At 56.3% G+C, this 115343-nt stretch carries 103 protein-coding genes and 1 tRNA gene (2 of these 104 only partly in view); 68 read left to right on the top strand and 36 right to left on the bottom strand.

Annotated elements, in window-relative coordinates; genetic code table 11:
• From betB to GBCGDNIH1_RS20525, 8 genes are all read left to right on the top strand, one after another.
• A protein-coding gene (betB, locus tag GBCGDNIH1_RS20555; protein WP_011632310.1) for a betaine-aldehyde dehydrogenase crosses the window boundary here: on the top strand, nt 1-99 show its 3' portion. The gene continues 1419 nt to the left of window position 1, outside the view; the window shows 99 of its 1518 coding nt (coding positions 1420-1518); its start codon lies beyond the left edge, outside the window; the stop codon is at nt 97-99.
• A gap of 18 nt (nt 100-117) precedes the next feature.
• Entirely contained in the window at nt 118-1845 is a 1728-nt protein-coding gene (gene betA, locus GBCGDNIH1_RS20550) for a choline dehydrogenase (protein ID WP_011632309.1), read from the top strand.
• A 509-nt stretch (nt 1846-2354) separates the two neighbouring features.
• On the top strand, nt 2355-2609 hold the full coding sequence (locus GBCGDNIH1_RS24855) for a hypothetical protein (protein WP_011632308.1): 255 nt from the start codon (nt 2355-2357) through the stop codon (nt 2607-2609).
• A gap of 62 nt (nt 2610-2671) precedes the next feature.
• On the top strand, nt 2672-6001 hold the full coding sequence (locus GBCGDNIH1_RS20545) for an AIDA repeat-containing protein (RefSeq protein WP_011632307.1): 3330 nt from the start codon (nt 2672-2674) through the stop codon (nt 5999-6001).
• Nucleotides 6002-6259: 258 nt separating this feature from the next.
• Nucleotides 6260-9325: an AIDA repeat-containing protein gene (locus tag GBCGDNIH1_RS20540; protein ID WP_011632306.1), complete on the top strand. Its 3066-nt coding sequence runs from the start codon at nt 6260-6262 to the stop codon at nt 9323-9325.
• Between the two features lie 222 nt (nt 9326-9547).
• Nucleotides 9548-13348: an AIDA repeat-containing protein gene (locus GBCGDNIH1_RS20535; RefSeq protein ID WP_011632305.1), complete on the top strand. Its 3801-nt coding sequence runs from the start codon at nt 9548-9550 to the stop codon at nt 13346-13348.
• A 311-nt stretch (nt 13349-13659) separates the two neighbouring features.
• On the top strand, nt 13660-17697 hold the full coding sequence (locus GBCGDNIH1_RS20530) for an AIDA repeat-containing protein (protein ID WP_025318765.1): 4038 nt from the start codon (nt 13660-13662) through the stop codon (nt 17695-17697).
• A gap of 53 nt (nt 17698-17750) precedes the next feature.
• Nucleotides 17751-19964 carry an adhesin gene (locus GBCGDNIH1_RS20525; RefSeq protein WP_011632303.1) on the top strand — a complete coding sequence of 738 codons (2214 nt, stop codon included), beginning with the start codon at nt 17751-17753 and terminating at the stop codon, nt 19962-19964.
• Nucleotides 19965-20208: 244 nt separating this feature from the next.
• On the opposite strand, the gene GBCGDNIH1_RS20520 is transcribed toward GBCGDNIH1_RS20525, so the two are convergent.
• The 4 genes from GBCGDNIH1_RS20520 to GBCGDNIH1_RS20505 form a co-directional block, all read right to left on the bottom strand.
• Entirely contained in the window at nt 20209-20451 is a 243-nt protein-coding gene (locus GBCGDNIH1_RS20520; RefSeq protein ID WP_025318767.1) for a hypothetical protein, read from the bottom strand.
• Nucleotides 20452-20691: 240 nt separating this feature from the next.
• Nucleotides 20692-21426, bottom strand: coding sequence for a hypothetical protein (locus tag GBCGDNIH1_RS20515; protein WP_050748448.1), 735 nt, complete (start codon nt 21424-21426; stop codon nt 20692-20694).
• A gap of 320 nt (nt 21427-21746) precedes the next feature.
• Nucleotides 21747-23891 carry a catalase gene (locus GBCGDNIH1_RS20510; RefSeq protein WP_011632300.1) on the bottom strand — a complete coding sequence of 715 codons (2145 nt, stop codon included), beginning with the start codon at nt 23889-23891 and terminating at the stop codon, nt 21747-21749.
• A 150-nt stretch (nt 23892-24041) separates the two neighbouring features.
• Entirely contained in the window at nt 24042-24656 is a 615-nt protein-coding gene (locus GBCGDNIH1_RS20505) for an NAD(P)-dependent oxidoreductase (protein ID WP_011632299.1), read from the bottom strand.
• Between the two features lie 155 nt (nt 24657-24811).
• On the opposite strand from GBCGDNIH1_RS20505, the gene GBCGDNIH1_RS25035 reads away from it, so the two are divergent.
• Nucleotides 24812-25207 carry a hypothetical protein gene (locus GBCGDNIH1_RS25035; protein ID WP_232449635.1) on the top strand — a complete coding sequence of 132 codons (396 nt, stop codon included), beginning with the start codon at nt 24812-24814 and terminating at the stop codon, nt 25205-25207.
• A gap of 71 nt (nt 25208-25278) precedes the next feature.
• Here the strand turns inward: GBCGDNIH1_RS25035 and GBCGDNIH1_RS20495 are convergent, their stop codons facing one another.
• The 4 genes from GBCGDNIH1_RS20495 to GBCGDNIH1_RS20485 all read right to left on the bottom strand — a co-directional run bounded on the left by GBCGDNIH1_RS20495 (nt 25279) and on the right by GBCGDNIH1_RS20485 (nt 26986).
• Nucleotides 25279-25647 carry a PIN domain-containing protein gene (locus tag GBCGDNIH1_RS20495; RefSeq protein WP_011632297.1) on the bottom strand — a complete coding sequence of 123 codons (369 nt, stop codon included), beginning with the start codon at nt 25645-25647 and terminating at the stop codon, nt 25279-25281.
• A gap of 3 nt (nt 25648-25650) precedes the next feature.
• Nucleotides 25651-25797, bottom strand: a complete 147-nt coding sequence (locus GBCGDNIH1_RS24850; RefSeq protein WP_011632296.1) for a hypothetical protein — start codon at nt 25795-25797, stop codon at nt 25651-25653.
• A 10-nt stretch (nt 25798-25807) separates the two neighbouring features.
• Complete coding sequence (locus GBCGDNIH1_RS20490; RefSeq protein WP_043452917.1) at nt 25808-26119, bottom strand: hypothetical protein; 312 nt, start codon at nt 26117-26119, stop codon at nt 25808-25810.
• Between the two features lie 99 nt (nt 26120-26218).
• The gene (locus GBCGDNIH1_RS20485; protein WP_011632295.1) at nt 26219-26986 is read right to left on the bottom strand and encodes an XRE family transcriptional regulator; all 768 of its coding nucleotides are present in this window, start codon (nt 26984-26986) and stop codon (nt 26219-26221) included.
• A gap of 275 nt (nt 26987-27261) precedes the next feature.
• Between GBCGDNIH1_RS20485 and GBCGDNIH1_RS20480 the strand changes: the two genes are divergently transcribed.
• The 3 genes from GBCGDNIH1_RS20480 to GBCGDNIH1_RS20470 are packed head-to-tail and all read left to right on the top strand — an operon-like array spanning nt 27262 to nt 29128.
• Nucleotides 27262-28107: a YdaU family protein gene (locus GBCGDNIH1_RS20480; RefSeq protein WP_011632293.1), complete on the top strand. Its 846-nt coding sequence runs from the start codon at nt 27262-27264 to the stop codon at nt 28105-28107.
• A complete protein-coding gene (locus GBCGDNIH1_RS20475) occupies nt 28107-28577 on the top strand; it encodes a hypothetical protein (RefSeq protein WP_011632292.1) in 471 nt (156 codons plus the stop codon). The genes GBCGDNIH1_RS20480 and GBCGDNIH1_RS20475 overlap by 1 nt, the downstream gene beginning before the upstream one ends.
• A complete protein-coding gene (locus tag GBCGDNIH1_RS20470; RefSeq protein ID WP_011632291.1) occupies nt 28574-29128 on the top strand; it encodes a DUF6456 domain-containing protein in 555 nt (184 codons plus the stop codon). The genes GBCGDNIH1_RS20475 and GBCGDNIH1_RS20470 overlap by 4 nt, the downstream gene beginning before the upstream one ends.
• A gap of 82 nt (nt 29129-29210) precedes the next feature.
• On the opposite strand, the gene GBCGDNIH1_RS20465 is transcribed toward GBCGDNIH1_RS20470, so the two are convergent.
• Nucleotides 29211-29465: a hypothetical protein gene (locus GBCGDNIH1_RS20465; protein ID WP_043452915.1), complete on the bottom strand. Its 255-nt coding sequence runs from the start codon at nt 29463-29465 to the stop codon at nt 29211-29213.
• A gap of 709 nt (nt 29466-30174) precedes the next feature.
• Here GBCGDNIH1_RS20465 and GBCGDNIH1_RS20455 point away from each other — a divergent pair.
• From GBCGDNIH1_RS20455 to GBCGDNIH1_RS20255, 43 genes are all read left to right on the top strand, one after another.
• On the top strand, nt 30175-31584 hold the full coding sequence (locus GBCGDNIH1_RS20455; protein ID WP_025318778.1) for an outer membrane beta-barrel protein: 1410 nt from the start codon (nt 30175-30177) through the stop codon (nt 31582-31584).
• 125 nt (nt 31585-31709) lie between these two features.
• A complete protein-coding gene (locus tag GBCGDNIH1_RS20450; protein ID WP_043452913.1) occupies nt 31710-32537 on the top strand; it encodes a cytochrome c in 828 nt (275 codons plus the stop codon).
• 214 nt (nt 32538-32751) lie between these two features.
• Entirely contained in the window at nt 32752-33303 is a 552-nt protein-coding gene (locus GBCGDNIH1_RS20445) for a terminase small subunit (RefSeq protein ID WP_025318779.1), read from the top strand.
• A 12-nt stretch (nt 33304-33315) separates the two neighbouring features.
• Entirely contained in the window at nt 33316-34746 is a 1431-nt protein-coding gene (terL, locus tag GBCGDNIH1_RS20440) for a phage terminase large subunit (protein ID WP_011632285.1), read from the top strand.
• Nucleotides 34747-34778: 32 nt separating this feature from the next.
• Nucleotides 34779-36020 carry a phage portal protein gene (locus tag GBCGDNIH1_RS20435; RefSeq protein ID WP_011632284.1) on the top strand — a complete coding sequence of 414 codons (1242 nt, stop codon included), beginning with the start codon at nt 34779-34781 and terminating at the stop codon, nt 36018-36020.
• A gap of 27 nt (nt 36021-36047) precedes the next feature.
• The gene (locus GBCGDNIH1_RS20430; RefSeq protein ID WP_011632283.1) at nt 36048-37025 is read left to right on the top strand and encodes a DUF2213 domain-containing protein; all 978 of its coding nucleotides are present in this window, start codon (nt 36048-36050) and stop codon (nt 37023-37025) included.
• A gap of 2 nt (nt 37026-37027) precedes the next feature.
• Nucleotides 37028-37477 carry a structural cement protein Gp24 gene (locus tag GBCGDNIH1_RS20425; RefSeq protein ID WP_011632282.1) on the top strand — a complete coding sequence of 150 codons (450 nt, stop codon included), beginning with the start codon at nt 37028-37030 and terminating at the stop codon, nt 37475-37477.
• A 24-nt stretch (nt 37478-37501) separates the two neighbouring features.
• Nucleotides 37502-38452: a DUF2184 domain-containing protein gene (locus GBCGDNIH1_RS20420; protein WP_011632281.1), complete on the top strand. Its 951-nt coding sequence runs from the start codon at nt 37502-37504 to the stop codon at nt 38450-38452.
• A 3-nt stretch (nt 38453-38455) separates the two neighbouring features.
• Nucleotides 38456-38848 carry a DUF4054 domain-containing protein gene (locus tag GBCGDNIH1_RS20415; protein WP_011632280.1) on the top strand — a complete coding sequence of 131 codons (393 nt, stop codon included), beginning with the start codon at nt 38456-38458 and terminating at the stop codon, nt 38846-38848.
• Complete coding sequence (locus tag GBCGDNIH1_RS20410; RefSeq protein WP_011632279.1) at nt 38848-39162, top strand: hypothetical protein; 315 nt, start codon at nt 38848-38850, stop codon at nt 39160-39162. The genes GBCGDNIH1_RS20415 and GBCGDNIH1_RS20410 overlap by 1 nt, the downstream gene beginning before the upstream one ends.
• 2 nt (nt 39163-39164) lie before the next feature.
• A complete protein-coding gene (locus GBCGDNIH1_RS20405; protein ID WP_011632278.1) occupies nt 39165-39530 on the top strand; it encodes a hypothetical protein in 366 nt (121 codons plus the stop codon).
• Between the two features lie 12 nt (nt 39531-39542).
• Nucleotides 39543-40076: a phage neck terminator protein gene (locus tag GBCGDNIH1_RS20400; RefSeq protein WP_011632277.1), complete on the top strand. Its 534-nt coding sequence runs from the start codon at nt 39543-39545 to the stop codon at nt 40074-40076.
• Nucleotides 40069-41145: a DUF3383 family protein gene (locus GBCGDNIH1_RS20395; protein ID WP_011632276.1), complete on the top strand. Its 1077-nt coding sequence runs from the start codon at nt 40069-40071 to the stop codon at nt 41143-41145. The genes GBCGDNIH1_RS20400 and GBCGDNIH1_RS20395 overlap by 8 nt, the downstream gene beginning before the upstream one ends.
• Nucleotides 41146-41180: 35 nt before the next feature.
• Nucleotides 41181-41618 carry a phage structural protein gene (locus tag GBCGDNIH1_RS20390; RefSeq protein ID WP_025286985.1) on the top strand — a complete coding sequence of 146 codons (438 nt, stop codon included), beginning with the start codon at nt 41181-41183 and terminating at the stop codon, nt 41616-41618.
• A 5-nt stretch (nt 41619-41623) separates the two neighbouring features.
• A complete protein-coding gene (locus GBCGDNIH1_RS24845; protein ID WP_011632274.1) occupies nt 41624-42130 on the top strand; it encodes a phage tail assembly chaperone in 507 nt (168 codons plus the stop codon).
• A gap of 71 nt (nt 42131-42201) precedes the next feature.
• Nucleotides 42202-42324, top strand: a complete 123-nt coding sequence (locus GBCGDNIH1_RS25085; protein ID WP_267888612.1) for a hypothetical protein — start codon at nt 42202-42204, stop codon at nt 42322-42324.
• A gap of 4 nt (nt 42325-42328) precedes the next feature.
• Entirely contained in the window at nt 42329-43987 is a 1659-nt protein-coding gene (locus GBCGDNIH1_RS20375) for a hypothetical protein (protein WP_011632273.1), read from the top strand.
• Nucleotides 43988-44164: 177 nt separating this feature from the next.
• A complete protein-coding gene (locus GBCGDNIH1_RS20370; RefSeq protein WP_011632272.1) occupies nt 44165-44653 on the top strand; it encodes a hypothetical protein in 489 nt (162 codons plus the stop codon).
• 100 nt (nt 44654-44753) lie between these two features.
• A complete protein-coding gene (locus tag GBCGDNIH1_RS20365; RefSeq protein ID WP_011632271.1) occupies nt 44754-45455 on the top strand; it encodes a phage baseplate protein in 702 nt (233 codons plus the stop codon).
• A gap of 18 nt (nt 45456-45473) precedes the next feature.
• Complete coding sequence (locus GBCGDNIH1_RS20360; RefSeq protein ID WP_011632270.1) at nt 45474-45833, top strand: phage baseplate plug family protein; 360 nt, start codon at nt 45474-45476, stop codon at nt 45831-45833.
• A 377-nt stretch (nt 45834-46210) separates the two neighbouring features.
• The gene (locus GBCGDNIH1_RS20355) at nt 46211-46831 is read left to right on the top strand and encodes a hypothetical protein (protein WP_125911026.1); all 621 of its coding nucleotides are present in this window, start codon (nt 46211-46213) and stop codon (nt 46829-46831) included.
• 41 nt (nt 46832-46872) lie between these two features.
• Complete coding sequence (locus GBCGDNIH1_RS20350; RefSeq protein ID WP_025318790.1) at nt 46873-47247, top strand: hypothetical protein; 375 nt, start codon at nt 46873-46875, stop codon at nt 47245-47247.
• Between the two features lie 117 nt (nt 47248-47364).
• Complete coding sequence (locus GBCGDNIH1_RS20345; RefSeq protein WP_025318791.1) at nt 47365-48036, top strand: hypothetical protein; 672 nt, start codon at nt 47365-47367, stop codon at nt 48034-48036.
• 38 nt (nt 48037-48074) lie between these two features.
• On the top strand, nt 48075-48674 hold the full coding sequence (locus GBCGDNIH1_RS20340) for a Gp138 family membrane-puncturing spike protein (RefSeq protein WP_050748445.1): 600 nt from the start codon (nt 48075-48077) through the stop codon (nt 48672-48674).
• Between the two features lie 157 nt (nt 48675-48831).
• Nucleotides 48832-49350: a hypothetical protein gene (locus GBCGDNIH1_RS24835; RefSeq protein WP_072563954.1), complete on the top strand. Its 519-nt coding sequence runs from the start codon at nt 48832-48834 to the stop codon at nt 49348-49350.
• Complete coding sequence (locus tag GBCGDNIH1_RS24830) at nt 49347-49610, top strand: hypothetical protein (RefSeq protein ID WP_125911024.1); 264 nt, start codon at nt 49347-49349, stop codon at nt 49608-49610. The genes GBCGDNIH1_RS24835 and GBCGDNIH1_RS24830 overlap by 4 nt, the downstream gene beginning before the upstream one ends.
• A gap of 125 nt (nt 49611-49735) precedes the next feature.
• Nucleotides 49736-50155, top strand: a complete 420-nt coding sequence (locus tag GBCGDNIH1_RS24825) for a hypothetical protein (protein ID WP_162288474.1) — start codon at nt 49736-49738, stop codon at nt 50153-50155.
• Nucleotides 50152-51054: a hypothetical protein gene (locus GBCGDNIH1_RS20335; RefSeq protein ID WP_011632264.1), complete on the top strand. Its 903-nt coding sequence runs from the start codon at nt 50152-50154 to the stop codon at nt 51052-51054. The genes GBCGDNIH1_RS24825 and GBCGDNIH1_RS20335 overlap by 4 nt, the downstream gene beginning before the upstream one ends.
• Nucleotides 51055-51149: 95 nt before the next feature.
• On the top strand, nt 51150-52613 hold the full coding sequence (locus GBCGDNIH1_RS20330; protein ID WP_011632263.1) for a baseplate J/gp47 family protein: 1464 nt from the start codon (nt 51150-51152) through the stop codon (nt 52611-52613).
• Between the two features lie 96 nt (nt 52614-52709).
• A complete protein-coding gene (locus GBCGDNIH1_RS20325; RefSeq protein ID WP_157692013.1) occupies nt 52710-53234 on the top strand; it encodes a hypothetical protein in 525 nt (174 codons plus the stop codon).
• Nucleotides 53235-53458: 224 nt separating this feature from the next.
• The gene (locus tag GBCGDNIH1_RS20320; protein ID WP_232449634.1) at nt 53459-53977 is read left to right on the top strand and encodes a hypothetical protein; all 519 of its coding nucleotides are present in this window, start codon (nt 53459-53461) and stop codon (nt 53975-53977) included.
• A 138-nt stretch (nt 53978-54115) separates the two neighbouring features.
• On the top strand, nt 54116-54634 hold the full coding sequence (locus GBCGDNIH1_RS20315; RefSeq protein WP_232449633.1) for a hypothetical protein: 519 nt from the start codon (nt 54116-54118) through the stop codon (nt 54632-54634).
• A 138-nt stretch (nt 54635-54772) separates the two neighbouring features.
• Nucleotides 54773-55291 carry a hypothetical protein gene (locus GBCGDNIH1_RS20310; RefSeq protein WP_232449632.1) on the top strand — a complete coding sequence of 173 codons (519 nt, stop codon included), beginning with the start codon at nt 54773-54775 and terminating at the stop codon, nt 55289-55291.
• The gene (locus GBCGDNIH1_RS24820) at nt 55288-56313 is read left to right on the top strand and encodes a hypothetical protein (RefSeq protein WP_011632257.1); all 1026 of its coding nucleotides are present in this window, start codon (nt 55288-55290) and stop codon (nt 56311-56313) included. Before GBCGDNIH1_RS20310 ends, GBCGDNIH1_RS24820 begins: the two co-directional genes overlap by 4 nt.
• Before the next feature lie 21 nt (nt 56314-56334).
• Nucleotides 56335-56937, top strand: coding sequence for a Gp138 family membrane-puncturing spike protein (locus GBCGDNIH1_RS20300; RefSeq protein WP_011632256.1), 603 nt, complete (start codon nt 56335-56337; stop codon nt 56935-56937).
• 242 nt (nt 56938-57179) lie between these two features.
• Entirely contained in the window at nt 57180-58499 is a 1320-nt protein-coding gene (locus GBCGDNIH1_RS20295) for a DUF2612 domain-containing protein (RefSeq protein WP_043452892.1), read from the top strand.
• 49 nt (nt 58500-58548) lie between these two features.
• Nucleotides 58549-60195 (top strand): tail fiber domain-containing protein, encoded by a 1647-nt coding sequence (locus GBCGDNIH1_RS20290; RefSeq protein ID WP_011632254.1) that lies wholly within the window; start codon nt 58549-58551, stop codon nt 60193-60195.
• Nucleotides 60196-60206: 11 nt separating this feature from the next.
• On the top strand, nt 60207-60686 hold the full coding sequence (locus GBCGDNIH1_RS20285) for a hypothetical protein (protein WP_157692012.1): 480 nt from the start codon (nt 60207-60209) through the stop codon (nt 60684-60686).
• Nucleotide 60687: 1 nt separating this feature from the next.
• A complete protein-coding gene (locus GBCGDNIH1_RS24815; RefSeq protein WP_011632252.1) occupies nt 60688-61680 on the top strand; it encodes a hypothetical protein in 993 nt (330 codons plus the stop codon).
• Nucleotides 61665-61907, top strand: a complete 243-nt coding sequence (locus tag GBCGDNIH1_RS20270; protein WP_043452890.1) for a hypothetical protein — start codon at nt 61665-61667, stop codon at nt 61905-61907. The genes GBCGDNIH1_RS24815 and GBCGDNIH1_RS20270 overlap by 16 nt, the downstream gene beginning before the upstream one ends.
• Nucleotides 61904-62227, top strand: a complete 324-nt coding sequence (locus tag GBCGDNIH1_RS20265; RefSeq protein ID WP_011632251.1) for a hypothetical protein — start codon at nt 61904-61906, stop codon at nt 62225-62227. The genes GBCGDNIH1_RS20270 and GBCGDNIH1_RS20265 overlap by 4 nt, the downstream gene beginning before the upstream one ends.
• A 32-nt stretch (nt 62228-62259) precedes the next feature.
• Complete coding sequence (locus GBCGDNIH1_RS20260) at nt 62260-62805, top strand: glycoside hydrolase family 108 protein (protein ID WP_050748444.1); 546 nt, start codon at nt 62260-62262, stop codon at nt 62803-62805.
• 34 nt (nt 62806-62839) lie between these two features.
• Nucleotides 62840-63226 (top strand): hypothetical protein, encoded by a 387-nt coding sequence (locus GBCGDNIH1_RS20255; protein ID WP_011632249.1) that lies wholly within the window; start codon nt 62840-62842, stop codon nt 63224-63226.
• Between the two features lie 101 nt (nt 63227-63327).
• On the opposite strand, the gene GBCGDNIH1_RS20250 is transcribed toward GBCGDNIH1_RS20255, so the two are convergent.
• The gene (locus GBCGDNIH1_RS20250; RefSeq protein WP_011632248.1) at nt 63328-65373 is read right to left on the bottom strand and encodes a C2 family cysteine protease; all 2046 of its coding nucleotides are present in this window, start codon (nt 65371-65373) and stop codon (nt 63328-63330) included.
• Nucleotides 65374-65636: 263 nt separating this feature from the next.
• Between GBCGDNIH1_RS20250 and zigA the strand changes: the two genes are divergently transcribed.
• Nucleotides 65637-66890: a zinc metallochaperone GTPase ZigA gene (zigA, locus tag GBCGDNIH1_RS20245; protein ID WP_011632247.1), complete on the top strand. Its 1254-nt coding sequence runs from the start codon at nt 65637-65639 to the stop codon at nt 66888-66890.
• 36 nt (nt 66891-66926) lie between these two features.
• On the opposite strand, the gene GBCGDNIH1_RS20240 is transcribed toward zigA, so the two are convergent.
• The gene (locus tag GBCGDNIH1_RS20240) at nt 66927-67514 is read right to left on the bottom strand and encodes a TetR/AcrR family transcriptional regulator (protein WP_025318803.1); all 588 of its coding nucleotides are present in this window, start codon (nt 67512-67514) and stop codon (nt 66927-66929) included.
• 135 nt (nt 67515-67649) lie between these two features.
• Between GBCGDNIH1_RS20240 and GBCGDNIH1_RS20235 the strand changes: the two genes are divergently transcribed.
• The 5 genes from GBCGDNIH1_RS20235 (at nt 67650) to GBCGDNIH1_RS20215 (ending at nt 77899) form a co-directional block, all read left to right on the top strand.
• The gene (locus GBCGDNIH1_RS20235; protein ID WP_232449631.1) at nt 67650-68945 is read left to right on the top strand and encodes an efflux RND transporter periplasmic adaptor subunit; all 1296 of its coding nucleotides are present in this window, start codon (nt 67650-67652) and stop codon (nt 68943-68945) included.
• Nucleotides 68946-68964: 19 nt separating this feature from the next.
• Nucleotides 68965-72105 (top strand): efflux RND transporter permease subunit, encoded by a 3141-nt coding sequence (locus GBCGDNIH1_RS20230; RefSeq protein WP_011632244.1) that lies wholly within the window; start codon nt 68965-68967, stop codon nt 72103-72105.
• Nucleotides 72106-72146: 41 nt separating this feature from the next.
• Entirely contained in the window at nt 72147-72527 is a 381-nt protein-coding gene (gene crcB, locus GBCGDNIH1_RS20225) for a fluoride efflux transporter CrcB (protein ID WP_025286959.1), read from the top strand.
• A 368-nt stretch (nt 72528-72895) separates the two neighbouring features.
• Nucleotides 72896-75868, top strand: coding sequence for a glycosyltransferase (locus GBCGDNIH1_RS20220; protein WP_011632241.1), 2973 nt, complete (start codon nt 72896-72898; stop codon nt 75866-75868).
• A 195-nt stretch (nt 75869-76063) separates the two neighbouring features.
• Entirely contained in the window at nt 76064-77899 is a 1836-nt protein-coding gene (locus GBCGDNIH1_RS20215) for a Hint domain-containing protein (RefSeq protein WP_011632240.1), read from the top strand.
• Nucleotides 77900-78002: 103 nt separating this feature from the next.
• Here the strand turns inward: GBCGDNIH1_RS20215 and GBCGDNIH1_RS20210 are convergent, their stop codons facing one another.
• Complete coding sequence (locus GBCGDNIH1_RS20210) at nt 78003-79394, bottom strand: NAD-dependent succinate-semialdehyde dehydrogenase (RefSeq protein WP_043452886.1); 1392 nt, start codon at nt 79392-79394, stop codon at nt 78003-78005.
• A gap of 365 nt (nt 79395-79759) precedes the next feature.
• Here GBCGDNIH1_RS20210 and GBCGDNIH1_RS20205 point away from each other — a divergent pair, with 365 nt between their 5' ends.
• Complete coding sequence (locus GBCGDNIH1_RS20205) at nt 79760-80302, top strand: D-sedoheptulose 7-phosphate isomerase (protein WP_408874667.1); 543 nt, start codon at nt 79760-79762, stop codon at nt 80300-80302.
• 69 nt (nt 80303-80371) lie between these two features.
• Here GBCGDNIH1_RS20205 and GBCGDNIH1_RS20200 read toward each other — a convergent pair whose 3' ends face one another.
• The 3 genes from GBCGDNIH1_RS20200 to rfaD form a co-directional block, all read right to left on the bottom strand.
• Complete coding sequence (locus GBCGDNIH1_RS20200) at nt 80372-81952, bottom strand: FkbM family methyltransferase (RefSeq protein ID WP_043452881.1); 1581 nt, start codon at nt 81950-81952, stop codon at nt 80372-80374.
• Nucleotides 81953-82023: 71 nt separating this feature from the next.
• A complete protein-coding gene (locus tag GBCGDNIH1_RS20195) occupies nt 82024-84864 on the bottom strand; it encodes a glycoside hydrolase family 99-like domain-containing protein (RefSeq protein ID WP_011632236.1) in 2841 nt (946 codons plus the stop codon).
• 54 nt (nt 84865-84918) lie between these two features.
• Nucleotides 84919-85899 (bottom strand): ADP-glyceromanno-heptose 6-epimerase, encoded by a 981-nt coding sequence (rfaD, locus tag GBCGDNIH1_RS20190; protein WP_043454106.1) that lies wholly within the window; start codon nt 85897-85899, stop codon nt 84919-84921.
• Between the two features lie 308 nt (nt 85900-86207).
• Between rfaD and GBCGDNIH1_RS20185 the strand changes: the two genes are divergently transcribed.
• On the top strand, nt 86208-87440 hold the full coding sequence (locus GBCGDNIH1_RS20185) for a putative DNA modification/repair radical SAM protein (protein WP_011632233.1): 1233 nt from the start codon (nt 86208-86210) through the stop codon (nt 87438-87440).
• Nucleotides 87437-88903, top strand: a complete 1467-nt coding sequence (locus GBCGDNIH1_RS20180) for a UdgX family uracil-DNA binding protein (RefSeq protein WP_011632232.1) — start codon at nt 87437-87439, stop codon at nt 88901-88903. The genes GBCGDNIH1_RS20185 and GBCGDNIH1_RS20180 overlap by 4 nt, the downstream gene beginning before the upstream one ends.
• Nucleotides 88904-89187: 284 nt before the next feature.
• Here GBCGDNIH1_RS20180 and GBCGDNIH1_RS20175 read toward each other — a convergent pair whose 3' ends face one another.
• The 5 genes from GBCGDNIH1_RS20175 to GBCGDNIH1_RS24810 form a co-directional block, all read right to left on the bottom strand.
• Nucleotides 89188-92040 (bottom strand): NHLP bacteriocin export ABC transporter permease/ATPase subunit, encoded by a 2853-nt coding sequence (locus GBCGDNIH1_RS20175; RefSeq protein ID WP_011632230.1) that lies wholly within the window; start codon nt 92038-92040, stop codon nt 89188-89190.
• A 28-nt stretch (nt 92041-92068) separates the two neighbouring features.
• Nucleotides 92069-94279 (bottom strand): NHLP family bacteriocin export ABC transporter peptidase/permease/ATPase subunit, encoded by a 2211-nt coding sequence (locus tag GBCGDNIH1_RS20170; protein ID WP_011632229.1) that lies wholly within the window; start codon nt 94277-94279, stop codon nt 92069-92071.
• 14 nt (nt 94280-94293) lie between these two features.
• Nucleotides 94294-95622, bottom strand: a complete 1329-nt coding sequence (locus tag GBCGDNIH1_RS20165) for an NHLP bacteriocin system secretion protein (protein ID WP_011632228.1) — start codon at nt 95620-95622, stop codon at nt 94294-94296.
• A 190-nt stretch (nt 95623-95812) separates the two neighbouring features.
• Nucleotides 95813-96070 (bottom strand): hypothetical protein, encoded by a 258-nt coding sequence (locus GBCGDNIH1_RS20160; RefSeq protein WP_025318813.1) that lies wholly within the window; start codon nt 96068-96070, stop codon nt 95813-95815.
• A gap of 56 nt (nt 96071-96126) precedes the next feature.
• Nucleotides 96127-96291 carry a hypothetical protein gene (locus GBCGDNIH1_RS24810; RefSeq protein WP_155760891.1) on the bottom strand — a complete coding sequence of 55 codons (165 nt, stop codon included), beginning with the start codon at nt 96289-96291 and terminating at the stop codon, nt 96127-96129.
• A 740-nt stretch (nt 96292-97031) separates the two neighbouring features.
• Between GBCGDNIH1_RS24810 and GBCGDNIH1_RS24805 the strand changes: the two genes are divergently transcribed.
• The 4 genes from GBCGDNIH1_RS24805 (at nt 97032) to GBCGDNIH1_RS20135 (ending at nt 100046) form a co-directional block, all read left to right on the top strand.
• Nucleotides 97032-97241 carry a hypothetical protein gene (locus GBCGDNIH1_RS24805; RefSeq protein WP_157692010.1) on the top strand — a complete coding sequence of 70 codons (210 nt, stop codon included), beginning with the start codon at nt 97032-97034 and terminating at the stop codon, nt 97239-97241.
• A gap of 769 nt (nt 97242-98010) precedes the next feature.
• A complete protein-coding gene (locus GBCGDNIH1_RS20145) occupies nt 98011-98448 on the top strand; it encodes a hypothetical protein (protein ID WP_125911017.1) in 438 nt (145 codons plus the stop codon).
• Between the two features lie 14 nt (nt 98449-98462).
• Nucleotides 98463-98963, top strand: a complete 501-nt coding sequence (locus GBCGDNIH1_RS20140) for an ImmA/IrrE family metallo-endopeptidase (RefSeq protein WP_011632223.1) — start codon at nt 98463-98465, stop codon at nt 98961-98963.
• A gap of 21 nt (nt 98964-98984) precedes the next feature.
• On the top strand, nt 98985-100046 hold the full coding sequence (locus tag GBCGDNIH1_RS20135; RefSeq protein ID WP_011632222.1) for a beta family protein: 1062 nt from the start codon (nt 98985-98987) through the stop codon (nt 100044-100046).
• A gap of 5 nt (nt 100047-100051) precedes the next feature.
• Here GBCGDNIH1_RS20135 and GBCGDNIH1_RS20130 read toward each other — a convergent pair whose 3' ends face one another.
• From GBCGDNIH1_RS20130 to lepA, 16 genes are all read right to left on the bottom strand, one after another.
• A complete protein-coding gene (locus GBCGDNIH1_RS20130) occupies nt 100052-100711 on the bottom strand; it encodes a sce7726 family protein (RefSeq protein ID WP_025318816.1) in 660 nt (219 codons plus the stop codon).
• A 131-nt stretch (nt 100712-100842) separates the two neighbouring features.
• Nucleotides 100843-102042, bottom strand: a complete 1200-nt coding sequence (locus GBCGDNIH1_RS20125) for a GIY-YIG nuclease family protein (protein ID WP_011632221.1) — start codon at nt 102040-102042, stop codon at nt 100843-100845.
• Nucleotides 102035-104080, bottom strand: a complete 2046-nt coding sequence (locus GBCGDNIH1_RS20120; protein WP_025318817.1) for a pseudomurein-binding repeat-containing protein — start codon at nt 104078-104080, stop codon at nt 102035-102037. The genes GBCGDNIH1_RS20125 and GBCGDNIH1_RS20120 overlap by 8 nt, the downstream gene beginning before the upstream one ends.
• Nucleotides 104081-104203: 123 nt before the next feature.
• Nucleotides 104204-104536, bottom strand: coding sequence for a type II toxin-antitoxin system HicB family antitoxin (locus GBCGDNIH1_RS20115; RefSeq protein ID WP_011632219.1), 333 nt, complete (start codon nt 104534-104536; stop codon nt 104204-104206).
• Complete coding sequence (locus GBCGDNIH1_RS20110) at nt 104533-104793, bottom strand: type II toxin-antitoxin system HicA family toxin (protein WP_011632218.1); 261 nt, start codon at nt 104791-104793, stop codon at nt 104533-104535. Before GBCGDNIH1_RS20110 ends, GBCGDNIH1_RS20115 begins: the two co-directional genes overlap by 4 nt.
• 30 nt (nt 104794-104823) lie before the next feature.
• Nucleotides 104824-107640 carry a class I SAM-dependent DNA methyltransferase gene (locus GBCGDNIH1_RS20105; protein WP_011632217.1) on the bottom strand — a complete coding sequence of 939 codons (2817 nt, stop codon included), beginning with the start codon at nt 107638-107640 and terminating at the stop codon, nt 104824-104826.
• Between the two features lie 92 nt (nt 107641-107732).
• The gene (mobF, locus tag GBCGDNIH1_RS20100) at nt 107733-109445 is read right to left on the bottom strand and encodes a MobF family relaxase (RefSeq protein WP_025318819.1); all 1713 of its coding nucleotides are present in this window, start codon (nt 109443-109445) and stop codon (nt 107733-107735) included.
• Nucleotides 109445-109819, bottom strand: coding sequence for a type IV secretion system DNA-binding domain-containing protein (locus GBCGDNIH1_RS25080; RefSeq protein ID WP_125911016.1), 375 nt, complete (start codon nt 109817-109819; stop codon nt 109445-109447). The genes mobF and GBCGDNIH1_RS25080 overlap by 1 nt, the downstream gene beginning before the upstream one ends.
• Nucleotides 109723-111300: a type IV secretion system DNA-binding domain-containing protein gene (locus GBCGDNIH1_RS25075; protein ID WP_253764229.1), complete on the bottom strand. Its 1578-nt coding sequence runs from the start codon at nt 111298-111300 to the stop codon at nt 109723-109725. The genes GBCGDNIH1_RS25080 and GBCGDNIH1_RS25075 overlap by 97 nt, the downstream gene beginning before the upstream one ends.
• Nucleotides 111300-111641, bottom strand: coding sequence for a hypothetical protein (locus GBCGDNIH1_RS20085; protein ID WP_043454093.1), 342 nt, complete (start codon nt 111639-111641; stop codon nt 111300-111302). Before GBCGDNIH1_RS20085 ends, GBCGDNIH1_RS25075 begins: the two co-directional genes overlap by 1 nt.
• Nucleotides 111642-111868: 227 nt before the next feature.
• A complete protein-coding gene (locus GBCGDNIH1_RS20080) occupies nt 111869-112327 on the bottom strand; it encodes a hypothetical protein (protein WP_011632212.1) in 459 nt (152 codons plus the stop codon).
• A 106-nt stretch (nt 112328-112433) separates the two neighbouring features.
• Nucleotides 112434-112640 (bottom strand): helix-turn-helix transcriptional regulator, encoded by a 207-nt coding sequence (locus GBCGDNIH1_RS20075; RefSeq protein WP_072563944.1) that lies wholly within the window; start codon nt 112638-112640, stop codon nt 112434-112436.
• A 115-nt stretch (nt 112641-112755) separates the two neighbouring features.
• Entirely contained in the window at nt 112756-113802 is a 1047-nt protein-coding gene (locus tag GBCGDNIH1_RS20070; RefSeq protein WP_011632211.1) for a hypothetical protein, read from the bottom strand.
• A gap of 35 nt (nt 113803-113837) precedes the next feature.
• A complete protein-coding gene (locus GBCGDNIH1_RS20065) occupies nt 113838-115001 on the bottom strand; it encodes a tyrosine-type recombinase/integrase (RefSeq protein ID WP_011632210.1) in 1164 nt (387 codons plus the stop codon).
• A gap of 137 nt (nt 115002-115138) precedes the next feature.
• Nucleotides 115139-115228, bottom strand: a tRNA-Ser gene (locus GBCGDNIH1_RS20060).
• Between the two features lie 53 nt (nt 115229-115281).
• Nucleotides 115282-115343, bottom strand: partial view of a translation elongation factor 4 gene (lepA, locus tag GBCGDNIH1_RS20055; RefSeq protein ID WP_043452876.1) — the end only. 1744 nt of this gene lie beyond the right edge of the window; the window shows 62 of its 1806 coding nt (coding positions 1745-1806); its start codon lies off the right edge, out of view — the gene reads right to left on this strand; it ends in the stop codon at nt 115282-115284.

Genomic DNA, 115343 nt, shown 5'->3' with positions numbered 1-115343 from the left:
TCCGGCGTCGGGCGGGAGAACGGGCTGATGACGCTGGGCCATTATACCCGCATCAAATCGGTGCTGGTTGAACTCGGCGGTTTCCAGTCTGTTTTTTGAAAAGGGCAGGACAGCGCGATGAGCAATTTGCAGGAATACGATTACATCGTGATCGGCGCAGGCTCGGCGGGCAATGTGCTGGCCACCCGCCTGACCGAGGATGCCGGAACGCGCGTTCTGCTGCTGGAGGCAGGCGGCCCGGATTACCGCTTCGACTTCCGTACCCAGATGCCGGCGGCGCTGGCCTATCCGCTGCAGGGGCGCCGCTATAACTGGGCGTTCGAGACGGAGCCGGAGCCGTTCATGAATAACCGCCGCATGGAATGCGGGCGTGGCAAGGGACTGGGTGGTTCCTCACTGATCAACGGCATGTGCTATATTCGCGGCAACGCGATGGATTACGATGGCTGGGCGGAACGGGACGGGCTGGAGGAATGGAGCTACGCTCATTGCCTGCCCTATTTCCGCAAGGCCGAGACGCGGGATATCGGCCCCAATGACTATCATGGCGGCGATGGCCCGGTATCCGTCATCACATCGAAGCTCGGCAGACCGGGCGGCGGAGCAAACCCGCTGTTCGAGGCAATGGTGGAAGCCGGCGTGCAGGCGGGCTATCCGCGCACTGATGATCTGAACGGCTATCAGCAGGAAGGTTTCGGACCGATGGATCGCACGGTCACGAAACAGGGCCGCCGTGCCTCCACGGCGCGGGGTTATCTGGATCAGGCGCGGAAGCGGAAGAATCTGACCATCCTGACCCATGCGTTGACCGACCGCATCCTGTTCGCAGGCAAGCGCGCCATCGGGGTAGCGTTCCTGCATGGCGGAGAAAGCAAAATCGCTTATGCAAGGCAGGAGGTTCTGCTGTGTGGCGGCGCGATTGCGTCTCCGGCGATTTTGCAACGCTCGGGTGTTGGTCCGGCTTCCGTGCTGAAGGCGCTCGATATTGCACCGGTGCAGATTATGGAAGGTGTCGGCAGCAATCTTCAGGATCATCTGGAGATGTACATGCAGTATGAGTGTCTGGAGCCTGTCTCACTCTATCCTGCGCTGCTGTGGTGGAATCAGCCGAAGATCGGCGCGGAGTGGATGTTTCTCGGCAAGGGCCTCGGCGCAAGCAATCATTTCGAGGCAGGCGGCTTCATCCGCTCGCATGATGATTTCGCGTGGCCGAACATCCAGTATCACTTTCTGCCGGTCGCGATCAGCTATAACGGCACCAATGCGGTGCAGATGCACGGGTTTCAGGCTCATGTCGGCTCAATGCGCTCGCCCAGCCGCGGCCGTGTGCAGATCGTATCGCGCGATCCGGAAGTCTATCCGAGCATCCTGTTCAACTACATGTCGCATGAGCAGGACTGGCGCGAATTCCGCGCTGCCATCCGCATCACGCGGGAGATCATGGCCCAGCCTGCGCTGGATCAATATCGTGGCCGCGAACTCAGCCCGGGTGTGGAGTTGACGAGCGATGCCGATCTGGACGCCTTCGTGCGCAGCCATGCGGAGACGGCGTATCATCCGTCCTGTTCCTGCAAAATGGGCACGGATGATGCGGCGGTGGTGGATGCGGAGGGCCGCGTGCATGGGCTGGAGGGGCTGCGCGTGGTTGATGCTTCGATCATGCCGCTGATCACGACCGGCAATCTGAATGCTCCGACGATCATGATGGCGGAAAAAATCGCCGACCGTATTCGCGGCCGTGCGCCCCTGCCGCCTTCCGACGCGCCATATTACCGTGCAGATGGTGCGCCCGTACGGGGAACATGTGCGCGGAGAGCCTTTGGGCATGATGTAAACGTCTCCTGACCGAATATCCTGCTCAGCCGAAGCCAGTTTGGATGAGGTGTTGACCGGAGCAATCGCCAATACAGAAAGGGGCGTTGGAAATACCCAGCCTCCTTGGCTGACTTAAGATAAAACCCTGCCGGTTTTCGGCAGGGTTTTATTGTTTTGACGGGTTACCGAGGCCTGCGTCCGTGGCTCTGCCCGGGATAGAAACTGTCACCTTGCGCATGTTCTCCCCCATAATCGAGACATGAAGAGCGTAATTGTGAGCCAACCGATCTGAAGGACAGTTCATTTCAGATATAAATTAATGTTTTTTTGTTATAAATTATCTGAAATTGAAAAAAACTGGCCGAAATCAACCATTGTGTCTATTTTCCTAGAGTGAGATAGCAGTTTTGAGATTCGCGCGTTCCATAACATTAAAAATGTTACAAAATACGTAACATTTTGGGGATCACATGAGTCAATAAAGTTTCCAAAGACTTCAGTCTGTGTCGACGGTTTTTATTCTAAATCAAGGATTTCCAATGGCTGACATTACTGTTGCTGCGGGTGTTACTTCCACCGGGCTGAATGTGAACGGAGACCCTGGCAGTGCGACGGTGGATGTTCTGGGGACTATCAGTAATACTTCGGCTCATGGACAGAATGGCAGAGTCGATATCATAATTTCCAGTGGTGGTTCTGCTGTATCGACGACACTGACTCCGGGACCAAATTTCACTAGGCAGCTGATTATCTCTGGCGGTATGCGACTGGAACCGTTCTTAGCGCGGGGATAGAAGTAGTTTACGGTGGTATCGCAAGAGGCACGACGGTTGGTTCTGGCGGTCAGCAGTATATTATGTCTGGCAGTGCGATCAGCGCGATTGTCAGTTCTGGTGGTCAGCAGCTTGTATCTTCTGGCGGTATCGCGAGCGGCACTGTTGTCAGTGCTGGCGGCTCTGCGGTTATTTACGCTAGCGGTAGTGCGATCAGCGCGATTGTCAGTTCCGGCGGTAAGCAGAATATTTTGTCCGGTGGCAGCGCGACCAATGCGACGCTCCTTTCTGGCGGCACGCAGTTTGTATCGGGCGGCGGCATCGTCAGCGGGACTGTGTTCAGTGCTGGTGGTCAACAGGTTCTGCTGAGTGGTGCGTCCACGACCGGGACATCCATTCAGGTTGCTGCATCGCAGACTGTTTCGTCTGGCGCGACAGCGACGGGAACGATCCTCGCTTCTGGCGGTGAGCAGTTTGTATCGTCTGGCGGCACTGCGATCAGCACGGTGGTCAGTTCTGGCGGCACGCAGCTTGTGTCGTCTGGCGCTGCCGCGAGCGGCACGCTGCTCAGCTCTGGCGGTTGGCAGTATGCTGTGTCCGGTGGTGTCGCGAGCGGCACGGTGGTCAGTTCTGGTGGTCAGCAGGCTGTTGTGTCCGGTGGTGTGGCGAGCGGCACGATGGTCAGTTCTGGTGGTGTGCAGGTTGTTGAATCTAGCGGTGTTGCGAGCGGCACGGTGGTCAGTTCTGGCGGTAAGCAGAATGTTTTGTCCGGTGGCAGCGCAACAAATGTGACGCTCGTCTCTGGCGGCACGCAGTTTGTGTCGGCAGGTGGTATCGTCAGCGGGACTGTGTTCAGTGCTGGTGGTCAACAGGTTCTTCTGAGCGGTGCGTCCACGACCGGAACTTCCATTCAGGTGGCTGCGTCGCAGACTGTTTCCTTTGGCGCGACAGCGACTGGAACAATCCTCACCTCTGATGGCACGCAGCTTGTGTTGTCTGGCGGCACCGCGATCAGCACTGTTGTCAGTTCCGGCGGTGTTCAGACCGTTTCGTCTGGGGGTGCCGCGAGCGGCACGGTGGTCAGTCTGGGCGGTAATATGGTCCTGCTGAGCGGCGGTGTGGTGCAGTCTGCCGTTTTGTCGGGTGGTAACCTGACTGTTTCTTCCGGCGCCAGCGTATCCGGTGTCGATATCGAGAATCAGGCCAGCGACCTGATCGTTTCTTCCGGTGGCTCTGCGCTTGGCACGCTGCTGAACAATGGCAGGATGCTTGTGCAGGCTGGTGCATCGGTATCGGGCACCCGGATGACTACCAATGGTGATTTGTATCTGAGCGGCGGCACGGCAAGCGGCACGGTGCTGATCGGCGGCAATGAATTGATCAGCAGCGGCGGTATCGCCTCCGGGACGGTAGTGTCGGGTGGAAGCGAGAGTGTGTATTCGGGCGGTATCGCGATTGGAACTGTGGTCAGCTCCGGCAGCCAGTTCGTGGATGCGGGCGGTGTGGCGAGTGGTACCTCGTTGCTGGGAACACTTCAGACCTTGAGCGGCCTGGCATATAATGCACACGTGACCGGTAGCGGTGCGTTGCAAAGCATCCAGTCCGGCGGCGTTGCCAGCGGGACGGTTGTGACCTCCGGTGGCGGGCAGTTGATCCAGGCTGGCGGTGTTGCGGTGAATGACGTGATTGCCGGTAGCGGGACAATCACTGTCAGTAGTGGTGGTGTGCTCAGTGGTTCCCTGACTTTCTCGGGCGTTGGCAGCGGAACGCTTGTCATCGGTGACAACGGCGCTGTCGTCTCTGGTGTTGTGATCAGCGGTTTCCAGAGTGACGATCAGGTTGATCTGAGCAGTCTGGGCTATGACAGCCAGGGCTATGTGACACAGGGCAGCAACAATATCAGCGTTGTGACGGGGAATGGCAGCTACAGCCTGAATTTTGCGAATGACGGGCCGTCCAATCGGATATTCCTTGCGAAGCAGGGTGCGAATGGTTCCACTGTGCTTTATGCAACGGGCGGTATTCTGCCGGCACAGAGCGTGTCTCTTGTTGGCACGGCCTCCAGCATGACGGCTGCTTTCGGCTTTGATGCCGGTTACAGCGGGAGCTATACGAATCTTGGTGCTGGTGAAGTCAGCACGGATGGCAAGACCTACAGCGTGACGGGTACATCCACCGACGTATCGACGGCGTTGCACAACCTTGTCTTCCAGCCGAGCGGTGGCAGTTCTCCGACAACGGTCAAGCTGGTGCTTTCAAACGAGGCGGCTCCGGTTGTATTGCAGCTGAACACGACGCTGAACCAGTATCTTGCTGGTGGCTCGAAGGCGGATACGATCATTGGCGGTGCTGGGCATGATACTCTGGCCAGCGGTTCCGGCGGTGGTGTGCTGCAGGCTGTTGGCAGCGGTGATCTGCTGATCGGTGGCAAAGGCTCGACGACGTTCTATGATGGTGCTGGTTCCACGACGATCTTCGGTGGCCGTGGTCATGATACGATCCATGCGACTGCCGGTCATGACCTGATCCTGACAGGCCAGGGAGGTTCGACCGTTACACTGAGCGGTCAGGGCAATTCTCTTTGGAGCTATGGGGCTGATAATGTCGCGGTCTTTGCCGGTGCGAACACGGTGATTGGTGCGGGTGGTTCGAACGCGACGATCTCTGGCGGGTCTTCGGGTGTGATGTTCATTGGCGCTGGCGGTGTCAGCACCATTCTGGGTGGCGATGGTGCCTCGACGCTGTTCGGCACGGCTGGCAACCTGACCTACGCGGCCGGAACTGGCGGCGGGTTTATCGTGACGGGCGCCGGCAGCACGGCCAATCTGTTCGGGAGTGCGGCTGGTGGTCTTCAGGCTTTCGGCCAGAAGGGTGCGACGCTGTTCTACACGGGTGGCGGCGGTGCCGACACGATCCAGGGCGGTAATGGCAGCATCGTGGTGAATAACGGGATCAACGGCACGTATTTTGGTGGAACTGCGGGTTCGAACCAGATCTCTGTTGCCGGACACAGCCTTGTGTTCGGTGGTGGGAATGGAGACGTTCTGACCGCGACTGGGACGGGGAATGTGTTGCAGGCCGGCGGCGGCAACACGACGCTGAATGGGGGCGGTGCTGATGGCACTGTGATGTTCGCTGGGACCGGCAATGATATGATGATCGGCAGCACGAATGGGAGTGCGGTTGATATTTTTGCCTTTGCCAATGGTCAAGGTGGAGGCTCCGACACGATCAGCGGGTTTACGGCGGGTGTTGATCGCCTGATCCTGAACGGGTTCTCCGGTGCTCAGGCGGATGCTTCCTACGCGACGCAGAGCGTGGATGGGTCCGGCAACATGCATTTCACGCTGACGGATAACACGCAGATCACGCTGACGGGCGTGACCGCACTCAGCCGGAGCCAGTTCGGATAAGGCTAGCCTGAAACGATTAGTGGGTAGCAGAGGGAAAACGGAAGAAGTCCGTTTCCCCTTTTTTTATGGGAGCGATCCTGGCTCATACCCTAAACCTGTGGAAAGCACTGGTTTAGAGTTTATTAATTTCAAATGTATATATGTATATTTTCTTTCTTAATACATGACTTGAATGTTATAGTAAAAACATCTATGTTAGTTAATATGAAATTATTATTTTTATTAATTTAATATTAATATCTTGGGCGGGGTAAATAAATGTCCGTTATCGATATTGCTTCTGGCATAACATCGACAAATCTCGTTCTGGGCATCCCTGGCGGACAATATGATTCTGCTACGGTGGAGGGCACCGTTATCAGCAGCATCGTCAAGAGTGCTGGTCTCATCGTGGTCTCGAACGGTGGGAATGCGAGCGGCACTGTGATCAGCACAGGCGGTGCCTTGACAATCAGTAATGGGGGTACGGCCACTTCTACAGTCATCAGAACCGGTGGTACCGAGACTGTCTATGCAGGTGGAACGGATAGTGGGGCGACAGTCAGCAATGGCGGTACCCAGATTATCTCATCCGGGGGTACGGTCAGTGATACGGCGCTGAAATCCGGCGGTGTTCAAACTGTCTATGCAGCCGGCAGCGCCGTTAACGTAACGGTCAGCCGGGGGGCAACACAGTTCGTGTCATCTGGTGGAGAAACCAGCAGCACGGAAATCGCAAGCGGTGGAATCCAGACGATTTATGATGGCGGCCTTGATGATGGTGTTGCTGTCGACAGTGGTGCCATCCAGAATATTTCGTCGGGTGGAATGGCAGTTAGCGGAACTGTTAGTGGTATCCAGAATATTTTTTCTGGCGGCAATACCAGCAATATGGGACTGATCAGCGGCAGTATCCAGAATATTTCTTCCGGTGGTAGTGCTTCCAACATTCTGGTGGCCGGCACCCAGAATGTCTATGCAGGCGGCAGTTCTATGAGTGCTTCCGTCAATGGCATTCAGAATGTTTATTCCGGCGGCATTGTCAGCAATGTGTTGATTACGTATGGCGGCAGCCAGAACATCTATGATGGCGCGGTGCTTGTAGGGGCTGCGGTCAATTATAATGCAAACCAGAACGTCCTGTCTGGAGGAAGCGCTTTAAGCGCAATCATCAGCGGAGGTACCCAGACCATCCTGTCTGCAGGGTCCGTGACCAGCGCGACAATTTTCAGTGGTGGAACACAGTTTGTTTCCTCTGGTGGAAATGCCAACCTGACACAGGTTAGTGCGAACGGACTACAGACAGTTCTGTCCGGTGGAACTGTCGTCAGCACGACGGTTGCAGATGGTGGAACCCAGTTTGTGTCAGGTGGAGGCATTGCAAGTCTGACGGTGATCAGTTCTGGTGCTTTGCAGGCTGTTCTGTCGGGTGGCTCTGTCGTCAGCACGATGCTGGCTGCTTCAGGAATCCAGACCCTTTCTTCAGGCGGCACTGCAACAGGTACAATAGTCAGTTCTGATGCCACCCAAATCATCAGCGCGGGCGGGGTTGCCAGCGGCACAACCATCAGTACAGGTGGTATTCAAACTGTGGCCGGCGTTGCGGTGGATGATGTCATTGCCGGAAATGGTTCGGCGGTTATTCTGAGGGGAGGGAGCTTGAGCGGCTCACTGACCTTCAGCAGTGCCGGCAGTGGAACATTGCTGATTACAGATTTCCGTTCGGTTATTTCCGGAGCAGTCATCAGCGGGTTCCAGAGTGATGACCAGATTGATCTGGACTGGCTTCAGTACAGCAACAACACCACGGTTACGCAGTCCGGTAATACGGTGACTGTGGCCAACAGCTATGGCCACTATGCCCTGACCTTTGACAATGCGGCGGCAATTTTGGCGAAGGCGGATGCGGATGGCAGTACCCTTCTGTATGTGGCCGACTACAGTCAACTGCCGAAGCAGGTCAGTGTGAGTGGTGCTTCCGCCAGTGGAACCATGACGGCTTCATTCGGATTCAATACGGCCTATACAGGAACTTACTCGAATCTCGGCAGTGGCACGGTCAGCGCGGATGGCAGCACATACACGATCACCGGCACCACACAGGACGTATTCAGATCTTTTCAAAATCTTGTGTTCCAGCCTTCATCTTCCAGTTCTGCGCCGTCTTTTGTTCAGGTGATCCTGAAAAGCGAAACAGCGCCGGTTGTATTGCAGGTGAACACGACGCTGAACCAGTATCTGGCGGGTGGTGCGGCGGCGGACACGATTATTGGCGGTTCTTCTGGTGCGGATACTCTGGTCAGTGGTTCTGGCGGTGGTGTGCTGCAGGCGGTTGGCAAGGGCGATCTGCTGATTGGAGGCAGAGGCTCGACATTATTCAATGATGGTGCCGGTGCGGCGACGATCTTCGGGGGGCGTGGTCACGATACGATCAACGCTGCGGCGGGCAGCAACCTGATTGTAACCGGGACTGGCGGTTCCACCGTAGATCTGGGCAGTCAGGGTAACGCGCTTTGGAGCTATGGCGCGGATAATGTTGCGGTTGTTGCCGGTGCGAACACGGTGATTGGTGCGGGTGGCTCGAACGCGACGATCTCTGGCGGGTCTTCGGGTATGATGTTCATTGGCGCTGGTGGTGCCAGCACCATTCTGGGTGGTGATGGCGCCTCGACGCTGTTCGGCACGGCTGGCAATCTGACCTACGCGGCCGGAACTGGCGGCGGCTTTATCGTGACGGGCGCCGGCAGCACGGCCAATCTGTTCGGGGGTGCGGCTGGCGGCCTTCTGGCTTTTGGTCAGAGCGGAGCGACACTGTTCTACACGGGCGGCGGCGGCGCCGACACGATCCAGGGCGGCAATGGCAGCATCGTGGTGAATAACGGGATCAACGGCACGTATTTTGGTGGAACTGCGGGTTCGAACCAGATCTCTGTTGCCGGACACAGCCTTGTGTTTGGCGGAGGGAATGGGGACGTTCTGACCGCGACGGGGACGGGGAATGTGTTGCAGGCGGCAGGCGGCAACACGACGCTGAATGGTGGCGGTGCTGATGGTACTGTGATGTTCACGGGGACCGGCAATGATATGATGATCGGCAGCACGAATGGGAGTGCGGTTGATATTTTTGCCTTTGCCAATGGTCAAGGCGGAGGCTCGGACACGATCAGCGGTTTCACGGCAGGTGTTGATCATCTGGTGCTGAACGGTTTCTCCGGTGCTCAGGCGGATGCTTCCTACGCGACGCAGAGCGTGGACGGGTCCGGCAATATGCACTTCACGCTGACGGATAACACGCAGATCACGCTCGTCGGCGTCTCCGCACTCAGTCGGAGCCAGTTCGGATGAAGATCTGACTTGACTCTGAACTTTACTGCAGGGAAGCATCATTGATGCTTGATCTATCAGACGCTGTAGCCGTTTCTGGCTACAGCGTTTTTTTTAGAACTTCATTTGTCATATTGAATGCCCTGTTAGAATTTTAGTCTTATGTTAAAAAGTTATCTTTCTGACTTTTTGATCTATAAGAAGTAGTAAGCTTAACAACAAATATCAATTAAAGGGAAATTAATGTCTAACGTTGTGGTTTCTTCTGGTGTAACAAGCACCGGTTTGATCATCGGTCAGGCTGGTCAGTATGATAGTGCCTCTGTTCAGGGGATTATTACTGACACCACTGTTAATAATAGCGGTTTAGTGGTGGTATCTGGAGGTGGAACAGCCAGCGGTACAGTGATCAATTCGGGAGGTCAGGAAAGCGTTGGTTCCGGTGGATATTCTGTCTCTGCTACGATCAGCAGTGGTGGGTACCAATATCTGCTTTCAAGCGGTGTGGCCAGCAGAACTCAGGTTGCTTCTCGTGGTACTCAAATCGTTTCTTCGGGTGGTACTGCTATTGATACCCAGGCCTATACATCTGGCGGGCAGTATATTTATTCTGGGGGGGTAGCACAGGATACTCATCTCAACGCAGATGCCGGCCAGTATGTATCTTCAGGAGGCGCCACACTTAATACGCAGATCAGTGGGGGAGCGGGACAGGCAGTTTATGCTGGTGGGGTGGCGAGCAATACGCAGATAAGCTCTGGAGGAAGACAGTTTATTTTTTCTGGTGGGCTGGACAGCGGCGGACAGGTCAGTGCAGGTGGTTCGCAGAATATTATGGGAGGAGGCTCCGCCTTTTCTACAACGCTATCATCTGGTGGTCTTCAGTATGTGAATAGTGGTGCCTTTGTCAGCGGCACAATATTCAGTACAGGCGGCCAGCAGATTTTGCTAAGCGGTGCCTCGATCAGCGGTGCATCCATACAGGTTGTGGCCACTCAAACCCTGTCTTCGGGTGCAACAGCAACGGGTACGGTTCTGGTATCTGGTGGCCGGCAGTTTGTTTCTTCTGGCGGTGTAGCAAGGGGCACCATGGTGAGTGCTGGTGGCAGCCAGTTTATTCAGTCTGCCGGTCTGGACATCAGTGGAACGGTTTTGGGTGGTTTCCAGATCATTCTGCTGGATGGCGTTGCAAGTAATACGGTGATCAGTGCTGGCAGCCAGTCTGTTGCCGGCAGTGCGGTCAGTGCGCAGATCAGCTCAGCCGGTGAGCAGACTGTTTTCGATAGCGGTATTGCGAGTGGCACCGTTGTCAGCAGTGGTGGGAACCAGTTTGTTCAGGCTGGCGGTTCCGCATTTTCGGCACTCCTCCTGTCTGGTGGCACGCAGACTGTTTTCTCCGGTGCTACGGCTTCGGGCACGATATTGAGCTCTGGTGGCATGCAGCTTGTGTCTTCTGGCGCCATCATCAGTAACACCATTTTCAGCGCTGGCGGCAATCAGGTTCTGCTGAGCGGCGTGGTTGTGAGCGGCATTTCTGTGCAGGGGTCTGGCTCTCAAACGCTTTCTTCCGGGGCCATAACGACGGGAATTGTTTTATCAGGCGGTGGGACGCAAGTTATTTCCGCCGGTGGTATTGCCAGCACCACTGTGATCAATTCCGGTGGTATGCAGACGGTTTCGTCTGGGGGTGCCGCGAGCGGCACGGTGGTCAGTCTGGGCGGTAATATGGTCCTGCTGAGCGGCGGTGTGGTGCAGTCTGCCGTTTTGTCGGGTGGTAACCTGACTGTTTCTTCCGGCGCCAGCGTATCCGGTGTCGATATCGAGAATCAGGCCAGCGACCTGATCGTTTCTTCCGGTGGCTCTGCGCTTGGCACGCTGCTGAACAATGGCAGGATGCTTGTGCAGGCTGGTGCATCGGTATCGGGCACCCGGATGACTACCAATGGTGATTTGTATCTGAGCGGCGGCACGGCAAGCGGCACGGTGCTGATCGGCGGCAATGAATTGATCAGCAGCGGCGGTATCGCCTCCGGGACGGTAGTGTCGGGTGGAAGCGAGAGTGTGTATTCGGGCGGTATCGCGATTGGAACTGTGGTCAGCTCCGGCAGCCAGTTCGTGGATGCGGGCGGTGTGGCGAGTGGTACCTCGTTGCTGGGAACACTTCAGACCTTGAGCGGCCTGGCATATAATGCACACGTGACCGGTAGCGGTGCGTTGCAAAGCATCCAGTCCGGCGGCGTTGCCAGCGGGACGGTTGTGACCTCCGGTGGCGGGCAGTTGATCCAGGCTGGCGGTGTTGCGGTGAATGACGTGATTGCCGGTAGCGGGACAATCACTGTCAGTAGTGGTGGTGTGCTCAGTGGTTCCCTGACTTTCTCGGGCGTTGGCAGCGGAACGCTTGTCATCGGTGACAACGGCGCTGTCGTCTCTGGTGTTGTGATCAGCGGTTTCCAGAGTGACGATCAGGTTGATCTGAGCAGTCTGGGCTATGACAGCCAGGGCTATGTGACACAGGGCAGCAACAATATCAGCGTTGTGACGGGGAATGGCAGCTACAGCCTGAACTTTGCGAATGACGGGCCGGGCAATCGTGTCTTCCTTGCAAAGCAGGGTACGAATGGTTCCACTGTTCTATATGCAACGGGCGGTATTCTGCCGGCACAGAGCGTGTCTCTTGTTGGCACGGCCTCCAGCATGACGGCAGATTTTGGCTTTGATGCTGCTTACAGCGGGAGCTATACGAATCTTGGTGCTGGTGAAGTCAGCACGGATGGCAAGACTTACAGCGTGACGGGTACATCCACCGAAGTATCAACGGCGTTGCACAACCTTGTCTTCCAGCCGGGCGGTAGCGGTTCTGCGACGACGGTAAAGCTGGTGCTGTCAAACGAGGCAGCGCCGCTGATGTTGCAGCTGAATACGACGCTGAACCAGTATCTGGTGGGTGGCTCGCAGGCTGACACGATCATGGGCGGGACGGGTGCCGACACGCTTCAGAGCGGGTCTGGCGGCGGTGTTCTGAAGGCAAGAGGCAGTGGGGATCTTCTGATAGGCGGCAGCGGGGCCACGCTGTTCAATGACGGTGATGGTGCGGCGACGATCCGGGGCGGTCAGGGCCGTGATACGATCAATGCGTCTGCTGGCAGAGATACAATCGTGACGGGGAGTGCTGGCAGTCAGGTCAATCTGTCTGCTGCCGGCAATGTTGCATGGAGTAAAGGCGCGGATACGGTGTCAGTGATGGCAGGCGCGAACACGATTGTTGGTGCTGGCGGCGCGACTTATGCCACGATCAGCAGTAATAATGTCACAACTTTCATCCAGAAAACGGGTGCCAGCACTGTTGTCGGTGGTAATGGTGTCGCGACGGTGTTTGGTACGGGTGGCACGGTTGACTATACAGCCAATGGTGGCAGGGATCTGGTCGTTGCCGGCACTGGTGGCACGGTCAACCTGTTTGGTTCGACCACTGGTCCCGGTCTGCTGGCGTTTGGTGCGAGTGGCGCTGTGCTGGATTATACAGGGCATGGTTCTTCGGATACGATTATCGGCGGCACAGGAAGCGTTTCTGTCAGCTCCGGCAGTAACGGTATTTATGTTGGCGGCACTGCCGGTTCGAACATGATCCTGGCCACGGGAGACGCGACGGTTCTGGGTGGTGGCAATGGGGATGTTCTGTCCTCGACGGGGAGCGGCAACGTTCTGGTGGCTGGAACCGGGAACCAGACGCTGACCGGTGCTGCTGGAAACGGTACAGAGATGTTTGCGGGGACTGGCAATGCGCTGATGATCGGCAGCACGAACAGTTCTGTCGTGGATGCATTTGCGTTTGCCAATGGCCAGGCTGGCGGCTCTGACACGATCAGCGGATTTACGGCGGGGGTTGATCGTCTGATCCTGAACGGGTTCTCCGGTGCGCAGGCGGATGCGTCTTATGCGACACAGAGCGTGGACGGGGCCGGCAACATGCACTTTACGCTGACTGATAACACGCAGATCACGCTCGTCGGTGTCTCCGCACTCAGCCGGAGCCAGTTCGGATGAAGATCTGAGTGAAATCGCTGGACCACAAGGAAAGAGAGCTGATGAAGGTCAGCTCTCTTTTTTTGTGTTCTGTTTCAATATTGGAATAACGTTTTGATATTAAAACTTTTAATCAAAACGAGAAAGCAACAAAATCATTGCACAAAAAAGTTTATTAGGGAAAAAATCCGTACCGTTCGACTGCCCTACTCGTTCCTTGAGCAACAGAAATATTAAGTGTAACAATTAATGACACCATCAATGTTTTTCCCGGAACGATTTCAAGCGGCTTGACGATCGGAACGTCTTCAGGGGGCAGTCAAGGCGACCTGATGAATGTCAGCGGTACCGCCATCAGCACCACGCTGAACCTGCCGGGAGTCATGGAGGTGCTGAGCGGTGGCACTGCCAGCGGAACTCTTGTCAATAGTGGGGGAACGCAGAACATTGAAAATGGAGGCCTTGCCAGTGATACGCTTGTCAGCGGTGGGGGCACGCAAGTCGTCTATAGCGGCGGAACCGCACAGGACACTATGCTGGCGGGTGCAAATGCTACGCAGGTGGTTGGTTTTGGCGGTGTTGCCAAGCGTACGACGCTGAGTGCAGGCGCTAAGCAGATATTAGTGTCTGGCGCGGTTGTCAGTGACACGGTTTTCGGCACTGACGGTATCCAGATTCTGGTCAGCGGGGCACAGACAAGCGGTATTTTGATTGATACGCTGGCCTTTCAGGCTGTCTCTGTCGGCACCACGGCAACAGACACAATCCTGGTTTCCAGTGGCACACAGGTTGTGTTTTCAGGAGGCACGGCATCCGGTACGGTGGTGAGTGCGGGAGGAAGGCAGTTTGTTTCTTCCGGCGCAATCATCAGCGATACAGTGTTCGGCAGCGGCGGGTATCAGATTCTGGGGAGCGGGGTAGCCGCTCATGATTTTTCTTTGCAGGTTTCGGCGTCCCAGTTGCTCTCATCCGGGGCGACCGCAACAGGCACTGTGCTGGCAAACGGTGGCATGCAGTTTGTGCTGGATGGTGCGTCGGCTTCCGCGACGCTGGTGAATTCCGGTGGCTCACAGCTGGTTTTCAGTGGTCGTGTCACCGGCACAACGATCAGCGCCGGCGGTGCTCTGGAGGTGTCTGGACTGGTTTCTTCAGCCATCAGCCTGTCCAATACATTTGGCAGTGCGCTTGGCACGATCATCAGTTCCGGAGGAACCGAGATTGTCTGGAACGGAGGCTGGGATGGTATCCGGTGGGATACCAACGTGTCTTCCAATGGCAATAATCCACTGAGTGGCGCGATGATTCTGGCCGGTGGCAGCCAGGTTGTGAACGGTGGCAATGCGTATGGTGCAACCATCAGCTCTGGCGGTACCCAGATCATTCTGGCTGGCGGTAGTGATGGTGGATGGCGGAGTATTGATGAAGTCGCTGGCCTGGTGGGGAAGACGTCTGGCGGGGGTGGTACGACGATTCTGGCCGGTGGCAGCCAGGCGGTTTCATCGGGTGGCACAGCAGTCGCAGCTCTGATTTCATCGGGTGGCACGCAGATTGTCTTTGCTGCGGGTTATGCTGTCAGTGCAATGATCAATTCCGGTGGTGAGCAGATACTCTCTGCCGGAGGTGAGACAGCTTCCACGACGATTGGGGCCGGTGGCCTTCAGACTGTTTTATCCGGTGGTCATGATGGACGTCAGGTCGCTGTTTCCACCACGTCCGGCAGTTCCGGGGGCTGGGGCTATTATTACGGTGCTTCTATTTTGTCCGGCGGCCGTCAGGATGTGCTCGGCGGTGGTGTCGCCTATAGCGTGAATATCAGCGCCGGTGGCCTTCAGACTGTTGTCGGCGGTGGCAGTACATTTCAGGTCTATGTCAGTTCTGGCGCCAGTCAGACTGTTGCCGATGGCGGTGTCCTTAACGCGACATGGATTATGTCTGGCGGTACGCAGACTGTACTCTCCGGTGGTGTTGCCGGCAGCGATGAAGTCTATGGCATGCAGATTGTTTCTTCCGGTGGTGTTGCAAGCGGCTCATTCATCAACTCTGGTGGTCAGGAGACCATTCTCACAGGCGGGACTGCAATCAGTGCCACGATTTATCGCAGTGCAACACAGAGTATTTCTGCTTCCGGCATTGCCAGCCTGACAACAATTCTGGGTGGTGGAACACAGGTGGTCATGTCGGGAGGGATCGCTGCCAGTGCCACCATAAGCCAGGGTGGAACGCAGATTGTTTCCGCTTCTGGCAGTGCCAGTGGGACGACAGTCAATCAATACGGTCTGCAGACTGTTCTGTCGGGAGGATACGCAACCGGCACGATACTGATGTCCGCTGCTCTGCAGTACATTTCTGCCGGTGGTATTGCAGAAAAGACAACCATTAATTCTTCTGGTTATCAGGTTGTTTCATCCGGTGGCTCTGCCATAGGCACGATAGTCAACGATTCCGGTATCCAGTTTGTTTCATCCGGTGGTTATGCGACCGGTGTCACTCTTCATTCTGCCGGCTATCAGTTTGTTTCGTCGGGGAGTGTGGTCAGTAATACGACCATCAGCTCAGGCGGTATGCAGTTTGTTGAAGGAATAGCGGTCAATGACCTGATTGCTGATCAAGGAACCGTCACCGTTTTCAGTGGCGGTACACTGAGCGGATCTCTGACATTCAGTGATGTCGGCAGCGGTACTTTGAAGATTATGGATGACCGTACCTCTCTTTCCGGTGTGGTGATCAGTGGATTTAAAAGCGATGACAAGATTGATCTGGCATGGCTGCTTTACAGCAAAAATACCAGCGTCAAACAATCCGGGGCAAGGGTGCTGATTGAAAATCCGTATGCTTCTTCATACACGCTCAATTTTGCCAGCAGCCAGACAATCCAGATAAGACAGGATACTGATAACAGCACGATCCTTTATGTATCGGATGCTCAACCTACCCCGACACCGACACCAGAGCCGGCACCGACAGGGTATGCCCAATTGATGAAGCAGGTCAGCCTGACCGGCACATCATCCGGTGGAACCCTGTCAACTGTGTTCGGATTTGGGTCTGGCTATGCGGGTAGCTTCTCGAATCTCGGCAGTGGCACGGTCAGCGCGGATGGCAGCAGTTACAGCGTGTCCGGAACGGCATCGGATATATTGTCAGCGTTGCAGACTCTTGTGTTTCAGCCTGCATCCACCGGTTCTGCTCCATCTTCCGTGAGGGTGATCCTTAAAAACGAAACGGCTCCGGTCGTGCTGAAGCTGAACACGGCGCTGAACCAGTATCTGGCCGGTGGTGCGGCAGCGGATACGATTATCGGCGGTTCCGGCAATGATACTCTGGCCAGCGGTTCTGGTGGTGGTGTGCTGCAGGCGGTTGGCAAGGGCGATCTGCTGATTGGAGGCAGAGGCTCGACATTATTCAATGATGGTGCCGGTGCGGCGACGATCTTCGGGGGGCGTGGTCACGATACGATCAACGCTGCGGCAGGTGGCAATCTGGTGATGACGGGGACTGGTGGTTCCACCGTCTATCTGAAGGCGCGCGGTAACTCTCTGTGGAGTTATGGCGCGGATGACGTTTCGGTCTCTGCCGGTGCGAACACGGTGATTGGTGCGGGTGGCTCGAACGCGACGATCTCTGGCGGGTCTTCGGGTGTGATGTTCATTGGCGCGGGTGGTGTCAGCACCATTCTGGGTGGTGATGGCGCCTCGACGCTGTTCGGCACGGCTGGCAACCTGACCTATGCGGCCGGGACTGGCGGGGGTTTTATCGTGACGGGCGCCGGCAGCACGGCCAATCTGTTCGGGAGTGCGGCTGGCGGCCTTCTGGCCTTCGGTCAGAGCGGAGCGACACTGTTCTACACGGGTGGTGGCGGCGCCGACACGATCCAGGGCGGCAATGGCAGCATCATGGTTAATAACGGGATCAACGGCACGTATTTTGGTGGAACTGCGGGTTCGAACCAGATCTCTGTTGCCGGACACAGCCTTGTGTTTGGCGGAGGGAATGGGGACGTTCTGACCGCGACGGGGACGGGGAATGTGTTGCAGGCGGCAGGCGGCAACACGACGCTGAATGGTGGCGGCGCTGATGGCACTGTGATGTTCGCTGGGACTGGCAATGATATGATGATCGGCAGCACGAATGGGAGTGCGGTTGATATTTTTGCCTTTGCCAATAGTCAAGGTGGAGGCTCCGACACGATCAGCGGTTTCACGGCAGGTGTTGATCATCTGGTGCTGAACGGGTTCTCCGGTGCGCAGGCTGATGCGTCCTATGCGACACAGAGCGTGGACGGGTCCGGCAATATGCACTTCACGCTGACGGATAATACACAGATCACGCTCGTCGGCGTCTCCGCACTCAGCCGGAGCCAGTTCGGATAAGAACCCGGTTCCTGTGACTGCTTATCTACATAAAACTTAGTAAGAGAATAAAAATGGCTCTTATCAGCATCTCATCGGGTGTGAGTTCGTCAGGTCTTGTGATTGGTCAGAGCGGGAGCCTCTCTGCCATTCAGTACGATACAGCTATTGTGAATGGAGCCGTTACCAGCACCTCTCTGAACAGTTCGGGTGCCATGACAGTCGCATCGGGTGGTATTGCAGACCTGACAGTGATCAATGGCGGCGCACAGGTCGTCAATTGGGGTGGCCGCGTCAGTGGCACGGTCATTGGTGATGCGGGTACGCAAACGATCTTGTACTCGGGTCTTGCTGACGGAACGCAGATCAACTCCGGTGGCAGACAATACATGTATGGCTTGGCCACCAACACTGTTGTTGCGGGTGATACGGCACAGCAGATTGTTGATAGCGGTGGTGTAGCCAGTGGCACAGTCCTGACTGCTGGTGGTCAGATGGTGATCAGGCAGAACAGTATCGGCGCCAATGCCGTTATCAGCGGTACTGGAAAAATATCGTTGGGAAGTGCGGGATGGCTGAGAGGCAGCCTGACATTCACAGGAAACGGCAGCGGAACCCTGGCTGTTCTCGATCAGACTGTGGACGTGTCAAACACGGTCATCAGCGGGTTCAAGGCGGATGATGCGATTGATCTCGCCAGCATGCGTTACGTGAACAGCGCATCCGTCATACAGACCAGCCGAGCCGGTGTCGTAAAAATTGTTGCCGGAACAAGCTCTGCCTATTTGAAATTTAGCAGTGATAGCCTTGCAGGACAGGTATTGCTGGCCCAGAATGACGGGGCCGGCGGTACGCAGGTTTATACAGCCAGCGGTATTCATCCTTTTACAAATGACATCACGCTGTACGGTTATTCTACCGCGACGCAGGTGACGGCCCAGTTCAGCCTGAATTCATCTTTTGGCGGAACCTATGCCAATCTCGGCACTGGAGATCTGAGTGCTGACGGCAAAACCTATATTGTGTCTGGACGGCCTGAAGATGTGTCTTCGGCACTGACCAATCTGGCGTTTCTTCCTACCGCCGGCGGTACGGCCCCATCATCAATCAGTGTGGTGCTGAAAAACGAAACGGCACCCGTTTATGTAAAATTGAATACGAGTTTATCGCAATATCTGGCGGGTGGTGCTGGAAAGAACACGATTACCGGTGGCGCAGGTGCGGATACGCTGGCCAGTGGTTCTGGTGGCGGATATCTGTATGCCAGCGGTCAGGGAGATATCCTGATCGGCGGCAGAGGTGCCACTTTCTTTGAAGATGGTGAAGGCTATACCACTATTTTCGGAGGAAAAGGTCATGATTCGATTGTGGCGTCTGCCAATCATAATCTTCTGATGACCGGCCTTGGCGGCTCAACTGTCAATATGAAAGGGCAGGAAAATACCCTCTGGAGCAATGGTTCCGATACTGTTGTCGCATATGCAGGTGTCAATACGGTGATCGGATCCGGAGAAGGTGCACGGTTTCTGGTCGCAAACGGCCAATCATCACCGATATTTATCGGTATGGGAGGAAGCAATACCATTATCGGTGCAGATGGAGCTTCCACCATGTTCGGTACGGCCGGCAGCCTCATTTATACCGGCGGTGGCTCTGGCAGTGGCTTGGTGCTGCTTGGTTCCGGCAGCAAGGGAGAGCTGTATGGAGGTGATGCCGGTACTATGCTGGCTTTTGGTCAGAGCGGTGCCACGCTGACTTACTACGGCGGAAATGGCAGCAGGGATACGATCCAGGGTGGAAGTGGTAATATCACGGTTGAGGGTGCCACGAACGGCACTTTCTTTGCCGGCAGTGCAGGATCGAACGTCATTGATGTCACCAGAAACAGCACTGTATTCGGCGGTGGTGATGGAGATATCCTGAGATCCCATGGGGAAGGCAATGTTCTGCAGGCAGGTTCAGGGAATACAACCCTCAGCGGATATTGGGCGCCAGGTACAGTTATGTTTGCAGGAACCGGCAATGCCCTGATGGCTGGCAGTGTGAGCATGAAAGCTGTCGATATTTTTGCTTTTACCAATGGGCGTGGCGGTGGTTCCGATACGATCAGCGGTTTTCAGAAAGGGGTGGATCGCCTGGTCTTCAACGGATTTTCTGAACAGCAGGTGGATGCCGCCTACTTTACGATGCGACCGGACACCGCCGGTAATGTGCATTTTACTCTGTCGGACAATACTCGGATCACGCTGCAAGGGGTACCGTTTTTGTTCCGAAGCGATTTTGGCTGATACAGGATAACCATGCTGCCTGTTGTTTCTTCAGCCTTTGTGGACATGAGGCTTTACAGGCAGGAACCTGTGAAAAATTGGTTCCACAACGGCGTGCTCTGTTGTGATACGAGCTTTGGCGTCCGAAGCCCGCACAGTTTCCCTCAATTGCGGAAGTGCGTCCGTCTCCGTTCCATTTCCCGGGCGGCTGCCTGCCTCTGCTGCCTGCCTCTGCGGCCTCCCGGAAAAAGGCGGTGCGTTGAGGTCAGCTTTGCGGGCGTAAGGCCGTGTGGCTGATCGTGCTGAAGAAATCCATCACCAGATGATCCGGGGCGCAGAAGACCGCGTGAGGATGATGGCCCGTTTCGCTTCTGGCGAAGCTGAGCGCGGAGTCACGGTTTTTGAAAATGCCTCCGACGGCTCCGCTTTGATCGCACACGACCCATTGTCCCTGAATGTCGTGGCCCACGATGAACTGTCTGGTGTCGCTGTGACTGATACTGCCCATGCTAAGGCTGGTCCTTTTCCTGTACGGATGAGAGCTTAAAACCACGCAACCTCTGCCGGTGAGGAAGAAGAAGGAAGGATATTCTGGAAGGAATGTTCGGTCATGCGTGTTGGCTCCCCATCATGGATCATGCGCGGGGACGGATGCGTCCTGCGCCTTCCCGACGGTATTCAGGCGGGCATAGGCTTTCCATGCCATGCCCGCCTGTCCGGAATAGGAAAGTCATAGAGGAGGGCAGGCTCAGCCTTTTTTCTCTTTCCCCTTGGCCGGGGCTGGCGGCGGAGGCGGCGGTTCATGCGGTTGTGGCATCGGGGTGGTGGTGAGCAGATCCAGCCCCTCCTGTCTGGTGTCGGACAGTTTGCTCATGAACGCGGCCAACCCGTCCTGACCGTAGGCGCGGCGGCTCAGCCCGAACAGCACGACGCCGCCATCCTTGGTCAGCGGCGCATAACGGTAGGCATTCCACTCGACGATGGGGCCTTCCCTGGTTTCTCCGCTGATGAGGAAATCCAGCATGGTGTTGCCGGTCTCCTGATTGTTCACCACCGTCAGCCGGGTGAGCGGATCGCGGGTTTTACGGCTCTGAAGCTGAAGGGCCATCAGATTGACGGATTGCTCGACCGTCATCGGGCCGCTGATGCGCTCGATCAGGAGCATGCTGTCGTAATGAGCGATGGTTTCGTCCGCCGGAATGTATTCCTGCTTGACATAAGCGGCCGTGGGATGCGCGCTCCACACCAGATGGTAAAGCTTTTTCCCCAGCAGGATCGGGCCGGGCAGGCCGAGATAATCGGTCGGCTGCTGTGCCGTTTTCGGGGTGTCGGCTGGCGGAGGGGACGGCAAGGGCGGAGGCGTGTAGGAAGGTGGTGAAGCCGCCCGAACCAGAGCAGGCCGGGCCATGGTAAAGGCTGCCATCATGCCGCAGACAGTCAGCAGGAGCGGATGATAGCGATAGCGGCGTGTGCTGGCATGCATGGTCGGTATGGTTCCCAATGACTTCTCTGCGTGCAACAGACCAAACCGGTGGAGCGATGACAAGGGTGAGAGGGCGTCTCGCAGACGATGACCGACTTGTTTATCAGGTCTAGGATGACAGCATTCTGCTGGTTGTCGTTCGCTGCGGGAAAGAGTGACAAAACGGAGTTTAGAAGGCTACATCAAAAATATTCCGTTACAGATCAACAATGATTGCTTCCAAAATAAAGTGACTGAAGAATAACGTTTCTTTCCATACTCAATCAAAGAAGCGGCCCCTCCCGGAGCCGCTTCCTGTTCACCTTTTTAACGTCCCTGTCTCAAGCGGGCTTCTTTGCTTCCCGCTCCCAGAACCGCAGGGCGCCGCATGTTTTGAGGAAACGGGCGGCATCGTCCGCTTTTTCCAGTCTGACGAACCCGTTATCCTGCAAAGCGGGCTTGATCCCGGCGGCCTCCAGCAAAGGTTCGGCTTCCTTTGTGAAAGCGATGAACTTCGCATGCGCAAAGGCATCGCTGACGAAATCCCGTGCTTCCGGTTTTTGCGACAGCAGCGCCGCACCGTCGGCAGAAAGAAGAACAGCCACCGCGTCATACAGAACCGAGGGACCACCCTCCACACGCTGTTGCGCCTTGTGGGAGACGCCTTTGCTGTCGGTGATGCCGCTGACGGTCGGGGCAATGAGTTCCAGTTGCGCCCCTTCCTTGTCGACCGCCTCAATCAGCGCCGACAACAACGCGGCATCCGCCCCGTCGCTGACGAGGAGACCGAGTTTGCGGCCCTCGAAGCGCTGGGGTCCATTGGCCACGATGCTCAGTGCCGCAGAAGGAGGCAGATCATTGATCGGCGCCCGGGCCGGTTTCGGAGCATCCGGTAAAGCCTTCAGCCCCAGCCCGCCTGCCACCGCATCGGCCAGAGCCTCATCCACCAGCCGCAGATGCCCGACCATCCGCTCGCGGATTGCCGGCGTCTCCACCTTGCTGAGTTCAAAGGTGAAGGCATCCGCGATATGCCGTTGCTCGATCGGGGTCTGGCTGAGATAGAACTGGCGTGCCTGACTGTAATGATCGGCGAATTTCTCCGGCCTGGCACGGCGCTTTTCGCCGCTTTCCTGCGCGGGGAAGCTGGTATGGCCGCGTTGAGGGTCTTCGCGAGGCCCTCCCTCCGCTCCCCAGCTGTTCGGCTCGTAATTGGCGCGGCCTTTGGGGTTGCGCATCGCCATGTGGCCGTCCTGCTGGAAATTCTGCACCGGCACATGGGGCGCATTGATCGGAATATGCGTGAAGTTCGGTCCACCCAGCCGCTTCAACTGCGTATCCAGATAGGAGAAATTACGCCCCTGCAACAAAGGATCATTCGTGAAGTCGATCCCCGGCACGACATTCTGGGTGCAGAATGCGACCTGTTCGGTCTCGGCGAAGAAATTGTCCACTGGACGGGTCAGCACCAGACGGCCGACGATGCGCACCGGCACATCTTCTTCCGGGATCAGCTTGGTGGCATCCAGCACGTCGAACGGGAAGGCATCGGCGAAGGCATCATCGAAAAGCTGAACGCCCACCTCCCATTCCGGGAAATCACCGCTGTTCAGGGCGCTCCATAAATCGCGACGGTGGAAATCCGGATCGGCGCCGTTGATCTTCACGGCCTCGTTCCACGCCACGGATTGCAGGCCCAGCTTCGGCTTCAGATGGAATTTGACGTAGGTTGAATGACCCTCCGCATTCACAAAGCGGAACGTATGCACGCCAAACCCCTCCATAAAGCGCAAGGAGCGTGGAATGGTGCGATCCGACATGATCCACAGCGCCATGTGCACCGCTTCCGGCATCAGGGATATGAAGTCCCAGAAATTGTCATGCGCGGTCTGGGCCTGCGGAAAGGCGCGATCGGGGGCTTCTTTGGCGGCATGGATCAGATCGGGGAACTTGATCGCATCCTGAATGAAGAAAACCGGAATATTGTTGCCGACCAGATCCCAGTTGCCCTCCTTTGTGTAGAATTTGATCGCGAAACCACGCACATCACGCGCCAGATCGGGCGATCCTTTATTACCCGCCACGGTGGAGAAGCGCACGAAAAGAGGTGTTTTCTCGCCCTTGCGCTGGAAGATATCGGCTTTGGTAATATCGCTCAGGCTTTCGGTCAGCTCGAAGAAGCCATGAGCGCCATAGCCGCGGGCATGCACCACGCGCTCCGGGATACGCTCATGGTCGAAATGGAACATCTTCTCGCGGAAGTGGAAATCTTCCAGCAACGCCGGCCCGCGCGCATCAAGACGCAGCGTGTTCTGATCATCGCCGACCGGAATGCCCTGCTGCGTCGTCAAAACCGGATTGTTCTCTCCGGCGAGCTGATGCAGCTCCCCGCCCAGCCCGTGCAGAAACGGGCAGCCCCCACCGGAGGGCGGCGGAGGCACCGAAGCAGAAGAGGAAGCCGGGCGGGAGGGGCGGGTGGGAGGGGCCATGGACGCGATCTCCTGTATCTCTCAACGTGTTCCGCACCTTGCCGTTCAGGGGAGGAGACGAGCCGGATCGGCCCGCCACGGCGAGGCATGTGCACGACAGAAGCAACGCAGCCCGCTTTGCCTCGGTGGCATCACGAAAATGTGAGGAAATCAGTATCCCACCGTAAAGCGCTGCCGGAGATGGGCCGGGTGTTCCAGCTCATCCACCAATGCGATGGCATAATCCTCATAGGAGATGGAGGAACCCCCTTCATGCCGCAGCACCTGATCTCCGCCGAGGCGGAATACGCCGGTGCGCCCACCCGGGCCGAACAGGATGGAGGGGGAGATGAAACTCCATTCCAGATCACTGGCGGAACTGCGGAGCAGATCGAGAAACGCGACCCCGTGTGAGGCTTCGAATTTATATTCGGCTGGGAAATCGGGGTGATCGATCAGCTTGACGCCCGGCTCTGCCTCCAGACTGCCCGCGCCGCCGACCACCAGATAGCGTTTGACGCCTGCCTCCCGCACCGCACGCAACAACAGGGCGGGATCAATGGTGGGGAATGGCAGGGCGCTGATTACCGCATCATGCCCATGCAGAACAGGGACGATGGTTGCGGTATCGGCTGCGTCTCCGGTCACGGCGGTGACGCCAGGCAGGGGAGGGATCGCAGAGATGTTACGCGCAATCGCCGTCACGCGATGGCCGCGATCTGACAATTCCTTCAGAATATGCGACCCGGCATTCCCGGTGGCACCAAGCAGGGCGATAGAGGGCATGGAAGAGAATTCCAGAAAAGTGGATTGATGAATGTGCTTTCATTCCTGAGGTGGGGATGCCTGCGAGAACCGGCAAGAGGTTTTGGCCACCCGGATTGACCCATGCTCTCTGCAGGATCAGTCTGACGCCGCGTAATGCCATGCCAAGATGGTTCTTGATCAATACTGCCAGCCATGAAGCGAGGCCGCAGGATATGAAGGATGCACCGGTGCTGCCGCCGGACAAATACATCGTCATGGGCGGTGATCTGACGCATTGCCTGTGGAGCAGCAAGGGAGAGATGATCCTCCTTGCCGACCTGCCCATTTCCCAAGACCTGACAACCCGTTTGCAGGCGTGGGAGGATTGGGCCGACGATTTCGAGGATTTTCTGCCGCCCGAGGAACGCGCACCGTTCGATCTGGAAGGCTTTACAGAAGCCGGTCTGGAAATCGCTCGGGCCTTGAAAGCAGAACTTCCAGACTACACCATCCTGTATTGCGATGAAGCCAGATGGCAGGCTCGGAAAGAACTCGGTCTGACACCGGCCGAATGCCGATACGAGGTTTGAACCAGCATCATGGCCGTCCGGTCATGGTGCAGGCTTCTTCAGCGCCTGTGCATTTGTGGGTGCGGGTGAGTTCAAACATTGCATATGATGCTGGTTGACGGCGTTATGCTGGCGGCCGCAATAGCATGCGCATCAGCCGGATCAGGGAGTTGGTGATTATGCGGTGCAAGATGACCGTATTCCATCACCATGGCTTCTGGAAAAGCATGGATTATGGAATTACATGCTCTTTGCGTACGATCCTCGGCTTCTGTCGTGGTCAATTCGGGGGCATGGCCTGCAATAATTCCGGCAATGGCGCGCTTTGTTTCATCGAGAATATCCTGTGACCAGCAGGGACGAAAAAATCCCTCTTCTGCCAGAGACAAGAGAAGATTTCGCTTTAACGCGCCGGTCAGAGTACAGGCATCCAGCCGGGCGGTAAAGCGGTTGGCAAACATATCTTAAATCAGCCCTGCATCCATTTCAGCCAGTTCCTCCAATGCCTGTCTGCGTTTTTCATCGCGTATGCGTTGGTACTTGGAAACATCTTCCGCTTTGATACGCCGATGGCGACCAACGTATTTGAAAGGAATGTCGCCACGCTCCAATTGTTCCTGCCTACCGCCACGCCATCACCCTCTTTTCCCTTGGTTCAAACGGCCGCAGCATGCGATCCATCCGTGGATCGCTCCAGTCTTCAGTGAGCGTATCGGCGAAACGGGCGAGGGGGCCGGTCATGGGCAGGGGCTGGCCGGTGTGGACATCGGTGATGTGGGTGGCGACGAAAATCGGCGCGCAGGACTGACCATTTTCGTCGAGCCATGCGCCGGGATCGAGACGGCCATGGATCTCCAGCGGCGTGATCTGAGGATCACCCTGATGATCGAACCAGTGAAATTCTGCCTCCACACTGGTGGGGTAGCTGGGCATCGTGAAACCTCGGTCAAACGGAGCGGAACAGGCCGCGCCGTTTAACCCTTTTAACCCCGTTTCGTCAACACCAAATGGTGTTAAAATGACGTTTCGGGGTTAAACCCCGGCAACCTCGTTCCAGGGGATGACCCGGTAGATGCGCATGACGGTCCGGGCGTCGATCTCGATCTCTCCGGCGGGGTTGTACTGGTGCAGCACCAGCCGCCCGGCCGTGCGGCGCACCAGACGTTTCACCAGCGCGCGCGGCTCATCGTATTCTCCGTCCTGCACCACCACGACGACGTGGTCTCGCGGGGCGGCGGGGCGGGTGGGGTGGATGTAGATCAGATGGCCATGCTCCACCCATGGCTCCATACTGTCGCCCTCGACATACAGCGCGAACAGGCCGGGAATGCCGGTCAGGGGGCCGGGAAGCCGCGCCCAGTCCAGCGCCTGCGCACTGTCCGGCAGACCCGTTGCCCCCAGCGCGCCGCCCTGTGCCGTGCCGAAAACCGGTACGCTGCGCACAGAAAGCCCCGTGATCGGCGGTGGGATCGGCTGAGCCGGTATGCGAACCTGGCCCTGCAATTTCCGGGGTGACTGAGGGGGCGCTTCCGCCTCTGTGCCCGGTTGGTAATCGCCGAGGTAATCCGGGTCCAGCGTCAGCAGATCCACACCCAGGCATTGCGCCAGACGGGGCAGGGCGCGGGAGCGCTGGGTCAGATTACGCTCGATCTTGTCGATCGTGGTCTGGGAGGTTCCCGCCTCCTTCGCCAATGCGTCCTGAGACCATCCGCGCTGGATTCTGGCATGCCGCATCCGCTCGCCCACTGTCATCTCTATGGGGAAGGAAAGCGGGGATCGGGCATCGGATGGATGGCTCATACGTGTCTCTGTAGCACAGCGTAAAGGGGTTGAAAACTACCCCTTTCAGTTATTTCGGTGTTGACGGGGTTAACCCCTTAAGTTTTTAATGCCGCGCATGGTCGAGTCACAATCCCCTCCCGCTTCATCACTTGCTTCCCTGTCCGCCGATGCGGAGGGGAAGGCGGGTCTGCCACCGCGCCGATGCCTGTATTGCGGCGTGTTGTTCCCACGATCGGCGGAGGATCGGTTCATTTTCCGCTGCCCTGAACACCGGGTGATGGAGGATTAGGCGCATGAGTCATGAAGCCCTTTCCTCAGCTTTGCCCCTCCCCCTGACCCCGCCGGAAAGCGATCTCCGCGGCCTGCCTTTCATGCCGCTGGATGTGGAGCGGCTGGCGGATAGCGATATGGTGGCGCTGTCCAGCGGGGATGAGTTCAAGGCCGCCCTGCTGCTGATCCTGAAAAGCTGGACCCAGCGCCCGGCGGGCAGCCTGCCGGATGATGACCGTGTGCTGGCCCGGCTGAGCGGGGCGGGCAATCGCTGGCCGAGGCTGCGGACCATGGCGCTGCATGGCTGGCAGCGTTGTGCGGATGGGCGGCTGTATCATGCGGTGGTGGCGGAAAAAGCCTGTCAGGCCTGGGCGATGCGCCTTGCCCAGCGCAGCCGCGCCCGTGCCCGGTGGGAGAAACATGCTCCGCCCGCTTTGCCCCCGGATATGCAGGCGCAGATGCAAGGGACAGGGATAGAGACAGAGAGAGAAAAAAATCACTCTCTCCCTCATCAGGTGGATCCTCATCAGAGGGGGCCGGAAGGATGCCGTCTGCCACCGGATTGGCAACCGGGAGAGGAAGAGCAGCGCTTTGCAACCTCTCTGGGGTTGAGGGTGGAGGAGGTGTTGCCCCGGTTCCGGGATTACTGGCAGGCCCGGTCGGGGTCTGCCGGTCTGCGGCGGGATTGGCCGGCGACATGGCGCATCTGGTGCCGTGGCGATGCGGAGCGGTCGGCCTCCTCCTCTTCCCACAACCCTTCCCACAGGGGGCGCGGCAAAAGAGCCATCAGCCGTCAGGACGCTTTACTGAGGGAGCATGCGGCATGGCAGCCCGGCCATGCGGCCTGCACCATGGGGGAGGAAGCATAATGCCCCTTCCTCCACGGTCTGATCCCCTGCCGTCGCATCAGCGCCTGATGGAGCGGCGCGACTGGTTTACGGCGCTGGCGCAGCTGACTTACCCGACCGATCCGGCGGAGGCTTTGCGGGCGTTCCGCGCCTACGCTCCTTTACTGAGGAGCATGCCGGATGCGGCCTTTACCGAAGCCAGTCTGGAACATGTCGCCTGTGCGCCGCGGCGGATGCAGATGCCGGGCTTTGATGATGTGCGCAACGGGTTGTCGGCATGGTGGCGGGCCCATCGTCCGCCCTCCCGCGCTTTGCCCCCGTCCGGAAAATTTTCGTCTCCTCCGATCCCGGAGCGCAAGCCGCCATCGCCCGAGGAAATCGCCGCCGTCAGCACCCTGCTGAACGCATGGCGTCAGGAGCGCGCGGCGCGGGTCGAAGATCCGGCTTCCCCTTTCAGAACGCCTTTATCACGCAGGAAACCTACATCATGAGCTATCTCTCCGCCCCGTCCGACCTTTCCCCGCGTATCCTGAGGGAAACGGTGATGCTGTCCCTGCAACAGGAAAATACCCCGGATGAGAAGGGAGAAGCCAGTCAGTCCCCTTCGATCCGGCTGCGTCGCCGCCGGGATGGGCTGCAACTGATGCATGCACGTGGCGATCTGCCGCAGGCCCTGTTCTGCGCTGCCGAGCGGTTCCGCGATGAGTATGCGCGGGCGCAGGGTATTTCCGCCGGATGCCGGATGACTTCTCTGGCGCTGGGACGTGTGACGAATTCGGCAGGTCCGGGGCATGGCCCGGCTGAGCGGCAGCTTCTGGCACTCCGCCGCTGCCGTGCCGCTTTGTCCGCGGTGCCGGAGCGGTCGCGGGCGGTCTTCGCCTGGGTCGTGGTGGATTGGAAAACGCTGGGAGCATACGAACAGGCACATCACATGCGCAATGGACGTGCCCGGCCGTGGTTGATCGAGGCATTGGACGCGCTGGCCGATCATTATGCGGGTCGGCAACCTGCTTCCCCCTCAAAACCCGAGGAGGCGCGGTGAGGCTTCATCAGCTTCACCACGCCTCTCTCTCTGTCTGTCTGCTGCACTCATCCTTTATCGGGGCCGGTGAGGAGAAGATCCTTTATTTTTCGCAGACATGCCTGATTTGTGGGCGTTTCTGCGGGCCCCACATCAGCTTGTCCTGACAGAAACCGGCCTCATGCGTATCCATGGTTTCTTCCATCACGGTCTGTCCGTTCAAGCCGTCATTGCTCGTGCCGGCGCAAGCCGCAGCACCCAGAAGCACGAAGGTAGCAAGAACAGCATGAGTTATCATGCCGCGGATATGGGTTTTGCCCTTGTTGTTGGAAAGTACTGGGCTGGTAAAGACTGGCATTTTTATTCTCCCGTATCTTTATCGTTATCCTCAATATAAGGGTCGATTTCTTAAACAGTCTGTCTGGAATGTAAAAAAATATGACTGAATGGGGTTGGTAACGGGTGTCGATAAGGGAGAGGGACGCTTTCCTGCATCGGCCTGAAAAGATTCAATTCCAAAACGGTTTTGCCTGCCAATCTTAAAATAAAAGTCATCCTTTGTTCATCATGATAAAAAAATAGCCATTTCCTGACGGCACGCCATTCGCCTGGGTGAACGCTTGCTGAAAGGAAATGGCCCTGTTTACGCGGATATCAGGAAAAAAAATTACCTGACAGGAATTATGGCATGCCAGTTGCTTTGTAGTTGGCAGACATATGCTTCGCCGTGGCGTGGCCCCTTGAACGGGTGTCCATGGGGGGAGGCAAGGAAGCAGAGCGGGGGATCATGATGAAGATGGTAAAACAGGTTCCGGCACGTATGGAACAGTCCGGAAACGTGATGAATTGGTCTCAACAGGTCAAAATAAGTCTGTTCGAAGCTGAAATAAAAGTTTGTGTCGGCTTTGTTCAATAACCGGGCTTTGGCTCCATGAAACTTTGGTAACGCCACTGTCATCCTGATGCAGCTTGCTGACAAACGTCAGTGATTATTCGCAAATGGACACAGAGGCGGAAGAAAATCTGAAAATATAGACAATAAAAAGGTTGTATCCGTGAACGGGAAAATGATCTGGCGGGCAACGACTGCACTCTGTTTCGGAACCGTTCTGTTCGGACTGGCGGGTCAAGGCCGCGCCCAGGTGCCGGAGGAACCGAAAGGGGATGAAATGCGCCCCACCATCAGCGAAATGCCGGCCGAGCAGCAGCAGGCGATCTCAGCTGCACAGAAGCCGAAATCCAAAGCCTCCTACTGGGATAATACGGAGGCGCATCTGACCATTCAGGCCGGCATTACGGGTAATCCGTGGACCAAATCGGGCCGCAATTTCGGCCAGTTCTATGCCGACCGTGCCAATACGGTCACGATGAACCAGATCATGGGTAATCTGTCGCATCCCATTCAGGATGTCGGCAAAGGCTATGGTGTGGGCTTTGTGTTCGAGATGATGTACGGCTCTGACGCCCGCTTCGATCCCACCATCGGTATGGCGGATGGCGTGCTGACCGGGCTGTATCAATGGGTGCCGACGCAGGCGCATATTGATTTCCACCTGCCGTGGTTTACCAAGGGCGGCGTGGATATCCAGGTCGGCCAGATGTACGGTCTGCTGGGATCGGAAGGCACGCCGGCCTTGCTGCGGCCTTTCTATACGTTCAATTATGCCTCTGATTACATCGTCCCCTTCGAAATGATCGGGGTAATGACGACGACACATCTGACCGACAAGATGGATTTCATCCTCGGCGTGGATGCGGGTAATTCCACCAGCTTCGGCAATGCGGGTAATAACAACCGTCCCAAGGGCACCATCGGCGTTCAGTGGAACAACCTGATGGACAACAAGCTGAATATGCACCTGATCGGTCATTTCGGCCCGCAGGGAAACAACAGCTATCCGGTGACTTCACCCGACGGGCTGTGGACCAGTGCCGGTGTCGGCCCCCGTGCCAATGACGAGATGCAGTATAATGCCGATTTCCTCGCCAGCTATAAGGTGAACGAGAAAACGACCGTGACGGTCGATGCCACCTATCTGCATGACGATCTGCTGCGGGCCGATGCGTATGGCGTGACCACCTATCTGGCCTATGATATCAATCCGAACCTGACCTTCAACGCCCGTGGTGAAGTGTTCCGCGACAATACCGGCCTGATTATCGCTGAATATGCCAGCTTTACCTCCTTCACCCGTGCCATCAGCAACAAGCCTTACCCGTACTATCTTGCGCCGCCGACCACCTATGGCGAATTGACGCTGGGTGTGACCTATCGCCCGGATTTCGTGAACCGTCATATGTTCTGGGGCGGCAAGTTCACCGTGCGCCCGGAAATCCGCTATGACCGTTCGCTGAACGGCACCAACCCGTTCAATGAATCCGCAGTTCCCAGCGCGGCCAATGGCTATTTCCCTGTCGTGAATAACGGCACGAATGACATGCTGTGGTTCAACCTGGATATGATCGTGAATTTCTGATCGCGGCCTCAGCCTTGATCTGATAGTTTTTTCAGGTTTCTTCCCTTACTGTTTTGCCCGCTCCATGCCGGTTTTCCGCCGGGATGGAGCGGTTTTTTTATGCGATGAGGACAGGATCAGGTCGGATGAGACGCAGGCTCTGGAAGGCGGGTATGGTCATCATGCTGGCAGTGTGTCCCGTCATGACGGCCCGGACGGCAGAGACGCCGGCGGAGACGCTGGTGATCGGTTCTTCCAATGGCCGGAAACAGTCGCTGTCCGCTGCCGCCTTGCTGGCACGGTCTGATGCACAATGGGTCACAGTGCAGGATGGCAGTTATGGCGGGACACGGCGTTATCGTGCCGTCAGCCTCGCGGCGTTGCTGGGGAAAGTGACGGATGATAGCGGCGTGCTGACCGCCACAGCCTCGGACGGGTTCAGCGCCGATCTGCCATTACAGATGATCAGAGCGGCGTCACAGGATGCGTCTCAGCCGCAGCCATGGCTGGCGGTGGAGGATCCTCAATATCCATGGCCGCCTTTGCCGGGTAAGAAAGCCAGTGCCGGGCCATTTTACATCATCTGGAGTGGTGCAGGCGCGGAGCGTGTCTCCAGCGAATACTGGCCGTATCGCATCACCCATTTGGCCATCAGAACGGCACCTCTGGAACGCTGGCCTCAACTGGCATTGTCACCGGATGCACCGGCACGGATCAAGCAGGGGCAGAAAGCTTTTATCGCTTTCTGTTTGCCCTGCCATCGGCTGAATGGCGCGGGGGATGGCTCGGTTGGGCCTGATCTTGGAAAACCCATGAATCCGACAGCCTATTTTCAGCGGCCAGCCCTGCATCGCTATATTCGTGATCCGGCCTCGGTGCGGGACTGGCCGGGCCGGCAGATGCCGGGGTTTAGCGCGAAAACCCTGCCGGATGAGATGATCGAGGCCATTATCGACTACATGGCAGGATTATAAACCCGTTATAAAGAGGCGATATTGTGATTCATTCAGGATGAAAAGGAAAAAAAGCTTGACGATCACCGGGATGATAAAGTAGGGTTTTTATATCAAATCGGAATTTTGTCCGGTTCGGAAGATTTTCCCTCAAATCCGGTCTTTGCAAACCCTGTGTGAAAACACGGGGTTTTTTGTATGCACGCTCGGACGGAAAGACCCGAAGGATCAGGGCGTGACACGCTTTTCTCTTACAGATCGGCAGCAGAAATTCGTGGTGGCCTATGCCGCGCTGAACGGCAATGCCGAGCAGGCTTATGCTGTCAGCTATGGTCCTGATCTCTCGCCGGCGCAGATTGCCGCGGGGGCAAGGCGTTGTCTCAACAGTGCTGCCATCCGTGCCGCTCTGGCGCATGAGGCGCAGCAGGAGACGGAAGCAGATAAAAAGAAAATGATCCAGCCTGTGACAAAGGAAAACATAGTCGCGGCTCTGGCGCGTCTGGCATTTTATGATGCGCGCGACGTGCTGGAATGGTCGGAGGACGGGTTGCGGGTCAAGGCATCGTCCTCACTCGATGACGATACCGCTTTTGCGATCGAGGAAGTGGTTGAAACGCCACGTGGCCTGCGGGTGAAGCTTGCCGATAAACGCGCTGCTCTGGTCGAGCTTGGTCGGGCGCTGGGATTATTCAGGGAAACGCCCTCCCGCGATCCGGCGCAGGCCATGAGCCGTGCGGAGATCGAGGCGGAACTGGATTCCCTCCGCGCCCATCAGAAAAAAACCTAGGATTTATCTCATATGTCGATGCAGGCGGCGGATACTGCGCTCAGACGGGAACTGGCGCTGCGTCGCCGCCTGCGCGATCTGGCAGCAAGGGAGAGCCTTCCGGAGTTTGCACGCCTGGTCATGGCGGAACAGAATCTTTATCCGGCTGCGCATCATCATCTGCTGTTGAAAGAATTGCAGGCGGTGGCGCATGGAACAGTCGATCGTCTGTTGATCACCATGCCGCCGGGATCGGCGAAGTCGACTTATGCCAGCCGTATTTTTCCTGCATGGCTGATGGCGCTGCAATCTGGCATCCGGGTGATCGGCGCCTCCCATACCGCCGATCTGGCTGATCATGTCAGCCGTGGTGTGCAATCCTGTCTGCGTGATTACGCTTCCATTCTCGGTACCGGATTGCGGCGTGAAAATGCAAGGGATTGGGAGGCGGAGAACGGATCGGCCTATAAGGCCGTTGGTATTGGCGGCCCGATTGCCGGACGGCGTGCGGATGTGGCAATCATCGACGATCCTGTCAAATCAAGGGCCGATGCCGATAGCCGTGCCTGCCGGGAGCGTGTGTGGAACTGGTTCGGGGCTGATCTGCGCACCCGTATGAAACCGGGTGGCCGCATCGTGGTGATCATGACACGGTGGCATGAGGATGATCTGGGCGGCCGCCTGTTGCTGCGTCAGGGATCGTCATGGCGTCGCGTCAATCTGCCGGCGCAGGCCGAGGACAATGATCCGCTGGGCCGCTTACCGGGAGAATGGTTGTGGGGAGATGATTCCTACGGCTATGCCGGTGAATTGCAGCGCGTGAAGGCGGAGTATGAACGCGGTGGCGCGATGCGGGACTGGGCGGCGCTGTATCAGCAGCAGCCGCGCCCTGCAGAGGGTGCGTTGTTCAAAACGGCTGCTCTGTCCTGCATTCTTGCGGCACCGGCTTCTGTGCAATGGGTGCGGGCCTGGGATCTGGCGGCGACGCGACAGACCGGTACCGGTGATCCCGACTGGACGGTGGGGGCGCGGCTGGGTCGTGATGCCGCGGGGCGTTTTGTCATTGGCGATATCGTGCGTCTGCGTGGCGGGCCGGAGGATGTGACGCGCATCATCGCCGCCACGGCCAGCCGGGATGGTGCGTCGGTGCGGATTTCCATCCCGCGTGACCCCGGTCAGGCAGGCAAGGCACAGGCGGCTTATCTGGCGCGGATGCTCGGCGGTTATGTCGTCGAGACCTCGCCGGAGAGCGGCGATAAATCCACCCGCGCCATGCCGTTCGCGGCGCAGGTGAATGCGGGCAATGTCGATATGCTGCCGGGTGCCTGGCAGGCGGCATTGCTGGATGAGTTGGCGGGGTTTCCCTCCGCCAGACATGACGACCAGGTGGATGCGCTGTCCCGCGCTTTTCTGGCGCTGACGCAGGGGCGGGACACGCGCGCATCGTTCCTCGCCTATCTTTAAAAATCGGTTTTATTTTCTGCAAGGATGCAATCATGGGCACACGGCTCGATGATTATCTGTCCGGTGTGCTCGGTGCTGTGCAGCCGGGAACGCTGATGATGCCTGGCGACACGCGCGCGGCTGGTACGGTTTTATCGGCCTATCTTCAGGGAGGATTGGCGGCACGGATTGTCGATGCTCCGGCGGAAGATGCACTGTCACGGGGTGTTACTGTTCTGTGCGATGGTGACGCGGCTGCGGAACAGGCCATGGCGGCGGAGATCGCCCGGCTGCATGTTCCGGCGCGGATGACGGAGGCATTGCGCTGGGCACGTCTGTTCGGCGGAGCCGCCGTGATGCTGTTCGCGGATGATGAGGCCGATCCACAGCGTCCTTTGCGCCTCTCTTCCCTGTCCGGCATTGCTGAACTACGTGTGTTCGACGCCGAGGAAATCACGGTGGATCAGCTTTACGATGATCCCGCCGATGCACGCTGTGGTCAGCCGATGGTGTATCGCGTGACACCGCGCGGTGGCGGCACGATGTTCACGGTGCATGAAACGCGGTTACTGCCCCTGCCGGGTGCGCCGCTGCCACATGGCATGAGCAACGGTCTGCCCTGGCGCGGACGCTCGGTGCTGAGCGGGTGTCTGGAGGAGGTTCAGCGTTATCAGGATGCGCTGCGGCTGTCGCGCGGCATGCTGGAACGCAAGCAACAGGCGGTGTTCGGGATGGCCGGCCTCGGCGACCTGCTGCGTCAGGCGGCGATGGAGGCAGATGATGCCGCGAACTCACCCTTGCTGGAAAGCGTGCGGGAGCGTGTGCGCCGGGTCGATCTGGCGCGCAACGTGTTGAACACCGTGGTCATTGATGCCGGGGACCAGTGGCAGGTTCACGATCTCAATCTTTCCGGTGTCAGCGACCAGATCGAGGCATTCGAGATTTCCATTGCTGCCTGCACCGGTATTCCGGTGACGCATCTGTTCGGGCGTTCCGCCGCCGGTCAGAACGCGACCGGGGAAGGGGATCGGGAAGTGTATATCGCGCTGGTGCAGGCGATGCAGCGGCGTGTGCTGGTCCCGGCACTGGAACGTCTGGTGTCCTTGCTATGGCAGCAGAGAGGATTGCGGGCCTCTGCACCCTCAGGTTGGCAATTATTTTTCCCGCCGCAATGGATTCCCAGTGAAACGGAACAGGCCGATGCTGCGCTGAAAAACGCGCAGGCCGCTTTGGCCAGGGTGCAGGCGCAGGTGCAGGCGGAAACCTTGTCCGGCACCGCTTCACAGACTCTCTGAGTCGCAATTTTATAGTCAGGAGCAAGCATGATTACCGAGCGCCATGACATGGTGCCGCTGCCGCGCGCGCATCGTGATGATGACGGGTTCATCACCGATACGCCGGTACTGACGCGCACCGGCATTTTCACTTACACCGATCCGGTGACGGGCGCGCAGCGGCGCGAATATCGTCCGCCGGAAGAAGTATTCCATGCGGACAGTCTCGCCAGTTTCCGCGGGCGTCCGATCACGGTGGGTCATCCGCCGCCGACATCCGGCCTCATCACAGCCGCCAATGCTGCCGGCACGGTGGTTGGCGCGGTTATGAGCGAGGGGCGGCAGGATGGAGATAACCTTGTTGCCGACATAGTGATTCACGATACCTCTGCCGTCGATGAAGGTCTGCGTGATTTGTCGGTTGGCTATCGCCTCGATCTGGATGAAACGCCGGGGGAGGTGGATGGCGAAGCCTATGATGCCGTGCAACGCGGTATCCGTGTCAATCACGTGGCCATTGTCCCGCGTGGGCGCGCAGGGAATGCACGGCTGAATCTGGATCGTGCCGATACAGCGCCCGCTTGCACGCCGGATTGTCCGCTTCATGCGGCGCTGGCGGTGGTCACGGCGGAGCGTGATGCCGCCCGTGCCGATGCAGCACGGCTTGAGCAGGAAAAAATCAGGCAGGCCCGTCGAAATCTGGAACAGGATGCTGCCGGTCTTGGTGTCACGCTCCATGATGATGCTTCCGATGATGAGCTTCGTATTGCTGTGATCCGCGCCGTGCGGGGCGATGCGCTGGTGCTGGAGGGACAATCCTCCGCCTATCTGCAAGCCGCATTCGATCTCTGTGTGGCAGAGGCCCGGATGCAGGCGGGCGCGGTGCAGGCGCAGTACAGCGTCGCACAGCGCCGGGATGAAGCGGCATCCCGTCAGAAAATTCCGCTGAGTGCCTACGAAACCTACAAGGCGACCCTTTCCGCTGCGTGGCGTTCCACGCGGCCTTCCCATGCAGGAGAACACTGATCATGCCGCCGCTGCAAACCAGCTACGCCGCCCGTCATCCCGATGCGTATGAGGGCATGCAGGCCAATGCCGAGCCGGTCACCATCCTGACCCGCATTGCCGACACCGACATCGCTTTTGGAAAGCCCGTTGTTCAGGGCGTGAAAGATCAGAGCGTGCGTCTGCCCTCCGCGACGGCTGCGCGGTTTCTGGGGATCGCGCTCGCCGTGCATACCGTGCCTGCGCTGCCGGGGCAGGCGGTGGATACCTATCCCGCCGGATCGCCGCTCTCCGTGCTCAACAAGGGTGTGATCTGGGTGCGTGTCGCTGCCAGCGTCAGCGCCGGTGCAGCCGCCTATCTGACCCCCGCCGGGGCGATCACGGCGGCGTCCTCCAATAACACCGCCATTCCGAATGCGACCTTCGACACCAGCGCCCCTGCGGGCGGTCTGGCCCGTCTGCGTCTGTCCTGATCCTTACAAGAAAGTTCTGGAAGAATGAACAGCTCCCTTCAGCATACCCGGTTCGATGCGCAGACCGGACTGAGCTTTCTGGTCAGTCAGGCCGCCGCGCTGGAAGCCGAAATCTATCGCATTCAATATGCCGATATTCTGTATCCGTCCCTGATCCCGGTGGATACCACCGCGCCGGAATGGATCCAGGTGGTGGAATATGTTTCCGCCGACACGGTGGGCCGCGCCCAATGGTTCAACGGTCAGGCGCAGGATGTGCCGCGTGCCGATATCGTGCGCGACAGGCTGCGCGTCACCGTCTCCATGGCTGCAATCGGCTATGGCTATGATCTGGCCGAGCTGGAACATGCACGCCAGTACGGCATTGATCTCGGCCCGGAAAAAGCCGAGGCCGCACGCCGTGCCTATGAAGAATTCGTCGATGACATCGTGCTGCGTGGCGATGCGGCGCGCGGGTTCAGCGGTTTGCTGTCCCATCCGGCGGTCACGGCGGGCACGGTGGCGAATGGAGCCTCCGGCAATCCGGACTGGGCGCATAAAACCGTTGATGAGATCATCGACGATGTGAATGCGGCGTTGACCGGTATCCAGACTGCATCGCTGCGGGTGGAGATGGCCGATACCGTGCTGCTGCCGGTGGATCGCTGGCTGAAGCTTTCCCAGACGCGCATTCCCGCCACCAGCGAGACCGCGCTGAGCTTCCTCGCCCGCACCAATATCTACACGCTGACCACCGGCCTGCCGCTGACTGTGCGCGGTATTCCCGGTCTGGAAAGCGCCGGAGCCTCCGGTGTCGGCCGCATGATCGTCTATCGCCGGGCGCCGGATGTGATGAAGCTGCATATCCCGATGCCGCTTCAGTTCCTCGCCCCCTGGCAGAGCGGGCCGATGCGGTTCGAGGTACCGGGGATTTTCCGTCTCGGCGGGGTCGATATCCGCAAGCCGGGTGCGATCCGCTATCTGGATGGGGTGTAGGCGATGAGTGACGCATCAGCGCCTTATCCGGCTCCGGTGCTGCTGGCTATTCTGGCACCGGAATTCGCCAATGCCCCGGCGCAGGCGGTGACGGATGCGCTGGGCGTGGCGGCGACACATTGCCCCGCCACACTCTCCCCCGGTCGCAGGCAGGAGGCCATGGCGCTGTATGCGGCATGGCTGCTGAGCCTGCGTGCTTCTTCCCTGTCCGGTAGCGGGACCGCCGGGGCGGGGCAGGCGCTGCGGCGGGAACGGGAAGGCGAGCTGGAGATCGAATATCTCCCGCGTGCCCTGACGGGCGCCGAAGCCGAGGCGGCAGGCAATTACCGGGCGCGGTATGAGGCGCTGCTGCGTCCTTTATCGACCGGTGCGGTTCTGACCGGGGAGCCGGAATAATGGATACGCTCGGTACGGCTTTATCCCGTCTGGAGGGGCTGAGCCTGCGCATCGGCCCCAGAGAGCATGTGGGAGAGCGTGAGGATAATCAAACCGGAGAGGTCGCCGCAGCCGTGGCGGCGGAGTTCGGTTCCGGTGCCACGGCCGCGCGCCCTTATCTGCGCGCCTTCACCGATGCACGGGCCGGCAGCATCGCCGATGCCTGTGCGGAGGCCGCCGCCCTCGCCCTGGAGGGTGGTGAGCCGGAGGAATGGTTGCTGGATCAGATCTCGACCATGGTTGATGGCCGGTTTCCCGTCAGCATGGGGGATTAGGCATGAAAACCAGTTTCCGCCAGTCTTTGACGGTGTTGAGGGAAGGAACGGGCAGCTATGTTGCCGGCCGTTTCGTCCCGGCCTCTCCGGTGACACAGACCATCTCTGCCACGGTGCAGCCTGCCTCCGTCAGTGATGCGGAGCAGATACAACCCTTGCCGGGTGGTCAGGCGATTACTGCGCTGATCCGGATTTATACCGATGCCGTGCTGGGTATCGGGAATGCATCCGGTCAGCGCGGAGATTGCGTGCTGTATACCACTGCCGGAGACACCGCTCCGCGCCGTTATCGCATTATCGCGCGGCAATCCTGGGATGCCGGGATGCGGGTGGATCATCACCGTTACCTCGCCTCACTCGAACCGTAAGGGAGTTCCATCATGCTGGATGATGGCACGGTGCACGGTTTCGTGCAGCCGATGCTCGACTGCGCGCTGATCTGGGCGGAGCAGAATGCACCCCGCCCGGCTTTTCCATACGCCACCCTGCGCTGGCTGCGCAGTGAGGAAGGAAGCAGACCCATCGCACGACCATGGTATGGCGCCGTCAATGCGGATGGGCTGATGGTGGTGGAAACACCCATGCAGGACACGCTGGAAATTCAGGTTTTCGGCCCGTCTGCACTGAATATTCTGGATACGCTGCGTCAGAGACTGGGTTTCTCCACCACGCAGGACAATGCCTTTCTGCATGGCATCGCCGTGCTGTCCTGCGGCCCCGTCCTCAATATCTCCGCTTTGCTGGAAACGATATGGGAGGAGCGGGCAGCCATGGAGCTGACGCTCGGCCATGTCATGCGTGGCGCGGATGTGGTCGGCCTGATCGAAAAGGTTCAGGCCACCGGAACATTACCGGGGGGCGGTGCGCCAGTCCCCCTTTCCCTGAACATCGAAATGGAGACGCCGCATGGCTAATCTCGATCGCCTCGTCACGGTGGATATCAAGCTGCAATCTGCTTCCGTGAATACGCAGAGTTTCAGCGATATGCTGATCGTGCTGAAAAGCACCACCGCTCTGCCGCGCACGGGTATTATCACGGCTGCCAGTGATCTGCTGGCTGCTCCGTACGGTCTGACGGCCACGCATCCGGCCTATCTTGCCGCCGCGGATGCGTTCAGCGTGACACCGCATATCTCACAGATCTATATCGGCTTCTGGGATGGCAGCGGCCAGAATGAAACACTGACGGCCGCCCTCTCGGCCATGAAGACCAGCGATAATAGCTGGTACGGCCTGATCCTGCCGGACCGGACGCCGGCCAATATTCTGGATGCAGCCGCATGGGCCGAAGCCAACGGTAAACTCTTCGGCACAGCGATTGCGGAAACCGATGCGCTGGATTCCACCAAGACCACCGATACGCTGTCGCGGCTGAAAGCTGGAAATTACTTCCGCACCTTCTGTTTTTATCACGCCGCAGCGGCCACCGATTTCCCGGATGCGGCGGTGATGTCGAAGATGTTCACCCTCTATCCGGGTCAGGAAAGCTGGGCCAACTGCACGCTGCCCGGTGTCAGCGCCGATACGCTGGGGGAAGGACAGAGCAGCGCCGTACGTGGCAAGAACGGTAATACGTTCGAAAGCTTCCGCAATGTCACCATCACCCAGGGCGGAAAAACCACAGGTGGCGAGTGGATCGATGTCATCCGCTTCCGCGACTGGTTGCAGGAAGAGATCAAGACCAGCGTGTTCCAGATGATGGTCGATAACCGTATTCCCTATACCGATCAGGGCATTCTGATGGTGAAAAGCAAGGTCCAGGCGGCACTCGATCTGGGTGTGCGCCGGGGCGGGATCGCGCCGCCGGAGCTGGATGGTAACAACAACCCGATTCCTTCCTACACGATTTCGGTTCCGCTATCCGCCAATATCTCCGCCAACACCAAAGCCAGCCGTGTGCTGCGTGACATCAGTTTCCGGGCGCGTCTGGCCGGTGCGGTGCATCTGGTCCAGATCAACGGCACGTTGTCCTACACAATCTGAGCGCGGAAATTTCCATTTTTTGAGGAATGATGATCATGGCTGGCAATGTCTATAATTACTCTCCGTCCAATGTGTACGTCGTGATCGGTGGTGTGGCGATCAGCGGTTTTTCCAGTGACAAGTTCATTACGGTCGATGAACAGAGCGCGGGCTTCGATTCCAGCGTTGGTGCGGATGGGGAAGTCATGCGCAGTTTCAGTGTTGATCCACGGGTCAAGATCACATTGACCCTGCTGCAAAGCAGCCCGAGCAACGAGCATCTCGATGCGCTGTATACGGCGGATCGTCTGTCGAATGGCAGCATTCCGGTGCCGATCCTGATCGAGGATCTGGGGGGCGGCCTGCTGTTTTCCGCCGGCACCTGCTGGATCAATGGCCGGGCCGGTCATGAGCGCAGCGCGAAGGGCACAACGCGGGCCTGGAGCATTACGGCGGTGTCCCCGCAGCTCGCTACCGCTTTCCGTAAATCCTGAAGGTCATGAAAACCATGTTGCAAGGCGGATCAATTCAGGAAGGACGCGAGAGCGTCACGATCGGTGCGCAGGTTTATCACATCAAGCGGTTCGATCCGTTTCGTGCGCTGCGTATTCTCGGCTCGTTGCAGGGTGTGTTGCTGGCGCCCTTCGCCGCGCTGATGGACACGGCGCGTGGTGAGGAAGCCATCATGCAGGGCCTGCGCGATCTCTCGCGCGGGCTGGATGGAGAGGCGCTGGAAAAACTTGCGCGTCTTCTGCTCGACCCCGATTGCATCGCGGTGGGGGATGACCCCGCCACGGCGCGTCGTCTGAGTCATGCCATGGCCGGTTCGGTGTTCTCCGACGTATCGGAGGCCATCGAGCTGTGCATGGAGGTGGTGAGGATCAACTACGCGGGTTTTTTCGAGCGCGGCAGAACCCTCATTGGACAGGTTCTGCCGAATGGGACGAACCGCAAAGCGGCAATGGGAACGGCAATGGGAACGGCGGACAGCTCTCTGAAGAACTGAGGTCGGAACTACTGATCTGGCGTCCCCTTCTGGCCGGGCATGTCTCGCTGGGCGAGCTGCGCGGCGGGGTGGTGACGCTGGATGACCTGCTGAAGCTGAACGCATTGCTGGACATGCGTGCGCAGCAGCATGCGGCGGCCAAGCGGGATCAGCTGGCGCGTAACCGGACAGACGGAACGGCAAGAAGGAGTTAGGGCAATGGCCATTCTGCGTGAACTGGTCACGCTGATCCGGTTTCAGTTCGACCGCAGCGGGATCGATGAGGCGCGTGCCGAAACGACGCGTCTGCGCGAGGAAATGGAACGCACCGCTGCCATGGCTGCGAAACTGGGCGGTTCGGGTGTTCAGCCATCCAATGCTGCCGGCAGCCAGGCCGATGCGATGTCCGGTATGCTGATGCCTGCCCTGTCGGCGATCCAGTCGGCGGGGCAGTCCATGTCGCAAGCCATGCTGACATGGGCGCAGAGCCCGGCCGCTGCGCAGGGCCCTGCCGCAGCGGCGGGGAGCATGGTTGCGGGTGGGGAGGCCCTCTCCCTGCCTGCCATGGCGCAGACAATGCGGGGTGCGTTGATGCAGCTTGTGCCAGCTGCCTCGCTGGCGATGATGGGGCAGTTTGCCACGCCTTCCAGCCTTCCTTCTGCCGAGATGGAGAGGCCCCCCCTGCACAGGATGCTGTCGGCGCTTGAGCCGGCGTCTTCTTCGCAAGAAACGGTACAGGAGACTTCCCTGACCCGGCGGATCATGCGGCAGGCGGAAGCTCTGTTGTTGCCGCAACTTCCGCCCGTTTCTGCCACGCCGGAGCTGATGGCCGGGCAACCCTCCATACAGCAGGGGGGGAACGATGATCCGGCTTCTGCTTTCCGCGCTTCCCTGCGGCAGGAGATGCAGGAGGCGCAAGCCTCGGCGACCGGCGCCTCCTTCAGCCTTTTCAGGAGCCTGTTGCCAGACGGGCAGCCCACGCAGCCTGCGGGGACAGAGCGCGCGATCGACCTGACCGGCGCGCTGCAAGGCGCCATACGAGCATGGACCGCGAGGCCGGAGGATGCCTCCCTTTCCCCCATGTCTGAAGGCATCGGGCCAGGCAACACAGCGCAGTCAGGACTTGACATTCTTCAAAATTTGGTGATGGCGCTGAAAGCTTCTCCGCAAGAGGCTGATACCAACTCGGACGGAGCTGCCGCTGCTCCGTCCTTGCCGCTTCTTCTGACCTCTCTGCTGCCTGTCATGGAGCATCGGGACAGGGCGGTCCCATCCTCCACGACAGGTGATGAGGGCCTCTCAGCCGAGGCGCAGGGCAGGCACGGGCCTGTCGCCGCCCTGGCAGGGGAGGCGTCCTCCTTGCTGTCCGGTCTGACCGCGTGGCGTGCGGCACTGCTGCCGTCCCCGCTTTCTTCTTCTGTCGAAAACCGTGCTGCAGGAGGGGGAAATGCGGAAAGGGGCGCGTCAGAACTCCTCGATCCCGGCCGGGAAAACGCAGGCAGGGAAGGAGTCTTCTCCATGGAGGCTCCCGCTGTACCAACGGCTTCTCCTGTCGCATCTCTCGCACTTTCACCCGCGCCTTTGCCCGGTCTGTCCGCCCTGCGGCAGGTGCTGGGTGACATGCTGCCGCCAGTCAGCCTGCTGCGTGATCCACTGCATGGTGCGGCAGAACCCGACAGCATTGGCCGCGCCGCAGGGGCGGTCAGCTACGTCACCAATGTGTCGGTGGGTGCGCCCTCCATTTCCATCACTGCTCCGTCCGGGGATGCCGACACCATCGCAGCCCTCGCCGCACAGGGTGTGTCCGACAGTCTGGAAGGCAGCGCTGACGGCTTCGCCCGGCAAGCCAATAGCGGAGACAAAAGATCGGAAGGCTAAATTGTATAAAAAAAGAGAAAAAGAAAACATACGCTTTATTTTCATAAAATAACGCTAAAGTGAAAAAACCGATGGCCATTTTCACGCCATGGGTGATGACACCGACCGACATGCTGCAACTGGCTGCATCGAACGGCCCCACAACCGTCCGGAGCAGCGATCAAGAAGGGGCCGTTCATGGCCATAAAGACTGACAGGAAAAAACAACCGTCATCGCTTTCTGCCGAGGCAGGAGGCGAAACAGAGAACAGCACGATGCCATGCCAGCAGCCAAAGCCGCCTTTTACTGCATGGACGCCGCCCTGCATGGCGCTGGGGGCGTCTGCGGCCGATCAGGCCGTTGCGCAGGGTCTGCACACCCTGCCCTTTGTGCGGGTGGCCGGCGATGGCAGTGGCACGCGCTTTTGGGCGCCGGAGCCAAGCGGCGATTATCTGACCGATTGCGGGCTGGGGGCGGCCTATGGTCAGGCATTGCTGGCCACGCTGCGGGCCGAGCCGGAAGGGCCGAGCCATGTGCTGGCTTTCCTGCTGCACGACCTGCTGCGTCATGGCGATATCCGTCGTGATGGCGGTCTGCTGGCCGGTATGGCCACCGTGCTGAGCGATGCGCTGCGTCAACCGGTTGCCGAGGCTCGTTCTTCCTTACCGGAGGAGGCGCCCGGCTGATCAACGCCACCTGAGTACGATCCCTCCGCCCTGATCTCTCCCTCTCCCTGTTTCCTGCGGGAGCAGGGCGGAGGATCATTTTTCCCATAAGGCTTCCCCCATGCTGAACACGCTGGATCTGATTTTTGGCGCCTCCGGCCAGACCTATCTGGAATATCAGGCGACTCCCCGGCACATTGCTCTTGCGCCCATTGATAAAGGCGGGGGAGGGGCTGCCAATACGGGCCAAACCAGACCCGCTCCCGTCCCCGCCACCAAGGGGGCGCTGCATCTGGATCTGCTGAGTATGGAGAGCTATCAGCTGCCCTCCCTCGCCACGCAATATCCGGTGGAACAGGGCATGCCGATTTCCGACGGCATCATCCCGCAATCGGCGCGGCTGACAATCACGGGGGCCGTGTCCTCGGCCAATGCCACGCTGTTTCGGCCATGGAATCTCGGCCTGCGCGGGATTTCGCGGCTGGAGGATACCGTCAAGCTGCTGGAGGAGCTGCATACCGCCCATCTTCCTGTCACAGTGGTGACCGGGCTGCATGTCTATCCGAACATGGCCATGACCGGTTGCGAGATCAATCGCGGGATCACGAAAGATGGCGAATCCCAAAGCCGCACCCTGAAGATCAAGCTCGATTTCCTTCAGATACGCATCGTGCAGGCCGATGTGGCGGTCAGCGGCAATGCCGCCGCCGAGGTCAGCGGCAAGACCGGATCCTCCGCCATTCCCGCTGGAAAAGCGCAATCCGCCACCCCACCCCCGAGCCTGATCACGCGGGTTGCAACCGCGCTCGGCCTGTCGGCCTGACCGTAAAGGAAACCGGATATGCAGCTGATTTCCGTGCCCGATCTGAATGACAGCGTGATGGAGGCCGCGCTGGATGGCCAGCCCTTCTTCCTGCATCTGTCCTGGAACAGCGAGGCCGGGTTCTGGACCATCGGGCTTCAGGATGCCACCCGCACCACCCTGTTGGAGGGGCTGCCCGTGCTGGGCAACACCCCCCTGATCGGCCGTTACCGTACCGAGGCCATGCCGCAAGGAGAACTCATCGCCATCCCGCCCGATACCGCGCTGGAAAATGGGCAGGAACGCATCGGGCGCAGCGATCTGCCGGGTGAAGGCGGGGCATCGCTGGTTTATGTCTCCGCCGCTGAAATGGCTGCCTCCCTTGCAGGGGCGGACTGACGGGTCGCCATAAATCCTTGGCAAACAGCGCCGGAAAATATTAGAAAGGGCCTGCACCAACCAATGCAGCCTACAGAGAAGGGGGGAGGGAGCCGCAAGGCTGCCTCCCCCCTTTCTGCGTTCCGGCCCTTGTCACCACCCGTGTCACCACCCGTGTCAGAGGCTCCGGCACTGGCTGATCCAGCGCAAAGCCCCGTGGTGACGCCACTGTTTTGCTTTTGTTCGGCCTTATTTCCGCCCGCAGAACAGCAGCTGATGGAGGCAGGAACCGACAGGCCGCTCTGCCTCCCCCGGTCTCCGCCTCATCTCTGTTTTTCCCTGTATCCAGCGGTCCGTTCCCTATGCCGAAAGCATGTCCCTTCTGCCCTGCTTCCAGAGTGAGTTTATTGCGTTTCCGCGATGTTTTCCGGCGCGGCATTGCGCTGGCCATGCCGGTTTTGATGCTGAGCCGTGCCATGGCCCAGCCCCTGGATACGGCCCCTCATCCTGCCTCTGCCTTGGCCAATATGGGGGCTGTACAGCGGGCGGAGCTGCATGCCCGCGCCCATGGAGCACTCTCCACGGCTGAGGCGCCCCCGATTCGCGTGAGTCAGCAACCCGTTCAGCACGTACCGGACAGCGAGTCGGCAGCGATGAGACAGGAGGCTGAGGCTGCTCTGGAAGCGAGGCTGGGCCGTGGAATCAGCATTTCAGAGGGGCATGCGACTCGATTTCGGGACGGGAAAGGGGGAGAATCGCAGTGGTATATGTGCGGTTCGACCACCCGATTGAAGGGTGGGATGGCCGGGATGAGCGGGTCCGACTCGGACCGATTCGTGATGGCATCCTCGGGCGCGTTGCTGCTGGAAAGCGAACAACACCCCGATTTTGGGTGGACATGGACACATGTCTGCTCCCCGGAAAACGCAATTCATCCCCCTTCTTCCCCGGTTTCAGCCCCTGCCGGGACCGCTGTTTCGCCTCCGGTTTCGGCCGGTGGGAAGGGCACCGGGAGATAAGCCGGGAGAGAGTTTTAACGTAACATATGAAAGGTTTTAGCATGGGCTACGACATCATTCTTGCGGACGCGACTCGGGACGTATTTTTGACCAATGGAGACCTGATTCTCTCCGATGGGTTGGCCAGAGTGCGTCAGGAGATCGGAATCACCCTCCGGGCATGGCGTGGAGAGTGGTTTTTAGACCTCGATTTTGGAATACCTTACTTGCAAAATGTACTGGTCAAGGAGCCGCAACGGGTCGTTTTGCAGTCCATTTTTGCAGCGGCGATTGCGTCGGTTCCGGATGTGGAGGCGGTCGAAAGCCTGACCACGACTCTGGACCGCCCCAGCCGGACCCTGTCCATCGTGTTCTCTGCCCGCACCCGGTTCGGGGTGGTGTCGGACAGCATCCCGTTCGGCATCGGTGGGGCATGAGCGGGCGGATGGAGGGGGAGGAAAGTACAGCCATCCCCCCTCCCTATCCCTGCCATGGATGTGTCGGGATGCAAGACGCGTCCATGTGGCTCGATCCGGGATTCCAGTGAAAAGGTCATGAGAATGAAACGTCAAAATCTTGCCGGTCTGGTGGTGGTCCTATGCGTGGCCATGATGTGTGGTTCCGCTCTGGCTTTCGACAGAGATGATGATTCACACGTTGTATGGCATATGTTTTGTGATCGAAACGGAAAATGTGTCGAGCGGAAGGAATATTGCGATATCGATCATCGCTGTATCTCTGTTCCTGCAACGAAACAGGAAAAAGCAGAGAGGCTGCATCAATATGCGCTTTGGAAGAAGAAGAACCTGATTCAACAGAAGCAATACCGGCAGGACCTTAAAGTGCAGGAGATGATTGCAGAAAATCAGACACCAGAGCTTCTGGAAGAATTAAGAAAGAAGTACAGCGTTCTGCCAGGTCCATATCATGAATGCAGAAGCAAAGAGTGTAAAAATTTATATGAGTACTTTTATGAGAAATTAAATAAACCTATAATAGGCAAAGATATAATGGAATTATCTTCAAATATTACAGTCAACGATAGCGGAAACTGGTTTATATGTTACTCTGGTCAGAAAATTATGAATAATGGAGCCGTTCAGAAGCATGATTGGATTATGTCCAACGCCGGTTGGTTGCTTGATAGCTATGTGGTGGGAGATGGCTTTTATGAGGAAATATACAAACAAGCCTGCCAGTCAGATGGCGAAGTGATTTGGCAGTGAATGTCACCTGTCAAACATCGTTGTAAGGAGTTTTGATTATGACTGTTGATATCAAGCAGATTCTTAAAAACCTGATTGCATCGCATTGCGATCGGATCAACACGACAATGCCGGGGACGATTGTTTCCTATAATCCGGCAACGCGGCGGGCGGTGGTGCAGCTTTCCCTGTCCAAAACCTCGCCGGAGGGGATCGTCCTGAAAGCACCGCGCGTGGTGTCTGTACCGGTGGTGTTTCCGACCGGGGGCGGTGTTGCGATCACCTGGCCGTTGCATCCGGGGAATGGAGTTATGCTGCATTTCTGTCAGCGATCTTTGGAAAACTGGCTGGATCATGGCGATGATGTTGTTGACGACTTCCGGCAAAGCAACATCTCTGACGCTATTGCCGTGCCGGGTTTGAATCATGGCGCTGCGACAGAGCCGGCGCATGCGGAGAATATGGTGATCGCGTTCGGCTCGGCCTCCATGGAAATGACCCCCTCCGGCGGCATGGTGCTGAATCTCCCTGGTGGATTGACCATCAAGGGGAAGGTCACCGGTGATCAGGATGCGGTGTTCAACAATATTTCAACCAGCACGCATACTCATACCGGTGTACAGCCCGGCTCCGGACGATCAGGGACACCTGCCGCATAGGTTTCTCACTGATTATATCAGGATTTTTGTAAGCCGTATCCTTCACCGGATGCGGCTTTTTTTATGCCTGTGTTTGTCTCGATCCCGGATTATAATCCTGCTATAAGTCAGGTCTATAATCGGTATAGTAGTCGAACGATAAAAAGAGGTTTCAAGAATGATAAATCTAAAACATTTATGCAGTGCATTGCTGATATTTTTTATATCACTAGCCTCAATGCCCGCATCGGCAGATGTCTGGGATCCAAAAGTATTGGAACAATTAAGGCATGATTTGCTTGTGCAAAGATTGAAAGAGAGAGAAAAGGCAAAAGAAATAGAAAGAAAACAAACACCTGAGTTTATTGAGGAAATGAAAAGAAAATATGTAGTTCCTCCTGGCCCATATCACGAATTAAGAGGAAAAAATGCAGATATAATAATAGATCAATTTTGGGATGAAATTCAGAAAAAACATCCAGATTTTCATACCATTTTGGCATATGTAACAATTAATGATAATGGAGACTGGTTTTCTTGTATTGGGTTAGAAAAAATTCTAAAAAATGGAGTTTTTATTCATTTTTCTGCAATAAAATCTAGCAAGGAATGGATTTTTTACTCTAATGAAGTAGCAGGAAATTTTTGGTCTTATTTGTTTAACGCGTGTAATAGTGATGGAGAAATAGTGGAATGAATTTATCAGAAAGAAAAATTCGGATTCGTTTTTTTGGAGAGGAAAATAATTTATATGATGTTAATGATTTAAGGGTCATTTTGAATATAAAGAGATCCATAACAAGCTCTGGAAATAGCATCAGTTTGACAATTTTTAACCTAAAAGGATCTAGCGTTAAGTTTATAAAACAATCAGTAAAAATGGAAATATATGCTGGATATGGATCTCATCTTTTTCTGGCTTTTGTGGGCGTGCCAAATCTAATTAAAACGGCATAGTAGTCGAACGATAAAAAGAGGTTTCAAGAATGATAAATCTAAAACATTTATGCAGTGCATTCCTGATATTTTGCACATCGCTAGCCTCAATACCCGCGTCGGCAGATGTCTGGGATCCAAAAGTATTGGAACAATTAAGGCATGATTTGCTTGTGCAAAGATTGAAAGAGAGAGAAGAGAAAAAAGAAATAGAAAGAAAACAAACACCTAAATTTATTAAAGAAATGAAAAGAAAATACTCCTTACCTCCTGGCCCATATCACGAATTAAGAGGAAAAAATGCAGATATAATAATAGATCAATTTTGGGATGAAATTAAGAAAAAACATCCAGATTTTCGTGCTGGAGGATATGTAACAATTAATGATAATGGAGATTGGTTTTCTTGTATTGGGTTAGAAAAAATTCTAAAAAATGGAGTATTTGTTTATATAGAAGTGATAAAATCAAGCAATGGATGGGTTTTTTATTCTAATGAAGTAGCAGGAAATTTTTGGTCTTATTTGTTTAACGCGTGTAATAGTGATGGAGAAATAGTGGAATGAATTTATCAGAAAGAAAAATTCGGATTCGTTTTTTTGGAGAGGAAAATAATTTATATGATGTTAATGATTTAAGGGTCATTTTGAATATAAAGAGATCCATAACAAGCTCTGGAAATAGCATCAGTTTGACAATTTTTAACCTAAAAGGATCTAGCGTTAAGTTTATAAAACAATCAGTAAAAATGGAAATATATGCTGGATATGGATCTCATCTTTTTCTGGCTTTTGTGGGAGTGCCAAATCTAATTAAGACGGCTCATAAAGATGCAGACTATACGATTACCATCACGGCATTTGATGGAAATGATATTTTATCAGCTTCTCGATCCAGTTACACAGGGTATGAGAATGTAACGGTCAGGGAAATCATTGAGACTGCTGCGCATGATGCAGGTTTGGGCCTGAAGATTGTGGATGGTCTTGGAAGGCGCAGCTGGAAACATGGGTATAGTTTCTATGGCTCATCGAAGAATATGCTTGAGGATGCCTGTAAGGCTGAGGGACTTGAATACTCTGTCCAGAATAATGTTGTACAGGTCAACAAGAAAGGTCAGCCTTTTCCTAAACCGGAAATTCTGCTGTCAATGGAAACTGGTCTGATCCGCTATGTCGAAGTTGCTTCCAAGGGTCCAAAGGCGTCTGTTTTTACGAAGGGTATTAACCCGACCGATAATCCATATGTAAAACAAATTGTTTCTTCAGATGAGCCAGTAGAGGGTTTAACGGTTTATTCATTGATGCGGCCTGATTTGATCCCGGGTGATCCTGTTGTAATCAAACATCCTGGAATCGTCAAAAAACGTTATCATGTCAGTACAATTGAACACGATGGCAATAATATGCCTGTAGACAATAAAGAACTTGGAACATGGACATCAACGATCACTTTGGTTGAATAGCTCCCCACCCCAACCATCCACCGTCTTTCTTCGTAGCTGCCTCCTTCACCGGATGCGGCTTTTTTTGTGTTTGTTTCCTGAAAGGAACAGGTTTCATGACCAGCTATGGCATCACCCCGTCCGGCTTCATCAAGCGCCGCATGAGCGATATCGGCGCGGAGATCATCACCACCCTGCAAAATGCATTCGGGGCGGAGATCGCAACCCAGCCGGATACCGTCCTCGGCCAGATCGTCGCCACCTTTGCCGAGAGAGAGGCCGCGCTGTGGGAAATGGCGGAGGGCGTCTATAACGCCATGTATCCCGCCACCGCCAGCGGCAGCAATCTGGACAAGGCGGTTTCATTCACGGGCGTCACCCGGCTTCAGGCCACGCGCTCGCAGGTATATTGCGTGTTGTACGGCAATGCCGGCACATTGGTGCCCGCCGGAACAGCCGCCCCTCAGCAGGCCGGGCTGACGCGTTTTCTGCTCGCGGCTGATACGGAAATCAGCCCTGATACTCTGGCCGATGTCTCTATCGGCGTCAGCAGCGCTGTGGCGGGGCAAAGTTATTCTCTTGTGCTGAACTCCGTCAGTTTCAGCATCACCGCGGCATCGGCCAATGCCTCGGCCATTCTGGCGCAGCTCGTGGCTGCTGTTTCCTCCGCTGGATACAATGCCAGTGTGCAGGGAAGCGGCAGCAGTGCAGTTCTTCGTATCGTTACCGATGGACGCAGAACAATCAGCGTTGCCACATCTTCTTTGCTGATCATGACGGAGATGGGAACGCCCGGTTTGTTTATCGCGCGTGATTACGGGCCGTATACCGCCCCTGCAAACTCCATCACCACGATCAGCAACACGATCTCCGGCTTTAAACGTATTCTCAATCTTCAGGATGCCACGCCAGGGCGACCCTATGAGACCGATTCAGCCTTGCGGGCACGCTATGCGCGCGGTGTCTATCGGCTGGGGGCCGGGACGTTGCCCTCTATCCGGGCCAGCCTGCTTCAGAAAGTGCAAGGTGTCACCGCCGCGATGGTGATCGAAAACGATACAGCCTCCGTCGATAACGGCGGACGGCCACCGCACAGTGTCGAATGCATTGTCGAGGGCGGAGAAGACGCCGCCGTCGCTGCGCAGATTCAGGCGGTGAAGCCGGCCGGTATCACCGCATACGGCCTCAACAGCCAGACCGTGCAGATCAGCACCGGTGCGCATAACGGCACGGAATGGCACAGCATCGGCTTCACGCGGCCGGTGCGGCGCTATGTCTGGATCAACTGCAAAATCACGACATTAAGCGAGGAAACATTCCCCGCCGATGGTCTGCTGCGTGTGCAGCAATCCCTGAATGATACCGGTGTTGCACTCGATATTGCTCAGGATGTTGTTGCGCAGCGTTTCCTCGGCCCGATTTACGCAACAGTCAGCGGCATTGCCTCCATCGCGCTCAGCTTTGCCGTTACCAGCGACCCCGCAACAATGCCAGCGAGCACAGCCTACACACAGGCCAACATCTCCATCGGCGCCCGCGAGCGCGCGATTTTCGATACCGCACGCATCTATGTTTCGTAATTGGAAATAGCAAAGATCAGAGGATCATAATTATGCCACAGGAGGATGCAAACTCTGCATCCTCCGTGGAACAAGCGACGGGGGAGTGGGGGGACTATGAGAGCTTTATATTTGAAGATCGCAGGTGCCGCGGTTCTTTTAGGCAATGTTCTATCCTGTGGGTCTGCTGTTGCGGATTACTGGGACCCGAAGCTGGTGGCCAAATTGTCGCAGGCGCTGCAAGAGGAGATGGAGCGTCGAAGAAAACATAACGAGGCTATAGAACGGAAGCTGACACCTGAAATTCTGGAAAAACTGCGCCAGAAATATTATGTGCCGCCCGGTCCGTATCATCTTTATAGGGGGGAAGAAAAGGAAAGATTGACCCAGCCATTTTGGGAAGAGCTTCAGAGAAGAAATCCGAATCTTACTTGGTTAGAATCTCATATGACTGTTAATGAACAAGGAGACTGGTTTGTCTGCATAGCATCTGAAGAAATATTAAAAAATCACATACACAGACCAGATATTTCAATCAAATCAAGTCGAGGATGGACATTATATAATGATGAATTTGGAGGAAAATTTTTGATGCAAATACAACATAAGGCATGCGCATCAGATGGAGAAGTAGTAAAATGAATTATTTAAACAACAGGAAATACAAAATAATTTTTATGGGTGATGATGGAGTAAAAAAAATATACTCAGCTTTTACGGATCGGCCAAAGATATGCTCGAAAATATCTGCCATTCTTCTGGCTTGCTCCGATCATGATACAGAAAGCGCATTGTGCCTGCCGGTATGGTGCGCTTTCTGTATGATAGCGAAGGAGACGAAAGCATAAAATGGAGTGTATCAGACGATGAAATACAAAACACTTGTTATTGCCGCGGTTCTTTTAGGCAATGTTTTGTCCTGTGGGTCTGCAGTCGCAGATTACTGGGACCCGGGTGTAATGGCCAAATTGTCGCAGGCGCTGGAAGAGGAGAAGGAGCGTCGAAGAAAACATAACGAAGCTATAGAAAGTAAGCTGACACCTGAAATTTTGGAAAAACTGCGCCAGAAATATGACGTGCCGCCCGGTCCGTATCATCTTTATCGGGGAGAAGAAGAGGCAAGCTTAATCCAGTCATTTGGGGATAAGCTTCAGAGAAGAAATCCAAATATTTCTTGGTCAGATTCTCATATGACTGTTAATGAACAAGGAGATTGGTTCGTCTGCATGGTAACGGAAGAAATATTAAAAAATCATATACCAAGAAACGAGATTTCAATAAAATCAAGTCGAGGATGGACATTATATGACGATGAATTTGGAGGCAAATTTTTGTTTGAAATACATGATAAAGCATGCCTATCAGATGGAGAAGTAGTAAAATGACTTATTTGCAAGATAGAAAGTACGAATCTGTCGGCTTGCTCCGATCATGATACAGAAAGCGCATTGTGCCTGCCGGTATGGTGCGCTTTCTGTATGATAGCGAAGGAGACGAAAGCATAAAATGGAGTGTATCAGACGATGAAATACAAAACCCTTGTTATTGCCGGAGTTCTTTTAGGCAATGTTTTATCCTGTGGGTCTGCTGTTGCGGATTACTGGGACCCGAAGCTGGTGGCCAAATTGTCGCAGGCGCTGCAAGAGGAGATGGAGCGTCGAAGAAAACATAACGAGGCTATAGAAAGCAAGCTGAAACCTGAAATTCTGGAAAAACTGCGCCAGAAATATGAAGTGCCGCCCGGTCCGTATCATCATTATAGGGGGGAAGAAGAGGCAAGCTTAATCCAGTCATTTGGGGATGAGCTTCAGAGAAGAAATCCAAATGTTTCTACGCTATATTCTCATATGACTGTTAATGAACAAGGAGACTGGTTTGTCTGCATACTAACGGAAGAAATATTAAAAAATCATATACCAAGAAACGAGATTTCAATAAAATCAAGTCGAGGATGGACATTATATGACGATGAATTTGGAGGCAAATTTTTGTTTGAAATACATGATAAAGCATGCCTATCAGATGGAGAAGTAGTAAAATGACTTATTTGCAAGATAGAAAATACGAATCTGTCGGCTTGCTCCGATCATGATACAGAAAGCGCATTGTGCCTGCCGGTATGGTGCGCTTTCTGTATGATAGCGAAGGAGATGAAAGCATAAAATGGAGTGTATCAGACGATGAAATACAAAACCCTTGTTATTGCCGCAGTTCTTTTAGGCAATGTTCTATCCTGTGGGTCTGCTGTCGCAGATTACTGGGACCCGAAGCTGGTGGCCAAATTGTCGCAGGCGCTGCAAGAGGAGATGGAGCGTCGAAGAAAACATAACGAGGCTATAGAAAGCAAGCTGACGCCGGAAATTCTGGAAAAACTGCGCCAGAAATATGATGTGCCGCCCGGTCCGTATCATCTTTATCGGGGGGAAGAAGAGGCAAGCTTAATCCAGTCATTTGGGGATGAGCTTCAGAGAAGAAATCCGAATGTTACTACGATACATTCTTATGTTACCGTTAATGAACAAGGAGATTGGTTTGTCTGTATGGCAACGGAAGAAATATTAAAAAATCATATACCGAGAAGAGAGCTTGCAATCAAATCAAGTCGAGGATGGGCATTATATGGCGAGGAATTTGGAGGTAAGTTTTTATCTGAAATAGATCGTAAATCTTGCAATACAGATGGAGAATTAGTAAAATGAATTCTTTAAACAATAGGAAATGCGAAATAATTTTTATAAGTGATGAAGGAATAAAAAAAATCACAAATATAAAAGCAAAAATAAATATTAAAAGAATGTATAATAATTCTGGAAATAGTATAAAAATTGATTTGTATAATATAAATAATGAATCATTAAGACATATAATAAGATCTGTGGATTTACAAGTTTATTGTGGCTATGAATCTGGCCCTTTTTCGTTGGCCTTCTCAGGTTCTCCATACGCCATAAAAACAGGCCAAAGAAATGCAGATTCTATTGTGACAGTGATAGGCTTCGATGGCTCTGATCTTTTATCCCGATCATTGATAAGTTATAGAGGAGAAAAAGGAATTCCTGTCCGGGATGTCATTGAGGCCGCAGCCACGAACGCCAAAATGACATTATACATGGCAAAGGGCATTGGTGCCAGACGTCTGAAAAGCGGCTTCAGCTTTTACGGATCGGCCAAAGATATGCTCGAAAGCATCTGCCATTCTGTCGGCTTGCAATATTCCGTTCAGAACAAAACGATTCAGGTTACCAGAAAGGAGGAAACCACCACGCGCCCTTCCGTCCTTCTGAGCATGGAAACAGGGCTGATCCGTTATATCGACAGAACCTTCATGGGGCCGCGAAGCTCCGCTATCATACAGGATCTGAATCCCGCTGATAACCCGTATCTGAAAGACCTCGTCTCCAGTATCGGACCTGTGGAAGGGGTGCAGGTGTATTCCCTGATGCGGCCCGATATCAATCCGGGCGACCCCGTATGGCTTCCGCAGGGAAAGAGGTATGAAAAATTCCGTGTCGATACGATCGAGCATAATGGCGATACGATGCCGGTCGAAAATTCCGAGCTGGGAACATGGACCTCAACGATTAATCTCGTCTCCCTCAAACAATTTTCTGCCACGGTCGGCAAGGAAACGAAGGAAAGTCTTTCTTCTCTGACAAATGCCCTGTCGGCCGAGAAAAAGCGTCAGGAAGAGACAGACCGGTTCGGCTTCAAATTTTATTGATATCAACAAAGGATTCCTACCATGTCTGAAGACATCAAGCAGATTCTGAAAAACCTGATTGCCTCGCATTGCGATCGCATCAACACGACCATGCCGGGCACCATTGTGTCCTATGACCCCGCCACACGCCGCGCCGAGGTGCAGCTTTCCCTGTCCAAAACCTCACCGGATGCGGAGATTATAAAAGCCCCGCGTGTTGTCGATGTGCCTGTCGTGTTTCCCTCGGTCGGCCCTGTCGGAATCACCTGGCCATTACATTCCGGTGATGGCGTCATGCTGCATTTCTGCCAGCGTTCGCTTGAAAACTGGAAAGATGCCGGCAGTGATATTGTCGATAATTTCCGTCAGACCCACATCACCGATGCCATCGCCGTGCCGGGTCTGGCGCACAGCCAGGCTACATCTCCGGCCCATCCCGACAATATGGTGATTGCGTTCGGCTCTGCCTCTGTGGAATTCACATCTTCCGGTTCTCTCATACTGAATGCGCCGGGCGGCTTGACAATCAAGGGCGCGGTATCCGGCGATCAGGATGCGGTCTTTAACGGTATTTCGGTCAAAACACATGCTCATTCCGGTGTGCAACCCGGTTCCGGACGCTCCGGCCCACCCTCCGCTACTTGAGTGCTGGAGGACCGAATAAAAAGGTGGACAAGGGGAAGATAATTTCTTATTGTCTGCTAAAGTCGATGCATAAAAACATTCCTTCTTGAATGATCCAGCAGGAATGTCTCTTTCGGCCTTTTTGAAAAAGCCGAAGTTTTTTCTACTCTTTTCTCCTGATCTGCGGATGTCGTAATCCGGTATGTGTCATGCATGCCGGCTTTTGCGCGTCCGCAGTTTCAGACTGCTCCGGGCATTGTCATATGATCGCTCAAAATGAGTTGAATACCGCGTTCGGTACAAAGCGGGAAAGTGCTGCCAGCTATATCACGGCAGATGGAAAACTCGTTATTGCCGGACCGAATGTTCTAAGACCATCCTATGCCGATGATGGAAGTTATCTCGGCGCACTGACGGAGGGAGCGTCTACCAACTTTCTGCCTGATTCAATGCTGACAAACAGTCAAAAAAGCTGGTCTGGAAATTATGCTTCCATCGTGACCAGCCGGCTGACGAAGAATGGGTTTTCCTGCCTTCAATTCGATTTTCCTGCGCTTGACAGTGCAGCTTCCGCACAAATCAGTTTAGGTGATCCGGTTTCGGCCCAGGCGGGGGAAACATGGTGGCTCAGCGCATGGGGGTTGATGATCGGCACCTCTGCATCTGTGCCGGTCGTGTCGCTGCGACTCTCATCCGGTTCTGCCAATGTGACGCAGGCGTTTCCGTCCGGCAATGCTTCAGGCCGGCTGGTGAGGATCAGGGTGAGTCTACAGATTCCAGCGGCGCAGAATACGGTCTCAGCCTCTCTGGTTGTGAACGGGGCGGCTGGAAGCAATGCTGTTTCAATGGTTTTTTCGGCTCCGCAGATGGAAAAAAACCGGGTGAGCAGTTTTATTCCTACCAGTAACGGCTTTGCTTCCCGTGTTTCGGATCGCGTTTTCTATATTGCCGATGCCGATCCAGGAAACGGGCAGGTGCCTGATGCCACCAACATGGTCTTCGGGCGCGATCATGGCGTGGTGGCGTGGCAGCATATGCTGGCCCAGTTTTCCGCCAGTCCTTCTCTTCAGTCTTTGGTCAAGGCGCTTTATCCGGCGTGCACGACGCTGGATACGGCTTTGCAGGCGATGATGAATAATCGCGTGCTGGATCAGGCAAGCGGAGATCAACTGGATGGCATCGGCGATATTCTCGGCCAGTCACGGCTGGTGGGTCCGGCCAGTGCGATAATGCTGACGGATGATCAGTATCGGCGGTTGTTGAAGCTCAAAATCCTGCTGAACAACGCACATGGCACAACCGAGGATCTGAGGGCCGCTTTCTGTGTTCTGTTCAATGCAGACAGCACGCTGCTCCAGGATAACGGTGACGCAAGCCTGACCGCGGTTGTGGGACGATTCATCACGGCCTCTGATCTCGCTTTCGCACGTTCTATCGCCGGATTTCCAAAACCGGCTGGCGTTGGTCTGGTGCAGATGCAGTACGATCCGGCAAGACCCTTCGGATTTCAACAGCAGAGTTATATGGGCTTCGGATCGGGTTGTATGGCGCGCGCGCTGGATAACATCATTCCCTCATCCTGAATTCTCTGGTCCTGGTTTTTTTTAAACCTCAACACTGACAGGAAAAAGCATGTCGTTTTTTGGCCGTTTCAACAGTCTGTGGGCATCACAAGGAACGGCATCCCCGCCGAGTGATACACAATCGGATCAGGGCTTTTCCTATCTGGGACAGATTCCACCCAGCGTGGAATTGTTCAACGGTCTGTTTCAGGAAAGAGACTGGAAAATAAAATGGCTCTACCAGCAGATTTCCTCTGTCATCGGGCTTGATGGCAGCACGCCGAGCGAGACGGAAACAGGCAAGGCCGCAGGGGTGTTGGCAAACTGGTTCGCTCCGATCAGAAATCCGGCTTTCCAGGGTGGTGCGACCATCTATGGCCCCCTTGAGATCGGGTCTCAGTCGGTCCCCACGACACCATACATTGATTTCCATACAGACGGCACCAATACCGACTACAATGCGCGCATTATCGCCACAGGTGGGACGCAAGGACAGGTTGCAAGCGCCGGCCTGATCCTGGCATCCGCTACTCTGGAAGTCGGTGGCGACATGACCGCCGATAAATCGCTTCTGGTAACCGGCGGCATCACCGCCAATGGTGGCATCACCGCCAATGGCGGAGCATCATTTAAGAAGACGATGTATGTAGGCGGAGGGAGCACAAATGCTGCCAGCCTCTATGTGGACGATAATAGCGGTGCGGCCACATGGGCCGGATATTTTTCAGGCTCCGCCTATGTCAGTAAAAAATTCCAGGTTGATGGTGGTGCTACCATCAATGGCGGTGACCTGAGCGTATCCAACAATATGAAAGCGAATGGTGCTGTCACCGCGCAGACGATTTATGCGCTGGATGGCGGGTTTTCTACATCCGGCGGTCTCTATGTCGCCACATCCGCCAGTGTCGGCACTCTCTCTGTCACCAAGGGTAGCGGAAACAACTCCAGCCTCTATGCCAGTGATAATGGCGGTGCCGCGACATGGGCTGGATATTTTTCCGGAAGCCTCTATTGCAGCTCGAAGATAGAAACAGCCAACCGGGTCTACGCGCATAACTATGTCTGCACGGGGCCTACGGACGGAAATTTTACCCCGGCCAATAACGGCGCCAATGGCTGCTCGATGACGCCCTCCGGGTTCAATGCTTACTCTGCTCCCGGACCGGCAGCGGCGTTCGGGACGAATGGCTCCAATAACCAGATTATTGCGTTTTCGGCAGGCACCAGCAGCGGCGTCCAGTGGATCGGCAGCATCGGCAGCAATGGATCGTCGGTACAATACAACACCACATCCGATTATCGTCTGAAAACTAGTATCACCGATCTCGATCAAAGTGCTGCCGCTGAAAAAATCCTGAATATCCACATCAAGAATTTTGCATTTATCTCCCATCCAGATCGCATCGTGACCGGTGTGATCGCGCATGAGCTGCAAGCTGTGATCCCTGAAGCGGTAACAGGGGAGCATGATGGAACGCGTCATGTGGACAATGTCGTGATTCGTGATGGTACGGTGGCATGGGAAAATGTGGCTGAAACCACTTATCAGGCTGCAAAAGAGCAAAATCCCGATCTCTGGAACGGCACTGAGTGGCACGCATCCTGTGAGGTGCCGGACTATCAGCAGGTGGATTACAGCAAGCTGGTGCCGATGCTGACCGCAGCCCTGCAAAATGCACTGACCCGCATCACGGCCCTTGAGGCCAAAGCCAAATAAGGAAAATGAAGATGAAATGGCTGTATCTGGCGCTTCTGGCGCCTTTTTTTATGTCTCAAGCGCAGGCGCAGGGCATGCGGCCCTCCTATTGTGCCGACGCATCATGTTCCGCCAGTATCGGTGCCCAGGTGGTAGGCATGATTGATGCGGCGACCGGACGTCCCGTCGCGCTGTCATCTGCATCACCTTTACCTGTCGCGGGGGTGGCAGTCTCTGCAACAGGCTCTGCTGCTGCATCATCCTCGATCACAGCCGGGTCTTATCAAACCGTGTTTGCGGCAGGCTCGATCACACGCGGATGCAGCGTTCAGAACCCGGCCGGCAATACCGTGTCGCTCTGGGTGGATTTTGCCGGAGCCACTGGCTCATCCCGCGCTGCTACTTCGGTGGAGGTTGTGCCGGGGGCGTCCATACGCTGCGATTTCGTGCCGACCGGTGCCGTGACGGCCTTTGCCGCCAGCCCGGTTACTTTCAATGCGCTGAGGTGGTGACATGATGCGTCGCATTTTTTTGATGGCATCTTGCCTTCTGCCCTGCATCGCCTCAGCCCAGACGGTCACGTCTCCGCCCATGCGATCCAGCGTGTGCACGGTCATGACGGCAGGTGGCATCTATACGGTGCCAGCATGGGCAGTCACGCTGGATATTGAGGCATGGGGCGGGGGTTCATCCGGTGGCAACGGCACTGTTGCCGCATCCGGCACGGCGACCAGCGGCGGGGCCGGTGGCTCGCCGGGATATCACGCCCGGATGCCGGGCGTTCGAGTTGCATCCTTGGGAGCGTCATCGCTCACCGTGGTGGTCGGTGCAGGTGGTGGCCAGCCGTCTGGTGCCGGGGCTGCCGGGATCGGCGGTGGTGAGACGAATATCGTGGGTGGTGCGCTCAATATCCGCGCCGGAGGCGGCGGCGCTCCGGCTGGTGGCTCCACCGCAGCCTCGGCCAGCGGTGGCAGTGGCAGTTTTCTGATCAATGGCGGCCCCGCCAGTGGTGCGACACCCGGTCAGGGCTATCCCTTTGGCATCGGCGGCATGACCAATGGTCAAAGCGCTCTCAATCTGACCAGCCCCGGTGTCGGGGCATCCGGAGGCAGCGGCGCGCCGGGGGCGGCTGGGGGTGGAGCCGGCGTTACCATGGCCTCAACGGCGGGCGCGGCTGCTGGTGGCGGGGTCGATGGCAATGGCGCCGGCAAGGCCGGCGGCGCTTCCGGCCTTACAGCCGACAGCTATCCGATGGGGAATATTTTTGGGGGCGTCGCGCCCGGTGGCAATGGCGGGATGATTCCGGTTCGTACACAGCCCGGTCAGGAATCCATCGGTGGCGCAGGCGGGGCAGGCGGCAATGCCTCCACCGATGGCGGCAATGGCAGCGCAGGCGCAGGCTTCGGCGCAGGCGGAGGTGGAGGCGGTTCTACAATCACAGGGCGGCAATACGGGCTTGGTGCGCCCGGTCAATCGGGAGGTGTAGTGATATGCGCAAGGCCATAATCGCAGTGATCGCATTGCTGCTGGGGGCGGCGGCGCCCGCTTCGTACGTGCAGATCTGCACGGCTCCGTGTGTGGCGCAGGATGGGACCACGCAGCCCGCCGGGACGGTGCTCAACCGGGCAATATGGATCGAGCCTCCCGCCCATGACGCTACCACCGAATGGCAGCCGGATCAGGGGCAGGCCCTCTATCATCCGGTAACGTCAATCAAGGAAGGTGCTTCATGAACCATCAACCGGAAATGTTGTCGGAACTGCTGCGCGATCTGCGGCAGGATGTTCAGCGCGGGCAGGAGCGGAGTGAAGAACGCTTCGATCAGTTGCGGGATGAGCTGCACGTTCTGCGTGCCGGTTCCTCCCGCATTGTCGATCGGGTTTACGGTGTGGAGCGGCGGGTCGAGGCGCTGGAAGGTCCGGTGGCTGAGTTCCGCCATCTGCGCAGCCGTATTGGCGGGTTGGTCATCAGCGGCAGTCTCGCCGTGAGCGCTATCGGCACGGTCTGGACGCTATGCGGTGATTACGTCCGCGATCATCTGAGCTGGCGTTGATCACAGCGCGCACAAAACGCAGGAAAAATCTCATGAGTTTTGAACAGGCTCTGGCTCTGGTCATGAGCCGGAGCGTGGAGGGAGGCTATACCAGCCTCGCCTCCGATGCTGGCAACTGGACGGGTGGCAGGGTCAATGCGGGGCGCTTGGTAGGGACGCAGTTCGGTATCAGCGCTCCGGTTCTGGGTACCTGGCTGGGGAGGGAGGCTACCAGAGCCGACATGATCGGGCTGAGCCGCGAACAGGCAGCCGCGATTTATGAGCAGCGCTACTGGCGGCCTTTGTGCTGTGGCCATATGTCCGGCCCGGTCGGCGGACTGGTCTTCGATGCGGCCGTCAATCAGGGGCCAGCCAGTGCTGCCCTGATGGTGCAGCAGGCTGCAGACGTTCGTCAGGATGGCGAGATCGGCCCGGTGACGCTGGCGGCTCTGAACGGTGCCGATCAGGCCGACTTGCATGCTGAAATCGCCAGGCTGCGTGCTGAACGTTACCGCGCCACGTCAGATTGGTCGCGTTTCGGCAAGGGCTGGATGCGGCGCCTGATGCGCGTGGTCGCGGCAACGGCCGCCTTTACCTGACATATCCCCCTTTATCATAAACGGAGACAGATCCATGAACTGGTCCCCTTTGATTGATGCCGTGGCACAAGGCGGCGCCTATATTGCCACGACTGTTCTGGTGCCGGGTGTGCTGGCCTGGGCGGCACGGCGCTGGAATATCAATGCCGAATGGAGTGGCACGATCCAGCAGGCTGCCGGGGCCGCCTATGCCGCGGCAGTTGCCAGTGGTCGTCCGGTAACGGACCCCTCTGCCCGTGCGGCGGCCCTGTCGGCGGGGGTGGAGTATTTGCGCCAGCGTGCCAGACCGACCATGCTGCATGCACAGGGCATCACAACGGACGCCGCGGCCATGGCGGCGGTGGAGGCCGGTCTCGGTACTCTGCTGGCGCGCGATCCAACTGTCGGGGCAGCGAATGGCGGTGCCGCGCAACTCCATTGAACGGCATTGGCATCATAAAGAACAAAAGGGATGGAAGGGCAGATTACTCTGCCTTCCATCCCTTCCATCTGTATTCAAGCCGGAAGAACGTGTCTGTCAGATCAGAAGCGTGTGATCAGGGTTCCGCCATGCCCATCTGAGAAAAAGGCGAAATTCCGGCCCCCCAGAGAACCGGGATCGAAATCCAGCGTCGCCTTTGCGCCGTTTTGCGCGGTCAACTGCAACAGGCCGGTGCTTGCGGAGTAATCTGATTTCAGGTTGCGTGCTGACAATCCATGAATATCAATGAATTCCATCCGGCCGAAATCTTTCAGCAGCGGGCCTGTATAGGATGCCGTGCCGACATTGTTGCCAAAGGTCGAGGCATTGTCGATCACGAGCTGTGAGGCAAAACCCTTGAAGTCGATCTTGATGGCTCCACTGACCGTGGATGCAAACTCCGCTGTGGAGAGCATGTTCAGCTTGAATGTGCCATTGCTGGCTGCATCAATCGGCTGGGATATCACCTGCGTGGAGAAGGCACGGATATTGACACTGTCGTTGAAGGGCTTGTTAGCCGCTGTTTCGGTCGCAACCACGGAGGTCGTGGCGGATGTGCTGGCACCACCGGAATCCGTGACGGTCAGTGTCAATCCTGTAGTTTCCTGCGTATTAGCTGCCGCATGATGGGGAGTGGGGTTAAACACCAGCCCTTTCAGAGCCTGTGAAACCTGATCCGCTGTTCCGGTCACCTGATAGATGCCCTTCGCGGCATCATAGATACCGCCCGACAGATTGGAGAGAGAGCCGTTGCTGGCGTTGGACAGCGTGACGATGGCTGTTTCGGTTTGCCCGAAATCCGGCTCGGAGATGACAGTGCCGGCAAAGGGGGAAACATGCCCAACATCCAGAATTTTCAGGCTGGAGCTGGAAAGTCCTGTAATGATCGGCGCATTGTTGACAGCGGTGGTAATGACCGAGGTGCTGCTGTCGCTGGCGCTTACACCATCCTGATCGGTGACGTCGATCTTGAATCCGGTGGTGACAGTGCTGCCGGGTGTCACCTGATGTGCATTGGGTATGAACACCAGATTACGCAGCGCCGCATTTACACTGTCGACCGAGCCAGTCACCTTATAAACGCCGGTTGAGGCATCATAGCTGCCGCTGCCCAGAGATGTCAGGCGTCCGTTCAACGCGGATTGGGTGATGGTGACTGTTTCCGTCTCATTGATACCCGTATCTGCGATCTGCACATTTGCAAACGGGTTCAGCGAGGCATTGTCATTGACCGCCTGATTGCCAGCCGTACCGGAGATGGAGAGAATATTCGTGATGGCTGCGGGAACGTAATGGCCGACATCAATCTCGACAATGCCGGCATTGGCGAGCTGTGACACCGGGATCGGCGCCGGATTGTTATAGCCCCACGGATTGGCCAGATTAACGTAAGCCTCACCATTTATATAGGAGAGGCCGGTCAGCATATAGGCATGGCTCCCCACAAGCCCATAGCTGAGCGATGAAGTGCCCGTATCCATCACGACCAGGCTTTTCGTCGCCAGAAGGCCCTGCAGCATTTCGGCGCTCATATAGGGATAATAGGCCTGTGCCGTCTGCCCGGTCAGCATCATCAGTGTTGTGGTCGGATTGCCGCCATAAGCGATCGAGGAATATCCACCCCCCAGAGTGGCAATGGCTTTTTCCAGAACCTGCGGCCAGATTTCCTTGGTACCGTTGACGACATTCTGGCTGGAGCCGTTATTGACCCCGGAGTTGAGAAAGGTATTGGTGACTGTGACCGTGGTCGCCACAAAGCTGGTCTCCCCATAATGGGGAATAGTGCCACTGGCCGACATATAGAGCGTGACGGACTCGGTACCATCGGCATTCCTGGTGATCATCCGCTCAATGGCGCCGGGATACCACATCGCCAGTTCCCCGATGGAGGAAAGGACGTAGCAGTCACCGATCTGGCCCTGATGGATATCGGTATAGCTGATGGCTGTACTGTCGCCTGGTTCGGTCAGATACAGGGCCTGGTTGGGATAGGTATAGGTTACCTGACTCGAGAGCGGATCGCTGTCACCATACCGGTAGCTGTATGTGAAGGGTTTCCAGCCCTGCCCTGAAGGCCCCTGTAGGCCTGTATCTTTTTTGAGGCTCATGCGAGGCAGCTTCCTTTGGATAGAGGCTGATAAAAAGGCAGGGATGAAAAAAGATGATACGGCTCTCGAACGGATTCGATCCTTTCACGAAATAAACTTCAACGCAATAAAATCAGGAAATTAACAACTTTAAGTTTATAAGACAGCCATCAGCTCAAAGTATTCTCCGATGCAAGGGGGAGGCCGTGCCTTGAATCAGTGGATCATAAACGTTATGTTATAACATAACTGTATGCCCCATCTCCTCTTCAGGGACCACCGGAATGGATCAACCAGCTTCCCCCGATCAGGACCGCCGCCTGCCTGTCACCGTCCTTTCCGGCTTTCTGGGAGCCGGAAAGACGACGCTGATGAACCATGTCCTGCATAACCGGGACGGGCTACGTGTTGCGGTGATCGTTAATGACATGAGCGAAGTGAATATCGACGCCGATCTGATCCGGGCCGATACAGCGAGTGACGGAACCGGCGGCGCGGTGGCCCGCACACAGGAAACGCTGGTGGAGATGAGCAATGGCTGCATCTGCTGCACCTTGCGCGATGATCTGCTGATTGAGGTCCGTCGGCTGGCCGAGGCCGGGCGGTTCGACTATCTGCTGATTGAATCCACCGGTATTTCCGAGCCTTTGCCTGTTGCCGCGACCTTCGATTTCCGGGATGAGAACGGGGTCAGCCTCGGTGACATTGCCCGGCTGGATACGATGGTCACGGTGGTGGACGCCGCCAATTTGCTGAATGATTATGCCTCTGCCGATTTCCTGCGGGATCGTGGTGAATCGCTCGGCGATGAAGATGAGCGCACGCTGGTCGATCTTCTGGTCCAGCAGATCGAGTTCGCGGATGTAGTGATCCTCAATAAAATCGATGCCGCGACGCCGCAGCAACTGGCGGCGGCCCGCACCATCATCCGCTCCCTGAATCCGGAGGCCGATCTGGTCGAGGCCAGCATGAGCCGTGTTGATCTTCATCGCGTGCTGAAGACCGGACGCTTCGATTACGAGAAGGCCCAGACCCATCCGCTGTGGTACAAGGAGCTGTACGGCTATGCGGAGCACAAACCGGAGACCGAGGAATATGGTATCCGCAGCTTCACCTACCGCGTGCGCCGCCCGTTTCATCCGGCGAAGTTCCATGCGTTTCTGAACACGTCCTGGCCGGGCGTCGTGCGGGCGAAGGGGCATTTCTGGCTGGCGACCCGCCCGGAATGGGTGGGCGAAATGAGTCAGGCCGGGGCGTTGATGCGGCATCAGGCAATGGGGTTATGGTGGGCCGCCATCCCCCGGACACGCTGGCCGGATCATGAAGAATGGCGGCGCATGCTGGATTCGAAGTGGGACGATGTGTTCGGTGACCGGCGGCAGGAACTGGTGTTCATCGGCGCGGAGATGGACGAAGCTGCGATCCGTGCTGCGCTCGATGCTTGCCTGGTAGGCGAAAGCGAGGCCGGACCTTTCACGCCCTCCCTCTGGTTGCACCTGCCGGATCCGTTCCCGGCATGGCGGCGGGAAGCGGCGTGATTCATAGGCTGTTTGCCAATCATCAGGGATGGGGCATCAGGAATGGGCAGGAAAAGCCTGTAACGCCGTCTGAACAATCTGGCGTAGGCCGGCATGATCCACGCCTGATGCAGCCTGCACCGACATTCCTTGTGCCACGGTCATCACGAAACGGGCCAGTGTGGCAGGGCAGGCGGAAGACGGCAGATCGCCTTCCGCCCGCGCCCGTTCCAGCCGCTCACACAGGCGGTCTTCATCCATTTTGCGGCGGCGGATCAGCTCCCGCCGGATAGGCTCGGCGGCTTCCGAGCAGACCAGAGCGCAATTGGTGTCCATGCAGCCGGGCGGATGATCCTGCGGGGCCTGAAGATCGGCGAATCCTGTCAGCACCTGCGATACGACATCCCGAGCAGAGCCTGCTTCCAGCGCATGGGCGAAAAACGAGAGATACAGCGCCTCGTACTTATCCAGTGCCTTGTGAAACAGCGCTTCCTTGTTACCGTATGTGGCATACAGGCTGGGCCGGGTGATCCCCATGGCCTCGGTGAGGTCGGACAGGGACGCACCTTCGAACCCGTTGCGCCAGAAAACGTGCAGCGCGGCGAGCAGGGCAGAGTCGGCATCAAAGGCGCGATGACGTCCCATGCTGTGTTTACAATCCTCCCCGCGGTTGAAAACCGGTTTCCCGGATACCATACCAGCCGATATAGTATCGTTCGGTATGATATTCTATCATCATTTTCGGGATGATCTGCCGAGTTCGGGGGGATGGAAGACGTGATGCAGCGAACAGGTGAGGCACAGGGGATCAGCAGGCCGGGTTCAGGCGGCACAGGGCGGCGGGAAGCACGGACATGGCGCAATCTGGCGGTTCTGATTCTGCTGCTGGCCGGGGGAGGCTATGCCTGGAAACAGGGTGCTTTGACGCCTCTTCTGGCGCGGTTTTCATCGGACAAAGCGTCCCATCCTGCGGCAATGCCCGCGCCGGAGGTCATCGTCAGCACGCCGCTGCAACGGAATGTGGCGGGATATGCAGGGTTCCTCGGCCAGTTTTCCGCCCGGGACAAGGTGGAATTACGGGCTCAGGTGGGCGGCCAGCTTCAGGAGATTCATTTTACCGATGGCCAGATCGTCCATAAGGGTGATCTGCTGTTCGTGATTGATCCACGCCCTTACGAGATCAAACTGGCGCAGGCCAACGCACAGTATCAAAGCGCCGAGGCCCGTGTGACGCTGGCGAAAGTGCAGCTCTGGCGTGCCCAGCAATTGCGCCACACTGATTTCGGGACTGCGCAGACGGTGGATCAGCGCACGGCCGATGTGAATGCCGCGCTCGCGGATCTGGATCAGGCGAAAGCCGCTATCCGTGATGCGAAACTCGATCTGGAATTCACCCATGTCGTCGCCCCCTTCACCGGGCGGATCGGCGCGCATCTGGTCTCTGTGGGCAGTCTGGTCAACGGCAGCCGGGGGGGAGGGGCCTCCTCTACCTTGATGGCCACGCTGGTGTCGCTTGATCCGGTCTATCTGGATTTCGATATGAGCGAGTCCGATTACCTCGCCTATGCGCGTGCCAGACAGCACGGAGGTAACGCCGCTGCTTTGCCCGGCCCATCATCCTCGCTGGATCAGGTGGAAATCATGCTGGGTGATGAGGGTGCTGTCTCCCGGCATGGCAGGCTCGATTTCATCGACAATGCGATGGATCGTGGCAGCGGCACCATGCATGCCCGTGCTACCGTGCCGAATGCCGATCTGTTTCTGGTGCCGGGTGCATTTGCGCGGCTGCGCCTGACAGTCACGCCGCCTGCGCCGGTGCTGCTGGTGCCGGCGGCCGCGGTCATGCAGGATCAGACCCGCCATATCGTCATGACCGTTACGGCGGATGGCACGGTGCGCCCCAAGCCCGTGGAGATCGGCCCGCTGGAGCAGGGTTTGCGCGTGATCCGCTCCGGTCTTTCTCCGCAGGATCGCGTGGTGATCGATGGACTCATGCGGGCTCAGCCGGGCATGAAGGTCTCGGCGAAACCGGGTGAGATACGCCCGGTTTCCAGCGTTCCGGCCAGCACGCACTGATCGGGGAAGCAGAGACATCATGCGCTTCACCCATACCTTTATTGACCGGCCGATCCTTGCCTCGGTCGTCAGCATTTTTATCACCTTGATCGGCCTTGGCGCCCTGTTCGCGCTGCCGGTCGAGCAATATCCAGACATCGTGCCGCCGACAGTGCAGATCTCCACCTCCTATCCCGGCGCCTCGGCGGAGGTCGTGGACCAGTCCGTCGCGACGCCGTTGCAGCAGCAGATCAACGGTGTGGAGAACATGCTGTATATGAGCAGCCAGTCCACCGGGGATGGCAAGCTCAGTCTGACGGTTACGTTCCGCCTTGGCACTGATCTGAATATGGCGCAGGTGTTGACGCAGAACCGTGTGACGCAGGCTCTGCCGCGTCTGCCGGATCAGGTGCAGCGTCTGGGCGTGACCGTGCAGAAAGTGACACCGAGCATCCTGCTGGTGGTGCATCTGGTCTCGCCGGATGAGTCGCGGGATCAACTGTATCTGTCCAACTATGCCACCTTGCATGTGAAGGACGTGTTGGCGCGTCTGCCGGGGGTGGGCAATGTACAGCTTTTCGGGGGCCGGGATTATGCGATGCGCATCTGGCTCGATCCCGACAAGGCGGCGGCGCATGATGTGACGGCGGAGGAAATCGTTTCAGCCTTGCGGGCGCAGAATATTCAGGTCTCGGCCGGTGTGCTGAACCAGCAGCCAACCCCTTCTGCGGAAGCGTATGAACTGAACGTGCAGACGCTGGGGCGGCTGCATACCGCCGAGGAATTTGCCGACATCATCGTGAAAAATGACCGGCAGGGCCATATCGTTCGTATTCGCGATATCGGCCGGGCCGAAGTGGGCGCGCAGGATTACAGCTCGGCCGCTTATCTCGATCTCGGTGAGGCCATTCCGCTGGCGATCTACGCTCAGCCGGGTGCGAATTCACTGGCCGTGGATGAAGAGGTGAAGGAGGCGATGAAAATCCTGTCGAAGGATTTTCCGCCCGGCGTTGCCTACACCATTCAGTATGACCCCACCGAATTCATCTCCAAATCAGTGTATGAGGTGGAGGATACGATCCTGATCGCCATTCTTCTGGTGGTCGGGGTGGTGATCCTGTTCCTTCAGACATGGCGCGCCTCTCTGGTGCCGGTGATTGCCATTCCGGTCTCGCTGATCGGTACGTTCACCGTGCTGGCCCTGTTCGGCATTACGCTGAACAATCTGTCATTGTTCGGGCTGGTGCTGGCGGTAGGCATCGTGGTCGATGACGCCATCGTGGTGGTGGAGAATGTGGAGCGTAACCTCCGGGCCGGCATGTCTCCTTCCGAAGCCGCGCATCGCACGATGGATGAGGTCGGCGGCGCATTGATCGCCATTGCGCTGACCTTATGCGCGGTGTTCGTGCCGTCGGCATTCCTGTCAGGCATCACCGGAGCTTTCTTCCGGCAGTTCGCGGTGACCATCGCGGCGTCCACCGTCATTTCGGCGATTGTCTCGCTGACGCTCAGCCCGGCTTTATGCGCGGTGCTGTTCCGTCCGCATGATCATCACACGCCGCGGGGTACCATCTTATCCCGTCTGGTGGCGCGGGGCTTCGCGCTGTTCAACCGTGGCTTCGACTGGCTGTCCGATCGCTATGGCCGGCTGACGAGGGTGCTGTTGCGGGGGGTGGGGCTGGTCATGCTGGCTTATGCCGGGCTGATCGCGCTGACCGGCTTTCAATTCTCCCGTGCGCCCACCGGCTTTATCCCGGATCAGGATAAAAGCTATCTGGTCACTCTGATCCAGCTTCCTCCCGGAGCCTCGCTGGATCGCACCAAGCAGGCGGTCAGGGAGGTCACCAAAATCATCATGGAGACGCCCGGTGTCTCTCATGCGGTGCCGTTCGCCGGTCTGGATATTGCCAGCAGCACCAATGCCTCCAACGCCGCGACGGTGTTCTCCACCCTGAGGGATTTCGACGAGCGTGAGAAAAAAGGTCTTTCGGCGCCGGTGATCCTGAAAGACATGCAGCGGCGGCTTTCCGTGGTGAAGGATGCTTTCGTGTTGACCGTCGCCCCGCCACCGGTGGAGGGCATTGGCGAGGCTGGCGGTTTCAAGCTGATGGTACAGGACCGCACTGGCGTTAGTGCGAAGGAGCTGGAGCAGGCAACGCAGCAACTGGTTGCCGCAGCCCGGAAAGACCCGGCTCTGGCCGGGATCTTCATGCTGTTCAACACGGGCACGCCCTCGGTGTACGCCGATATGGACCGCCAGAAGGCGGAAAAGGTCGGGATGACGCCGGGTGACGTGTTCGGAGCGATGCAGCTTTATCTTGGCTCGACCTATATCAACGACTTCAACTATCTGGGTCGCACCTATCAGGTGGTGGCGCAGGCGGATGGGCAGTTCCGCCGTACCTCCGATGATATCGGACGGCTGAAGGCGCGTAATGCCAGTGGTCATATGGTCCCTATCGGCACAGTGGCGCGCTTCGCCGATACCACCTCGCCTTACCGGATGCCGCGCTATAACCTGTATCCCTCGGCCGAGATCATGGGCGGCGCGGCCCCCGGTGTTTCCTCCGGCACGGCGCTGGCGCATATGGAGCGGCTGGCCGAGCAGGTTCTGCCGCATGGGTTTGGCGTGGAATGGACCGAGCTTGCCTATCAGCAGCAGATGAAGGGAACGCCGACCCTGCTGGTATTCGGCGCGGCGGCGCTGTTCGTGTTTCTGGTGCTGGCGGCACAGTATGAAAGCTGGAAGCTGCCGCTGGCGGTGGTGCTGATCGTGCCGATGTGTCTGCTGGCGGCGGTGACCGGCCTGTTATGGCGTGGCATGGCCATCGATATTCTGGCGCAGATCGGTTTCGTGGTGCTGGTTGGTCTGGCTGCGAAAAACGCCATCCTGATCGTCGAATTCGCCCGTCAGGCCGAGGATGAAGGGGCTACCCCTGCCGCTGCTGCCGAGCATGCCGCCCGTACCCGTCTGCGTCCCATTCTGATGACCTCGCTGGCCTTTATTCTGGGCGTGCTGCCGCTGGTCGTCGCGACCGGGGCAGGGGCGGAGATGCGGCAGTCTCTCGGCACCACCGTGTTCGCGGGCATGCTGGGTGTTACCGGTTTCGGTCTGTTGCTGACCCCGTCTTTCTATACGCTGATCGCCCGGATCGGTCGCCAGCGTGGCCGGCTGTCATGATCTGTGTAAAGTCACGGAACAGGATGAAGCGGGGCTGAGTGATGAGCTATCTGATCGTCTTTTTCGGTGCCGGGATTGGCGGTATGGCGCGGCATATGGTCAATCTGACCGCGATGCGCTGGGGGCTGACGGAATTTCCGTTCGGCACGTTGTTCATCAATATGCTCGGCTCGTTCCTGATCGGTGCGGTGGTGGAGACATTCGCTCTCAAAGCCGGGTTGCCGCAGCACTGGCGGCTGTTTCTGACCACCGGGATTCTCGGCGGGTTCACCACCTTCTCCGCTTTTTCTCTGGAAACGGTGCTGCTTTATGAGCGTGGCAAAGTGTTTCTTGCCGCTTCTTATGCGGTGGCGTCGGTGACGTTGTCAGTGGGGGCACTGCTTCTTGCATTGCATCTGGTGAGGACACTGATACGGGGATAAAAACGATCATAAAACGTCTGATTGAAAAACGAGAATACAATAAACGCGCCGGTATTGATCGGCGCGTTTTTTTATCCAATGCCCATCATAAAAATACTCATTTTACAAAAACAACCATTTTCTCTGTCTCCCTTGAGGGTGTAATTTCAGATCAATAAACTATGCTGAGAATATGAAGTGATAAAAACAGTCTGGATAAAGAGAGTGTTTTTTTAGAGACATTTTTGAGAAGATCAGCTTCTGCGTTTGTTGAAAATTTCTTATTCAACCATAGGTTTATTTGAAAGTTGATTTTTTAACTCTGTAAAGAACGGGGCTGTTCCCTGTGACTATGCAGGAGCACCCATGATTTTGGGCACGCAACACTGATGCTTCATGAGCTTTTCCATAGCGAGATTGATCAGGACTCTTCTGCCGCATTGCAGTGTGTGCCGAGGAAAACAACAATCCCTTCCTGGCTGTTTTTCGATGCTGACTGGTACACAGTAAAATATGGCAAGCCGGATGGCTGGCACCATTATCGCGATGAAGGTCATCAGTCAGGTTTCTGCCCCAATGCATTGTTTGACGAGCAATGGTATGTGAATGCCAACCCTGATGTGCGGAATGCCATAGATGAGGGTGTATTCACCTGTGGCTACGATCATTATTTCAGGGTCGGCCATAAAATCCGTTCTCCCAACTGGTTGTTTGATGAGGCATGGTATCAGCGGACCTATCCTGACCTGTTTCGCTTTGACGGGCCGGTTGGCAGAGGGGATTTCGTCAACGGGTTTGATCACTATCTGCGCGAAGGGGCGGCGGAAGGGCGGCAGCCTGGGCTGTTTCTGGATCCTGATCTGTGGAACATGTTCAGGCCCGCCCATGTCCCGCCGAAAAAGGAAGACCGCAGCCTGATCGAGGATGTGTTCGATCTGGCCGGGCAGGGGCATTATCCGCGCTCCTCCTGGTATTTCGATGCGGAATGGTATCTGCAAAACTATCCCGCAGTCGCAGAGGAAATAGCTGCCGGACGATGGGTCAGTCCGCTGGCACATTACCTGGGCAATGACACGCCCCATGCCTTCAATCCAAATCCGTTTTTCTCGGAGGAGGAGTATCGGTCCGGCAATGCGGATCTGGACGGCTTCCTGCAGGGAGGTCGCTTCCGCAACGGATATATGCATTTTCTGGAATTCGGCATTCAAGAGGGGCGCCCTCCGCGTCACGGCTTGCAGCTTCCGTCAACAGATGCACAGTCAACCCTGAACACGGCCAGCAACCTTATTCGTGATTCTTTTGCGCTCCACATTGCCCGTCAGATCGAGGGCTTTGTGCAGGAAGAGGAGCCAGTCCCGACCGAAAACCAGACGCGGTTCCTGTTCGCCCGGCAGGCGCGCAACACGCTGGCCTGTCTGATGCCGCACGGGCTTGATTTCTCCCGTGACGAGAGCGTGCCGCCGACCGTCTCCGTGATCATCGTGATGCATAATCAGTTTCATCTGACCATGCAGACACTGGCTTCGCTCGCGGCACAGAAAGTCGACCTGGAGGTGATCCTGGTTGATTCAGGATCGCGCGATGAAACCACAGCCATTGAACGCTATGTCCATGGCGCGAAGGTGATCCATTTTTCCACCAATCGCGGCTATATCGCCGGTTGTAATGTCGGGCTGGAGCATGTCCTGGGCCTCTATACGCTGTATCTGAACAACGATGTGGTGTTGGGGCCGCTCGCGCTGGAGCGGGCGGTCCAGCGTCTGGCGGCCAATCCGCAGGCCGGTGCTGTCGGAGGAAAGATTATCCGCACCAATGGCTTGTTGCAGGAGGCGGGTTGCATTGTCTGGCGGGACGGGCGCACCCATGGATATGCGCGTGATTATCCGGTTGATGCACCGGAAGCCAATTTCGTGCGGGAAGTGGATTTCTGCTCGGCTGCCTTTCTGTTGACCCGCACGGAGCAGGTGCAGGCGCTGGGTGGCTTCGATCCGGTCTATCGTCCGGCCTATTATGAGGATACCGATCTCTGCCTGCGTCTGAAAAAACGCGGCTATGTCACGCTGTACGATCCGTCGGTCGTCATTCACCATTATGAATACGGATCATCCAGCGCAGGATGGGCTGCGCGCTCCATCGGGCAGGCGCGGGATATTTTCTGCCGTCAGCATCGTGATGTGCTGAGATTCCATCATGGTTTCAGCGAAACGGGCTTTCATCGCGCCCGCAGTGCCAGACGGCGGCAACTGCGTATTCTGCTGGTCGAGGATCGGATGCCGATGCGGTATCTGGGGTCCGGTTATGTCCGGACCAATGATATTATCCGGGCTATGGATGAGCTTGGTCATGCCGTCACGGTGTTTCCTCTGCACCCTGACGCGACGTTGGCGCTCGACTGGCGGACGGATTTTCCGGACCGTGTCGAAGTCATGCATGATCGCCGTTTCGACCGGTTTGCAGATTTTCTGAGCAGCAGACCGGGGATGTACGACATTCTCTGGATTGCCCGTACACATAATCTGCGCCTGTTGGCACCGGTTCTGGACTCTGCTGCCTCCAGCGTTTCAGGCAGTACGATTGTGCTGGATACCGAGGCCGTGGTGGCACCCCGTGAAATCGCCCATCGCCAGTTGACCGGGCAGAGTATCAAGGACGTCCCGACAGTGGAGATGGAGCTGGACTGCGCACGTTTCGCTCAGCGGATCATCGCCGTGAACGATATTGATGCGGAGATTATCCGCAAGGCCGGATATTCGACCATTGATACGCTCGGGCATTACGTGCCGCAGCGTGGTGAAACGCCGGGTTACGAGGAGCGCAGGGATCTCCTGTTTGTTGGCGCGTTGCATGGGACAATGTCACCGAATTATGACAGCCTGCTCTGGTTCCTGCATGCGATCATGCCGATTGTTCAGGACAGGATGGGGCGGCATCTTAAAATCACTCTTGTCGGGCATGTGGCGCCCGGCACGGATACAGGGCCCGTTGCCAGCCTGCCCAGCGTCAATTTCATGGGGCCGGTCGATGATCTGGCACCCCTTTATAACCGTCATCGTGTTTTCGTGGCCCCGACAAGATTTGCCGCCGGTATCCCATACAAGGTTCATGAGGCCGCTTCTTACGGAATTCCGGTTGTCGCCAGTTCTTTGCTGTGCCGCCAGCTCGGCTGGTCAGATGGAGTGGAAATTGCGGATGGCGGCGATGATGAGCGGCAACGTTTCGCGGATCGCATTCTGGCGCTGTACCGGGATGAGACCTTGTGGAACAGCATCCGTAACGGAGCCTATGCGCGTATTCTACAGGATCACTCCCAGGAGGCCTATCAGCAGCGGCTGCAATCCATTCTGGAAGAAACCATGCGTTGATTTTTGGTGATATAATAAACTTTATTTTATCAACAAAAAGTTGAAAGTAAAAATTCTGATTAAATGAGTAGTTTATCAAAAATAATAAAGTATTCGTTGAATAATATAAATATATACATTATGAAACAAGGGTGATTTAAAGCAGGTTAGGCCATCTGGCTTTCCCGTTCCCTCGTTCCATGCATAGGTAAGCCCATGACAGACTACACAACGAACTCAGGCGTCGTTTATTCCGTCACTCCGGTGCGGGGGCTTTTCGGGATCCTGACAGGATACAATGTCGTCATCACGGATCCGGACGGGACCACCACTCATCTGGGAACAGTGGCCCCGGATCATGTTCTGACCGGAAATGGATTTTCCTTCAGTCTGGCGTCTGTTCTGTTTGGTTCAAGCTATGTGGTGGTGCCGGGCGCATCGGGCACAATCACGATTGCCGCCAGCCTGGCAACGCTGAACAATAACACTTTCTATGTTGGTGGCACAGCAAACATTAACGTTCTGGCTTCAGGCTTGAGTGGTCTGACGCTCAATGTCGATGGCGGAGCGGCAAGCCTGACGAATGGCAATGTGGCAGGTCTACTGAGCGGATCAACCGTTAACATTACGAATGGCGGTGTATTTTCCAACGGCACTGCCTTTGCGTCTGTGCTGAACAACAGCACAGTCAATTTCGGGAATGGCGGTGGCACCCTGATTGTCAATGCTGGTGGAGCAGCGATCAATTTGTCCAGCACCTCCATCAACAATTACAATCCATTAAAAGATACGATCGAATTCCAGAATACCATTGCGCATGTCAATTCTTATACGATCAGCGCATCCGGTTCCGCCCGTACTATTACTTTGTACGGTGATAACGGACAGCAGATCGGTCACTATACGGCCAATCTCGCAGCAGGTGTCACGCTCAATGCCGGTACGTACTATACAAACAGCGGCAATAATCCACTGGTCATAGCCTATGTGGGCGGAAACACCTTTATTGGTGTCTGTTTCCTGGCTGGTTCCATGATCAGCACACCGGATGGAGAACGCCCGGTGGAGGAACTCAGGGCGGGTGATCGTGTGCTTGCCTTCCGGGATGGTGTGCAGCATGCAGCCGAAGTGACCTGGGCTGGCCATGCCAGTGCGGCGGCGCGTGTCGGCTTGCCGGATGATATGGCCGGTTATCCGGTGCGGGTGCTGAAAGATGCGCTGGCTGATGGGGTGCCTTCCCGTGATCTGCTGATCACCCCGGAGCATTGCCTGTTTCTGGATGGGAAATTCATACCGGTACGCATGTTGGTCAATGGCAGCTCCATTATCTATGATCGGTCCATCACTGATTACCAATATTATCATATCGAAACTGATGGCCATGCCGTCATCAGGGCGGAGGGTACCCTGACGGAAAGCTATCTCGACACTGGTAACCGCATCCGTTTCGGCACGGCTGACGGCAATGTCGTGTCTATCGGGCAAGGCAATGCACGTAGCTGGCAGCATGATGCCGCCGCTCCGTTGGCTGTAAGCCGGGAAGTGGTCGAGCCGATTTTCCGCGCGCTTACCGCACGGGCTGAGACAATCATGCCGGGCAGTCGGACTGCGGCACCAGAGCTGACCTCAGATGCTGATCTGCATCTGGTGAGCGACGCAGGCCAGATCCTGCGTAAGGTGCGGGAAACCAATGACAGGGTCGTGTTTATGATCCCGGCCGGCGTTGAAACCGTGCGGATCCTATCGCGCGCCAGCCGCCCCTGCGATGTGTTCGGCCCGTTTGTCGATGATCGTCGCACTCTGGGTGTCCTGGTTGGCGAGGCCGTGCTGTTCGATGCCGGTTCCGCACAGGCAATCAACGTCACTCTGGCCAATGAAGGCTGGAATGCATGGGATGGGGCCGAGGCGGGCCGCTGGACTGCGGGCAATGCCGTGTTGAAGCTGGATCGCCGGTCGCAGGGGGGTATGGGTATGCTGGCGATCCAGATTCTCGCCGCTGGGCCGTATGTCAGTTCCGCTGCCGAGGTGGAGCCTGAGGCGCAGTCCGCCTGATCAGCCTGAACCGCACACAGATAATGAAACAGGCGCCCCGGATGTAACCCCGGAGCGCCTGTTTTTTTGCCTCCTGCCAGGAGGAAGAGGAAGCCGGTCTTTCTCAGAACGGCGCGTCTATATCGACGACATCAATCAGCTTGTGGTTCACGAATTCCTTGATCCCCAGACCGATCAACTCGCGGCCATAGCCGGAGTTCTTGACGCCGCCAAAAGGAAGGTCAGCCTTCACCATGGTCGGGTGATTGATGAATACCATCCCGGTCTCAATCCGGCGGGCCACGCGCTTGCCACGCTCCTCATCGGCGGTAAAGACCGATCCGCCCAGACCATACGGGGTATCATTGGCGATGCGGACGGCATCGTCCTCATCTTTCGCCCGAAAGATCATGGAGACGGGACCGAAGAATTCCCAATGGCGTGCCGGATTGTCTCCATCAATGTCGGTCAGGATTGTCGGCTGCACGAAAGCCCCCTGGTTTGGAACCGGAGCACCCACTTCGGTGGCTTTGGCACCCTGGGCAACGGCATCACGAATCTGCTGCTTCAAGCCATCGGCAGCGGCCTGGGAGGAGAGGGGGGCCAGCGTGGTTTCGGGATCAAACGGATCGCCCGCACGCAGGGCCGCTACCCCCTTCACATAGCCTTCCATGAACTGGTCATAGACCTTGTCCACAACGATCATACGCTTGGAGGATACGCAGACCTGGCCGGCATTCCAGTGGCGACCGAACACGGCCCAGTCGATAGTTTTTTTCAGATCGGCATCTTCCAGCACGATGAAGGCATCCGCACCGCCCAACTCCATCATGGATTTTTTCAGCGCCGCACCTGCGGTGGCAGCCACGGCAGCGCCGGCACGTTCGGACCCGGTGAGGGCCACGCCACAAACACGCGGATCATTCAGGATGGTGGTGATCTGATTGCGGGAGGCAAACAGGTTGATGAAGGCTCCTCGCGGCAGCCCGGCCTTCAGCATCAGCGCCTCGAAGGCTTCGGCGCATTGTGGCACGTTCTGCGCATGCTTCAGCAGCACGGTGTTCCCGGCCGAAAGCTGCGGCGCGATGATGCGGGCAATCTGGTAATAGGGGAAGTTCCACGGTTCGATCGCCAGAATGACGCCCAGCGGCTCATGCACGATCATCGCCTTGCCCTCGGCCGGATCAGCCACCGGCAGGATCTCCGGTTGCAGCAGGTGTTCGGCATTGTCGGCGTAGTATTCGAAAATTTTCGCCGACAACTCGACTTCCAGCTTGGCTTCGGTGAACAGCTTCCCCATTTCCAGGGTCAGCAGGCGGGCGTAGCCGTCCAGATCGCTCCGCAAGATTGCGGCGGCGCTGCGCATAACCTTGGCCCGCTCCGTAAAGGGCGCGTAACGCCAGGACTGAAAGGCTGCATGCGCATCGGTGATCGCCCGGGCAACATCCGCATCCGCGGTTTCGGAGAATTGTTTCAGAACGTCCCCATTATAGGGGTTGATCGTCGCGTAGCGCATGGACGTCTTTGGCTCCTTGGATCGGCCTGCTGTTTTTTTCGGACGAGGCAAGAGAGGAAGATGGAATCCATGCCCTGCCCGGAGGCGGAAAGTGCTGCCCCGCATGATGCGCCGCAATGGACAAAGCGGTATATGAGTTGTAACTTAAATGAATAGATAGAAATTTGTTATCATCTTTCGCCCCTGCTGGCGGGGAGCGTTTCAGCCGGCAACACACGGCTTACACCGTGACGGGCAAGGTGATAGAGTAATCCAACCCGTGGCTGCATGACGCCTGCGGGTCTCGAATTGACCTGCATGAAGGTGTATGTGCCTTGGATCACCGCGATTTTCTGACCCGCTTTCTGGACGCCTCCTGCGAGGCCATGGATGCCTTTGCAGCAGATGAAGCGGCTCGCGAGACCCTCATCCGCATGGGGGAGGATGTCTGCACCTCCATTCGTAATGGTGGAAAGCTGCTGATTGCGGGCAATGGTGGCAGTGCCGCGGATGCACAGCATATTGCCGCCGAGTTCGTCTCTCGCCTGATGTATGACCGTGCGCCTCTGCCTGCCCTGGCCTTGACGACGGATAGTTCAGCCCTGACCGCCATCGGCAATGATTACGGCTATGAGCATGTGTTCGAGCGTCAGGTCACCGGGCTGGGACAAAAGGGCGATGTGTTTCTGGGAATCAGCACCTCGGGCCGCTCACCGAACGTCATCCGGGCGTTGCATGCCGCACGGGAGAAAGGGATCATCACCTTCGGCTTCACAGGCGTCGCGGGTAACGCCATGACCGAGCTGTGTGACCGCCTGCTGCTGGCCCCATCACCACAGACGGCCATTATCCAGCAGATTCATATCACCGCGGCCCATATGCTCTGTGCGGTGGTGGAGCGGACCTTGTTTCCGGTCGAGGGTCGGTAAGCAGGGTCAAGGGCAACCTGCTTCCACCCGAAGTTCGGAAGCAGGTAACAGCCTGTTCTGGTGAGTGTTTTATCGACGCCGGAATAGACGCCGGATCGCATATCTCAGGGGGGCAGTCATCTTCCAGGATGTCGAAGAACGAAGGCTGGATATCTCTTTTATCAGCTGTTGGTGTGCCCCCGACAAAGCATCACGCTCTTTTCTCCATTGCTCTTCGGCATTGGCCAGATTGTGTTCAGCCTCTTGTCTCAATTGCCTTTCCGTATTGGCGATGGTCTGTAGATTGGCCGCTGCTTCACTGTGATTCAGAACTGACCGCTCCGCAGCAAGACGTCCTTCACGCTCGATCCGTGCCGATTGTTGCAGGATCGGGATTTCTCTTTCAAGTTCCTGCGCTCTGAGTAATGCTTCCTGGTATTGCTCTGACTCTTTTATAACGGCCTTGCGAAGGATGGAGACATCTCTCTCCAGTTCCTGATTTTTAAGACGCAGTGCTGCCGTATCAGCCTCACTTTTGTTCCGCTGATCTACTTCTGCGCTGACGGCCTCCCGCAGCAGGGAGACATCTCTCTCTAACTCCTGATTTTTGAGACGCAGCGCTGCCGCATCAGCCACGATGACCTGATTTTCATCGCGTTCTTTCTGTAAAGATTGAGAAAGGAAAGCGACATCCCGTTCGCGAGCCTCCAGATGCACGGGGAGGGCACTGTAATAATCAAGCCATGCAGTGCCGCCAGTATGGGCTGCTGCACAGGACCGGAGGATTTCAACCGGATATTGTGGCTTATGCAGCATGGCCAAAGCGAGGTCATCAGCGGTTTCAATCCGCAGGATCAGCTCTTTCTCATGCAGGATATAGGCTTGAAGCGTATCGAGCAGGCTGTCAGGAATGCCAATCAGAGCAACTTCACATGATCCAGAAAAGATATCGTTGGATACACCAAAGAAATTCTCAGGATTAAAAGCCGGCACAACATGGGCGAAGGTCTGGTATCCATATTTTTTCAGGAGATGAAGTGTTTTAAGCCCGCTGTCAGTAGCGTTGCACTCCGCATAAATCACAGGCCGCAGACGTGACAGAAGATCGGTGGCACCCTTCAGTACAATGTGCTCCATCCCTTCTGCATCGATCTTGACCAGTCGGCATGTTGTCAAATGAAGCGAATCAAGCTTGATTTCTCGCGCCTCTATCATGTGGGGCGCAGTCTTGTCGGCAGCTGAAAAATCTTCCAGAAGGGACGTGCTGCCAAAGCTGGCATCGTGCGCAATATCTATATCGTGGATAAGGCGAACCTGGTTCTCCTCCCCGGCAATGGCATTTTCCAAACGGACATGAGTGACATTATTATCAAGGACATTGTTGCAGAGCAGTTTGAATGATTGCTCCTGTGCTTCAATGCCGATAACGTGCCCGTTGTTGCCTGTGGCGTGTGAAAATGCCAGCACGTGCGTGCCGATATAGGCACCTACATCGATAACGGTATCGCCTTCTCTTATAAAGCTGGTCAGAAAGCGGATTTCGTTTTCCGCCCATTCACCATATGTCTCAAGCGATGTTTTCAATGCTCCGGTGTCATGAGCGAAAAAATGCAGTCGCCCGTAACGCGCCTGAACAGAGTCGGTCAGGGTATGATCCAGTGGCTCGTTCATGCGCAGAGAGTACCTTTGCAAGCTGTCAAAATCCAGAAACCATGCAGGAAAATTTTACCACTCCGTCATAGTCAGCGTCTTAGCATGCGCCGCATCCATCGTATGGGAGCGGTGATACGCCAGGATGTCGATGTCACCATAGTATGGAGTTGAGCAGTGACATTTTCAATCTGAGAGGAGAGGGCTGAATGCATTCTCTCAATTTCTGCTTGCAGATAAGTTGATTGTTCCTGAGAGAGAGCCAGCTCATGGGCCAGTAAGCCGGCCTGTTCATTCAGTTGCTGCACAAGATCAGGAGAAATGGCACGATGATGCTCTAGCGCTTGCTGAAGATTGTGCGCATGATCACGCAGCCGCAGAATTTCATTATAAAGGTAGTGTGTATACATACGGCTGGCTTGAAGAACGCGAAATGCACCTTCGTCCTTTATGTGGCCGATATGCTGTAATTTAGCCAATGCGTTGACGGATTCCCCGCTGGAAGCAAGTGAGAGAATATCTCGTACATCCTGAACGGCTGCGCGTGTTTCGTTCAGATAATGACGCCCGTAACGTCCATCCGGCTCTACATAAGTTCCTTCACACCATTCATTCCATGAATGCAGGAAAACAATGCGTTCTTCTGGAACGTGGCGGCGATGCGTATCCAGCATGGCCTGGGTCAGCCAGGTCCGGTAGGCATTGTTGCTGGTATTGACATGAACCATGGCGCGGGAGCCATAGCGCGGGGTATTGTCCCATGGCAGCATGACGGTGCGATGCCGACGATATTCCGGCATGGGGCGGCCCATGTGATAGCTGGCAAATTTATGATAATCAACAATTCGCCCCTCGAAATCCTCGCCTAGACCAAGCTCATCTGTTTCATCACTCAGAACGTTGCGTGGCACGACATTCGAAGGGATTTCATAGCTTGCATCAAACCCGCGCAGACGCGGCTGAACTTCTTCATCGGTCCAGTCATCAACCATGACCAGATAAAGGCCGGGAAAGCCGTGTTTGATGGCCTCTTCCCGCCAGATTTCGGTGGTCTGGAAGATGTCAGGGAAAAGATGCGCTTTATAGACCATCAGGATCGGCTTGCCGCTGACCTTGACGTAGCGCTGATCCTGGAAAAGCGGCAGTAATTCACGAATGAAGATCAGATCGTCTTCAGAGGAATGGTCCTGCGCGATAATGATTTCCTTGTCGCCACCGTCCCATCGCTTGCTCCAGTTCTCGTTGGCCCAGAGAAAGAAAAACGGAGCAGAGATATCGGAATTGATATAATTTTCAATTGGTTTGTAGAGCAGCTTTTTGCCGGCAAAATAATAGTAATAAAAACAGAATCCGGAAATGCCGTGTTGCAGGGCAAGATCGACCTGCTTCCGCATGACATCAACGGAACGAAGATCATAGTAACCCAGTTCGCCTGGCTGGCGTGGCTGATAGTGGCCACGGAAAAGCGGTTCAGTTTTGATGACATTGGTCCACTCAGTAAAGCCTGGACCGTGAGCGAGATTGTTTTCAGCGATGGGATGAAATTGCGGCAGATAAAATGCGAACAGGCGGGGGATATCAACGGCTTCTTCAGATGATGCGATCTGTGGCAGAGAGTGGGAGAAGATACGGAAAGCATCTTCTTCAGCCTTGTGGTCGGTATTTTCCCATGTTTTCAGCTCAGGCAGCACATCAGCAGATATGGTGCGGCCTTCTGCCTGACCGCAGTGCAGATAATGCAAAAGGGGGTTGGTCTGATGCGCGCCAATATCAGGATGGGCCGTCAGATAATGCGCGCAGTCAAAAGCCGGGCTGGGCTTGTAACCTTTATGACCACCAATGGCGATAAAATGGTCAAGCGGATCATAAGCCTCTGAGGGTATGTAATGCAGCTTGTACCAGGCAGCGTCAAACAGACCGGATTTGAGGATCAGGGCGCGTTCAGTGGAATCAGCTACAGGAATGCTAATGCTTGACGGGCTTGGATCGGGGGATTTTTCAACTGGGGTTATGCGATCGATGGACGCGATATAGGCAATGGCCTCGGTGACTTCAGAGACTTCAATGTCCTGCACAGGACCATTCAGATTCCGCACAAGCTTGACATCACGCACCTTCGTTCCGTAGCGGCCGGAGAAGGGATTATAGTGTTTGAATATCCCCAGATGGCCCAGCAAAACGACACCGGGTGTACCGCAGGCATTTGCCATATGAGACGGACCGCTGTCGATACCCACGAAGAAACGGGCGCGCCGGATGATTTCGGCTGTTTCCAGCAGGGATGTCCGGTTCGTCAGATCAATCACGCTGGCCGGTGATGCAGATGGTCTGTCGCCCTTGTGGGCACCCACTTCAACCACTGTCATGCCCAGGACGGACTGTATCCAGCGCATGACCTCGGCCCATTTCTCTGCGGACCAGTCTTTGACCGGCAGATTGGAATCCCGATGAATCACACAGTATTCATCGGGTAGAGCCAGTGAATCGACGGCATCTCTGGCATCCTGATCAATATAAATGACAGGAGCAGCCGATAATTTTGGCAACCCGGCGCCTATGGAAAAAGCTTCCAGAATGTTGCCGTAATCAAACCATTCATAGGTATTAACAAAACCGTTTCCATGTTCCTTGATCAGGGGAACCCGGCAATGCTCGCATACTCTGTGATTAATATGCAGATCGATGATGCGATCAAAATTCTGATGTTTTGCTAATTTTATCCAGTCGGTCAGGCATTCAAGAATGATGGTTTCATCAATATACGGGTTTTGATCAATCAGTGAGCGATAAGGCTTGATGACAGCCCATGAAATATGGGCTTCAGGATACATAAACCGGACATAGCGGCTGACAGGCTCACAGGCAATAATATCACCAATGTGCTCAATCAGCCCGATAATGATCTTCATTGCTTGGGGGGCCTCAGCGGTCATAGATCTGATATCTTCAGGTTTATGCGTTAAAAAACGGTCTTGGAATATCCGAAATTACCGGTATGGATCCTGCGTGATCAGATAAGTCTGCACATAATCCCGCACGCCTTCTTCCAGACTATAAAAATCCCGTGTGTAACCAGCCGCCCGAAGCTTGTGCATGGAGGCTTCTGTGAAATACTGGTACTGATCACGGATGGAAGCTGGCATATCGATGAACTCGATGGATGTCGTTTTCCCGGCAGCCTGTCCGACGGCCATCATCAGATCCCGGAAGGAACGGGCTTTCCCGGTTCCCAGATTGAACAATCCGCTGACATGCCGGTTCTGGAGCAGCCAGCTGACGACGGAAGCGCAGTCCTTGACATAGATGAAGTCACGCAACTGTTCTCCGTCCGCGAATTCGGGCCGGTGGGATTTGAACAGGCGGATCGTCTGACCATTCAGGATGGACGGTGTATTTTTGGCCACCAGACTCATCATGTCTTTCTTGTGATATTCGTTGGGGCCGTAGACATTGAAAAACTTCAGACCGGCCCATTGCGGGGGAGCGTCATGACGACGTGCCCTTTCCAGCGCCCATTTGTCGAAAGCATGTTTGGACCAGCCATAAAGATTGAGCGGATGCAGGGCATCGAGGGCCGCATCGCTGTCGTCATCGACAAAGCCATGACTGCCATCGCCATAGGTCGCGGCGGATGAAGCGTAGATGAAGGGCGTTCTGGTAGCGGTGCACCAGTTCCACAGATGGCATGACAGGCGGAAATTGGAGCGGATGACCTCATCACCATCTGTGGCGGTGGTTGATGAATTGGCCCCCATATGCACAACGGCATCGGCGCCTTTCAAACCATCCAGAAAGCCGTCGACGTCTTCCGGAAAGACAAAATCAGCGAAGCGCCGCTTGGCGATATTATGCCATTTGCGTTCGGTGCCGAGCCAGTCAATGATAACGGTATCGGTGTGGCCTGCCTCATTCAGTTCGGCCGCGATGTTTGAGCCGATAAAACCTGCTCCGCCGGTCAAAATAATCAAGGCCGTCACTTCCTGGCATCATGAGGGAAAAATAACAGGGAGGAGCAGGCCGGTCCGCCTGCATCGCTATGCCATCCTGTCGATGCGGCCCGTCCGCCCACACGCTTGGGCTGCGTATATTTCATCAAGCGTGTCCTGACATGATGCAGCCTTTCTGCTCTCCGGGCGTTAAAGCGTTTCTTTAGCATCGATAGAATGTTTGCCACTATCCCCACCCCCCGATAAGCCATTTTTGTTGAGTAATGGTGAAGTTTTAGACGATTTTATGATCACTTGACGAACAAAGTGGGAACATTTAGCGTATCGCCATGGCCAGGATCACCTTGCAGGACAAGCTCGCCATTTTGTCGGATGCCGCGAAATATGATGCGTCCTGCGCATCCAGTGGCCGCGGCCGGCGCAATGCGGGCGGGGAAGGGGCTGATCCTACGATTGGTCGCGGTATCTGCCATGCCTACACCCCGGATGGGCGCTGTATCTCCCTGCTCAAGATATTGTTGACCAATTTCTGTATTTTCGACTGCTCCTACTGCATCAACCGGGTCAGCTCGAATGTGGAGCGTGCACGATTCTCGGTGGAGGAAGTGGTTACCCTGACGCTGGAATTCTTCCGCCGGAACTATATCGAGGGATTGTTTCTGTCCTCCGGCATTATTCAGTCCCCCGATCATACGATGGTCGAGATGGTGCGGATTGCCCGCACCCTGCGGCTGGATCACGGATTTCGGGGGTATATTCACCTCAAGACCATTCCCGACGCCAATCCGGACCTGATCAGGGAGGCCGGGTTATGGGCGGATCGCCTTTCGATCAATATCGAGCTTCCACAGGATGAAAGCGTCAGGGCGCTGGCACCGGAAAAGCGGCCGGAGACTATTCGCAGTGCCATGGCGCTGGTGCGGCTGGAAGGGGAGGCCGCGCAGGATAAAACCCTCTCCGGGCGGAAGGCGGCGCGTTTTGCTCCGGCGGGGCAGAGCACCCAGATGATTGTGGGCGCGGATGGAGCCGATGATACGGCCATTCTCTCTACCTCCTCGCGCCTTTACACGGGGTATCAGTTGCGGCGGGTGTATTATTCAGCCTTTTCTCCTATTCCCGATGCGTCTCCGGCCCTGCCTCTGGTGCGACCACCCCTTTTGAGGGAGCATCGTCTGTATCAGGCGGACTGGTTGCTACGCTTTTACGGGTTCAGCGTAGAGGAAATCGCTACCGGCACACAGGGCGGCTATCTCGATCTGGAGCTGGACCCGAAGCTGGCCTGGGCGCTGCGGAATCGCGCGGATTTTCCCCTCGATGTCAATCGTGCCAGCCGGGAGATGCTGCTGCGGGTACCGGGATTCGGTGCGCGCACGGTGGAGCGGATTCTCGCCGCGCGCAGCCTGCACCGGCTGCGTTTCGAGGATGTGGCCCGGCTGGGGGCGGTGATGAAAAAAGCGCAGCCTTTCATTGTGTTGCCTGGCTGGAATCCGCGTGGCTTGACGGACAGTGCTCTGCTACGGGCACGCTTCAAGCCTGCTCCGAAGCAGCCCAAACTGTTGTGACCTACACGGTTCACCTGCCTGATACGGCGTGTTTCACTGCATGGCGACAAGCGGCGCAGCTTGCAATCAGCCATCATATACCGCCGGAAGATATCGACTGGTCAGGAGTGGAAACCCTGTTCGGCCTTACCCCCCTGCCGAAGGAGAGGGGGCCGCGCCGTGTTGCTGTACCGCCCGCCTTCCTCAGCCTCGCGGAAACGGTGATCTGGCACCGGGCGCAGGATCGCGGCGGATTGCTGTATCAGGCTTTATGGAGGATCAGCCGGGGTGATCTCGCGGCCTTGTCCCCGAGTGACGGGCTGGGACGTACGCTGACGCTGATGGCATCGGCGGTCAAGCGTGACATTCACAAAATGCACGCTTTTGTGCGTTTCCGGGAGATCGCGGGAGAGCACACACGCCGCCGCTTCGTGGCGTGGTTCGAGCCGGAACATCATACCCTTGAGCCTGCCAGCCCGTTTTTCGTCCAGCGCTTTGCGGATATGGACTGGATGATCGCCACCCCTGATCTCTCGGCGCATTTTACGGAGGGAGCGTTGCGGTTTGGCGCCGGCATGCCTCGCCCGAATCTGCCGGAGGATGCATCGGCGGCTTTGTGGGACACGTATTTCGCCAATATCTTTAATCCAGCGCGCATCAAATTGTCTGCGATGAGGTCGGAGATGCCGAAGAAATACTGGCGCAACCTGCCGGAGACGCGGCTGATCCCGGATATGCTGGCCGATGCGGAGGCGCGGGTGCAGCGCATGCATCAGGCGGGGACGACAGCGCCACGTCCCGGTGCCGCCGCGATTTCGGCCCGTTACCGCGCCTCCATGCCGGTCGCCACGGAGGTGTCGCCTGAGACTCTGGATGAGGCGCGGCAGGCGGCCCTGCAATGTCGTCGTTGCTCCTTGTGCGAGGCAGCGACCCGGACGGTCTGGGGCGAGGGCGATGTCGGTGCTTCATTGATGATCGTGGGGGAGCAGCCGGGCGATCGGGAGGATCTGGAGGGGCGGCCTTTTGTCGGTCCGGCCGGGCAGGTGTTGCGTGACCTGATGGGCAAGGTCGGTATGGCGGCGGCGGAGGTCTGGCTGACCAATGCGGTCAAGCATTTCAAATTTCTCCCCCGTGGTCGGCACCGTCTGCATCAGAGCCCGGACCGAAAAGAGATAGAGGCATGCCGCTGGTGGCTCGATCTGGAGCTATCGCTGGTCCGCCCGCGTTTGACGCTGGCCCTGGGCGCCTCGGCGACTTTTGCATTAACCGGCAACCGGGCTGCCATGACAAGGCGACGAGGCATGGTGGAGCAGGGGCTTCACGGCGGCCCCGTCCTGATTTCCTGGCATCCATCCTTCATTTTGCGCTTGCCCAACCCGCAGGAGAGCGAAAAGGCTAGGCGGGAACTGGAACAGGATCTCCGTACCGCGTGGCAGATGAGGGAGGCCAAGGATATAACCCCTCCAGCTGGAGTGCCAGGGTAATGTGGCGTTTGTCCGCCTGAAGGCAGAGTAATCGGAACGCAGTTTTCACGACCGGCAGGTCATGCTGGAGCCGGCGCAGGGATTTCACGATCTCACCATGGATATGCTGTTCGCGCCCTCGTTGCCTATTGCTCCCGCGCCTTGCAAGGGGAAAAACAAGGACATCAGGCTGCTCAAGGCATCTTATAGAAGATGCGACTGGTGACTGGAGCCAGCGATGCAGCCATACAGGTTCGGGCAGAATGCGCGGCCAGACCCATTTCTGAGCAGAAGGCCGCGTCGTTTCATGCCATCTGACGCTGGGCGAGTCCGGCGAAAACACCTCCCGCTGCAATCAGTGACTGGTAATTGCCCTGCTCAACCAGACGGCCATCCGCGAAGACAAGGATTACATCCGCTTCCTTGATCGTGCTCAGCCTGTGCGCAATCACGACACGTGTGATCCGGAGGGTGGACAGCGTGTTCATGACATGGGCCTGGGTTATATTGTCCAGCGCGCTGGTTGCCTCATCGAGCATCATGATCCGTGGATGACGCGCTATGGCACGGGCCAGCAGAAGACGCTGCTTCTGCCCGCCGGATAATGTCTGGCCGCTGTCATCTACATAGGTATGAAGTCCCATCGGCATGGCATCGATATCATCTGCCAGTCCGGCAAGGCTGGCGGCCTCCCATGCTTCTTCATGACTCATCGGCACCGCACCGGCTATATTATTATAAATACTGCCGGTTTCAATTCTGCTTTGCTGCAACACAACACCAAGCTGCCGCCGGACGGCGCCTGTATCCAGATCTTTCAGATCATACCCATCGAACAGAACGGAACCGCTGCCCGGCTGATCGAAACCCAGCAGCAGACGCATGAGAGTGGATTTTCCCGAGCCGGACGGGCCGACAATCGCAACAAAAGTCCCCGCCTTGATCTTGAGCGATATATCTCTCAGCGCAACCATCCCGTTGGGATAGGTAAAGGTCACATGATCCAGTGCGATATCACCGTGCAACTGGCCGGGCTGCACACGCCCGCCGGCGTTTTCCTGCGGCTCTGCCAGGATCGGCAAGCTTCTTTCCCATAGCGGGACCACCGACATGATCGAGGAGATGATGCCAACCAGAGACAGCACAGCAGAAACAAACTGCCCTGAAATGCCGGAATACGTGACATAATCACCAAATGACATCTTGGCGGCACCAAAGCCGACCAGAGCAATCAGCGCCGCCATGACCAGAATGTTCCAGCCGACGCCAAAAGCCGCCAGCCCATTGCCGACCATATCCACCCGATAATGAATGGCCTGATCCCGGGCGAAAAGCTTCATCCAGCGTGCCAGAAAACGGTTTTCTGCCGCGGCGACACGTAATTTCGATATGCCCTGAAAAATCTGCACCGTTAACGTCTGCATGGCGCCCCTGTTCGCCAGAGCCTGACGTTGCATGGTCGTATTGAACATCGCCGAGAATAAAAGAAGCCCTATCTCGACAAGGCAGATCACGATCGTCAGCAGAATAGGCGCCATGCCATAGCTGAAAAGAACAGCAAGATTAAAAACCGAGAAAATAACACTGATCAGAATGGTAATCGTGGAAATACCGATCGTGCGGTGGATTTCATTGATCGCATCCGCACGCATGGAAAGATCACCGGCACCGAAACGCTGGAAAAAGCTTGCAGGCAGCCGCAGCAGATGATTCCATAATGCCATATCCATGGACGAGCTGAGCACCGTTTCCATTCTGAGCACGGCAAGGCTGCGCACAAGCTCGAAACTGACCATCCCCAACGAGACCCCCAGCATTGCCAGAACAAGCTGAAGAACCTCACTTTTTACCCCTTCCGGGATAACCTGCTGCACCAGCATGCCCGATAAAAACGGAGAAGCCATTCCCATCAGGCTGACCAGAAGGCTGATGATTCCTACCAATATCAGTTCGCGTCTGGCCAGACTGAGGACAAAGCGGATGATGGCATAAAGTGGTTTTTTATCTTTGAGACCAAAGGGCCTATAGACCACGTATCCATAAGAAAGAACCGTGGCAGCCATTTCGGCCGTCACGGTCTGCCATTTTTTCTGTTCCTGATCAGCATGCACGGAAGTCCATTTTTTTCTGCCTGCTATCAGCGCAACAGGCTGACCATCCTGAAAATATCCGATCATGTTTTCGCCGGGATGGCGCCACCAGTCGGGACGAAGCCGAATACGGCGTATGCTCAACCCGCAATAAGCCGCCAGTGCCTTCAGGATACCTTCTTCGTCAAATCCTGTTATCTTCTCGACGACCCGGCCGAACTCCGGTGGCAAGGCAACACCCATATCCTCCGCAACGGCCTTCAAAGCCACGGCAAGCGGCAGATCTGTCTCCGCTACCACCGGTACGGGCCGCTTCCCGGGCGTCAGAGCGGCCAATCCTTCAGAAACCACTCTGGCATCCTCATCCGCGGAGACCGACAGGCGGCGGATAAAGAAATCCTGATTTTCCTGATCCTGCCGGGTCAGACAGGCCAGCAGCGCCTGATGGAATATCTCCAGCAATGCAAGCAGATGTCCGTGCACCGCCATCGTCAGACTGTTACTGAAAACGATCAGGCTGTCTTTTTCAGTCACGAACGGCAGCAGGCTCAAACACGGCAAGGCTGCGTTATGCGGGGACTCCAGAGACTGCAATGCCGTTGCAATGGCACCGTCCCTGACCTGGCACCACAGCACCCTGTCCGCTGGGGGCGCAAAAACAGACCCGAACGGAACAAGATGCTCTCCGGCAGGCATATCAGCGTTCAGACCAGCGGAATCCGGCTGCCACGGTTCCGCATCCCCGAAATCATGATTTGAGAGATCCGGTAAACCACCCAGAAGGCGATATAGCCATGTATCGACGGCCTCCGCCAATATTCCGGGCTGCATGGCCAAAATGTCCGACGCTTTCTTTTCAGCCGATGTGCCGGTATCCAGTAATATAACCAAACGTATCCCGGCTGATGAAAGACCGAATACAACGTCCCCGTCCTGTAACCGGCCGATAAAGCGTCTGGTTCCGGCCTGATGGGAAGCCTCCCAGAACAGGGCGGCCTCCCCTCCCTGTATCATGTACGCATGATGTTCAGCACAAATAACCTGCTGCTTGACTTCAAAACGAACCATCGTGGGACTGCCGGTTTAAAATGAAATGCTATTCGACACGGATAAGCTCTGCATACGGCCCATCCACCGCCATCAGCGCTTCATGCCTGCCGCGCTGAACAACCTGCCCATGATCCAGAACAATAATCTCGTCACAGTCGCGAATGGTGCTGAGCCTGTGTGATACCATCAGGATTGTGATACCTCTGCGGCGGAGATTGTCCAGAACCGATAATTCGGTCGCGGTATCCAGCGCAGATGTCGCCTCATCCAGAATCAGAATAGCCGGATTGGTCGCCAGCGCCCGTGCCAGTTCAAAACGCTGTCGCTGCCCACCTGAAAAATTCGCGCCATCCTCGGCAATAACCGCTTCGTACTGCCCTTTCCGCCGACCGATATCATCGTGGATACAGGCATCCTTGGCAGCACCCACAATCGCCTCGTCATTCAGGGAGGGATCCCACAATGCGATATTCTCCCGCACTGTGCCTTCAAACAGAACGACATTCTGTTCAACAAAACTGACGGAGCCAGCGATAACGCGTCGTGGAATGTCAGCGGCATCGACCCCATCGAACATGACACGACCATCGGATGGCGACAGAAGACCGGCCAGAATCCTGGAGATGGTTGATTTCCCGCTGCCTGATGCGCCCACCAGCGCAACCCATGATCCCGATGGCATATCCAGATTGAAATCGGATATCAGAGGCCGATCGGCACTGTAGGAAAAGCTGATGCCATGCAGCGTGATCCGGCCGGACAACCTTCCATGTTCACTCAGCCAGCTACTGTTGCCTTCGATTTTTTCAACAATGGCCGGGGCATGACGCATGGTATCCTGCACACGATCAAGATCACCACGCAATTCCTGCAGGCCGCCAATGGCTCCGACCAATGTCTGAACCGGCGTATGAAAGGCTTGCAGAACCGAAAGAAACGCAATCAGCGTCCCGATCGTCATATCGCCGCCCATAACCTTGGCGGCTCCCCATCCGAGCAGCCCGGCATAAGAAAGGCTTTTGATGACCTGCGGCACAAGCGTCATATAGACCGTCAGACGCTCGAGGCTCAGCATCATATTGAGAAGTTGAGCCTGTGCACCGGCAATTTTCGCAAAAAAATCGCTTTCGGACCCGGATGCCTTGATGGTTTCGATAGACTGGATACCCCCCAGGGCAACAGTCGTATAGCGTGCGCGCTGAAGTGTTGCGCGCCGCACGCCATCCACACGCATCACCGTCACAAGATAGAGTGCGACAAGATCGACAGCCGACAGCAGGAAACATCCGAGTGCCATCGGCACATCGTACAGCATCATGATCAGGGCGCTGGTAATGGCACCCATGATGCTGAAAACGGCTGAGGAAATGGTCACGACAGCACTGTGTGACAAATGCTGTGCCGCATCCACCCGACAGGCGATATCGCCTGTATGACGCTGCACAAAAAAATTGACCGGCAGACGCAGCAGATGCCCCATGAGCTGAATGGCCGATTCCGTGCCCATCTGCCGCTGGAGTTTGGTCAGAACCATCCCATGCAGCCATGACAGCACCGAAGACATCAGCGCCGACACCAGCAGCGCCAGCAAAAGTGGCCTCAACCATGAGGTCGCATGTTGAACCAGCACATTATCGGCAAATATCTTGCCTGCCGCGGGCAGAAAAATCGGTGGCAGCAGATTGCAGACCGCGATGATCGCCAGAAAACCGAGTGCTGCCCTGGTTCTTCTGCCACGCGGCAGCAATGCCCGTAACAGGCTGACGCGCATGCCACCGGGTTTAAACGCTTCCGTCGGTTCGAATGTGAGCAGAACACCCGTGAAGGCGGCATCAAAACTCTCAGCATCGATCGAACGCCGTCCAAAGGCCGGATCGTTGATGATGACGCTGTTTTTTTTGACCCCTTCAACGACGACGAAGTGATTTAGCTCCCAGAAAGCGATCGCAGGCAGACGGTGCTGGGCCAGGGCCTCCGGCTCCACACGCCATCCTGACGCTTTCAGCCCGAGACGGCGCGCACCACGCAATATAGAAGCTGCTGACGTGCCATCCTTGGAGACATGGCAGACTTCCCTCAACGTCTCCAAAGGTATCCATAAACCATAATAGGCCAGGATCATCCCCAGAGAAGCCGCTCCGCATTCGGCGGCCTCCATCTGCAGAATGGTCGGCACGCGACGATGACGCGTCGGACGAAGCCGGGGCGGCATTGCCTGGTCTGCTTCGGCATTCACATTGCTGGAATCGGTGTTCATCTGGTCCAGCCTTTTTACAAGCCGGTCCAGCGACGCAAGGCAGGAATCACCAGGGAAATAGGAGGTGCCTGACGAACCGTGACATCAGCGACCACCATCTGGCCACTGCTCAGTGAAATGGTCGTACCCCGTGTCGATGTCCAGGTATAAGGATTGTGCCGCACATCATCCTCATCCTCATCATCGTCAGGAACGGGTTCAGACGGAGCCAGCTCCAGCGTGGCCCTGACCTCAAAAGGCGTTCCATCCTTTGCCATCATGCGGGCGAGTTCAGGATTGCCTAGATGCTCGCTGATTTCAGCCTGCCCTTCGGGATGAGGAGAAATGGAGACAACTTTTCCGATCAGCATCCCATACTCCTCGCGGGGGGCCGTCGTTGGAGAAATTCTGACCTGCATGCCAGGCTCGATACGTTTTCCCAGATCACCCGGGACAAAAAACAGCACTTCCAGTTTGCTTTCGCCCGTTTCCAGCGTGATGATCCGCTGTCCCGCAGCGACCAGAGCATTTTTCGTCACCGGCACCAGTGCCACCAGCCCAGCCTGGGGAGCGCGGATTTCATCCGCCAGCTTCCGGGCCAGCTTGGCCTGTTCCAACTGCCCTTGCAGCTCAAGAAGCTGCCGGTGGATAGACTCCAGTTCCAGATCCCGCTGTCCTTCCAGCGACAAAAGAACACTGTCCAGAGACGCAAGATCGGCTCTGGTATGGGACAGTGCCTCCCGCGATGCGAAAAGACGCTCTCTGGCCTCATGAACACGGTCTATCGTGCCGGCGCCGTTGTTGAACAGATATTCCCGGTTTGAAAGGGTGACGGCTGCCTCTGCGATACGGCGCTCTGTCAACCCCGCGGATTCCTGAAGCTCATCCCGCCTGCGTTGCTGCGCGCGTGTTTCCACAGCAATTCTCTGGATATAACGCTTTGATATGGAGGCCTGCTGGGTTTCTATCTGGGCAATGCGGCTCTGCATATCCTGTATCCGGGCATCTTCCTCCGGCGTCGCAAGGGATGCGACCAGATCATGCGCCTTGACCTTGCGCCCCTGCGCAACGACCTCATCAATCCATCCGGCTTTCGGTGCGTTGATGCCGATGAACATACCATCGGTGCGCACAAGAATACCGCGCCCCTGCACGGTTTCCCGGTATCGCGAGATGCAGGACCACAGGATGATCGAGATACAGAAGGCCAGGCAGAGCAATCCCACCAACCAATCGACCGGCCCCACGACCCGCAAAGGAACCTGAAAATCTTCAGGTTTGTCGAGCTGCTTCAGAGATTGCTGACGGAACAGCCCCCTGCGACGATTGCGGACAGGCCGGGAAGAAGATTGGCTTGCCACCATAAAATACCTAATTCCTTAAAGAAATGAATGATGCCAATCCACACGATTTTTAGCAAAAAACTGTCTGAAATACACAAGCACGGCATGCAACGCTGCATGCCGTGCTCGTTTCAAATAACATGACCGATTAAACGAACCCTTCAACCAGTATCATGTCATCCACAAAAATTACGACCACCTAATGATGATCTTATCTTTTTTTCGTAACTTCATATTCTTTCTGGCCATCATGGCGATAGACCTTGAGGATATTACCAGAATTGTCTCTCACAACGCGCTGGTTGCTTGCCTCACGCGAAGCGGAAAAATTTCCCGCATTCCCGCTGGCTTTCTGCTCAACCCACTGCATTTTTCCACCGTCGCCCCTTTGCCAGGAACCACCACCGTTAACGCCCTCCAGATCCGCATCGGAAATGGCGTCGTTGTTCTGGTTCAGTTTGTCAGTCATGGTCTATGCTTTCCTGAATTTAAAAATAGATGACACACTCTTAAGCGGTAAAAACGTTATGAATTTTTACCGGCTACCTTCTCAGCAGCAACCTCGATCCCGGCCTTGGCAATCGTCTTGGTTGCTTTTTTTGTAACAGCGGTTCTAAATCCACCGCCATTGGCGGCTTCCAGTTCCTCTTCGGAAATGGCTTCGTTATTCTGCTTCAGTGCCTCAGGCATTGCGTCCACTTTCCTGAAGTTTACAGATACAAGACAAAACCATCCTCTTATCAAATTCAGTGTATGACTGGATGACCAACCATCCTTTTGCCATGGCGGTATAGTGCCTCCGATTCTCATTTTTGAGAAGTGACAAATTTTTAAACGAATTTTATATTAATTTTGGAAAATATTATAAATGAATACAAATTTTAAAAAATAAAAAATATTTTTTTTGGTTTTTAAAATAAAATAAATGAAATAACTTTCTATAAAACGATAGAATACAACGGATAAGATATTTTTATTTTTATTTAAAAAAACAAAATCAATTTTTATTACAATATTATGGGATGTCGGAGTTTTTTTTATGTATACTACACTATTCATTGCGGAGCCATTACAATAACAATTTTATGTCAGGCATCTATTACGGCCGCGTTATCTCATCGCCTGCCACACAGGCATCATTAACGCAAAAGCGTCAGAAATACGCGTATGGGGTTTTCAAAAACAGTTTGGGATATGTCCGGATTTCATTACCATTTGTACATGCGCGCCGGCCCGCCGTATGTCACGGGCAATCCTGCATTGTAGAATCCCACTTTCAGCCATATGTCAGACTGGTACTGGGCTTTATGCTGTCTCGGCAGCCAAAAACGAAATTAGTATCATACCCCAGCTGGCTGTGCAGGCGCACAGGATCAGCCATCACCGCCTCGACCTTGTGGATGGTCGGGGGCGGGGGCAGCAGGCGGTTGGTGCGGCGTATTCTGCCTCGGTTGCGGCTGGCGCCGATCACTGATTCGGCATCCTGTGCGGCGGCTATGGCAGCAGGCGTGGAGTATCTGCAAAAGCAAGTCGCCCCGGCGGTGCTGGCGTCGGCTGTGGAAGTCGGTCTTGGCCAACTGCTGGCGCATGATCCGTCGGTGACTGTCGGTGCGGCTGCGACTGCCGCCGCGGCCCACTGACCGCCATCACCAATCTGGACGAAAGAGACCGGGGCATGTCCCCGGCTTTTTTTGTGCGCGCAGGATGGTGATTTCGTGAATCAACGAATCGGCGTTAGAAATTAGTCCCGATTTTTGTCTCAAAGGGATAATTCTGGTCCCGGATTAGTCCCGGGATTGCCCGGGTAGATAAAGTTTATCTACGTATCTTATGGTTTGATAAAGCGGCATTTTATCGAGAGATTACAAGACTTTTGGTACTTTATGGCATCATCTGGAAGATGCGACTGGCGGAGAGGGTGTCCGAATGCATTTTTATTTTTTATCATATATTTCAATATATTATATTTTATAAAAAGATTTTATCCCACATAAATTACCACAAAATGTCGATTGACATCCCGTGACCCCGTCCCAATGCAGAAGCGAGCGAGAGTTAGCGGCAGAAGAATTTGGAACATATGGCCATCCAGAATCGGCCCATACCGTAGGGGACATTTAAAGGCTCACCGTCGCAGCTACCCATCCAAGAAGCGCATCCAGTTGGTGAGAAAGCAGGCAGCGTACTGTGGGGAAACAGCCATTAAGATGCATAACAACAAACCTTACTAAATTTGCCCGCCAAAATCGTTCTTGATATGTTCTGTCCGCTCGATTATAGGTTATGTTTTGTGGCTTTGGCCGCGCGTCTGTTCCAAGGGAACCCGCCACAAGGTACCCGTTTCTGCAAATCGTGAATTGAGTTATGGGGAGGGTATGTGGCTTTGGGTATGGCATCGGGAAGGGTAAGATGATCAAGACTTTCCTGTCGACGCTTTTGGGCGCGGTTCTGGGGGGCGCTGGCGTCGAACTAATTCAACGTGTGTACTTTACCCACAGTTCGTTAGATATGAGCTACTCGGACCTTGCCGCCACAATTCTCGGGGCTACCGCAGTAATACTGGCTGTTTTGGGGTTCTTTATTGCTGTTGCTGCTCTTTTGGGGTGGGCTGAGTTTAGAGGTTTAACAAAGAAGGCCGCCGAAACAGCCGCCAGAGACCGTATTGACGAAAGACTTGATGACGGAGACATCCGCGCTCATTTCGAAGAACTGACAGATAAGTTCTTGAAGTCGAAATTTGAATCTAAATCATTCCGAGAACTTGTTCTTAAACGAGTCGACAATGTGGTTTTCGCTCGAAAAGACTTCCGGCGAGATGACGAGGGTGACGAAAATGAAGAGAGCTAAGGAGGATGTGACTTATGCCGAGTAGAGAATGGCTGTCACTCCCGAGGGAAATCAGGGAAGCAATCGAAGCCCACCAGTTTGAGGCGCCGGTTAAGATTGGTGCCGTCGCGCGTGAAATGGAGCTTGAAATGAAGTCGGCGACTCTCGCGCCGGGTATTTCTGGCGAAATTAGGCCGAATGGAGTGCAGCAGGGGCGATTCGTTGTCCGCATTAATAGGCATGATCCGTCTCGCAGACAGAGGTTTACCGCTGCCCACGAGCTTGCTCATTATCTGCTTCACCGCGATCATATCGGGTCAGGAATAGAAGATGATGTTTTGTATCGCTCTTCTCTTTCAGATAGAAGAGAGGCCGAGGCCAATCGACTGGCGGCGGATATTCTGATGCCAGAGGAACTTGTGCAAGAGATGTTGGAAACTGCTCGAACCCTAAAAATCGAAAATCCCGTTGAGTATCTTGCCGATCAATTTGAAGTATCCGAAGCAGCCATGAAGATTAGGCTCGGTATTTCCTAAAATGGGACAGAGGAGTTAACGGTGAGGGCGTTAGACGAAGTCAATTATATTCCTCTTTTGTCGCTTCGCCCTGCTGAAATGCAGGCTCTGGAAGAACTCCCCGAACGTGACAAAGATTTGTTGTTGCCGTTCTTTCAGTTGGGCCCGTGGACAACTGCTCATCATCTGAGTAGCGCGTTAACTCGTATGGAAGAGAGTTATGGCGATAGGCCGTGCTTTGTAACTCTTGCGGAACCTGACCAAAACGGTGGAGATCGTCCTGTACATCAGCAGCTTGCAGCATTACGAAACCCTGAAAATGGATATGACGCTTGGTGTAAATTCATCGAGAATCAGAGCAATTTTATCCCTGCCGTTCAGCTTCATACTCCTACTCAGCTTAACACTCAGGTTTCACGTTTGCACTCGTTGGGGCGAGGGTTGATAGTATCTGTTGAGCAAGCAGGCTTTGCCGGTTTAACGGCCTTGGCTCAAATTATAGGAACATTAACCGACGCTGGAAGCGGCGTCGTGTTCCTGCTTGATTTCGGAAAAATTCGTGATGCCAACGCTGTTGAAGGTCGCGCTTTGGATTTGTCACAGCAAGTTCTGCAAGTGGCTCCCCAAAGCTTCATTTCTATATCTGCATCATCTTTTCCGGACAGTTTTGGGACTTGTACCGGCCAAGAGATTTACGAACGGGTAGCATTTAACAATGCTGCATCAAAAGCTGGTACGCGCCTCATCTATAGCGACCGTGGAAGCGCACGAGCAGAAAGGCAATTAGGGGGAGGAGGTCCCCCTATACCCCGCATTGACTACCCACTTAGAGGTGAATGGAAGTTTTTTCGATCAGAAGATGGCGAAGATCGGATAGCCGCTTACATAGAGCAAGCTCAGGATGTAATCCGTTCATCGGATTGGGATGCCGATCTACGAATTTGGGGAACTCAAATGATTGAGCGTACAGCTCTTGGGGATCATTCTGCAATCGTTTCTCCAAAAAGATCAACTGCGGCTAGAATAAACATTCATCTTCACCGGCAGCTCTTTTACGGCAACCCCGACGCCATGTATGATACTGACGATGAGTGGTCTGATTAAGGGCGCTAGACTGTCGTAGGTGTCAAGCCCATAATCTCGCTTGTCCATTGCGTCCAGCGCTGTTCATTCTGCTTCTTTAAAAAGAGCGCAGCTTCCCTCTGTGGACGATATTTACTAAGGAGATGGAGATCGAGCACCTTAATTCTTCTTCGTTTTCCGACGACATTCCAAAACAATTCACTCGTTTCACAATATCTCTTAGAAAAAGCCAGCTCAAATGCCCGACGTTCCTGCATTGGCGTTTCATCAACGCAAAGTCGCTCTCGTTCGTTTTTGGTTAAGAGCTTAAGAAGGGCTTCGCCAGAGGCTTGTTTACTGTCAGTTTGTTGGCTAATTGGTGTAATATGTGATGACTGACCTACAGCGTAAACTTCGACGCCTTGGTAGTCATTCAAGTTTATATTCTTGACGTGATTAGTTGCAACAAACATCATGACTTGATCAAAATACTCTTTGTAGGAGTTGATCTGAGTTTCCAAGCGTCGAAGACTATCAGCGGGACTTTTTATTTCGATGCCAATGAATCTTTGCTCAAGTATAGCAAGGTCAGCCCGAACGCTGGCCTTCCGTAAGGCGAATTCATTTGCGATGGCACAGCCGCGTTTTATCCTGCCCTGAAGCAAGAGGTAATTGAGTACCGCAGCTTTGATGTCATTCTCGTCCAACGCTAATCCGTCGCCTATATCCGAGCAGCTTTATGAATCACCACAATTCTGTAGGCAAGTAATCTTTTGGTTGTGAAGAGACCGGCTGTTTAACTGTCCGCACAGGACTGTCGTGCGGGTGTGCTACAGAACTACTGGCCTAGTTTCATCATGCTAGCAGTTTTCACGTCATAGGTCATGTGGGCAATCGAGCCATCTCGGATACATTGCACAGCTTTATCAATCACATGTAGTGGAACAAGAAACCACTCCCTTGGCCGGACAAGATGCCCAAAGCGATCTTGAAGGGTGAGATCAAGCTGGGCTGGGGCAAAAATTCTGTGAAATATACCCTCCAGCTTGGTCCGATTTATATCGGCCAGTTTGTAGGTCGCGACAACTTCAACATCCGCCAGCAGGTAAGTGGCATCATGCGCGGCGTTCGCTATGCGCGTCTCCACCTTGCCACCAGTCACGCCGATTTTGTGAATTAGTTCACGATGCTCTGAGACAAACGGGTGTGTCGAATGGCTCCGCAGCACATAGATAGTGCCGCTTTCAATATCATCTGGCTCCCATTGGTCGCCAAACAGCGGCCCAAGGGCAGGATCGGTGATCCGCCGCCCGCCTTCGTCTTTATACAAGGCACGCTGGAATGACCTTAAAAGCAGATCGCTTTCCGTCCCATTGTCATAGATAACCCGCAGCCGCCGGTCTGGCCGGCCATATTCTGCGACGAACTCCTCCCCCACATCAGCCACATAAGCAAACTGGCCGCCCAGGATGAAAAACTCCCCCTTCTTGATCTCGGCGTTTTCACCAAACCGCCGGGTCTCACGCGTGCCGGTATTAAGATCGGCCCGTACCTCGGCAAACAGCGGCTGGAAGATGCTGAAATCGGCGCAAACGGTCCGATTGGCTACCACTTCGGCGGCGCGCTTATCTGCCACGGACCGGACGTGCTTCAGATTAGTGATGTCATCCGGTGTGGCCGCACCCATGCCGAGCTGTGCCAGAAGCTCATCATCGTCCAACTCGTCAGGCTCCACGGCCTTTTTATTCACCTGGCCTTTGAGCAGTCCCTGGTGGTCCAAGGGTTCCAAAATCGCACGGCACTCCGCCTGTTCATGAAGCCGATCAAGCCGCACGGCATATAAGCGCTCAAAAATCTCCCGCTCTTCGCCATGTTGCGGCGGCAGGCCATGTTCATCGAAAAAGCGCTGGATTTCCTCAAACCCGGCAATGATGCGCTCTTCCTTTGGCGTTCGACTACCGTGGTGGGGAGCCTCAACCTCAACACCAAGCTCATCGAGAAGCGCGTCATCGTCCTCGGTGAATTTAGCCTTAGCCACGGGCTGCCTCCGCTTTCATGCGAGCAAGGAAGGCCACCCCCTCGGCCATCCGCTTTTCCCAAGCATCCGGTGAGGTAATGGAGGGCAACCGCCCGCGCTCTTGTTTGAATTGCAGCGCGCGTTTGGCCAAATCACGGGCATCCTCGGGCGTCAGGCTAACCCGCTTGCCCGCGATGACCGCCGCAACCTGTTTCAGGCTCTCCTCGTCCATGGTCTTGGCAAGGATCGCAATAGCCTCGCCAAACGGGTTGATCCGGTCGATCAGGTCGATATCCAAGTCCTGCACACTCATCACGTAGCGCCGCACGCCATCAACAAAGGCCGTATTCGGGCTGGGCGTGCCGTCATCGTCACCCGTCGCCTTCTTCTTGCCGGCCTGGGTCAGGTTCAATGCCGCGATGGCGTGTTGGCGAACGGCTTCCTGGTCGCCATCATCAAGCTCGGGATATCTCTCCTTGATGATCTTGCCCATGCGCACCTGGGTCAGCTCTTCCGGCACCAGTTCCTCATCAAACAGCCCCCGCTCAACCGTGCGCTTATCCTGTACAAAAGCGGCGACAACTTCGTTCAAATCTTGCCGGCAAATGCGGGTGGCCTCGGGGCTTTTTGGCGTTGCCAAGCCATTGATCTCGATCTCGAACTTGCCCGTGGCCTCACTGAATCCGACATTGCACTTCGCCGGATCATATCCTCCCTCGCCATAATCAAGCCCCGGCGTTGGTCCGCTATTCGGGTTTTTCGGCTTGAACTCGAACCGGGGCGCCAAAACCTGCTCCATCAGCAGGCTGGCGGCGATGGCTTTCAGCGTGTCATTCACGGCTTCGGTCACAGCGGCATCAGACGCATCGGGGGCAGCAATCAGGTTGCTGAACCGGGCGCGGGTCTTGCCCGGCGCATCGCGGGTGGCGCGGCCGATAATCTGCACGATCTCGGTCAAGCTGGAGCGGTAGCCGACGGTCAGCGCATGTTCACACCAAATCCAGTCAAACCCTTCCTTCGCCATGCCAAGCGCGATGATGATATCCACATGGTCCCGGTTATTCTTCTGGCTGGCATCCTTAAGCGCGGCGGCAACCCGGTCGCGTTTAGTGATGTCATCATCCACCAAATCGGCAATCCGCAGCACACGGCCATCCGAGCGTTTCACCAGCTGAAAGCCGGTAACCTGGTCGATCCCCTGCCACTCCCCCAGCGCCTCGATGATATGCTCGACCTCCCTGATCTTATCCTTCGTGCTTTCGCGCGAATTCACGCTTGGGATATGGATGATCGTCTTCTCATCCGGGTCCAGCACCTTCAAAATATCGTCGGCATAGGCGCCGCTATAGAAGAAATACCCAATGTCGAGCTGCTTCAGATATTGGTAGCCGTTGAGCTGCTCATAATAGGTATAGGTAACGGTATCGAACTTGGCCTCATCCTCCGGCATCAGCACGGCCACGGCATCGCCACGGAAATAAGAGCCGGTCATCGCCACAATATGCGCGCTCCCCCGGGCGATGAACTGGCCCAAATGGGTGCCCAGCTTATTATCCGGGTTCGCTGAGACATGGTGGAACTCATCCACCGCGATCAGCCGGTTATCGAACGCCGCCACCCCAAACCTGTCCACGGCAAAGCGGAAGGTCGCATGGGTGCAAACCAGCACCTTGTCCGGACTATCCAGAAAAGCCTGAACCGAATTGACCTTGCCCCCGTTATCCCCGCCTGGCGCGTTGCAGAGGTTCCATTTTGGCGCCACCACCCAATCGGCCCAGAACCCATACTGGCTCAGGGGCTCATCATTGAAGCTGGCGCCAATGGAGCGCTCCGGCACCACGATGATCGCTTGGCGTAACCCCTGATTCTGGAGTTTATCCAGGGCAATGAACATCAGCGCCCGGCTTTTGCCCGAGGCCGGGGGCGATTTGATCAGCAGATATTGCTCACCCCGCTTTTCATAGCCGCGCTCCTGCATCGGGCGCATGCCCAGCTCATTGGCCTTGGTCGAGTTTCCGCTCCGGGCATAGGAGACCGAAACGGAGGGAATCGCGCTCATGCCAGCGCTCCAATCAAAACCCAATCAAGAAAAACAGCGGCGCCGAAAGCAGAATAACTCATTGATATATCTTCAAATCTCATTTTTCGTCCCTGCGCCCTGCCTGCTAAAATCAAAACCCGATCAAGAACTCAGCTCATGGGTCAGCGCCTCGCGCACCAGCTCATTCAGGCTTACCCCGCGCGCTGCCGCTACCTGCACGGCCTCGGCGTGCAGCTCGCCCGGAATACGCACATTGAACTTGCCGCTGAACGCGCGGTAAGGCGCAATGCCGCGCTCACGGCAGGTGTCCAGAAACACTTGCAGCGAGACGCGCCCCTCGCGCTTCAGCCCTTCCACGCTATCGGCGTAAAAATCCCCGCCGCCGGTCAGCCCCACAAACTCGCCCCGGAACATGCCGATCTCGGGGTCGAACTGCACAACGGCCTTGTGGCCATCAATCTCCAACATATTCATGGCTTCACCCCATGGTTTTCCAGCCAGCGGCGAACCGCCGCCACGGCACCCTTGTCAGTCTCCGGCGAGGGGTGCGGGCGGTGGAACACCTGCACCTCGCCAAACAGCACCACGGCCACGCGCGAGCCTTCCCGCTCCAGAATTTCCGCACCCAGCGCCACGAACAGGGCCTCAATCTCGGCCCAGCGGATGGTGCCTGAAACGGGGCGGCGGAAGATCGCCTCAAGCGTCTTGGCGTGCCGTTTTTGCATCAGCATTTAGTACCATAAAATGGTATCAAGTCAAGGTTAAACAAGTGCGTCCTCTTGGCCCGGCGTGGCCATCTGGCCCGCGCGCGCCCCGCCCCGGCCTTTGCCCTTGGCGGCTTTGCCTTGCTTTGCGGTCATCTCGGTATAGAGGGCGAACAGCTTTTCCAGCCGCTCGGTGTCGTTCCTGAACCGGCGGCCGATATAGATGCGCTCCAGCACTTCATCATTGCGCTCATGAGCCGCGCGCAAATCGGCGGGCATGTTAGCCGGGTTGTACAATTCGGCAATGGTGGCGGGGAAATGCGCCTCGCGCGCCAGCAGAATCTCCTCGGCGCAACGCGTGAGGTCGGCTTTGTTCTTCTCGGTGAGCGTGGGCACGGGGAAGGTGTTCCAGCCCAACGTGTTGGAATAGCGGTATCGGGTTTCCAGCTTGCCGCAGACCGTGGCGATCCACACCAGATGCAGGCGCGAGGCGATGAGCGCCATGTTCCAGAGCGGGGCGTCGTAGAGGGCGAAGGCTTCCGTGACGATTGATCGCGGGGGCAATAATCCTGTTGGCAGATAATCCCGGCCTTCTGAACTGACCCGAGGCACGATTATGGCGCTGGTATAGTCACGTGACCTTATCTCGACGAACCTATGGGGCTTTGTCGCCCAGGCCGCAGTCGCGGCCTTTACGCTCTGGCGCCGATATTCGGCAACACGATCAAACCGTCGAACTAAGTCCTTGCTTCGGCGCGCATTCTCTATGTCGTGGTCCTGAACCCAAAAACAGTATCTCTGAATACCTTTGATAAACTCTTGAGCTCCGTATATTGGCCGCAGGAACCCGGCGCCGATGCGATCGATTGCCTCTAAATCATCGCGATCTATCAAAAGGTTTCCGCCATCCTTGGCAAAATTCCCAAGCAACATTTCCGACAATGCAGATAACGGGGTTGAAAATTCTTGGACGAATACTGTATGTCCGGACGTTAGATAGGGGGTAATCTCAGCAACATTTCGCCGTGCATCACCGAAAAAGAGAGTCTTTGGCGACTTTGTGCTACGTGAGGCAAGACCGAGAATAACACATGTTACGCCGGCATTTTTTGCAGCGAGATTTGACCACTTAAATGATGTGTGAGCAAAACGAATTTCGGCTTGGTTCATCACAAGCGGCCAAAATTGTGAGACCTGGACGCCTTGCGTAACAGAGTTGGTCGTCACAAAAGCGGCTGACCAGTTGCCAACTTTTGCGCCATATTCAACAGCCTTAAACAAAAAGCCGCAAACGTAATCGAAGGACCGCCACCGATCTGTCCGTCCCGCGAATAGCCTCTGAATATCCTGCTTTTGGTCGACGTTCTGCTTTTTGTCCCCTACATAGGGCGGGTTTCCACAAATATATGTCTCCCCACCCTCGTTTTCAAAATCGATCTGTGGTTGGTCGAGGGGGGTATGAAAGAGGTCCTCGGCATGGAGCTTCACGCCCGTCCCCGTCGAAGGGCAGACACTCAGCCAATCTAACTGAAGCGCATTTTCACAGACGATCCAGTTCTGGGCATCCAGCGGCAAAAATTCCGCCAGTGCCTCCATTTGGCCACGATAAAGCACATCGCACTGATATTCCGCGATAATCAGCGCCAGGCGCGCAATTTCCGCCGGAAAATCGCGCAGCTCGATGCCCCGGAAATTGGTCAGCGGGATTTCGGTCCGGCGCTCGGCTTCGCCCCGGCGGCGGTTGATCTCGGCCTCAATCGCCCGCATCTGCTTATAGGCGATGACCAGAAAATTGCCCGAGCCGCAGGCGGGGTCAAAAACCCGGATTTTGGCCATGCGGTTGCGCAAATTCAGCAATTTGCGCGCATTGTCCCCGGCTTCCTCCAGCCTGCCGCGCAGATCATCCAAAAACAGCGGGTTGAGCACCTTCAAAATATTCGGCACGCTGGTGTAGTGCATGCCCAAAGCGCCGCGCTCCTCGTCATCCGCCACGGCCTGGATCATGGAGCCGAAAATATCGGGGTTGATCTTCGTCCAGTCCAGGTTACCGACATAGAGCAGGTAGCGCTGGGCGATGCGGGAAAATTTCGGCGTGGCCGTGCTGCCTGAGAACAAGCCGCCATTCACATAAGGAAAAACAGCGGCCCAACGCGGGATGCCGGCAGCGGCACGCTCGGCCTCCTTGGTGTTCATGGCGCGAAACAGCATCTCGATCACCTCATGGGTGTTCGAGGCATCTTTCGCGCTCATCGTCTCGATGGTCTTGGTGAACAGCCCGGCGCCGTTGAAAATATTGGTGTCTTCAGCAAAGAAGCAGAAGATGAGACGGGCCATGAAATGGTTCATCTCATGGCGGCGCTCGGCGGTGCCCCATTCGGGGTTGTCCTTCAGCAGCTCCACATAAAGCCGGTTCAAGCGACTGGTGGCGCGGATGTCGAACGAGCTTTCCCGGATTTGGCGGACCGTGGTGATGCCGGCGAGCGGCAGGAAAAAGCCGAAATGGTTGGGAAAGTCGGGATAGGCACAGGCAATCGGGGCTTCGTCGGACGATAAATCCTCGGCTTCCAGTGTGATGCCGTCCGTGGCCAGCACAAACCGCGCCTTGGCCCGCGCGGTGGCCGGGCTGGACTTCAGGGCGGCAAAGGTCAGGGGCACTTCCCCCGGGGAGCAGACAGCGATGTGGATGTTATTGGCCTGAAGCACGCCGCCCCAAGGTCCAGCAATGTCGGACTTGTTGGACTCGCCCTTGCGCAGGCGCTTGATGGTGGTTTCCTTGTTCCCAAAGGCTTGCAGGAAGGCAAACGGGAACTCAGCCGCGTCAAACGGTTGCTCGGCCAGGGCGGTGACGGCCTGTTCAATTTCAACAGCGTTCATGCCCCATGCCTATATATATAGTCTTGATTCAAGGGGAGGCCGGGTCGCCGGAAATCCCTCCACATCGTTGGGCTAGGCTATCTGGTTTAGGCTCAAAGCGCCACACCATGAGATGCCACTGCTTTACGGTTCTGCTCGGCGCGGCTTGGCATCCCGCCGGTCAATTGAGGAGCAAGGGCGGTTTGCTTAAGGCCCGCACGCTCCAGCAGCGCGCCAACCAGCTTGCCCCGGTCATTGGTGTAGACGGCGGTGGTGTCCTTGGCGCGGGACAGCGCGACGTAGAAGCTCTTCTGGTCCAGCAGGTTCGTGGCGGCGCTATCAGCGTGGATGAATGTGCGCTCGGCGGTGCGCCCCTGGGCGGCAAAGGCAGTGGCGACATAAGAATGGGCGATATGCTGGTCTCGGGGATTATCCAGCGCCAACGTCTCTATCTTGCCCCGAGCAAGCTGGACTTTGGCCTCCCGCGTTGCCGGATCAACGGCGATGACCTCGCCCTGCTGGCCGTTGATTCGGCCCAAGACACGATCATTGCGGGTAAACTGCACTTGGTCACCCGCCCGCAGCTCGATCACCTCGCTGGTGAAGGCCTGGGAGTGTGACGCGCCCCATTGCCGCAGCCGCCAGTCGATGGCCCCGCCGTGCTGATCGGCCAGCGTCAAGGCGGCCTTTTTGGTGTCGATGCCCACCACGCGATAGGCCTGCGCCTTTGACACGCCTTTGTCGGCATAATCCTTGGCAAAGCGGATGGTATCTCCGATGGCGTAGCTGTGCGCGTCCTTGGCCTCAGCGCGCGTCAGGTCACGGGGCACCAGCCTGGCGGTCTCAACGGTGGGGCCATGCAGAGCGCCATTTTCCGCCAAGCGGTGGCGGATTTCCTTAGTCAACACATCACGCCCCTCGCGGGAAGGCTCGATCACCAGCGCTTTGCGTCTCTCTTTGGTGTCCAAACTGGCGTAATCCTGGGCGATCTGGGCAAAGCGGGCCTCGCGCGTGTCGCACTCGATGACGCGCCCGCCGCCCGCATCCAGCGCGGCAACCTGCTTCTCGGCGGCGCTGGCCTGGTCCCGGCTTTTGCCCCGCTCGGCCAGTCGCGCCTCAATGGCAGCACTACGCTGGCTGAACGCCTCCAGCGTTTCCGTGCCAATACCGGCAATCTCAAAGGTCGAATCCTTGCCGCGCTCGATTGCGTAGCCCAGGCGCTGCACCTCGGCGGCCAGTTCCTGCCGGTAGACGGCCCCCATCAGCTTCTGCATCTGGTAGAAAGCGCGCGGCTCCAGGCTGCGCCATTGCCCGGCCTTGTCGCGGGTCATGTTGAGAATGACATTATGCGTATGAAGCTGCGGGTCGAGCGCCCGGCTGGTGCCATGCCGGAAAGAGGCGATGACCAGATTGCCAGTTGCCTCCCGCCGGATGCTGCCATCCTCCCGAAGCCGCGTGGCGGTAAAATGCTGTTCCGCCAGCCCCAGGGCGGTTTTCACCGCCCGCTCATGCACGGCGATGAGGCGACGGTCGCCCGCCACCTCCGCCATGATCGACACGGATTTTGGCGCGCTGAAGGTTACATCCCAGCCGGGCCGATGCTCCCACTCGCCCTCGCGCATCGTGCCCAGGCTTTGCCCGGCGACATGGCCCTCCAGCAGACGGGCGAATTGCTCGTGGTCAACGGCCCCGGCTAAGTCCAGGACCTGCGCGCCTTGGCCCAACCATTCCGAGGGGGCGAGGCCACCCTCTGCGTAATAGTCATCTGCCTCATAGTAGCTGGCGGCCTGCCCGGCGCTGGTCAGGGCGGAGATCGTCGCTACCATCACACCGGCCCTGGCCCAAGAATTGTACCCTGCACGGGGGCGTCGGGCGTTACCGCCGCCTTGGCCGCCTGGGCTTCCTGCAATCCGCCCCAGAGCGTTTCCGCAATATCGGCGGGGATGAAGTCAGGCTGCCGGGCGGGGCCGCGCGCGATGATATGGTCATTCGTCAGCTTGATCCGCGCCACCGGCAAGCCATCGGGCAACAGCAGATAACCAGTATATTTCGGCAAGCGCAGATCGCTCTCCAGCACGGCGGGGCGCAATTCGCGCGTCGTGCTCAAGGTCCGCTGCGGTTTACCTGTATTCGGATCGAACGTCTCGCTGAAAGTGGGCACTTCCACCTCGGCGCTGCCACAATGGTCGCGGCCGCCCATTCCCGGCTGGCGTGGTCGCTCATTTGCAGGAACAACTTGGTGTTGCAGCAACCCAGGAGGGTTTCGGCGCCATCGGGGCCGTAATGTCCGCGCATCTGGCCAATCGCCTGGCACGACAAGATTATGCACGCCCCGAATTTCCTGCCTTGCGGCGCGAGGCGTTCAAGGTTTTGGACTCGGGGAAGATCGGGCAGCTCATCCAGAAGAAGCCACCCCCTGCGGGTTGTGCTGGCGGACAGGCCGAGCATGGCGCTGGCCGCGCATTCCAGCCACAGCGCCATCAAAGGCTTCATGGCCTCGAAACAATCTTCCTTCCTGGGCACGAATATCCAAGGCTTGCGGCCCTTATGCTGGTCGATGCCCTTGAAGAATTGGGAAATCGAAAAGGCTTCTTCACCGTCGCGAGGGGCCTTGCGCAGGAACATGAGCATGTTGACCGCCTTGACCAGCATGAACAGCACGCTGGCGGTGGCGCGGTCGGCATCCTTCTCGAAGGTGCGGGCCGATGACGTGTTGGCGAGCCAGCGCTCCAACTCCTTGCGCGGCATCGACTGGAGCGCGTTTAGCAAGGCTTGCAGCGTCCCGTGCCCCTCCCGCCACAGGTTGCGCATAACATTGGCCACCAGGTTGCGGGATGTTTCCAGCCAGATGTCCTTATCCTCGTCGCCGGTCTCATTGATAAGGTAGCGGGCAATCCGGTCGGCATCGGCCGGGTGGATGATCTCGGCGAAGGGACTCCAAAACACCCCCCGCTGATCGAACGGGTTCAAAATGATGTCACCGCGTGCCGGATTGTAATAATTCGCCACGAACTCGCCGCTGGTGTCGTACACCAAAGCAGCCTCGCCCCTGGCCTCGATCACGTCCAGTTGCTGCCGGAGCACCGTCGTCTTGCCGCCGCCAGTTGTGCCAATCAGGGCGGTGTGCCGGGTTTCCAATCCACTCGGCAAGGTAACACCACCAAATTGCAGGCGCGGCTCATCGCTTTCCTCGGCGGTCATGCTAGCCAGGGTTGCCTCACTGACCACGCGCGTGCCCCGCATGACCCGATCCGCCAGCCGCTCTTCTTGCTTGCGCCGCCGTCGGTCAGCGGTCAGCCAGAGGCCAGCCATTCCCCCGGCAAAGCCCAGTGCGCCACCCAGCCCGAGGGTGCGGGCAAAGCTTGCCGCATCCTGGCGCAATGGCTGGAACGCCGCCCATTCTTTGACCCCCGTGCGGCCTGCCTGACCGTTCCAGGTAATCGTCATCAAGGGGTCGGACGGCATATCTGACAAGAGAAAGCTGGTGAAGGCGGCGATGCCATATTCGGTGTCGGCCTCCATTTGTGAGGGGCTGGTAACAATTACCCCCAAGGCCAGCGCGCCAAGCAGCGCGCTACCGGCCAACACGCGGGCATTGAAGCGGAACTGAACCTGACCATCGACGCGGTCACGCGCCCGCAGGGCGGCGATATGTGCACGGTTGCTGCTGTCTTTGGACATCACGAATCTCCGGCAAGGTTGAGTTGGCGCGTGAAGGCGGCGTTGATTTCGGCAATAAGATTGACTTCATCGGTACGGGGACCAGCGGCGGCCCGGGCGTAGGTGTAGGCGGCGCACGTGGTAAACAGCGCTCGCTCAGTCAGGCGCTCGACATGGGCCAACCGGGCGGTCAACCCGCCTAGCTCTTGAGCCATCTCGGCTGCGAATTTTAGCTCTGCTTGTTCGCCGGAAAGGGAAGCAAGCCCGGCTCGCACACACTGCTGCAACAGAGCATAGGGGGTAATCTGGCGGCTTTGGGCAGCATGCCGCAGGGCTTTATCGAGCGCCAAGGGGACGCGCACGGAGTGCTGAACGCGAACTTCATGGTCCGTCCTCCCCCCGCATCCGGCGCGCATCCTCGGCCATACCTGGGATGGTGTCGGGTTTGGGACGTGCGCCATGAACGCACCCGGATCGCACCCGCAAAAAACCGCGAAGCTCAGCCGCAGGCCAGTGCGTGCGGTGTGTTCTTCTTTCCTTGCCCCGATGCGCAGCATCGGGGCTCTCGTGGAGGCAAAGCTTCCGGGGCTTACGCATCTTCTGCCCCCCGGTACTGATGTTGGGGGAGGGTTTTCCAATGACCGCGATTCGTCTCGTCTGCCCAGTTTCGGATGGTCGTTTCGATGGCCGTCTTGATGCGGTTATCGAGGTCATGGGCCTCGTCAGGCGAGAGGTGTGCGGTCAAGCCTGGCGTCTCGACCAAGCCACCCGCTGGGCGGTAGCCGCTCTCGTCTAACGTTGAAGGGCCATCGATGCGGCAGAGGGAACTCGACCCAAGGTAAACGTTAAGTGGCGGTACGTCCCAGCGTTGCCAGAGGGCGACGGCAAACCGGTAGGTCTCGCCAGTCCTGTCATCCCGGATCAGCTTCTCGATGATCGGCGTGACGAAACGGGCGATGCGGGGCGTCGTCCGCACGGTAAAACGGGCAACATCCTCGGGGAGGAACCTGACATGCAAACGGGCGATAATATTCTGGAAAACAAGCATGAAGCATCCTTTCCGCGCTAAGGGCGCGAATGCGTCGAGATCAATTTGTTAGGAAGACGACGGGCGGCTCCGGACTGCGCAAGAGCAGCGAAACCGGATCAGCCCATCAGGAATAGGTCTGGGTGGGGAGGCGTTGAAGCCATTGATGAATTTCGCCTGATCGCCAGCGGACACGTCCGCCGCCGATGACAATCGGGCAAGGCATAATTCCCTGCCTCATGAGGCGATATATTGAACTTCTGCTACGGTATCCCGTAAGACGCAGTACGTCCTCGATTGTCAGAAGGGGGTCTGGAAAGGTTTTCAAACTCATGTCGTGCTAACCCTTATCAAGTTGCACGACGATAATGCATCAAACAAAAAACCGTTCAAAATCAGTTGTTTAATGCCGTTCAACTTTGTCGAAACTTGTACGATCTTGTCTTCTCTTATTCGGTTTTGCACTGCCTTCCATCGAGAAAATAGTGCTTGAATGAGGTGCTGCCATAGGTGCCCTGGAGCAGATTCGTGAGGGACGATTTGCTCATGGCGGGTAGAGATACCCCCGGTATCCTGGGCATATTCTCGACCTCGTACTTTATCCGGTTGATCGTGAGTGTCAGCGTCTTCCTCGGGTTGCCTTCGCGCAATTCTTCGCGTCCGATGGTAAGCGCTCGCCGTAGAGCCGCCTCGTGATGCGCTGGCACCTTTTCCTTTAGAAATTGGTCGAGACCAGCCTGAAATTCTTGATAGGTCCCACCAGCCAGCCAGTCATATCGAGGGTCTTTGTTGAGATCAGGCTTCTCATGGGCCGCAACCACAACTACTTTTTCTGAAGTGACCACGGCAGAAGCCGTATCGGTAGAAGAAATTGGCTGGGTTGCATCCGCCTGCAATAGTCGCTCCGGGGCATCGAGGGTGCGAGGCACAGCTCTCGCCTTAATGTCTCCGTCATACCGGTCTCTCCACCAATAGCTGACCCACCGCCGCCTTTGCTTATACTCGGCGCCAGCAACCAGTAGGATGCGCCACTCACTTCTAAACAGATACTCTGGGACAAATCCTTTCTCAGTTTTTGCTTCCCAATCCCCGGCAGCAAGACTGTCGAACAACGGGGTGAGCGCCTCGGGATGGCACTCTTTAGGTAGCCGCAGCCAAGATTTGAACGGTTGTCTGAATTGCGCCAGTTCTGGCACACTCAGAGATATAATCGACATCAGGAGCGCTGGAATCGTGAGATTATAATATGCAACCCTGAACAACTTATACGGGTGGTACGGCGAGTGATGCAGATGAAAAAAGATATATCCAGCCAAACACGCAAGAAATACCCCTGCAAATAAGCTAGCTCCTTCAATGGATAGGAACTTTATCCAGCGTATCTTTTTTATCGCTCTCGAAGCCGCCTGTCTTAATTCAGCCTTGCCTATTGAAATACTATCCGGGGAAATGATGCGTGCCGCGATGTTGTGCAAATCATCCCATTCCGTATTCATGCAGCAAAAACCTTCTTTTGGTTGATGTAGGACGGCTATACCTTGGGTTGAGACACCTTCAAACAGCAATAATCGCCCCACGCCTCCATGAGCGCCTTCCGCTTCTCCAGCAGGTTGCCCCTCCGGTAAGCGGCTTCCACCTTGCTCCCAATGGCGTGCGCCAGGGCCATCTCGGCTATGTCGCCGTCAAAATTCGTCTCATCGGCCACCCAATCGCGGAAGGATGAGCGAAAGCCATGCGGCACGGCGGCAACCTCCATGTCGCGGCAAATCTTGGTCAGCGTCATGTCGGAAAGCGGCTTGCCGCCGCGTTGACCGGGAAATACCAACTCGCTCCGCGCCTCCCTGTAACGCTGCGCCCGCTGGAACACGCCCAGGGCGGCCGATGACAGCGGGACAACATGCTCCTTCCCAGCCTTCATCCGCTCGGCGGGGATCGTCCATAGTCCCCTGTCCAGATCAAGGTCGCCCCAGGTTGCACCGCGAATCTCGCCGGACCTGGTTGCAGTGAGAATCAGCGCCTCAAGCGCCAACCGCCCCACAGTATCCCGCTCTTTGAGCTTAGCCACGAACGCCGGAACCTCAGCGTAGGGCAGGGCCGTATGGTGCACCCCCTTGGCCTTAACCTTGGGCATCGATTTATTCATCGCCGCAATCGGTAGGGGTGTCGTCCGGTATCCCTTGCCGATTGCCCAGTCGATGACCGTGTTGATCCTCTGGCGCACGCGCCGCGCCGTCTCCGGCTTTTCCAGCCAAATGGAAATCACAGCATCCCGGACATGGTGGCCGTCAATGAGGGCAACCGATAGATCGCCCAGCGTGGGGAACGCATAGGTTTCAAGGGTGGATAGCCACTGTGCCCGGTGCTTTTGGTTCCGCCAGCTCGCCTTGTGCTCGGCAAACACCAGCGCGGCGGCTTCCTTGAAGGTGGGTATCCCGGCCTCTTTCCGCCGCTCGGCAACGGGATCAAGCCCCACCTCAACCTGTGTCCGCACCTTCGCAGCGCGCTCACGGGCCAAGGCCAGGGACACCTTCTTGGCACTCCCCAGGCCAACGTCCCGGCGCTTGCCATCCTTCTGCACGCGACAAACCCAGGACTTCCCGCCCCGGGGACTTATGACAAGGTACAGGCCGTCGCCGTCGCCATAGCGGCCCGGCTCCTTTGAGGCCTTCACGGAAGTGGCGGAAAGCTTGCCCAATATTATCCCACACTAGTTACCACATGGTGCGTGGGATACCATGCAACGGGATGCGTCGAGATGCAACAATAACACGCCAAAAATCGGCAGAAATCAGCCGATTTTCATACGCTATGATATTGGAAAATTCAGGCCGCTGGCGGAGAGAGTGGGATTCGAACCCACGGTACGCTTTCACGCACACACGCTTTCCAAGCGTGCGCCTTAAGCCGCTCGGCCATCTCTCCGGATGCCAGGGTGGGGTGCTATTACCTACCCTGAGGGGGGAATGCAAGGGGGGTCAGTTATCCATTTTCAGGGCGGCGAGGAAGGCCGATTGCGGAATCTCCACCTTGCCGAACT

Origin of the sequence: Granulibacter bethesdensis CGDNIH1, assembly GCF_000014285.2 — a bacterium.
Classification (GTDB): Bacteria; Pseudomonadota; Alphaproteobacteria; order Acetobacterales; family Acetobacteraceae; genus Granulibacter; species Granulibacter bethesdensis.
This window is presented reverse-complemented; position numbering and strand designations above follow the sequence as displayed.

Excerpts from the sequence above, each read along its gene's own strand:
- betA (WP_011632309.1), top strand. The coding sequence starts at position 118 with ATGAGCAATTTGCAGGAATACGATTACATCGTGATCGGCGCAGGCTCG.
- GBCGDNIH1_RS24855 (WP_011632308.1), top strand. The coding sequence starts at position 2,355 with ATGGCTGACATTACTGTTGCTGCGGGTGTTACTTCCACCGGGCTGAAT.
- GBCGDNIH1_RS20545 (WP_011632307.1), top strand. The coding sequence starts at position 2,672 with ATGTCTGGCAGTGCGATCAGCGCGATTGTCAGTTCTGGTGGTCAGCAG.
- GBCGDNIH1_RS20540 (WP_011632306.1), top strand. The coding sequence starts at position 6,260 with ATGTCCGTTATCGATATTGCTTCTGGCATAACATCGACAAATCTCGTT.
- GBCGDNIH1_RS20535 (WP_011632305.1), top strand. The coding sequence starts at position 9,548 with ATGTCTAACGTTGTGGTTTCTTCTGGTGTAACAAGCACCGGTTTGATC.
- GBCGDNIH1_RS20530 (WP_025318765.1), top strand. The coding sequence starts at position 13,660 with ATGAATGTCAGCGGTACCGCCATCAGCACCACGCTGAACCTGCCGGGA.
- GBCGDNIH1_RS20525 (WP_011632303.1), top strand. The coding sequence starts at position 17,751 with ATGGCTCTTATCAGCATCTCATCGGGTGTGAGTTCGTCAGGTCTTGTG.
- GBCGDNIH1_RS20520 (WP_025318767.1), bottom strand. The coding sequence starts at position 20,451 with ATGGGCAGTATCAGTCACAGCGACACCAGACAGTTCATCGTGGGCCAC.
- GBCGDNIH1_RS20515 (WP_050748448.1), bottom strand. The coding sequence starts at position 21,426 with ATGCATGCCAGCACACGCCGCTATCGCTATCATCCGCTCCTGCTGACT.
- GBCGDNIH1_RS20510 (WP_011632300.1), bottom strand. The coding sequence starts at position 23,891 with ATGGCCCCTCCCACCCGCCCCTCCCGCCCGGCTTCCTCTTCTGCTTCG.
- GBCGDNIH1_RS20505 (WP_011632299.1), bottom strand. The coding sequence starts at position 24,656 with ATGCCCTCTATCGCCCTGCTTGGTGCCACCGGGAATGCCGGGTCGCAT.
- GBCGDNIH1_RS20495 (WP_011632297.1), bottom strand. The coding sequence starts at position 25,647 with ATGTTTGCCAACCGCTTTACCGCCCGGCTGGATGCCTGTACTCTGACC.
- GBCGDNIH1_RS20490 (WP_043452917.1), bottom strand. The coding sequence starts at position 26,119 with ATGCCCAGCTACCCCACCAGTGTGGAGGCAGAATTTCACTGGTTCGAT.
- GBCGDNIH1_RS20485 (WP_011632295.1), bottom strand. The coding sequence starts at position 26,986 with ATGAGCCATCCATCCGATGCCCGATCCCCGCTTTCCTTCCCCATAGAG.
- GBCGDNIH1_RS20480 (WP_011632293.1), top strand. The coding sequence starts at position 27,262 with ATGAGTCATGAAGCCCTTTCCTCAGCTTTGCCCCTCCCCCTGACCCCG.
- GBCGDNIH1_RS20475 (WP_011632292.1), top strand. The coding sequence starts at position 28,107 with ATGCCCCTTCCTCCACGGTCTGATCCCCTGCCGTCGCATCAGCGCCTG.
- GBCGDNIH1_RS20470 (WP_011632291.1), top strand. The coding sequence starts at position 28,574 with ATGAGCTATCTCTCCGCCCCGTCCGACCTTTCCCCGCGTATCCTGAGG.
- GBCGDNIH1_RS20465 (WP_043452915.1), bottom strand. The coding sequence starts at position 29,465 with ATGCCAGTCTTTACCAGCCCAGTACTTTCCAACAACAAGGGCAAAACC.
- GBCGDNIH1_RS20455 (WP_025318778.1), top strand. The coding sequence starts at position 30,175 with ATGATCTGGCGGGCAACGACTGCACTCTGTTTCGGAACCGTTCTGTTC.
- GBCGDNIH1_RS20450 (WP_043452913.1), top strand. The coding sequence starts at position 31,710 with ATGAGACGCAGGCTCTGGAAGGCGGGTATGGTCATCATGCTGGCAGTG.
- terL (WP_011632285.1), top strand. The coding sequence starts at position 33,316 with ATGTCGATGCAGGCGGCGGATACTGCGCTCAGACGGGAACTGGCGCTG.
- GBCGDNIH1_RS20435 (WP_011632284.1), top strand. The coding sequence starts at position 34,779 with ATGGGCACACGGCTCGATGATTATCTGTCCGGTGTGCTCGGTGCTGTG.
- GBCGDNIH1_RS20430 (WP_011632283.1), top strand. The coding sequence starts at position 36,048 with ATGATTACCGAGCGCCATGACATGGTGCCGCTGCCGCGCGCGCATCGT.
- GBCGDNIH1_RS20425 (WP_011632282.1), top strand. The coding sequence starts at position 37,028 with ATGCCGCCGCTGCAAACCAGCTACGCCGCCCGTCATCCCGATGCGTAT.
- GBCGDNIH1_RS20420 (WP_011632281.1), top strand. The coding sequence starts at position 37,502 with ATGAACAGCTCCCTTCAGCATACCCGGTTCGATGCGCAGACCGGACTG.
- GBCGDNIH1_RS20415 (WP_011632280.1), top strand. The coding sequence starts at position 38,456 with ATGAGTGACGCATCAGCGCCTTATCCGGCTCCGGTGCTGCTGGCTATT.
- GBCGDNIH1_RS20410 (WP_011632279.1), top strand. The coding sequence starts at position 38,848 with ATGGATACGCTCGGTACGGCTTTATCCCGTCTGGAGGGGCTGAGCCTG.
- GBCGDNIH1_RS20405 (WP_011632278.1), top strand. The coding sequence starts at position 39,165 with ATGAAAACCAGTTTCCGCCAGTCTTTGACGGTGTTGAGGGAAGGAACG.
- GBCGDNIH1_RS20400 (WP_011632277.1), top strand. The coding sequence starts at position 39,543 with ATGCTGGATGATGGCACGGTGCACGGTTTCGTGCAGCCGATGCTCGAC.
- GBCGDNIH1_RS20395 (WP_011632276.1), top strand. The coding sequence starts at position 40,069 with ATGGCTAATCTCGATCGCCTCGTCACGGTGGATATCAAGCTGCAATCT.
- GBCGDNIH1_RS20390 (WP_025286985.1), top strand. The coding sequence starts at position 41,181 with ATGGCTGGCAATGTCTATAATTACTCTCCGTCCAATGTGTACGTCGTG.
- GBCGDNIH1_RS24845 (WP_011632274.1), top strand. The coding sequence starts at position 41,624 with ATGAAAACCATGTTGCAAGGCGGATCAATTCAGGAAGGACGCGAGAGC.
- GBCGDNIH1_RS20375 (WP_011632273.1), top strand. The coding sequence starts at position 42,329 with ATGGCCATTCTGCGTGAACTGGTCACGCTGATCCGGTTTCAGTTCGAC.
- GBCGDNIH1_RS20370 (WP_011632272.1), top strand. The coding sequence starts at position 44,165 with ATGGCCATAAAGACTGACAGGAAAAAACAACCGTCATCGCTTTCTGCC.
- GBCGDNIH1_RS20365 (WP_011632271.1), top strand. The coding sequence starts at position 44,754 with ATGCTGAACACGCTGGATCTGATTTTTGGCGCCTCCGGCCAGACCTAT.
- GBCGDNIH1_RS20360 (WP_011632270.1), top strand. The coding sequence starts at position 45,474 with ATGCAGCTGATTTCCGTGCCCGATCTGAATGACAGCGTGATGGAGGCC.
- GBCGDNIH1_RS20350 (WP_025318790.1), top strand. The coding sequence starts at position 46,873 with ATGGGCTACGACATCATTCTTGCGGACGCGACTCGGGACGTATTTTTG.
- GBCGDNIH1_RS20345 (WP_025318791.1), top strand. The coding sequence starts at position 47,365 with ATGAGAATGAAACGTCAAAATCTTGCCGGTCTGGTGGTGGTCCTATGC.
- GBCGDNIH1_RS20340 (WP_050748445.1), top strand. The coding sequence starts at position 48,075 with ATGACTGTTGATATCAAGCAGATTCTTAAAAACCTGATTGCATCGCAT.
- GBCGDNIH1_RS24835 (WP_072563954.1), top strand. The coding sequence starts at position 48,832 with ATGATAAATCTAAAACATTTATGCAGTGCATTGCTGATATTTTTTATA.
- GBCGDNIH1_RS24830 (WP_125911024.1), top strand. The coding sequence starts at position 49,347 with ATGAATTTATCAGAAAGAAAAATTCGGATTCGTTTTTTTGGAGAGGAA.
- GBCGDNIH1_RS20335 (WP_011632264.1), top strand. The coding sequence starts at position 50,152 with ATGAATTTATCAGAAAGAAAAATTCGGATTCGTTTTTTTGGAGAGGAA.
- GBCGDNIH1_RS20330 (WP_011632263.1), top strand. The coding sequence starts at position 51,150 with ATGACCAGCTATGGCATCACCCCGTCCGGCTTCATCAAGCGCCGCATG.
- GBCGDNIH1_RS20325 (WP_157692013.1), top strand. The coding sequence starts at position 52,710 with ATGAGAGCTTTATATTTGAAGATCGCAGGTGCCGCGGTTCTTTTAGGC.
- GBCGDNIH1_RS20320 (WP_232449634.1), top strand. The coding sequence starts at position 53,459 with ATGAAATACAAAACACTTGTTATTGCCGCGGTTCTTTTAGGCAATGTT.
- GBCGDNIH1_RS20315 (WP_232449633.1), top strand. The coding sequence starts at position 54,116 with ATGAAATACAAAACCCTTGTTATTGCCGGAGTTCTTTTAGGCAATGTT.
- GBCGDNIH1_RS20310 (WP_232449632.1), top strand. The coding sequence starts at position 54,773 with ATGAAATACAAAACCCTTGTTATTGCCGCAGTTCTTTTAGGCAATGTT.
- GBCGDNIH1_RS24820 (WP_011632257.1), top strand. The coding sequence starts at position 55,288 with ATGAATTCTTTAAACAATAGGAAATGCGAAATAATTTTTATAAGTGAT.
- GBCGDNIH1_RS20300 (WP_011632256.1), top strand. The coding sequence starts at position 56,335 with ATGTCTGAAGACATCAAGCAGATTCTGAAAAACCTGATTGCCTCGCAT.
- GBCGDNIH1_RS20295 (WP_043452892.1), top strand. The coding sequence starts at position 57,180 with ATGATCGCTCAAAATGAGTTGAATACCGCGTTCGGTACAAAGCGGGAA.
- GBCGDNIH1_RS20290 (WP_011632254.1), top strand. The coding sequence starts at position 58,549 with ATGTCGTTTTTTGGCCGTTTCAACAGTCTGTGGGCATCACAAGGAACG.
- GBCGDNIH1_RS20285 (WP_157692012.1), top strand. The coding sequence starts at position 60,207 with ATGAAATGGCTGTATCTGGCGCTTCTGGCGCCTTTTTTTATGTCTCAA.
- GBCGDNIH1_RS24815 (WP_011632252.1), top strand. The coding sequence starts at position 60,688 with ATGATGCGTCGCATTTTTTTGATGGCATCTTGCCTTCTGCCCTGCATC.
- GBCGDNIH1_RS20270 (WP_043452890.1), top strand. The coding sequence starts at position 61,665 with ATGCGCAAGGCCATAATCGCAGTGATCGCATTGCTGCTGGGGGCGGCG.
- GBCGDNIH1_RS20265 (WP_011632251.1), top strand. The coding sequence starts at position 61,904 with ATGAACCATCAACCGGAAATGTTGTCGGAACTGCTGCGCGATCTGCGG.
- GBCGDNIH1_RS20260 (WP_050748444.1), top strand. The coding sequence starts at position 62,260 with ATGAGTTTTGAACAGGCTCTGGCTCTGGTCATGAGCCGGAGCGTGGAG.
- GBCGDNIH1_RS20255 (WP_011632249.1), top strand. The coding sequence starts at position 62,840 with ATGAACTGGTCCCCTTTGATTGATGCCGTGGCACAAGGCGGCGCCTAT.
- GBCGDNIH1_RS20250 (WP_011632248.1), bottom strand. The coding sequence starts at position 65,373 with ATGAGCCTCAAAAAAGATACAGGCCTACAGGGGCCTTCAGGGCAGGGC.
- zigA (WP_011632247.1), top strand. The coding sequence starts at position 65,637 with ATGGATCAACCAGCTTCCCCCGATCAGGACCGCCGCCTGCCTGTCACC.
- GBCGDNIH1_RS20240 (WP_025318803.1), bottom strand. The coding sequence starts at position 67,514 with ATGGGACGTCATCGCGCCTTTGATGCCGACTCTGCCCTGCTCGCCGCG.
- GBCGDNIH1_RS20235 (WP_232449631.1), top strand. The coding sequence starts at position 67,650 with ATGCAGCGAACAGGTGAGGCACAGGGGATCAGCAGGCCGGGTTCAGGC.
- GBCGDNIH1_RS20230 (WP_011632244.1), top strand. The coding sequence starts at position 68,965 with ATGCGCTTCACCCATACCTTTATTGACCGGCCGATCCTTGCCTCGGTC.
- crcB (WP_025286959.1), top strand. The coding sequence starts at position 72,147 with ATGAGCTATCTGATCGTCTTTTTCGGTGCCGGGATTGGCGGTATGGCG.
- GBCGDNIH1_RS20220 (WP_011632241.1), top strand. The coding sequence starts at position 72,896 with ATGCTTCATGAGCTTTTCCATAGCGAGATTGATCAGGACTCTTCTGCC.
- GBCGDNIH1_RS20215 (WP_011632240.1), top strand. The coding sequence starts at position 76,064 with ATGACAGACTACACAACGAACTCAGGCGTCGTTTATTCCGTCACTCCG.
- GBCGDNIH1_RS20210 (WP_043452886.1), bottom strand. The coding sequence starts at position 79,394 with ATGCGCTACGCGACGATCAACCCCTATAATGGGGACGTTCTGAAACAA.
- GBCGDNIH1_RS20205 (WP_408874667.1), top strand. The coding sequence starts at position 79,760 with ATGGATGCCTTTGCAGCAGATGAAGCGGCTCGCGAGACCCTCATCCGC.
- GBCGDNIH1_RS20200 (WP_043452881.1), bottom strand. The coding sequence starts at position 81,952 with ATGAACGAGCCACTGGATCATACCCTGACCGACTCTGTTCAGGCGCGT.
- GBCGDNIH1_RS20195 (WP_011632236.1), bottom strand. The coding sequence starts at position 84,864 with ATGACCGCTGAGGCCCCCCAAGCAATGAAGATCATTATCGGGCTGATT.
- GBCGDNIH1_RS20185 (WP_011632233.1), top strand. The coding sequence starts at position 86,208 with ATGGCCAGGATCACCTTGCAGGACAAGCTCGCCATTTTGTCGGATGCC.
- GBCGDNIH1_RS20175 (WP_011632230.1), bottom strand. The coding sequence starts at position 92,040 with ATGGTTCGTTTTGAAGTCAAGCAGCAGGTTATTTGTGCTGAACATCAT.
- GBCGDNIH1_RS20170 (WP_011632229.1), bottom strand. The coding sequence starts at position 94,279 with ATGAACACCGATTCCAGCAATGTGAATGCCGAAGCAGACCAGGCAATG.
- GBCGDNIH1_RS20165 (WP_011632228.1), bottom strand. The coding sequence starts at position 95,622 with ATGGTGGCAAGCCAATCTTCTTCCCGGCCTGTCCGCAATCGTCGCAGG.
- GBCGDNIH1_RS20160 (WP_025318813.1), bottom strand. The coding sequence starts at position 96,070 with ATGACTGACAAACTGAACCAGAACAACGACGCCATTTCCGATGCGGAT.
- GBCGDNIH1_RS24810 (WP_155760891.1), bottom strand. The coding sequence starts at position 96,291 with ATGCCTGAGGCACTGAAGCAGAATAACGAAGCCATTTCCGAAGAGGAA.
- GBCGDNIH1_RS20145 (WP_125911017.1), top strand. The coding sequence starts at position 98,011 with ATGATCAAGACTTTCCTGTCGACGCTTTTGGGCGCGGTTCTGGGGGGC.
- GBCGDNIH1_RS20140 (WP_011632223.1), top strand. The coding sequence starts at position 98,463 with ATGCCGAGTAGAGAATGGCTGTCACTCCCGAGGGAAATCAGGGAAGCA.
- GBCGDNIH1_RS20120 (WP_025318817.1), bottom strand. The coding sequence starts at position 104,080 with ATGAGCGCGATTCCCTCCGTTTCGGTCTCCTATGCCCGGAGCGGAAAC.
- GBCGDNIH1_RS20115 (WP_011632219.1), bottom strand. The coding sequence starts at position 104,536 with ATGAATATGTTGGAGATTGATGGCCACAAGGCCGTTGTGCAGTTCGAC.
- GBCGDNIH1_RS20110 (WP_011632218.1), bottom strand. The coding sequence starts at position 104,793 with ATGCTGATGCAAAAACGGCACGCCAAGACGCTTGAGGCGATCTTCCGC.
- GBCGDNIH1_RS20105 (WP_011632217.1), bottom strand. The coding sequence starts at position 107,640 with ATGAACGCTGTTGAAATTGAACAGGCCGTCACCGCCCTGGCCGAGCAA.
- mobF (WP_025318819.1), bottom strand. The coding sequence starts at position 109,445 with ATGGTAGCGACGATCTCCGCCCTGACCAGCGCCGGGCAGGCCGCCAGC.
- GBCGDNIH1_RS25080 (WP_125911016.1), bottom strand. The coding sequence starts at position 109,819 with ATGGGCGGCCGCGACCATTGTGGCAGCGCCGAGGTGGAAGTGCCCACT.
- GBCGDNIH1_RS25075 (WP_253764229.1), bottom strand. The coding sequence starts at position 111,300 with ATGTCCAAAGACAGCAGCAACCGTGCACATATCGCCGCCCTGCGGGCG.
- GBCGDNIH1_RS20080 (WP_011632212.1), bottom strand. The coding sequence starts at position 112,327 with ATGCTTGTTTTCCAGAATATTATCGCCCGTTTGCATGTCAGGTTCCTC.
- GBCGDNIH1_RS20075 (WP_072563944.1), bottom strand. The coding sequence starts at position 112,640 with ATGAGTTTGAAAACCTTTCCAGACCCCCTTCTGACAATCGAGGACGTA.
- GBCGDNIH1_RS20070 (WP_011632211.1), bottom strand. The coding sequence starts at position 113,802 with ATGAATACGGAATGGGATGATTTGCACAACATCGCGGCACGCATCATT.